General features: G+C 67.3%; 97 protein-coding genes and 1 pseudogene. 35 read left to right on the top strand and 63 right to left on the bottom strand.

The features are described from left to right. Positions 1–430: 430 nt before the first annotated feature. The 7 genes from tyrS to ACFU4Z_RS32745 form a co-directional block, all read right to left on the bottom strand. Positions 431–1720, bottom strand: a complete 1290-nt coding sequence (gene tyrS / locus ACFU4Z_RS32715) for a tyrosine--tRNA ligase (RefSeq protein ID WP_379071036.1) — start codon at positions 1718–1720, stop codon at positions 431–433. Between the two features lie 177 nt (positions 1721–1897). Further along, entirely contained in the window at positions 1898–2329 is a 432-nt protein-coding gene (locus tag ACFU4Z_RS32720) for a DoxX family protein (protein WP_379071039.1), read from the bottom strand. A 153-nt stretch (positions 2330–2482) separates the two neighbouring features. After that, entirely contained in the window at positions 2483–3133 is a 651-nt protein-coding gene (locus tag ACFU4Z_RS32725) for a DNA-3-methyladenine glycosylase (RefSeq protein ID WP_379071042.1), read from the bottom strand. A 99-nt stretch (positions 3134–3232) separates the two neighbouring features. Then, the gene (locus tag ACFU4Z_RS32730) at positions 3233–4324 is read right to left on the bottom strand and encodes a low temperature requirement protein A (RefSeq protein ID WP_379071270.1); all 1092 of its coding nucleotides are present in this window, start codon (positions 4322–4324) and stop codon (positions 3233–3235) included. Between the two features lie 99 nt (positions 4325–4423). Continuing rightward, entirely contained in the window at positions 4424–5314 is an 891-nt protein-coding gene (locus ACFU4Z_RS32735; protein WP_379071045.1) for an RNA polymerase sigma-70 factor, read from the bottom strand. A gap of 91 nt (positions 5315–5405) precedes the next feature. Continuing rightward, complete coding sequence (locus ACFU4Z_RS32740) at positions 5406–6578, bottom strand: NAD(P)/FAD-dependent oxidoreductase (RefSeq protein WP_379071048.1); 1173 nt, start codon at positions 6576–6578, stop codon at positions 5406–5408. Between the two features lie 206 nt (positions 6579–6784). Then, positions 6785–7480 (bottom strand): NAD(P)-dependent oxidoreductase, encoded by a 696-nt coding sequence (locus tag ACFU4Z_RS32745; protein ID WP_379071051.1) that lies wholly within the window; start codon positions 7478–7480, stop codon positions 6785–6787. Positions 7481–7582: 102 nt separating this feature from the next. On the opposite strand from ACFU4Z_RS32745, the gene ACFU4Z_RS32750 reads away from it, so the two are divergent. The 5 genes from ACFU4Z_RS32750 (at position 7583) to ACFU4Z_RS32770 (ending at position 12333) form a co-directional block, all read left to right on the top strand. Next, positions 7583–8071, top strand: coding sequence for a MarR family winged helix-turn-helix transcriptional regulator (locus ACFU4Z_RS32750; protein ID WP_379071054.1), 489 nt, complete (start codon positions 7583–7585; stop codon positions 8069–8071). 361 nt (positions 8072–8432) lie between these two features. Continuing rightward, positions 8433–9956 carry a multicopper oxidase family protein gene (locus ACFU4Z_RS32755; protein WP_379071057.1) on the top strand — a complete coding sequence of 508 codons (1524 nt, stop codon included), beginning with the start codon at positions 8433–8435 and terminating at the stop codon, positions 9954–9956. 162 nt (positions 9957–10118) lie between these two features. Next, the gene (locus ACFU4Z_RS32760; RefSeq protein ID WP_379071060.1) at positions 10119–10850 is read left to right on the top strand and encodes an ABC transporter ATP-binding protein; all 732 of its coding nucleotides are present in this window, start codon (positions 10119–10121) and stop codon (positions 10848–10850) included. Continuing rightward, entirely contained in the window at positions 10847–11641 is a 795-nt protein-coding gene (locus tag ACFU4Z_RS32765; RefSeq protein ID WP_379071063.1) for an ABC transporter permease, read from the top strand. The genes ACFU4Z_RS32760 and ACFU4Z_RS32765 overlap by 4 nt, the downstream gene beginning before the upstream one ends. Positions 11642–11691: 50 nt before the next feature. Then, positions 11692–12333, top strand: coding sequence for a TetR family transcriptional regulator (locus ACFU4Z_RS32770; protein ID WP_379071066.1), 642 nt, complete (start codon positions 11692–11694; stop codon positions 12331–12333). A 109-nt stretch (positions 12334–12442) separates the two neighbouring features. Here the strand turns inward: ACFU4Z_RS32770 and ACFU4Z_RS32775 are convergent, their stop codons facing one another. From ACFU4Z_RS32775 to ACFU4Z_RS32790, 4 genes are all read right to left on the bottom strand, one after another. Further along, on the bottom strand, positions 12443–12676 hold the full coding sequence (locus ACFU4Z_RS32775) for a Trm112 family protein (protein WP_379071069.1): 234 nt from the start codon (positions 12674–12676) through the stop codon (positions 12443–12445). 21 nt (positions 12677–12697) lie between these two features. After that, positions 12698–13195 (bottom strand): GtrA family protein, encoded by a 498-nt coding sequence (locus ACFU4Z_RS32780; protein ID WP_379071071.1) that lies wholly within the window; start codon positions 13193–13195, stop codon positions 12698–12700. Next, complete coding sequence (locus ACFU4Z_RS32785) at positions 13192–15411, bottom strand: hypothetical protein (RefSeq protein WP_379071273.1); 2220 nt, start codon at positions 15409–15411, stop codon at positions 13192–13194. The genes ACFU4Z_RS32780 and ACFU4Z_RS32785 overlap by 4 nt, the downstream gene beginning before the upstream one ends. Positions 15412–15564: 153 nt before the next feature. After that, the gene (locus ACFU4Z_RS32790) at positions 15565–17766 is read right to left on the bottom strand and encodes a hypothetical protein (RefSeq protein ID WP_379071275.1); all 2202 of its coding nucleotides are present in this window, start codon (positions 17764–17766) and stop codon (positions 15565–15567) included. A gap of 182 nt (positions 17767–17948) precedes the next feature. On the opposite strand from ACFU4Z_RS32790, the gene ACFU4Z_RS32795 reads away from it, so the two are divergent. Together ACFU4Z_RS32795 and rffA are read left to right on the top strand one after the other, a co-directional pair. Then, positions 17949–19046, top strand: a complete 1098-nt coding sequence (locus ACFU4Z_RS32795) for a glycosyltransferase (RefSeq protein ID WP_379071074.1) — start codon at positions 17949–17951, stop codon at positions 19044–19046. Beyond that, the gene (rffA, locus tag ACFU4Z_RS32800; protein WP_379071077.1) at positions 19036–20175 is read left to right on the top strand and encodes a dTDP-4-amino-4,6-dideoxygalactose transaminase; all 1140 of its coding nucleotides are present in this window, start codon (positions 19036–19038) and stop codon (positions 20173–20175) included. Before ACFU4Z_RS32795 ends, rffA begins: the two co-directional genes overlap by 11 nt. A gap of 2 nt (positions 20176–20177) precedes the next feature. On the opposite strand, the gene ACFU4Z_RS32805 is transcribed toward rffA, so the two are convergent. The 3 genes from ACFU4Z_RS32805 to ACFU4Z_RS32815 form a co-directional block, all read right to left on the bottom strand. Beyond that, complete coding sequence (locus ACFU4Z_RS32805; protein WP_379071080.1) at positions 20178–20777, bottom strand: class I SAM-dependent methyltransferase; 600 nt, start codon at positions 20775–20777, stop codon at positions 20178–20180. 163 nt (positions 20778–20940) lie between these two features. Continuing rightward, positions 20941–23889 carry an acyl-CoA synthetase gene (locus ACFU4Z_RS32810; RefSeq protein WP_379071083.1) on the bottom strand — a complete coding sequence of 983 codons (2949 nt, stop codon included), beginning with the start codon at positions 23887–23889 and terminating at the stop codon, positions 20941–20943. A 175-nt stretch (positions 23890–24064) separates the two neighbouring features. Next, a complete protein-coding gene (locus ACFU4Z_RS32815) occupies positions 24065–24850 on the bottom strand; it encodes a hypothetical protein (protein WP_379071086.1) in 786 nt (261 codons plus the stop codon). A 304-nt stretch (positions 24851–25154) separates the two neighbouring features. On the opposite strand from ACFU4Z_RS32815, the gene ACFU4Z_RS32820 reads away from it, so the two are divergent. The 5 genes from ACFU4Z_RS32820 to ACFU4Z_RS32840 all read left to right on the top strand — a co-directional run bounded on the left by ACFU4Z_RS32820 (position 25155) and on the right by ACFU4Z_RS32840 (position 30393). After that, entirely contained in the window at positions 25155–26561 is a 1407-nt protein-coding gene (locus ACFU4Z_RS32820; RefSeq protein WP_379071089.1) for a family 2B encapsulin nanocompartment shell protein, read from the top strand. A 15-nt stretch (positions 26562–26576) separates the two neighbouring features. After that, the gene (locus ACFU4Z_RS32825) at positions 26577–28076 is read left to right on the top strand and encodes a family 2 encapsulin nanocompartment cargo protein terpene cyclase (protein WP_379071093.1); all 1500 of its coding nucleotides are present in this window, start codon (positions 26577–26579) and stop codon (positions 28074–28076) included. A gap of 41 nt (positions 28077–28117) precedes the next feature. Continuing rightward, on the top strand, positions 28118–28990 hold the full coding sequence (locus ACFU4Z_RS32830) for a geranyl diphosphate 2-C-methyltransferase (protein ID WP_379071096.1): 873 nt from the start codon (positions 28118–28120) through the stop codon (positions 28988–28990). Beyond that, positions 28987–29556 carry an isopentenyl-diphosphate Delta-isomerase gene (idi, locus tag ACFU4Z_RS32835; RefSeq protein ID WP_379071099.1) on the top strand — a complete coding sequence of 190 codons (570 nt, stop codon included), beginning with the start codon at positions 28987–28989 and terminating at the stop codon, positions 29554–29556. The genes ACFU4Z_RS32830 and idi overlap by 4 nt, the downstream gene beginning before the upstream one ends. A 486-nt stretch (positions 29557–30042) precedes the next feature. Beyond that, the gene (locus ACFU4Z_RS32840; protein ID WP_379071102.1) at positions 30043–30393 is read left to right on the top strand and encodes a hypothetical protein; all 351 of its coding nucleotides are present in this window, start codon (positions 30043–30045) and stop codon (positions 30391–30393) included. On the opposite strand, the gene ACFU4Z_RS32845 is transcribed toward ACFU4Z_RS32840, so the two are convergent. The 3 genes from ACFU4Z_RS32845 to ACFU4Z_RS32855 form a co-directional block, all read right to left on the bottom strand. Then, positions 30394–31122 (bottom strand): aspartate/glutamate racemase family protein, encoded by a 729-nt coding sequence (locus ACFU4Z_RS32845; RefSeq protein ID WP_379071105.1) that lies wholly within the window; start codon positions 31120–31122, stop codon positions 30394–30396. Then, entirely contained in the window at positions 31122–32621 is a 1500-nt protein-coding gene (locus tag ACFU4Z_RS32850; RefSeq protein WP_379071108.1) for an NCS1 family nucleobase:cation symporter-1, read from the bottom strand. Before ACFU4Z_RS32850 ends, ACFU4Z_RS32845 begins: the two co-directional genes overlap by 1 nt. Positions 32622–32707: 86 nt before the next feature. Next, positions 32708–33430, bottom strand: a complete 723-nt coding sequence (locus tag ACFU4Z_RS32855; RefSeq protein WP_379071111.1) for a GntR family transcriptional regulator — start codon at positions 33428–33430, stop codon at positions 32708–32710. A gap of 144 nt (positions 33431–33574) precedes the next feature. On the opposite strand from ACFU4Z_RS32855, the pseudogene ACFU4Z_RS32860 reads away from it, so the two are divergent. Beyond that, positions 33575–34748, top strand: a pseudogene (locus ACFU4Z_RS32860) (serine hydrolase domain-containing protein). A gap of 102 nt (positions 34749–34850) precedes the next feature. After that, on the top strand, positions 34851–36071 hold the full coding sequence (gene ilvA / locus ACFU4Z_RS32865) for a threonine ammonia-lyase (protein WP_379071114.1): 1221 nt from the start codon (positions 34851–34853) through the stop codon (positions 36069–36071). A 51-nt stretch (positions 36072–36122) separates the two neighbouring features. Here the strand turns inward: ilvA and ACFU4Z_RS32870 are convergent, their stop codons facing one another. The 14 genes from ACFU4Z_RS32870 to ACFU4Z_RS32935 all read right to left on the bottom strand — a co-directional run bounded on the left by ACFU4Z_RS32870 (position 36123) and on the right by ACFU4Z_RS32935 (position 50027). Beyond that, positions 36123–37097, bottom strand: coding sequence for an ABC transporter substrate-binding protein (locus ACFU4Z_RS32870; protein WP_379071117.1), 975 nt, complete (start codon positions 37095–37097; stop codon positions 36123–36125). A 56-nt stretch (positions 37098–37153) separates the two neighbouring features. Continuing rightward, a complete protein-coding gene (locus ACFU4Z_RS32875; RefSeq protein WP_379071120.1) occupies positions 37154–38197 on the bottom strand; it encodes an ABC transporter permease in 1044 nt (347 codons plus the stop codon). A gap of 34 nt (positions 38198–38231) precedes the next feature. Further along, the gene (locus ACFU4Z_RS32880) at positions 38232–39011 is read right to left on the bottom strand and encodes an ATP-binding cassette domain-containing protein (protein ID WP_379071278.1); all 780 of its coding nucleotides are present in this window, start codon (positions 39009–39011) and stop codon (positions 38232–38234) included. A 229-nt stretch (positions 39012–39240) separates the two neighbouring features. After that, complete coding sequence (locus tag ACFU4Z_RS32885) at positions 39241–39564, bottom strand: DMT family transporter (protein ID WP_379071123.1); 324 nt, start codon at positions 39562–39564, stop codon at positions 39241–39243. 109 nt (positions 39565–39673) lie between these two features. Further along, the gene (gene argH / locus ACFU4Z_RS32890; protein WP_379071126.1) at positions 39674–41095 is read right to left on the bottom strand and encodes an argininosuccinate lyase; all 1422 of its coding nucleotides are present in this window, start codon (positions 41093–41095) and stop codon (positions 39674–39676) included. Between the two features lie 97 nt (positions 41096–41192). Next, the gene (locus ACFU4Z_RS32895) at positions 41193–42395 is read right to left on the bottom strand and encodes an argininosuccinate synthase (protein ID WP_328411817.1); all 1203 of its coding nucleotides are present in this window, start codon (positions 42393–42395) and stop codon (positions 41193–41195) included. 134 nt (positions 42396–42529) lie between these two features. After that, positions 42530–42772 carry a hypothetical protein gene (locus ACFU4Z_RS32900; protein WP_379071306.1) on the bottom strand — a complete coding sequence of 81 codons (243 nt, stop codon included), beginning with the start codon at positions 42770–42772 and terminating at the stop codon, positions 42530–42532. Between the two features lie 208 nt (positions 42773–42980). Further along, positions 42981–43496 (bottom strand): arginine repressor, encoded by a 516-nt coding sequence (locus tag ACFU4Z_RS32905; protein ID WP_379071130.1) that lies wholly within the window; start codon positions 43494–43496, stop codon positions 42981–42983. An 84-nt stretch (positions 43497–43580) separates the two neighbouring features. Continuing rightward, entirely contained in the window at positions 43581–44522 is a 942-nt protein-coding gene (gene argF, locus ACFU4Z_RS32910) for an ornithine carbamoyltransferase (RefSeq protein ID WP_379071133.1), read from the bottom strand. Next, a complete protein-coding gene (locus ACFU4Z_RS32915; protein WP_379071136.1) occupies positions 44519–45757 on the bottom strand; it encodes an acetylornithine transaminase in 1239 nt (412 codons plus the stop codon). The genes argF and ACFU4Z_RS32915 overlap by 4 nt, the downstream gene beginning before the upstream one ends. Further along, entirely contained in the window at positions 45754–46689 is a 936-nt protein-coding gene (gene argB, locus ACFU4Z_RS32920; protein WP_379071139.1) for an acetylglutamate kinase, read from the bottom strand. Before argB ends, ACFU4Z_RS32915 begins: the two co-directional genes overlap by 4 nt. Beyond that, a complete protein-coding gene (gene argJ / locus ACFU4Z_RS32925) occupies positions 46686–47918 on the bottom strand; it encodes a bifunctional glutamate N-acetyltransferase/amino-acid acetyltransferase ArgJ (RefSeq protein WP_379071142.1) in 1233 nt (410 codons plus the stop codon). The genes argB and argJ overlap by 4 nt, the downstream gene beginning before the upstream one ends. Then, the gene (argC, locus tag ACFU4Z_RS32930; RefSeq protein WP_379071145.1) at positions 47915–48973 is read right to left on the bottom strand and encodes an N-acetyl-gamma-glutamyl-phosphate reductase; all 1059 of its coding nucleotides are present in this window, start codon (positions 48971–48973) and stop codon (positions 47915–47917) included. Before argC ends, argJ begins: the two co-directional genes overlap by 4 nt. A 346-nt stretch (positions 48974–49319) precedes the next feature. After that, entirely contained in the window at positions 49320–50027 is a 708-nt protein-coding gene (locus ACFU4Z_RS32935) for an ArsR/SmtB family transcription factor (protein WP_379071148.1), read from the bottom strand. A 64-nt stretch (positions 50028–50091) separates the two neighbouring features. Here ACFU4Z_RS32935 and ACFU4Z_RS32940 point away from each other — a divergent pair, with 64 nt between their 5' ends. From ACFU4Z_RS32940 to ACFU4Z_RS32955, 4 genes are all read left to right on the top strand, one after another. Continuing rightward, positions 50092–50895, top strand: a complete 804-nt coding sequence (locus ACFU4Z_RS32940; RefSeq protein WP_379071151.1) for an isocitrate lyase/phosphoenolpyruvate mutase family protein — start codon at positions 50092–50094, stop codon at positions 50893–50895. 110 nt (positions 50896–51005) lie between these two features. Further along, positions 51006–51590 (top strand): dihydrofolate reductase family protein, encoded by a 585-nt coding sequence (locus tag ACFU4Z_RS32945; RefSeq protein ID WP_379071154.1) that lies wholly within the window; start codon positions 51006–51008, stop codon positions 51588–51590. Positions 51591–51601: 11 nt separating this feature from the next. Continuing rightward, positions 51602–51943 (top strand): YciI family protein, encoded by a 342-nt coding sequence (locus tag ACFU4Z_RS32950; protein WP_379071157.1) that lies wholly within the window; start codon positions 51602–51604, stop codon positions 51941–51943. Next, positions 51936–53180, top strand: a complete 1245-nt coding sequence (locus tag ACFU4Z_RS32955; protein ID WP_379071159.1) for an RNA polymerase sigma factor — start codon at positions 51936–51938, stop codon at positions 53178–53180. The genes ACFU4Z_RS32950 and ACFU4Z_RS32955 overlap by 8 nt, the downstream gene beginning before the upstream one ends. 297 nt (positions 53181–53477) lie before the next feature. Here ACFU4Z_RS32955 and ACFU4Z_RS32960 read toward each other — a convergent pair whose 3' ends face one another. Next, positions 53478–53969 carry a pyridoxamine 5'-phosphate oxidase family protein gene (locus ACFU4Z_RS32960; RefSeq protein ID WP_379071162.1) on the bottom strand — a complete coding sequence of 164 codons (492 nt, stop codon included), beginning with the start codon at positions 53967–53969 and terminating at the stop codon, positions 53478–53480. Between the two features lie 63 nt (positions 53970–54032). Between ACFU4Z_RS32960 and ACFU4Z_RS32965 the strand changes: the two genes are divergently transcribed. Then, positions 54033–55019 carry a helix-turn-helix transcriptional regulator gene (locus tag ACFU4Z_RS32965; protein ID WP_379071165.1) on the top strand — a complete coding sequence of 329 codons (987 nt, stop codon included), beginning with the start codon at positions 54033–54035 and terminating at the stop codon, positions 55017–55019. A gap of 29 nt (positions 55020–55048) precedes the next feature. On the opposite strand, the gene ACFU4Z_RS32970 is transcribed toward ACFU4Z_RS32965, so the two are convergent. Further along, the gene (locus tag ACFU4Z_RS32970; RefSeq protein WP_379071167.1) at positions 55049–56260 is read right to left on the bottom strand and encodes an epoxide hydrolase family protein; all 1212 of its coding nucleotides are present in this window, start codon (positions 56258–56260) and stop codon (positions 55049–55051) included. A 63-nt stretch (positions 56261–56323) separates the two neighbouring features. On the opposite strand from ACFU4Z_RS32970, the gene ACFU4Z_RS32975 reads away from it, so the two are divergent. After that, positions 56324–57292: a helix-turn-helix transcriptional regulator gene (locus ACFU4Z_RS32975; RefSeq protein WP_379071170.1), complete on the top strand. Its 969-nt coding sequence runs from the start codon at positions 56324–56326 to the stop codon at positions 57290–57292. A gap of 58 nt (positions 57293–57350) precedes the next feature. On the opposite strand, the gene ACFU4Z_RS32980 is transcribed toward ACFU4Z_RS32975, so the two are convergent. From ACFU4Z_RS32980 to ACFU4Z_RS32995, 4 genes are all read right to left on the bottom strand, one after another. Then, positions 57351–58814: a GntP family permease gene (locus ACFU4Z_RS32980; RefSeq protein WP_379071173.1), complete on the bottom strand. Its 1464-nt coding sequence runs from the start codon at positions 58812–58814 to the stop codon at positions 57351–57353. Positions 58815–58904: 90 nt separating this feature from the next. Further along, entirely contained in the window at positions 58905–59528 is a 624-nt protein-coding gene (locus tag ACFU4Z_RS32985; protein ID WP_379071176.1) for a bifunctional 4-hydroxy-2-oxoglutarate aldolase/2-dehydro-3-deoxy-phosphogluconate aldolase, read from the bottom strand. Beyond that, complete coding sequence (locus ACFU4Z_RS32990) at positions 59525–61135, bottom strand: amidohydrolase family protein (RefSeq protein ID WP_379071178.1); 1611 nt, start codon at positions 61133–61135, stop codon at positions 59525–59527. The genes ACFU4Z_RS32985 and ACFU4Z_RS32990 overlap by 4 nt, the downstream gene beginning before the upstream one ends. Positions 61136–61140: 5 nt before the next feature. Next, complete coding sequence (locus ACFU4Z_RS32995) at positions 61141–62478, bottom strand: amino acid deaminase (RefSeq protein WP_379071181.1); 1338 nt, start codon at positions 62476–62478, stop codon at positions 61141–61143. Positions 62479–62608: 130 nt separating this feature from the next. Between ACFU4Z_RS32995 and ACFU4Z_RS33000 the strand changes: the two genes are divergently transcribed. The 3 genes from ACFU4Z_RS33000 to ACFU4Z_RS33010 are packed head-to-tail and all read left to right on the top strand — an operon-like array spanning position 62609 to position 64867. Continuing rightward, complete coding sequence (locus tag ACFU4Z_RS33000) at positions 62609–63655, top strand: sugar kinase (RefSeq protein WP_379071184.1); 1047 nt, start codon at positions 62609–62611, stop codon at positions 63653–63655. Positions 63656–63671: 16 nt separating this feature from the next. Then, a complete protein-coding gene (locus ACFU4Z_RS33005; RefSeq protein ID WP_379071187.1) occupies positions 63672–64436 on the top strand; it encodes an IclR family transcriptional regulator in 765 nt (254 codons plus the stop codon). Positions 64437–64459: 23 nt separating this feature from the next. After that, complete coding sequence (locus ACFU4Z_RS33010) at positions 64460–64867, top strand: RidA family protein (protein WP_379071189.1); 408 nt, start codon at positions 64460–64462, stop codon at positions 64865–64867. A 199-nt stretch (positions 64868–65066) separates the two neighbouring features. Here ACFU4Z_RS33010 and ppc read toward each other — a convergent pair whose 3' ends face one another. The 13 genes from ppc to ACFU4Z_RS33075 form a co-directional block, all read right to left on the bottom strand. After that, positions 65067–67952: a phosphoenolpyruvate carboxylase gene (gene ppc, locus ACFU4Z_RS33015; RefSeq protein ID WP_379071192.1), complete on the bottom strand. Its 2886-nt coding sequence runs from the start codon at positions 67950–67952 to the stop codon at positions 65067–65069. A 201-nt stretch (positions 67953–68153) separates the two neighbouring features. Continuing rightward, complete coding sequence (locus ACFU4Z_RS33020; protein WP_379071195.1) at positions 68154–68573, bottom strand: VOC family protein; 420 nt, start codon at positions 68571–68573, stop codon at positions 68154–68156. A gap of 274 nt (positions 68574–68847) precedes the next feature. Continuing rightward, positions 68848–69402: an ATP/GTP-binding protein gene (locus ACFU4Z_RS33025; RefSeq protein WP_379071281.1), complete on the bottom strand. Its 555-nt coding sequence runs from the start codon at positions 69400–69402 to the stop codon at positions 68848–68850. 49 nt (positions 69403–69451) lie between these two features. Continuing rightward, the gene (locus ACFU4Z_RS33030) at positions 69452–69856 is read right to left on the bottom strand and encodes a DUF742 domain-containing protein (RefSeq protein WP_379071284.1); all 405 of its coding nucleotides are present in this window, start codon (positions 69854–69856) and stop codon (positions 69452–69454) included. Between the two features lie 35 nt (positions 69857–69891). Next, on the bottom strand, positions 69892–70308 hold the full coding sequence (locus ACFU4Z_RS33035; protein ID WP_379071287.1) for a roadblock/LC7 domain-containing protein: 417 nt from the start codon (positions 70306–70308) through the stop codon (positions 69892–69894). An 8-nt stretch (positions 70309–70316) separates the two neighbouring features. Further along, on the bottom strand, positions 70317–73115 hold the full coding sequence (locus tag ACFU4Z_RS33040; RefSeq protein WP_379071290.1) for a nitrate- and nitrite sensing domain-containing protein: 2799 nt from the start codon (positions 73113–73115) through the stop codon (positions 70317–70319). 465 nt (positions 73116–73580) lie between these two features. After that, positions 73581–74609: a hypothetical protein gene (locus ACFU4Z_RS33045; RefSeq protein ID WP_379071198.1), complete on the bottom strand. Its 1029-nt coding sequence runs from the start codon at positions 74607–74609 to the stop codon at positions 73581–73583. Positions 74610–74653: 44 nt separating this feature from the next. Beyond that, positions 74654–75169: a hypothetical protein gene (locus ACFU4Z_RS33050; RefSeq protein ID WP_379071200.1), complete on the bottom strand. Its 516-nt coding sequence runs from the start codon at positions 75167–75169 to the stop codon at positions 74654–74656. Between the two features lie 28 nt (positions 75170–75197). After that, the gene (locus tag ACFU4Z_RS33055; RefSeq protein WP_379071203.1) at positions 75198–76169 is read right to left on the bottom strand and encodes a DUF4436 family protein; all 972 of its coding nucleotides are present in this window, start codon (positions 76167–76169) and stop codon (positions 75198–75200) included. A gap of 58 nt (positions 76170–76227) precedes the next feature. Further along, on the bottom strand, positions 76228–77001 hold the full coding sequence (locus ACFU4Z_RS33060; RefSeq protein WP_379071206.1) for an alpha/beta hydrolase: 774 nt from the start codon (positions 76999–77001) through the stop codon (positions 76228–76230). A 165-nt stretch (positions 77002–77166) separates the two neighbouring features. Next, complete coding sequence (pheT, locus tag ACFU4Z_RS33065) at positions 77167–79668, bottom strand: phenylalanine--tRNA ligase subunit beta (RefSeq protein WP_379071208.1); 2502 nt, start codon at positions 79666–79668, stop codon at positions 77167–77169. A 47-nt stretch (positions 79669–79715) separates the two neighbouring features. Beyond that, positions 79716–80780 carry a phenylalanine--tRNA ligase subunit alpha gene (gene pheS / locus ACFU4Z_RS33070; protein WP_379071211.1) on the bottom strand — a complete coding sequence of 355 codons (1065 nt, stop codon included), beginning with the start codon at positions 80778–80780 and terminating at the stop codon, positions 79716–79718. 324 nt (positions 80781–81104) lie between these two features. Then, complete coding sequence (locus tag ACFU4Z_RS33075) at positions 81105–82538, bottom strand: MFS transporter (RefSeq protein WP_379071213.1); 1434 nt, start codon at positions 82536–82538, stop codon at positions 81105–81107. 127 nt (positions 82539–82665) lie between these two features. Here ACFU4Z_RS33075 and ACFU4Z_RS33080 point away from each other — a divergent pair, with 127 nt between their 5' ends. Next, positions 82666–83241: a TetR/AcrR family transcriptional regulator gene (locus tag ACFU4Z_RS33080; protein WP_379071215.1), complete on the top strand. Its 576-nt coding sequence runs from the start codon at positions 82666–82668 to the stop codon at positions 83239–83241. A gap of 44 nt (positions 83242–83285) precedes the next feature. Here ACFU4Z_RS33080 and ACFU4Z_RS33085 read toward each other — a convergent pair whose 3' ends face one another. The 4 genes from ACFU4Z_RS33085 to infC all read right to left on the bottom strand — a co-directional run bounded on the left by ACFU4Z_RS33085 (position 83286) and on the right by infC (position 85547). After that, positions 83286–84083, bottom strand: a complete 798-nt coding sequence (locus tag ACFU4Z_RS33085; protein WP_379071217.1) for a TrmH family RNA methyltransferase — start codon at positions 84081–84083, stop codon at positions 83286–83288. Between the two features lie 35 nt (positions 84084–84118). After that, positions 84119–84499 (bottom strand): 50S ribosomal protein L20, encoded by a 381-nt coding sequence (gene rplT, locus ACFU4Z_RS33090; RefSeq protein WP_014983432.1) that lies wholly within the window; start codon positions 84497–84499, stop codon positions 84119–84121. Positions 84500–84594: 95 nt separating this feature from the next. After that, positions 84595–84789, bottom strand: coding sequence for a 50S ribosomal protein L35 (gene rpmI, locus ACFU4Z_RS33095; protein WP_328411703.1), 195 nt, complete (start codon positions 84787–84789; stop codon positions 84595–84597). A 59-nt stretch (positions 84790–84848) separates the two neighbouring features. Beyond that, a complete protein-coding gene (gene infC / locus ACFU4Z_RS33100; RefSeq protein ID WP_379071293.1) occupies positions 84849–85547 on the bottom strand; it encodes a translation initiation factor IF-3 in 699 nt (232 codons plus the stop codon). A gap of 352 nt (positions 85548–85899) precedes the next feature. On the opposite strand from infC, the gene ACFU4Z_RS33105 reads away from it, so the two are divergent. The 5 genes from ACFU4Z_RS33105 to ACFU4Z_RS33125 all read left to right on the top strand — a co-directional run bounded on the left by ACFU4Z_RS33105 (position 85900) and on the right by ACFU4Z_RS33125 (position 89543). Then, positions 85900–86076, top strand: coding sequence for a hypothetical protein (locus ACFU4Z_RS33105; RefSeq protein WP_379071222.1), 177 nt, complete (start codon positions 85900–85902; stop codon positions 86074–86076). Between the two features lie 4 nt (positions 86077–86080). Then, the gene (locus ACFU4Z_RS33110; protein ID WP_328411700.1) at positions 86081–86422 is read left to right on the top strand and encodes a recombinase RecA; all 342 of its coding nucleotides are present in this window, start codon (positions 86081–86083) and stop codon (positions 86420–86422) included. 71 nt (positions 86423–86493) lie between these two features. Beyond that, on the top strand, positions 86494–87114 hold the full coding sequence (locus tag ACFU4Z_RS33115) for a TetR/AcrR family transcriptional regulator (RefSeq protein WP_379071225.1): 621 nt from the start codon (positions 86494–86496) through the stop codon (positions 87112–87114). A 60-nt stretch (positions 87115–87174) separates the two neighbouring features. Next, positions 87175–88719 carry an FAD-dependent monooxygenase gene (locus tag ACFU4Z_RS33120; protein ID WP_379071228.1) on the top strand — a complete coding sequence of 515 codons (1545 nt, stop codon included), beginning with the start codon at positions 87175–87177 and terminating at the stop codon, positions 88717–88719. Positions 88720–88835: 116 nt separating this feature from the next. Further along, a complete protein-coding gene (locus ACFU4Z_RS33125) occupies positions 88836–89543 on the top strand; it encodes an alpha/beta fold hydrolase (RefSeq protein ID WP_379071231.1) in 708 nt (235 codons plus the stop codon). A gap of 97 nt (positions 89544–89640) precedes the next feature. On the opposite strand, the gene uvrA is transcribed toward ACFU4Z_RS33125, so the two are convergent. After that, positions 89641–92667: an excinuclease ABC subunit UvrA gene (gene uvrA / locus ACFU4Z_RS33130; RefSeq protein WP_379071233.1), complete on the bottom strand. Its 3027-nt coding sequence runs from the start codon at positions 92665–92667 to the stop codon at positions 89641–89643. 112 nt (positions 92668–92779) lie between these two features. Further along, positions 92780–94903 carry a glycogen debranching N-terminal domain-containing protein gene (locus tag ACFU4Z_RS33135; RefSeq protein ID WP_379071296.1) on the bottom strand — a complete coding sequence of 708 codons (2124 nt, stop codon included), beginning with the start codon at positions 94901–94903 and terminating at the stop codon, positions 92780–92782. 232 nt (positions 94904–95135) lie between these two features. On the opposite strand from ACFU4Z_RS33135, the gene ACFU4Z_RS33140 reads away from it, so the two are divergent. Next, the gene (locus ACFU4Z_RS33140) at positions 95136–95768 is read left to right on the top strand and encodes a response regulator (protein ID WP_379071300.1); all 633 of its coding nucleotides are present in this window, start codon (positions 95136–95138) and stop codon (positions 95766–95768) included. A gap of 16 nt (positions 95769–95784) precedes the next feature. On the opposite strand, the gene ACFU4Z_RS33145 is transcribed toward ACFU4Z_RS33140, so the two are convergent. Then, the gene (locus tag ACFU4Z_RS33145) at positions 95785–96687 is read right to left on the bottom strand and encodes a sigma 54 modulation/S30EA ribosomal C-terminal domain-containing protein (protein WP_379071236.1); all 903 of its coding nucleotides are present in this window, start codon (positions 96685–96687) and stop codon (positions 95785–95787) included. A 136-nt stretch (positions 96688–96823) separates the two neighbouring features. Between ACFU4Z_RS33145 and ACFU4Z_RS33150 the strand changes: the two genes are divergently transcribed. Then, positions 96824–98566 carry a GAF domain-containing protein gene (locus ACFU4Z_RS33150; RefSeq protein ID WP_379071238.1) on the top strand — a complete coding sequence of 581 codons (1743 nt, stop codon included), beginning with the start codon at positions 96824–96826 and terminating at the stop codon, positions 98564–98566. 7 nt (positions 98567–98573) lie between these two features. Here ACFU4Z_RS33150 and ACFU4Z_RS33155 read toward each other — a convergent pair whose 3' ends face one another. Beyond that, positions 98574–99761, bottom strand: coding sequence for a beta-ketoacyl synthase N-terminal-like domain-containing protein (locus tag ACFU4Z_RS33155; protein ID WP_379071240.1), 1188 nt, complete (start codon positions 99759–99761; stop codon positions 98574–98576). A gap of 214 nt (positions 99762–99975) precedes the next feature. Here ACFU4Z_RS33155 and ACFU4Z_RS33160 point away from each other — a divergent pair, with 214 nt between their 5' ends. The 3 genes from ACFU4Z_RS33160 to ACFU4Z_RS33170 all read left to right on the top strand — a co-directional run bounded on the left by ACFU4Z_RS33160 (position 99976) and on the right by ACFU4Z_RS33170 (position 104065). Further along, on the top strand, positions 99976–101319 hold the full coding sequence (locus tag ACFU4Z_RS33160) for a diguanylate cyclase domain-containing protein (RefSeq protein WP_379071243.1): 1344 nt from the start codon (positions 99976–99978) through the stop codon (positions 101317–101319). 9 nt (positions 101320–101328) lie between these two features. Then, positions 101329–101676: an antibiotic biosynthesis monooxygenase family protein gene (locus ACFU4Z_RS33165; protein WP_379071246.1), complete on the top strand. Its 348-nt coding sequence runs from the start codon at positions 101329–101331 to the stop codon at positions 101674–101676. A gap of 85 nt (positions 101677–101761) precedes the next feature. Then, positions 101762–104065 carry a HelD family protein gene (locus ACFU4Z_RS33170; protein ID WP_379071303.1) on the top strand — a complete coding sequence of 768 codons (2304 nt, stop codon included), beginning with the start codon at positions 101762–101764 and terminating at the stop codon, positions 104063–104065. Positions 104066–104175: 110 nt separating this feature from the next. On the opposite strand, the gene ACFU4Z_RS33175 is transcribed toward ACFU4Z_RS33170, so the two are convergent. The 3 genes from ACFU4Z_RS33175 to ACFU4Z_RS33185 all read right to left on the bottom strand — a co-directional run bounded on the left by ACFU4Z_RS33175 (position 104176) and on the right by ACFU4Z_RS33185 (position 106285). Further along, positions 104176–104628 carry a universal stress protein gene (locus ACFU4Z_RS33175; protein WP_379071249.1) on the bottom strand — a complete coding sequence of 151 codons (453 nt, stop codon included), beginning with the start codon at positions 104626–104628 and terminating at the stop codon, positions 104176–104178. A gap of 280 nt (positions 104629–104908) precedes the next feature. Next, positions 104909–105325 (bottom strand): DoxX family protein, encoded by a 417-nt coding sequence (locus ACFU4Z_RS33180; RefSeq protein ID WP_379071252.1) that lies wholly within the window; start codon positions 105323–105325, stop codon positions 104909–104911. Positions 105326–105385: 60 nt separating this feature from the next. Then, positions 105386–106285 (bottom strand): DUF6597 domain-containing transcriptional factor, encoded by a 900-nt coding sequence (locus tag ACFU4Z_RS33185; RefSeq protein WP_379071255.1) that lies wholly within the window; start codon positions 106283–106285, stop codon positions 105386–105388. Positions 106286–106337: 52 nt separating this feature from the next. Between ACFU4Z_RS33185 and ACFU4Z_RS33190 the strand changes: the two genes are divergently transcribed. After that, entirely contained in the window at positions 106338–106808 is a 471-nt protein-coding gene (locus ACFU4Z_RS33190; RefSeq protein WP_379071258.1) for a VOC family protein, read from the top strand. Between the two features lie 41 nt (positions 106809–106849). Here the strand turns inward: ACFU4Z_RS33190 and uvrB are convergent, their stop codons facing one another. Continuing rightward, a complete protein-coding gene (gene uvrB, locus ACFU4Z_RS33195) occupies positions 106850–109039 on the bottom strand; it encodes an excinuclease ABC subunit UvrB (protein ID WP_379071261.1) in 2190 nt (729 codons plus the stop codon). A gap of 47 nt (positions 109040–109086) precedes the next feature. Then, positions 109087–109677, bottom strand: coding sequence for a TetR/AcrR family transcriptional regulator (locus tag ACFU4Z_RS33200; protein WP_379071264.1), 591 nt, complete (start codon positions 109675–109677; stop codon positions 109087–109089). Positions 109678–109808: the final 131 nt, after the last annotated feature.

Consider the following 109808-nt stretch of genomic DNA (forward strand, 5'->3'; position numbering starts at 1 on the left):
TACAACCGGGGGGTATGTAAGGCCGGAACCAATTAAATAATTGGCACTGACATTCATCGACACACTATTGAGTTCTCAAAGAACACACGCACACAGTTCCTCCCCAGATTTTCTCGGGGGGCTCTCTGAGGCAACTTTTCCAGCCTAGCCAATCGTTCGGTCGGAGTCAAGTCCGCTCGCACGATCGATGTTACTGCCGGTCAGGCGCTCCTCGTCCTACCTCGTTTCCCAGGCCCTCCGCTCAGCGTTTCCGCTGTGCTTCTCGGCTCCGGGTCGGTGTCCGTGTCGCTCTGACTTGGATAAAGTTACGCGGCGGAAAACGCTACGTCAAATCGCCAAGAAGCGGAGGTGTTTCCCCAGGTCAGAGCATCTGCACCGACCTGGGAAACCGGCTCGAATTACACGGATGTGACTCAAGCCACCAAGATCTTTAAACGCCCGCCCGCTGTACACCTGCGAAGTTGCGCTTTCCCCTGCGCAGCACCAGCCACCGTCCGTGCAGGTAGTCGGCATCGGAAGGGGTCCATTCCACATCCGAGATGCGCTCGTTGTTCACCGAAGCGCCGCCTTCGTTCACCGCACGACGGGCCGCGCCACGGCTCTCGCTCAGTCCGGATGCCACCAGAAGATCGACGATCGTGCTCGGCTCCTCGGCGACAACCTCGGCGACCGTCCCCTCGACGGCGGCTTCGCGCAGCGCCGCGGCCAACGTCGCCTCGTCCAACTCACGCAGATCAGCTCGACCGAACAGTGCCTGGCTCGCCAACTGCACAGCGCGGGTGTTCGCCTCCCCGTGCACCAGGGTCGTCATCTCCTCGGCGAGTTTGCGCTGCGCCTCCCTGGCATGCGGGCGTTCGGTCGTCGCCGTCTCCAGTTCGGCCAGCTCCTCCTCGGACAGGAAGGTGAACCAGCGCAGGTAGCGAACGACGTCGGCATCGGCGGTGTTCACGAAGTACTGGTACCAGGCGTAGGGGCTGGTCATCTCGGGATCGAGCCACAGGCTGCCGCCACCGGTCGACTTACCGAACTTCTTGCCGTCGGCCGAGGTCACCAGCGGCACGGTCAGCGCGTGCACCGACGCGCTGTCGACCCTGCGGTTCAGTTCCACGCCCGCGATGATGTTGCCCCACTGGTCGGAGCCGCCGACCTGCAGCGTGCAGCCGTAGTCTCGGCGCAGCTGCAGGTAGTCGTTGGCCTGCAACAGCATGTAGCTGAACTCGGTGTAGGAGATGCCTTCGCCGTCGAGGCGCCGCTTGATGGTGTCGCGGGCCAGCATGACGTTCACCGAGAAGTGCTTACCGACGTCGCGCAGGAAATCGACGGTCGAGAGGTTGCCGGTCCATTCCATGTTGTTGACGATGACCGCGCCGGTCGGTGAATCGTCCAGGTCGACGAAACGCTCGAGCTGGGAACGGATCCGCTCGGCCCAATCCGCAACGGTGTCGGACGAGTTCATGGTCCGTTCGCCGACATCACGCGGATCGCCGATGAGGCCGGTGGCGCCGCCCGCCAACACGACCGGCCGATGGCCGGCCCGCTGGAAACGGCGCAGCGCGAGCAGCGGCACCAGGTGTCCGGCGTGCAGGCTGGGGCCGGTGGGATCGAAGCCGGCATAGAGGGTCAGCCGGTCGGCGGCCAGCGCCGAGCGCAAGGCATCCAGGTCGGTGGACTGTGCGATCAGTCCGCGCCAGGTCAGTTCATCGATGATGTCGCCGCTCACGCTGTCCCATCTTTCCGCACGGATCCCGATGCTCCGCGTTCGCCTCGGTCTCGCCGGGGCGTGCCGCGCAGGTCGAGTGGATTTCGCCGGCGTGCGCCGTACTCGGAAGACAGCGATCGGCGGACCTCGGGTCCGCCGATCGCTGTCGGATGTTCAGTTGGTCGAATCGGGTTCTGCTCAGCGGGTCAGCATCGCTCGCAGGGCCGCGATGCTCTCGCGGCGGTTCCATGCGATCCACACGAACACCGCGCACAGGACCAGCGGGAAGATCGCCATGGCCGGGGCGCCGAGTAGAAAAGCCTGGGTCGCGGCGGCACACACCATGGTGATCGACAGGCCCGCCGCGGCGGATCCGGACAGTCGCGGGATCAGCAGGCCGAGGCCGCCTGCGAGCTCGACGACGCCGGTCGCGTAGCGGAACCACTGGCCCCAACCGATCTCCGCGTACACCTCGACGGCGTAGTGCTGACCGACGAGCTTCGGTGCGGCCGAGGCGATGATGAAGAACAGGCCGAGCACGATCTGCAGGGTCCAGAGGGTGATGTTGCGCGCCCGGCTCGGCGCAACGGTGGCGGTGGCGGACTGGACGGAGTGGGCGACGATGGTCATCGGGGTGGTCCTTTGCTGAGGGCTTCGAGTCGGTGTGGCGCGCTCACCAGATAGGACGACGGCCACCGCAGAAACTCATCGCTGCCGCCGCACAATTCGCCAGCACCTGGGCTATGCCTGGCTGAGGGCCGCACGCGGCGCGGACACGATGTGTCAGTACCCGCCCGATCCGGGTCTGGAGCCCGTCTCGATCCGCGGTGCGCGTGGGCTGCGGCGGTACACCGAAACAGCAGTCGAGGCAGGCAGCCAGAATCGCCACGCCTGTTCGGCCGCCATCCTGACGCCGACGCGTGGCCCACTGGCGATCTCGGCTGCGCTCAGTGCGCGGGCTAGCTCCAGCCGAATCGGCGAGGCCGGGTCGAACAGTGGAGTTCCGTAGTCGCCCAGCGTGATTCCGAGCGCGCTACCGAGATTGCCCGGTCCCTTCGCCAGGTCGGCATCGCTACGTGCGGGCGTGCGGCGCGCGCGTGCTGTCGGCAGCCCGGCTACCACTTCCCCCGATCGGATCAGCACCGCGCTCGCGGTCCCGTCCGGCCCGCTCGTCACGTTGACGCAGGTGTGCATGCCGTAGCTGAGGTAGACGTACAGCACTCCGGCGGGCCCGAACATCACCGCATTGCGCTTGGTCCGCCCGCGTCCGGAATGCGATGCGAGGTCCGGCCACGGCCCGGTCGGATCCCCGCCGTATGCCTCCACCTCGACAATCCGCACCCCGACCGACCCCGACCAGAGGGTGGCGCCGAGCAATCGGCGCGCGGCGGCGGGCGGTTCCACAGCGAGTTCATCGGCACACACAGCGGCCATTGTCCCGAACCGGGTCGGTCCGGGCAGCCCGCGCCCCCGCACCCGACCACCGCAACTACGGCGATCATGCTTCGGCCCGGACGGATTCGGGTGCGCAGGCTAGAGGTATGCGCTGTGGTGGCCGGTGCGCAAGGTGATCAGATCGTCGGCGATCACGGCGATGTAGGCGACGCCGACGAGCGCGGCGAGCTGGGCCCATGCCACCCACGCGACGCCGATCGGGATCGTCGCCGCGACTGCCGCAGCGGCGACGAGGCGGTACCACGAACGCGGCAGGCGTAGGGCACGACGGAAGAAGAACTGCCCGAGGAAGTAGAGGGCGACACCCCCGGAGAGCGCGGCCGCGGTGGCGACGGAGGCGACCTCATTGCCGTGCGCGATGCTCATCTTGATACCCGCAGCGGTCACGATGATGCCGATCAGCAGTGGATAGAGTGCGTAGCCGTAGGCGAGGACGGCAACGGTGGAGCGCTGCCGGTCGGGTACCGCCGCGAGCGCGTGTTCGCCGCGCTCGTCATCGATGCCGAAGTACGCCCACCACAGCACATAGGCCAGCGCCAGACCGAGCGCGACATTCGCGACCAGCGCGACAGTCAATTTCTCGCCCGCCAGTCCGGCGCCGATGGCGACGACGGACTCACCGATGGCAACGATGACGACCAGACCATGCCGCTCGCAGAAGTGGCTTGCCCTGACCACGAAGTTGCCGGTGTCGACCACGTACGGGCTGAGTACCTGGACCGCGAATGCCAGTCCCCAGCATAGGTATTGGGCCCAGTCGTGCACGAAACCGCCGGCCAGTACCAGCCCGGCAGCGAGCGCGTTCAGTGGCGCGATCCGCTTGATGGCGATCGTCGCGGAGGCGCCGCCGCTCGAATAGAACATCGCCGTATGCACGGTATTGACCAGGACGTAGCCGAGGCCGAACGCGATGCCGGTGCCGTGGAAGGCGTCCGGGATCGCCAGTGCGAGCACGAAGAACCCGAACATCCCGAGCAACAGCCAGGTCCGCCGGGACGAGCTGCTCGGCGCCACTTCATTGGTGAGCCAGACGTAACCGCTGTACATCCACCAGATGACGCCGAAGAGCAGGGCCACCTGAGCCAGCGCCTGCCAGCCGGGGTGATGGGTGTACACATGGGTCAATTGGGTGATGGTGAAGACGAAGACGAGGTCGAAGAAGAGCTCCAGCGTCGAAGCCCGGACCTGTCCCCTTCCACGTTGTTGTCGGTGGTCTCGCTGGTCACCGCAAGATCGTAAGACGACTGGCGGTTTTCCGCCGCCCGTACCTCAGCCGAGGGTATCGGTCCCCATATACAGCCCCTTGAGCTTGTGCGGATTGACCTGGAAGCGGAGGTTCTGGATCCGGCCGTCGACAATGTCGTAGGTGAAGGCGGCGCCGGGGTTTCCGCCGATGAGCGCGAGTGCGCCGAGTTCGCCGTTGATGTCGGCGGATTCGAGAGTGAAACCGGCCGCGACCGGTTTGGCCAGCACGCCCAGGATCCAGCGGGCCACATGGTCGGGGCCGTGCAGTGGCCGCCGTGCCGCGGTCACCACGCCGCCGCCATCGGACCACGCGGTCACATCGGGGGCCAGCAGATCCATCAGCGCATTGAGGTCGCCGCCCGCGCACGCGGCCATGAATTGGTCGGTGATGTGCGCCCGCTCGGCCTTGTCGGTGTCGAACCGCGGACGACGGGACTGCACGTGAGCCCTGGCTCGGTGGGCGATCTGACGGACCGTTGTCTCGGGCTTGTCGAGGGTGTCGGCGATTTCGGCGTGCGAGTAGCCGAAGACCTCACGCAGCAGGAAGACCGCCCGTTCGACCGGACTCAAGGTTTCCAGCACCACCAGCATCGCAGTAGAGACGGTGTCGGCCAATTCGGTCTCCTCCGCGATATTCGGCGAAGTCAGCAGGGGCTCGGGAAGCCAAGGGCCGACGTAGGTTTCGCGGGTGGCCTTGGCAGAGGTCAGCCGGTTCAACGACAGGTTGGTCACCGTGCGGACCAGATAGGACTTGGGATATTGAACGGTCGACCGATCGGTGTCGTTCCACTTCAACCAGGTGTCCTGGAGGACGTCCTCGGCATCAGTGACGGTGCCCAGCATCCGGTAGGCGGTGGCGAACAGCAACCGCCGATGTTCGATGAAGGGATCCTGCGCCGGCGCTCGGTCAACCATTGACGGTTCCGCCTCCCCGAGTATTCAGGCCGTATAAGTCAGGTGAACCTACCGCCCGCCACGGGGTGTGCGGCGGGCGGGATGCGTGGCTTCATGCTGTCGCACGGGTGGCTTTGCCGCCCTTGGACAGCTGCGCCGACATCGTCATCTTCTTGCTCATCTTGAAGGTCGGTATCGGGCTGCTGCTGACGGTCTCCTTGTAGATCACCGCGGCACGACCGGTCAGGTAGAACCGGCCCGCGGTGTCGTCGGCCTTGGTGAACTGGATGACCGCGTCCTTCCGTCCCAGGCTGACCGGCTGATGGAAGTAGCCGAACCGGAACGGCTCGACCTTCTTGCCGCGCAGCGCCCGCGCGATGGTGTCGGCGGTGTATGCGGCGGTCGGCATGCCGGACTGGCAGGTGCCGTGGATCTGGCCCCAAGCCTGGCGCACCGCGGCAGCATCGCCGATGGCGTGAATATTCGGGTGCGACACCGACCGCAGGGTCGGGTCGACCACGATCAGACCACGCGCGTCGGTTTCGATGCCCGCCTGGGCGGCCAGCGGTGAGACACGGACACCGGTGGTCCACAGGGTCAGATCCGCGGGAACCAGTTCGCCGTTGCCCAGTTCGACCGCATCCGGCAGCACCTTGGTGACGGCATTGCCGATCTCGCGTGCGACACCGAGCCGGTCCAGCGCCTTGTTCAGGTAGGCGCGCGCCTTCTCGCCCATCATCGCGCCGGGCTCGGTGCTACTGATCAGGGTGACCTTCAACCCTGGGTGGTTCTCGGCGATTTCGGCCGCGGCCTCGATGCCGGTCAGGCCGCCGCCGCAGACCGCGACGGCGCCGCCGCCGGCTTCGGTCGCCGCGAGGCGTTCGGAGAAACGGTGCGCGGTGCGGGGATCGTTCAGGGTCCAGGCGTGGTCGGCCGCGCCGGGCACGACGCTGGTATCAGTGCTGCTGCCGAGGGCGTAGACGAGGGTGTCATAGGGCAGGGCCGCGGTGCCGTCGACGATGACTCGCTGTGCGACCGTGTCGATGGAAGTGGCCCAGCCCTGGACGAATTCGACGCCGGTGCCCGCCAGCAGGACCGGGATCCGGTGGTCGGTCAGTTCCTGGCCCGACGCGATCTGGTGCATCCGCAGCCGCTCGGTGAACCGGGCGGCTGGGTTGACCAGAGTGATCTTGGTGTCGAGCTTGCGCGTCCGCCGGGCCAGCCGCACGGCGGCGAGCATGCCGGTGTAGCCGGCGCCGAGGATGACGATCCGCTGTGTGTTCATGGCGTTTCTCCCATGGTCCGTGTCACCGGTTCGGGGTTCTCGGTTGGTGACGACCATGGGACAAACAACGGCCGCGGAACGTGACAGCTTCATGTTGTGATCCACGCCACATCATCGACGGCGGCTCGAAACCGCCTTCTATCAGCTCGAATGCGGAGGCAACCACAGCAGCTCGCGCCGCGGACGATCGATTACCACGCCCTACATCAGCCCTTGCCGAGCGCCTCGTTGCGGATCAATTGCAGCAGGCTCGGGTTATCGGTCATCGTCACGACCCCGACGATCTTGCGCACGAATCGGTCGTCGCTGACCAGCCGGAGCAGACTCGCCGCCAGATCGATGCGCGCGGTATAGCGACTGTCGGCATGCCCCTCGACCATCGTGTACTCCGTGACGGCGGGCAGTTCGTACAGCCCGCCGGGACGCACGATCGTCCACTCGAGATCGCTGGCCCGCAGCAGCGTTTCCATTCGTCGCATGTCGTCGTAGAGCGTCTTGCCCATCACCCGCACGATGTAGGGCTGCAGCACGCGATTGAAGAGGAACCCCGCATCCGAATAGGGCTTCGGGTCGACCGCACTGGACGAGACCACCCCGATGCGGCGCACGTCGTGGCGGTGCATGGCGGCCACGATGTTGCCGACCCCGGCGGAGTAGGTGGTGATCGGCTCTTTGCCGTAGGGCACGCCGAGCGTGGACAGCACGGCGTCGGCGCCCGCGACGGCCGTGTCGACCGAATCCGGTTGGTGGACATCGCCCCCGAAGACAGTGAGGCGCTCGTGGGCGATCGGGAATTCGGCCGGCCGCCGCGTGACTGCGACGACGTCGTGGCCCGCTTCGAGGGCCTGGCCGGTCAGCAGACGGCCGGTGGGACCGTTGGCTCCGAAAACGATGATGCGCATGGTGGATTTCCTTCTGCAGATGTTCGGTACGCCTGCGGCACTCGTTCATCCGAGCGTCGTATTATATGAAAACCATACCATCTATTTTGAGAGTCATACAATATGAGTGACGTAACAAAGGCGGATGCGCGGCGACACCGGCAGTCGGCACGTGTGGTCAAAGAGTCGCTTCGAGACCTGAACATCCAACTGTCACTCCTGAATCGCCAGTTCGGAGCCAAGGTCGAGCTCAAGGACGCCGACTGGAATTGCGTTGACCTGATCAACCGGCACGGCCCACTCAGCCCTGGCGCGCTGGCCAAGCTCGCCGGTCTGCACCCGGCAACCATCACCGGCGTGCTCGATCGACTGCAGCGCGGCGGCTGGATCACCCGCGAACGCGACCCCGACGCGATCGATCGCCGCGCCGTCACCGTGGCCGCGACCCGCGACCGCAATCCGGAGATCTATCGCATGCTCTCCGGCATGAACGCGCGCATGGACGACCTCTGCGAGCGGTATAGCGACGCCCAACTGGAGGTGATCGCAGACTTTCTCCGCCGCACCACCGAGGCGGGACGCGACGCGGCCGCCGAACTCACCGACGACTGAATCGCGATGAAATATCCTGTGGCTCAACAATTTCCGGTTGCCACGCGATGAGACACGGGTTCGCGGCTCGGCGATGCGTAAGCCGACGATCGTCGACGAGATCTCCGCGTTGATGATCATGCCCCGCCCGGACCAGGCGGCGCGGAAGCGGATCGACATGCAGGGCGCGTGCCCGTGCACCGAACCGGCACGGCGATCCGCGCCGAGAATGTTTCGGACACAATGGAATACGAGCACACCAGCCGTGCCGGATGTGGCAGGCACCGACAATCGGCAGGCATCGGGAATCAGGGGCAGGTCAGGGGTGAAATAGGGACGCTCCCCGATGTGTCCGGGCGGTGCGGATTCCTACTGTCGGTGCATGTCTTCGGTTTCTCGACCGCGCTGGTGGCGACGGTTGCTCATCGGCGTCGTCGCCTTCGCGACGGTATTCGTGCTCGTGGTGGGCGGCGGCGTCACCTGGGTGTATGTCAACGCGGCCGTCTCCACCGTCGGCAGCACGGAATTCCGGAACGAGCTCGCGATTCCGCCGCTGGCGCAATCGCAGCTGCGGCCGGACGGCACCCGAGTGTTCGAGCTCGATATGCGTTCAGGGCGAAAGGAATTCCGGGCCGGTCAGGCAACGGATACGTGGGGATTCAACGGCGACTACCTCGGCCCGACATTGCGGGCGAAGCGTGGCGAAAAGGTCGAGGTCCGAGTCCGCAATTCGCTACCAGAAGCCTCCACCGTGCACTGGCACGGCATGCACCTGCCCGCGGCGATGGATGGTGGCCCGCATCAGATGGTGGCGGCGGGAGCGACGTGGACACCGCAGTGGAGGATCGATCAGCCCGCCGCGACGCTCTGGTACCACCCGCACCCGCATGGCGCGACCGAGCAGCATGTGCGGCGCGGACTGGCGGGGATGTTCCTGCTCGACGACGAGATCTCCGAATCGCTTCCGCTGCCGAGCAACTATGGCATCGACGATCTGCCGGTCATTGTGCAGGACGTGAAATTCCGCGGGGCCGAGCTCGATTCGGGACACGCCCTCTTCCGTGACGTCGGGTTCCTCGGCGATCAGACAATGGTGAACGGCACTCTGACGCCGTACCGCGATGTCGGCGACGAACTCGTGCGGCTCCGATTGCTCAACGCCTCCCCCGCACGCGTCTACACCTTCGGCTTCGCCGACAGCCGCTCGTTCTCCCTCGTCGCCACCGACGGCGGACTGCTGGAACGCCCCACCGCGCTCGACCGGCTGCAGCTCTCGCCGGGCGAGCGGGCCGAGATCGTGGTGCGGGTCCGCCCCGGCGAGCGCACGATACTGCGCAGCAACAAGCTCGACGCCGGACTCGACTTCTGGACCGGCAGGTTCGCCGGCGGCGACGACTCGTTCGACGTACTCGAGCTGCGCGCGGCCGCAGCGCTGCGACCCTCGCCCGAACTGCCTGCGACACTGGCATATCCGTCCACGCCGGACGGCACCGATTCGGTACAGGAACGTCGCTTCGAGCTGAACCTGAGCGGGATCAACGGCCAGAAGATGGCGATGGACCGGATCGACCTGACCGTCACACGAGGGACTGCCGAAACCTGGATCGTGCACAACAACGACGGGATGCCGCACAACTTCCACGTCCACGATGTGCAGTATCGAGTGCTGGAGCTGAACGGCACACCGCCGTCCGCGGCGCTGACCGGACCGAAGGACACCGTCTTCCTGCCGCCCAACGCCACCGCGAAACTCGCCATGCGATTCGACGGACCCGCCGATCCGAACTCGCCGTATATGTATCACTGCCATCTGCTGTGGCACGAGGACCAGGGCATGATGGGCCAGTTTGTCGTGGTCGAGCCCGGACAATCCGCAGGCAGGCCGCCGTCGCATCACAGTCACTGACCGAGGCGCGCACCCAACCACTGGATCCGCCGGGGCAGGTCCGACACGCGTGGCGACATGCCGGACTGCGCGCACGACCAGCCGCTGTCTCTTGTCCGGACGCCCTCGTCGCGCTAAATTCATCACACAGTGAATTCAACACTCGATGAATTGAGGCGTCCCATGACGGACCTGCACTCATCCCCCGCCGTCGACGTCAGGAACCTGACGGTGAACCGAGGCGGCCGCGAAGTTCTCCACGATGTCTCACTGACGATTCCGCGCGGTTCGATCACCGGACTGCTCGGACCGTCCGGCTGCGGCAAGACCACGCTCATGCGCAGCATCGTGGGCACGCAGATCGTGGAATCAGGAGAAATCCTGGCGCTGGGGTTGCCTGCGGGCACCAGAGAACTCCGCCACCGCATCGGCTATGTGACACAGGCGCCGAGCATCTACTCCGACATCAGCGTCCGCGAGAACGTGGCGTACTTCGCCGCACTGTATGGCCGCGGCCGCGATGCCACCGACACGGCCATCACCGCGGTCGGGTTACTCGAACACGCACACCAGCGTGGCGACGAACTCTCCGGCGGCCAGCAGACCCGCGCTTCACTGGCCTGCGCGCTGGTCGCGCAGCCGGACATGCTCGTCATGGACGAACCGACCGTCGGCCTCGATCCCGTACTGCGCGTGGATCTGTGGAAGCAGTTCCACGAACTGGCCGCCGCCGGAACGACGCTGCTGGTGTCCAGCCATGTGATGGACGAGGCCGAACACTGCGACCAACTGCTGCTGATGCGTGAAGGCAGATTGCTCGCGCAACTGAGCCCGGACGAACTGCGCGCCAGAACCGACGAACAGAACCTCGAACAAGCCTTCCTCTCCTTGATCACGATGGGACAGAAGTCATGAGCGCCGTCATGGACACCACCGCGCGCCGGATGCCGACCCTGCGTCCCTATGTCGCGACGACCTCCCGCATCCTGCGCCAGCTGCGCAACGACCACCGCACCGTCGCCATGATTCTCGTGGTGCCCGCGCTGCTGATGACATTGCTGTACTTCATCTACAAGGACACCCCGAAGAACCCGCTCAATCCCGTGCCGCTGTTCGACCGCGTCGGCATCAGCATGCTGGGCATCCTGCCGTTCATCGTGATGTTCCTGATCACCGCCATCGCCATGCAGCGCGAACGCACGTCGGGCACACTGGAACGGCTGCTCACCACGCCGCTGTCGAAGATCGATCTGCTGGCCGGATACGGCTCGGCGTTCTCGGTGGCCGCGGCCGCGCAGGCGGCAGTGGCGTGCCTGGTTTCCTTCGGGCTGCTCGGCCTCAACGCCGCAGGCAGTCCGGGCTGGGTTGTGCTGATCGCAATGGTCGACGCGGTGTGCGGAGTCGCGCTCGGCCTGTTGGCAAGCGCCTTCGCCCGCACCGAATTCCAGGCGGTGCAGTTCATGCCGGTGGTGGTCGCGCCGCAGATCTTCCTGTGCGGCTTGCTCGTTCCACGCGACCAACTGCCCGGCTGGCTGGAGGCGATCAGCAATGTCATGCCGCTGAGCTATGCGGTCGATGCGCTGCAACAGGTTTCGAGCCATCCCGAGGCGACCGCCGCGATGTGGCGCGATCTGGCCGTGGTCACCGGGTTCGCTGTGGTGGCACTGTGCCTGGGCGCGGCCACCCTACGGCGGCGAACCCCGTAATGCCACGCGATAGCGTGGCAGCGGGTGATGGGGCGACGGAAGGCGATGGTGTGACGGTCGGCAACGGAACTACAGCAGGCAATGGCGAGCGCGTCACCCGCACCGGGCGCAGACCGGGACAGTCCGGCGCGCGCGAGGCGATCCTGACCTCGGCCCGGGCCCGGTTCGCCGAGGTCGGTTTCGACAAGACCTCGATCCGTGCCGTGGCCACCGACGCCGGGGTCGATCCAGCGCTCGTGCACCACTATTTCGGGACCAAGCAGCAGTTGTTCGCCGCGGTGGTCGAGCTGCCGGTGGACCCGGAGACCGTGCTGCGCATCATCGAGGCAGCGCCCCTGGATCAGCTCGGCGCGACCATCCTGCACGCGGTGGTGAGCGTGTGGGATTCCCCTGCCGGTCCCGGGGTGGTCGCGGCGGTGCGGAGCATGCTCGGCGGCAGCGATATCTCGCTGGCCAGGTCGTTCGTGCTCGACATCGTGCTCGAACGAGTCCGACTGCGGATCGCGATCCCGGACGACGACGGCCGCGCCCGCGTCGCGCTGGTCGCCACGCAGATGATCGGCGTGCTCGTCGCGCGCAAGATCCTGGAAGTGGAGCCGGTCGCCTCCATGCCCATCCCGGAGCTGGTCGCCGCCGTCGGCCCCACCCTTCAGCGCTACCTGACCGGCGAAATCGACCCCGCCACACCATAATTCCGCAAGTCAGCGATCCGTCGACCGGAATCTCTCTGGGACAGCGGCGAACCGGCGCACCGGCGAGTCCGGTGGCACCCCTCGGGGCGTGCCACCGGGTCAGCGCCTGTCAGGCGTCGGTGTGCTGACCGGTGAACACGGCGTGCTCGGCATCGGCGACGTCGCGCGCCTCGTCGATGAGCAGCACCGGAATGCCGTTCTCGATGGGGTACGCCCGGCGCAGGCGCGGGTTGTAGAGCGCGGTGGCGCCCTTGTCATCGCGGACCAACAGCAGCGGACCCTTGTCCTGCGGGCAGGCGAGCAGGCTCAGCAGTGTGGCGTCCAAGGCGGTTTCCTCCGGCATGATCGATAACTTACCCGTCGCCTACAGCTGCTCCGCACCGGAACCGGTCGACGGTGACAACGCCACCGGTTCCCTGCGGAACGAGATGTAGCGATGGCCGAAGAAACTGACGATCGCGACAAGCCCCATCACGACGACCGCCGCGGGCTTGTCGGGGAATCCCAGCACCGAGACGGCCAGCTCCAGCAGCACGATATTCAGCAGCAGCCCACCGGAATTCACCGCGACGAAGCGCAGGAAATCACGGACGACGTGGCCGCGCACCCGGAACACCAGGGTGCGGTGCAGCACGAACGCGATCACGATGCTGATGCCGTAGGCCGCGACCACCGCGACCGACGGCGGCACATCAGGGCCGAGCATCGCGAGCCAGGCCACCGTCAGCGTCATGCCCAATGCGGTGTTGAAGCCGCCGACCACCGCGAAGGCGAGCTCCTGCCTGCGCACCAGGCGCAGCAGTGGTCCGGGATCCTCGGTTCCCGTCGCCCCCGCGTGGGCTCCGGCCTCCCCAGCGCTCATTGGATCGCGCCGACCAGGTCGGGTTCCGGAGCCGGGCGGTCCGCGTTCGGCGGCACCGATGCGCCGCCGCCCGGCTTGTCGTCATCGCGTCGGCCACGCAGATACAGCCACTGCATCGCGCCCGCCCCGAGCAATCCGAGCAGCACCGCGCCGACGCCGGGCTTCCAGCCGGGCGGTCGCCAGGTCAACTCCAGATCCGCGTTCTTGGTTCCCGCCGGAATATCCACGGCGACAAAGGTTTTCGCAACCACCGTGAACGGGATCTCGCGACCGTTGAGCGTCGCGCGGTAGCCGGGCCAGCCGAGCCTGGCGAACACGACTCGTCCGCCCTGCTCCGAACTCACCCGCACCCTGCTGGTCGAATCCGACTCCGAGACCGAGGTCGCGGTGCCGCCCGTGACGGTGGCGACGCGGCCATTACGGGTGGACAACAGCCCGTTGTCGCGCTCCAGCACCGCGATGTACTTCTCGTGCCCCGAGTAGTCGACCCACCGCCAGCCGGGCGGCGCGGCCTGGTTGCGCGCATCCGGGTACAGCGCCTTCTGCAGCACCACCCGGTCGACCTTCATCAGGTCGACGATGGTCTTGCCGGTGGACGGCTCGGTGGTAAAGGCGCGACGGTAGGCGTCGGGACAGACGCTGGTGTCCCATCGCATGCAGAGCATCTCGCCGAACCAGAAGTGGCCGTTGGGGGTGTAGCCGCTGACATAGGTCAGTTCGAGGTCTTTGGCGTAGTTGCCGAAGACCAGCGACCCATAGGCCCCCTGAAGGGTCCGTTCGCCCGGCTGGATCAGTCCGCGGTCCGCGAGTTGCAGCGTGGTACCCGCGAAATCGGGGAAGGCGCCCTTCATCTCGGAACGATTCTCCGGCAGGTTCCAGCTCATCGGTGTCGGCTGCGCCGCGTGCACCTGGAGGAACGCGATCGGGAACACCGAGACGATGACCAGCACACAGGCCGCGGCGGTGCCGCGGCGCAGCCCGAGCCACACCACTGCCGCTCCCAGGGCCGCGATGCCCAGCGCCGCGACCACATGCCACACCACCTCGTCCGGCGCGGACGAGAACGACCGCAACCAGAGCAGCCCGATCAGCACGGCCGCCGCGATGCCGCGCCTGCGCCGGTCGGCGAAGGTCGCATAGCGCCCGAGCAGCACGCACACCAGCACCAGCAGCCCGAGGGCCAGCATCGGCAGCACCCTGGCAGGCCATCGCAGCGGGCCGATGGTGCCTGGGCCCGCGGTCCACATCAGCGCCATGATCGCGACGAGCGCGATGGCGCTGAACTCGCGCCAGCTCTCGCGTGCCTTGCGCCAGTCGATGAAGGCCAGCGCCGGGATCAGGAACCAGGCGATATAGACCACCGGCATCGGCTGCACATAACCCCACCAGGAGCTGTACGCCGGCAGCGTGCTCGGCAGGCTGGCATTGAGCGACTCCGACCACGGCACCGTCAGGAACTGGTCGTTGTTGATCTGCGCGGTCCCGCGCCAGGTCACCTTCGCCGAGAGCATACTCGGCAGGTAGGTCGCCACGCCGGCCAACGCCGCGGCACCCGCCACCGCGAGCAGTCGCACCGACGGCAGCCACTTGCGTTGGTAGACCACCTCGCCGACGGCCACGGCACCGATCATCAGACCGGCCTCTACGGCGGGAAAGATGTACTGCACCGAAATCGCCAGGTACAGGAAGACGAAGGTCGGGATGGGCCCGCTGCGGCCGCGTGCATAGCGCACACCCGAAGCCCAGGCGTGCACCAGCCACGCGGTGCCGGTGAACGCCGTGTACCAGCTGGCCTCGTCGAAGAACAGCAGCCACCCGGTGAAGGGAATCGAGACGCCCGCAACCGCGGCCCACGGCAGCTTCGCGCCGTACTCCACGCAGATCCGGTAGACGCCGAGCCCGAGCACGATCGCGAAGATCAGCTTGATCACCGTGGTGTAGAGCGCGACATTGCTCACCGAGGGCGCGATCAGATCGATCAGCAGCTGCGGCGGATTCAGCAGACCCGCCTCCTCGATGGTGTAGTTGCCCGCCATCCAGTGCTCGGGGACCATCGCTGGGAACTGCCCGTCACGCAGTTGGCGGCCGAGCATCACCCACAACGGCGCGTATTGCGACTCGCTGTCGTCGGTGTAGAAGTGCCGGACATTCGCCAACAGCACCGCACCGTATCCCGCAATCACACCGAGTGCGGTTATGAGACCCCACCTGTACACGTCCCGCCGGGCGGGGGCGCTACTTTCCACCACGAGTTCCAGACCCTACAGCCCACCGCGGGCAGTACCGGAATGCGCACCGTGAGCGGGGCGCTTCCCACACCGAGACCGGCGCGCCTCTCGGCGTCCCGGTTACCGGATGCGGGTCAGCGCTCACGAAACAACGTCCGCCAGTGCGCGTTCGGGCTCACCGGCGGCATCGTCGGCCTGCACCGCGGCGTCACGACGCCGTGACCGCACATACAGCCACTGCAGCGCGCCGATACCGAGTACCCCGGCCGCCATCGCCGCGATACCGACCTTCCACCCCGGCGGACGCCAGGTCAGCACCAGCTCCGCGTTGTGGGTGCCTGCCGGAATATCCACAGCGACGAAGCTTTTCGCGACCACTTTGATCGGGATCGGCTCACCGTTGAGGGTGACCCGGTAGCCCGGCCAGCCGAGCCGCGCGAACACCACTCGACCGCCGTCGGCCGAGGACACCCGCACCCTGCTGGTGGTGCCGGTCTCGGAGATCGATGTCGCCGTCGCGTTGTTCGCGTCCGCGACCCGGCCGTTCACCGTCGAAATCGGGCCGTCCACCCGTTCGAGCACCGAGATGTAGCGCTCGTGGCCGGGGTAGTCCACCCACTTCCAGCCCTCGGGAGCGGGCTGGTCGCGGGCATCGGGGAACAGCGCGCGCTGCAGTACCACCCGGTCCAGCTTCATCAGATCGACGAGCTGCCGCCCGGTGGTCGGCTCCGGGGCGAACATCCTGCGGTAGGCGTCCGGGCAAACGCTGCTGTCCCAGCGCATGCACAGCAGCTCGCCGAAGTAGAAGTGACCCGTCGGCGTGTAGCCGTTGACGTAGGACAGGTCCAGAGATTTGGCGTAGTTGCCGAAAACCAGGGAGCCGTAAGCGCCTTCGAGGCTCTTGTCCGCTGGTTGCAACAGTCCGCGCTCGGCGAGCTGGATGGTATTGCCAGGGAAGTCGGGGAACGCGGCGGCGGCCGCGGAGCGATTGGTCGGCAGATTCCACGTCATCGGGGTCGGCTGAGCGGCCCTGACCTGGAAGTAGGCGATCGGGAACATCGCGGCGATGGTCAGCGCACACGCCGCGGCCACCCCCTTGGTGCGATCGAGCCACACCACCCCCGCGCCGAGCGCCGCGATCGCGACGGCCGCAAGCACATGCCAGATCACGCCGTGCGGATCAGCCGAGAAGGATCGCACCCACAGCAGCCCGATCAGGACTCCGGCGGCCACGCCGCGATTCTTCAGGTCTCGCACCGTGCCGTAGCGCCCGAGCAGCACGCACACCAGCACCAACAGGCCGATGGCGAGCATCGGCAGCACCCGCACCGGCCAGCGCAGCGGACCGATCGAACCCGGTCCGGCGGCCCACATCAGCATCAGGACCGAGAAGATCGCGACCGCGCTGAGCTCCCGCCAGCTTTCCTTGGCGCGCCGCCAGTCGATGAACGCGAGCGCCGGGATCAGGAACCAGGCGATGTAGGTGACCGGCATCGGCTGCACATAACCCCACCAGGAGGTGAAGGCAGGCATCGAACTCGGCAGGCTGGCGTTGAGCGACTCCGACCAGGGCACCGTGAGGAACTGGTCGTTGATGATCTGCGAGCTGCCGCGCCAGGTCACCTTCGCCGACAACATGCTCGGCAGGAAGGTCAGCAGACCCGCGAGACCGGCGCACGCTCCCGCGACGGTCAGCCGCGCGACCGGCTGCCAGCGGCGTTGGTGGATCAGCTCGCCCACCGCCACGGCGAACAGCATGATCGCGGCCTCCACCGCGGGGAAGATGTACTGCGTGGAGATGGTCAGATACAGAAAGACGAAGACCGGAATCGGCCCGCCCGCGCCGCGCGCGTAGCGCACCGACGATGCCCAGGCGTGCACCAGCCACGCGGTGCCGGTGAGCGCGGTCATCCAGCTGGCCTCGTCGAAGAACAGGAAGAAACCCGACAGCGGGAACGCGACGCCCGCCGCCGCCGACCACGCGGGCCGACCGCCGTAGGCCAGGCAGATCCGGTACACCCCGAGTGCGGCGATAACGGCGAAGATCAGTTTGACGACGGTCGCGTACAACGCCATGTTGTCGACCGACGGCGCGATCAGATCGATCAGCAGCTGCGGCGGATTGAACAGCCCCGCATCGTCCATCGTGTTGTTGCCCGACATCCACCGCTCCGGCACCAGCACAGGGAAGGTGCCCTCACGCAACGACCGGCCGAGGCCGATCCACAACCCGGTGTACTGGGATTCGGTGTCGTCGGTATAGAAGTGCCGGACGTTGGCGAGCAGGACCGCGATATACCCCGCGACCGCCCCGATCGCGGTGATGGCTCCCCAGCGGTACACGTCTCGCCGCGAATCGAGCGCTGCACTATCCGTCACGAGTTCCAGACCCTACCGTGCGCGGTGCCGCTTGGCATCGGTCGCAGAAGCCGAAACCCGCACCGTGCTAGAGTTCTGGGCGGCTCGGGCTCTGCTGTCCAGCGGGGAGTACCGGCACGCACCGTTAGCGAAAGTCGATCCAGCTGATGCCGATTCCCACTACTTCCACGCCCCGCACCGATGCTGCAGCGCCGAACGGCAAACCCCGCCCTGACGCGGGTAGCGCGCACACGGTGTCCGTCGTCGTACCGATCTATCGGGGCGAGGACACCATCGGCGGGCTGGTCGCCGAATTGCACGAGCTGACCGTTCCCACCCAAACGCCGGGCGGCGCCGTCTTCGCGATCGACGAGATCATCCTGGTGCACGACCACGGGCCGGATCGGTCCGATGTGGTGCTGCAGGAGCTCGAGCAGACCTACCCCGAGGTGCGCACCGTCTGGCTGAGTCGCAATTTCGGCCAGGACGCCGCGACGATCGCCGGCATGTCCGCCGCCCGCGGCAGCTGGATCGTCACCATGGACGAGGACGGCCAGCACGATCCCCGATTCATCGGCACCTTCCTTGATGCGGCCCTCGCCGAGCGCGCCGACCTGGTCTATTCGCGGCCTACCAACACCCGCCCGCACGGCTTCCTGCGCAACCTCACCTCGCGCGGCGCGAAGATCGTGCTCGCCACGGTGTTCGCGTTCCCGGATTCCACCCGATTCGAGAGCTACCGGCTCATCCGCGGCGCCATCGGCCGCCAACTCGCCGAAGTCGCCTCCAACGGCGTCTATCTGGATGTCGCGCTGACCTGGGTGGTCGGCACCGTCGCCCAGGTGCCGGTCGAGCTGCGTGCCGAGGGCCGCGAGGAGTCCGGCTACAACTACCGGCGGCTGTTCTCACTGTTCTGGAAGATGGTGCTGTGCAGCGGTACTCGCGGTCTGCGGCTGGTCAGCCTGCTCGGTGTCACGCTGGCGCTCGCCGGTGGCGTGATGGCGGCGTTCGTCGTCTATGAGGCACTCACCGCCGAAAACTGGGCGCCGGAGGGCTGGGCCTCGATCATCGTGGTGCTGCTGCTGGTGTCCGGCGCGACCCTGTTCTCCCTCGGCCTGATCGCCGAATACCTCGGCGTCGCTTTGCATATCCTCGTAGGCAAACCGCTCTACCTGACCGTCGACACTCCGACGCCGCGCCCGGCGGATACCCGGGAACTGTCCATGACCGCCGCCAACAGGGGGATCGACCGGCTTGAGCACTGATCGCGTCATTTTCAGCCGCCCGTTCCGGGCACGCCGCGAATTGGCCAATCTGGAGGCCGTGCTCGGCTCCGATCACAGCCACGGCGACGGGCAGTTCACCGCCGCCGCCACCGCCAAGCTGAAGACCATCACCGCCGCGCCGCACGCGCTGCTGACCACCTCGTGCACCTCCGCGCTGGAGATGGCGGGCCTGCTGTTGGAGCTTGGCCCGGACGACGAAGTGATCGTGCCGAGCTTCGCGTTCACCTCGACTGCGACCTCGATGGCACTGCGCGGGGCCACCTGCGTGTTCGCCGACATCGACCCGGAGACCGGCAATCTGGACCCGGACTCCGTCGCCGCGGCGGTCACCGAGCGGACCAAAGCCGTTGTCGTCATCCACTACGGCGGCGTCGCCGCCGAGATGGACCGGCTGCTCGCCCTGGCCGAGGCGCACGGTTTCGCCATCGTGGAGGACAACGCGCACGGCCTCGGCGCCAGCTGGCGCGGACGCCCGCTCGGCACCATCGGCAGCCTCGGCACGCTGAGTTTCCACGACACCAAGAACGTGCACTGTGGTGAGGGCGGCGCGTTGCTGCTCACCGACGAGATACTGATGGCGCGCGCCGAGATCATCCGAGAGAAGGGCACCGACCGCGCCCGCTTCCTGCGCGGCGCGGTGGACAAGTACTCCTGGCAGGACATCGGCTCCAGCTATCTGCCCAGCGAGTTGAACGCGGCGGTGCTGGACGCGCAGTTGGACGAATTCGACACCATCCAGGCCGGACGGCACCGGGTGTGGGACACCTACGCCGCGGCGCTGCCCGAGTGGGCGCGCCGCAACGACGTTCGCCTCATGAGCGTGCCCGACGACCGCGCACACACCGCGCACCTGTACTACCTGCGCACCCCCACCGAGGAACGCCGCGACGACTTGATCGCGCACCTGGGCGCACGCGGCATCTCGGCGCCGTTCCACTACGTGCCGCTGGATTCCAGCCCCGCTGGTCTCAAGCTGGGCCGGACCCCGCAGCCGTGCGTGCGCAGCGCCGAGTTCTCCGGAACTATTGTGCGGCTCCCGCTGTGGCCCGACCTGACCGACGAGCAGATTGCCCGGGTCGTCGACGCCGTCACCGCGTTCACGGTCTGATCTCACGCCGAGAGGACGAACAACTTCTCTCGTCCGCCCGCGATCAGCGACTGCTCGACGACGCGCGACGCGTAATCGCGGAACAACGCGTCCAGGGTCGCTTCGGTGAACCGCTGCGCCTGGGCGCCGTCGCCCGCGTCGGTGAAACGCTGACCGATCGCGGCGAGCACCCGGTTGTCACTGGAGGCCAGATTGCGGATCGGCTCCGCGATGATCACCTGCTTGCCCGCCGCGGCCAGCATCCGGTCGATCAGCGGCCCCGGCTGGGGCAGGAAGTGGTACAGGCTGGCCTGCATGATCACGTACTCGGCTTCCGGCAGCGGGGCGTCGGAGTGCAGATCCCACACCGCACCGCGGCCGCCCGCACGTCGCACGCGGGCGATGAATCGCTCGTTGAGATCGAGGCCCATGTAGTCGACAGATTTGCCGCGCAGATAGCGGGTGTGCAGCGTGGCGGGCCCGCAGCACACGTCAAGGACGCCGGCTCCGTCGGGGACGATAGCGGCGATGGCACGGTATCTGGCTCCGTAGTGGCGGCCGTACAACCCACGCATCGCCAGCTCGTAGACGATCCTGTTGCGATAGATAAGGCTCGTACCCACAGTTTCCTTGTAAGGTTCCGTTTCAACATCGGCCGCCACCACGGATAGTACGGTGAAAACCTGCCGAGTACCCGATCGACCCAACATTTGCCGTGAATCCGACACTACGACAACATGTTTCGGCCCCCGCTCAGTTTTCTCGAGCGGGGGCCGAAATCGTCGGTCAGTCGCCGAGCAGCGTCCGCGCGTACGCCTCGGTGAGCGTCTCGTAGGACTCCGACGCCCGGTTGTACCACCAGGTGCCGGGACCCGCTTCCGGCCGACCGGCGGCCTGCACGGCGCGGGCGGACGGGCGGTAGGACGAGCTGCGCGGGATGTCGTCCACCACATGCACCAGATCGGGGCGCTGGTGATGATCGAGCACCTGCAGCGCCTCGGTCACATCCTTGGGTTCGAGCCGGAAACCGTGGCGAACACTGACGGCCGCCACAGCGAGGCAGTGATCGCCGACCGGCAGTCCGTAAGCGACCTCCATGTCGACCGCGGTGATGTCGTTGAGGGCGTCCACGATCGGCTGGGTGTATACCGGCCCGCGCCGCGTGCGGATCACCGTGTCGGTGCGGTCGACCAGCCAGTAGTCACCGTCGCTGTCGCGGCGGAACAGATTCTCGGTCGGCATCCACGCGTCGCCCGCGGTGAACAGGCCGCGCAGGCCGCCGTCGGACAGGTCGACGCCGTCGGAGGCCTTGCCGATCAGCAGACCCACTTCGTTGTCCGCGCAGCGGCGGCCGAAGCCGGATGCGTCCACCAGGACCTGACCGGCGATCGGATCGTAGGCGACGAGTTCCACCTTGGCCGTGCCTGGCACCGGCCTGCCCTTGCAGCCCGCTTTGACGCCGGTCACGTTGGCCAGCACGACATCGCCCTCGATGGAGGCGTAGAACTCCAGCACGCGGGCGGGGTCGAATTGTTCGGTCGTGCGCCGCCACAGACCCGCGGGCATGCCGGAGCCGATGAACAGGCGGATCGGGTGCGGGTGCCCCGCGGGGAACACCCCGGCGTCGAGGATGTCGCGCAGCATGGTCCAGGTGTAGGTCACCACGGTGACGCCGTAACGGTGCACCTCCTCGGCGAAGCGGGCCGGGTCGAGAGATCTGGCCAGCGCGATCCGGCTGCCGCCCGCGATCGCACCGCCGAGGCTCACCAGCAGGCCGGAGGAATGATGCAGCGGGGCAAGGCAGTACACCGTGTCCTTGCGGTCGAGATCGGCCGAGGTCGCGGTGCCGATCGCGGAAAGCGCCCAGCGATGGTTGGTGATGTACTTCGCCTCCAGCCGATCGCCGGTGCCGGTCACCAGGACGAAGGCGAGTTCGCGGGCCAGGCCGGGATTGGGCCGGTACCAGGCGGGCATCCGCACCTGGCCGGGATCGATCTGCTCGAGATCGATCACGTTCGCACCCTGCTGGATATCGAGTCCACGCGTGTCGCCGCCGCCGAGCACCAGCACCCTGGTACCGGTGGCCGCCGCGGTCCGCAGATTCTCCGGGTCCGCGACCAGTGTCTTGATGCCGGTGAGTTCGATCGCCCTTGCCAGCTCGCCGCCGGGGGCGAGCAGCACCGCGACCGCGCCGAGTCGCGACAGCGCCGCGACGGTCGCCAGCGCGCTCGGCCGGGTCTCCATCACCACGCCGACCCGCATCGCGGGACGGATGCCGACCGAGATGAGACCGCGCACCACATTATCGATGCGGACGTTGACCGAGGCGTTGGTGTGCACGCGATCGTCGAACAGGAAAAGATCGCGCAACGGCGCCCGCTGCGCCTGCTCGGCGAGCAACCGCCCCAGCGAAACCCGGGTGTGCGGCTGGATCATCCCGAGCCGGGTCAACCGCGGCAACGCTCGCGCCGCCTCACCGACCAGCTCGACCGAGCCGCGCACGGTGTTGTTCGCGATCCCCTCCAGCGCCTTGCCCATGCCCGTGCCGGCCTCGGCCAGCGTGCCGACGGTGTGCACGACACGGGTGGCCGCCGAGAGCGGCCGGTTGCTTGCGACGTGCTCGGCCATCGGCGTGATCTCCGGCGGCAGCGGCTGGCCGCCGTCCATCCAATCGACCCACTGCCGGACAAGAGGCCAGGTGTGGTTGGTGGCCATGCTGCCCGCGACGAGGCCGAAATGCCCTGCCACCAAACTGGCTTCGTACACCTCGGCGTTGGGCGCGGCCCGCACGATGCCACGTACCGCTGCGGGCTGGCCGATATCGTCGACCTCACCGACGAACGCCAGAATCGGGCATTTCAGTTCGGCAAGCGAAATCGGCTGATCGCGAATCACGAAGCCGCCGAGCATCAACCGGTTGTGCGCGACGAACTGCTTGAGCAGATCGGCGGCCGCCGGGCCCGCGTAGCCGACCCAGCCGTCGTTGTTGAGGAACCGGCGCTGACGTTCCTTGGGCAGCAACGCTTCCCGGTCGTGCAGCTGGCGCAGGAAATCAATCCTGGACTTCGCGGTCTTCACCGGGTCGAGCAGCTGGAAGCCGATGCGCACCATGGAATCGGTGATCGGCAGCCGGGTGACGACGTGGTCGGCGAGGAACTCCGCGACATCCGACACCATGCCGTACGGGAGCCCGAAGGGCATGCCCGCGACCACGTCGACCGGGCTGCCGAAGGTGACGATGCTCGCCACACCCTTGCCGTAGCGGTAGGCGGAGGTCTGATAGGCGAACATGCCGCCCTGCGAGTACCCCATCAGGTGCACGCTGCTGCCGGTCGCCTCGCTGACCGTGTCGATCGCACTGCTGATCGCGAGGACATGATCGGCCAGATCCCGTTCCCACCCGCCCTCTTCGCTCGCGGGCGATCCGAAATCGACCACCCAGCAATCGATTCCGCCGCGATGCAGAATCCCGACGGCGCCGTCCTCGGCGTTGACGTCCCAGATGTCGGCGTTCACCATCAGCGGCGGCACCAGCACGGCGACCGGCCTGCCCGGTGTCGCATCGTCGGGGAAGTAATGGCGCAGGCGATACATCCGTCTGCGTTCGACGACCTCGAACGGGGACGATTCGACATCGTGGGTCAGCCCACCGAAGCGGATGACTTCCAGGCCGTTCTGGGCGGTCGCCATCAACCTTTGCACCGACCCGACCATATCCTTCGCACTGAACTTCACGATCGCTCCCAGCCCTACCAAGAAACGTGACACGCATCACACACCCCGACGTGTTCAGACGAGCTTCCCACATCGTGTGTCCATTATGTGTCGGCTGTGACCCGTTCCATGACAGGCCGCGCGGATCAGCGGCGATATGTGACCGAACCGGCCGGTTTTCTCGGTCGGGAGGGGGTCAGCGCCGCATGACATTCACATACATGCTCTCGAATGGCTCCGGGCTCACACTCAGATCACCGCGGAACGGCAGATCCATGGCGGCGATCAGGAAAATCATCGCGCCGAGAAAGAAAGCGAAGAGGCCGCCGAGCAGCAAATGCGCCCCGCGATGCAGGCTGAACAAGCACAGCAGCACCAGATTGACGGCCGCGCCGACCAGAATGGTCCACCACAGCACCCCGGGCACACCACCGGTAGTCGCGTTGATGCGATGCCGTCGTTGCTGATCGAACGTGGCGAACTGGTCGATCGTCGCCGCGTGCAGGATCTCCTGGGCATTGGTCTGCGGCTGGAAGGTCAGCAGATGCTCCTGAAACCTGGTCACCAGGGCGGTGCCGCCTATTGGTTCCTCGCCCGCACGCAGCGCGGGCCAGGCCACGGTCAGGGTGTTGTCGGTGTAGTCGATCAGGTCTTGGCGCAACTGGGAGCGCTGCGGCTCCGGATATGCGCCCGCCTCCCGGTAGAGCGTGCCGAGGGCGGCGGCTTCGTCGGCGACCACGCCCTGCGCCGCATCGTAGGACTGGTAGGTCGCGGCGGCGATCAGACCGAGTAGCAGGCCATAGAACACACCGCCGACAGTGAGCACCATGGTGACCGAGTCGTTCTTGCCCGGTTCGGGGCCGAGCGTCCGCAACACGTACGGACGGGTCATCAGGATCGAGCCCGTCGTCAGCACCACACACGTTCCGGTGATGATGAGGAAGTCCAGCCAGATGGGCAGCGTATAGATCCAGGTGAACATGACATCTGAAGATAGCTATGTCGCAGCCATCCGTCCGCGAATCCGTGATTCATCCCAGGACGTTACGTGCCGTTATCGTGATCGAGGGCATGTCGTGACCATCCGAAACCCGTTGTGCCATCATCGACTCCGCGATCTTCGACATTCCTCTGCGCGTGCCGGTGCACCCGTTCTAGGATCGATGCCGTCTGGAACGCACTGTCGCGTAAATCAATTCACTCGAGTGTCTAGTTTCTGCTGTGCAATCGAAGCGCCACCACCACCGTCGACCGTCACGGTGACCGTCTCGAGGTGAGGACAACGCATGACCATCGAAATGCCGGTCCAAACAGATAATCACGTACGCAAGAGTCTCAGCACCGCCGCGGCACGCCCGCTCGCGACCACCACCAAATCCGAGCCGCAAATGCAGGGCATCAGCTCCCGCTGGCTCACCCGCATGCTGCCATGGACGCAGGTCAGCAGCGGTACCTACCGCGTCAACCGGCGACTCACCCACACCGTCGGCAACGGCGAGGTCGAATTCGTCGTCGACGGTTCGCAGGCCAGGGTGATTCCGCTGGAACTCCAGGAACTTCCGCAATTGCGGGACTTCGACGACGAGGAAATACTGCGCACGCTCGCGCAGCGATTCGAACAGCGCGATCTCGAACCGGGCACTGTCGTAGCGGAATTCGGCAATCCGATGAATCAGGTCCTGCTGATCGTGCACGGAAAACTCAGCAAGATCGGCACGGGAGAATATGGCGAGCCGACCATGCTGGGAATGCTGGCGGGCGGCGATTTCTACGGCGATGAAACACTCACCAATCCGTCCGCGATTTGGCCGGTCACCGTCAAAACCGTGACAAGGACGACGATGTTGGTCCTGCCGCGGCAAACGCTGGACGAAATACTGGAATACACACCGGCCTTGCGCGAGCAATTGTCCCGCGTCGCGACAGCACCCGCCCAGCCACAGAACTCCAAGGGCGAGGCCAGCATTCTGATCTCCTCGGGCCATTCCGGAGAACCCTTGCTCGACGGCACCTTCGTCGACTACGACGCCTCCCCGCGCGAATACGAGTTGAGTCTCGCGCAGAGCGTGCTGCGGGTGCACACCCGCGTCGCGGATCTGTTCAACGATCCGATGAACCAGGTCGAACAACAGCTGCGGCTGACCATCGAGGCGCTCTACGAACGCCGGGAAGACGACCTCGTCAACAACCCGGACTTCGGCCTGCTGCACAACTGCGATCTGAAGCAACGGATCTACACCGAATCGGGCCCGCCGACGCCCGACGATATGGACGAGCTGCTCAGCATGCGCCGCAGCACGAAACTCTTTCTGGCACACCCGAAAGCTATCGCCGCCTTCGGCCGCGAATGCAGTAAGCGCGGACTGTATCCCGATCCGGTCGAGGTGGATGGTCATCGCGTTCCGGCCTGGCGCGGGGTGCCGATCTTCCCGTGCGGCAAGATCCCGGTCAGCGGCACCCAGACCACGTCGATTCTCGCCATGCGCACCGGCGAGAAGGACCAGGGCGTCATCGGCCTGCACCAGACCAACATTCCCGACGAGTACGAGCCGAGCCTCAACGTCCGATTCAAGGGCATCGACGATCAGTCGATCATCTCCTACCTGGTCAGCTGTTACTACTCGGCGGCCGTGCTGGTGCCGGACGCACTGGGTGTGCTCGACAATGTCCTGGTTGCCCGGCAGGCCGACTGACCGGGGTGATGAGCGATGTCGGTGCTCTCTCGCGCCTGCGCGCCCGCTGCCACGCACGATCTGGCCGCTGCCGTCGCCGCGCTGCTGTCGAATCTCGATAACACCGCCCCGGCGACGCTGCCACTCGAGGGTATCGGCGCGTCGGCGGAACCCACAGTGCCGGAACATGATTCGCGTTCCGTCTCGCAGCCGCCCGAGCGTGCGAGACCGAGCCCGATGCGACTGCTCGGCCCGAGCGGCCTCGGCGCGGCGGCGCTGCTGCTCGAGCCGAACCGACCCGGTCCGGATGCCCCCGATCCCGACCCGCCGCCCCGGACCCCACCCGAGCCGGCGACACCGGACACCGTGCGCGCACCGGCCGTTCCTTCGGCCGGTGTCGAACCACCGCGCGTGGTGTCCCCTGCCGCCTCGATTCCCGTCGGCGTGGCGCAGGGGGTCGCGCCGACGGGATCGACCAAGTCACGAATACCGGTGGGACCCAGTGGATCAGGAACAATATCGGCACATCTGAGCGGCACCGGATCGGCGATTCCGCCGCTGTACTGCCCACCTCCGGTCCGTGACGATCCGGCCCTCGCCGCACTGGTCAACGACGGACTCATCCAGTGGGCGAAGGAGATCGGCCTCTACGCGGGACGGCTGGACGAGCTGCGCGACGCCGACTTCGGCCGGCTGATCATGCTCGCCCATCCCGACAGCGATGACCCCGACCGACTGCTCGCCGCCGCCAAATGCGCGGTTTCCGAATGGTCGGTCGACGACTACTACTGCGAGGAGGGAGCAGACGACACGGCACCGGACGGCACCCCGTCGAATGCCGCGACCGAACTGGGGCCGAAGCTCGAACTCGCCGCCGCCGCAATGGATCCCGTGCATCTACCGGCACGCTATGCGCCCCGGCTCGAGCAGGCGCTGCAGGCCGATCCGATCCTGCGCGCATTCCGCACGTCGTTCGAGCACCTGTCTCACTACACGACACCGGCGCAGCTCGCCCGCTTGCGCACGGAGATCGCGGGCTGGTTCATCGCACTGGCGGCGGAAGCGGGTTGGCGCGCATCGAACCGGATGCCACCGGTGTGGGAGTACCTCACCAACCGGCAGCCGCACAGTTTCCTGCCGTGTATGGCGCCGATCGATGCGGTCGGCGGCTACGAACTCCAAGCCGCCGAATACACCGATCCGCGGGTGCGCCGAGTCGTCACCACGGCCGCGCTGGCCAGTCAGATGGTGAACGACCTGTATTCGATGGCACGCGAGGATCTTTCGGGCGGAAGGGAATTCAACCTCCCGACCGTGCTCGCCGCCGAGGAGAAATGCTCACGCCGGGAAGCGGTGCTACGCACGGCCGAAGTCCACGACGAGCTCGTGCACCGGTTCGAGCACGAGGCGGGCGCACTCGCCGCCGTCGGCTCGGCCGAATTACGCCGATTCCTCGGCGGCCTGTGGGCATGGATGGGCGGCAACCGCGCCTGGCATGCCGACAGCAAGCGCTACAACGATGCGTCCCACCAGTAATCGCGACAACATCAAGCAGTACAGCGAGAGGATGATCCGAGATGACCATGCTCAACCCCGATACCGGCGCCGTGCTCCGTACCCACTATCAGAAGTCTGTCGCCGAGTACTGGAACAACAATCCCAACGACGACCGGGTCAATACCAAGCTCGGCGAGGTGGACGGGCTCTTCCACCACCACTACGGCATCGGTGACCCCGATTTGTCCGTGCTGACAGGACCGGAGGAAACCCGCGAGGAGCGGATCGTCAAGGAACTGCACCGGCTCGAGACCGCACAGGCCGACTTCCTGCTCGACCATCTCGGCGACATCCGGCCCGGCGATCGGCTGATGGACGGCGGATCCGGGCGCGGCGGCACCAGCTTCATGGCCAATCAGCGGTTCGGCTGCCAGGTCGACGGCGTCACCATCTCCGAATACCAGGTCGGCTTCGCCAACGACCAGGCCGCGCATCGCGGCGTCGCGGACAAGGTGCGCTTCCACTTCCGCAATATGCTCGACACCGGTTTCGACGCCGGCGTGATGCGCGGCATGTGGACCAACGAAACCACCATGTACGTCGACCTTTTCGAGCTGTTCCGCGAGTTCTCGCGACTGCTGGAGCCGGGCGGACGCTATGTCTGCATCACCGGCTGCTCCAACGATGTGACGGGCGGGCGGTCCTCGTCGGTCAGCTGGATCGACGCCCACTACGGATGCATGATCCATCCGCGCAGTGAGTACTTTCGGGCGATGGCCGAGAACAACCTGGTGCCGATCGACGTGGTCGACCTGACCCCGGCGACCATCCCCTACTGGGAGCTGCGCAGCAAGTCCGAGCTGGCGACCGGTGTGGAGAAGCCCTTCCTCACCGCCTACAGGGAGGGCAGTTTCCAGTACCTCATGATCGCCGTCGATAAGGTGGGGAGGTGACCGAGACGCTCTCCCAGCCGTGGACCGACCGCGAGGCGCTGCCCGTCGAACTCGTCGACGAGGCAGGCCACGCGGTCGGCGCGTGCCCGGTCGGGCAGGCCCATCAGGCGCCGGGCCTGCTGCACCGCGCGTTCTCGGTCCTGCTGTTCGACGACGGGGGACGGGTGCTGTTGCAGCAGCGTGCCGCGGTGAAGACCCGGTTCCCGCTGCTGTGGGCCAACACCTGTTGCGGCCACCCGGCACCCGGCGAGCCGGTGGCCGCCGCCGCCGCTGTGCGCCTCGCCGAGGAGCTCGGCCTGGCCGCCGACCTCACCGAGGTCGGCGTCTACCGGTACCAGGCGCAAGATCCGGCTACCGGCCGCGTCGAACACGAATGGGACCACGTGCTCATCGGCCGCCTCGACGCGGGCGCACCGCGCCCCGATCCCGCCGAGGTCGCCGATTACGCATGGCTCCAGCCCGACGCGCTGCGTGACGCGCTGGCCGACGAACCGCAGAACTACACCCCGTGGCTGGCGGGCGTGCTGGACATCGCCGAGAAGGCACACCGCCGCACGGGAACGTAGTCCCGCGCAACCCGTCCGATGCCGGTGCTCAGGCCGGGCCCGAGGCAGTCACCGACCGTCGTCGTCGGTGATCCGGGCCCGGCCGCCTCGACCGAGGTAGCCGACCATCTCCAGGAGGCCGACCACCGGCTGAGCCATCGTCATCGGCCATTGCCCCACAGGTGTCCCTTTCACCGTTCGACCAGGTGATCTCGATGGTGATCGGTCCCTGTGGCGGGGCATCGCGCAGCAACGGAGTCGACCACGAGCGGGGAGAGAATCCCGCACCATCCCTGCGGTCCTGGTCCGGCGCACTCGGCGATGCCTCGCTCGGCCGCAGTCGCGACATTGTTGGATGCGCATATCCGGGTAGGCTCATGGGTGTACTGCGATGTTTGTCACACCGCACAAAACCTTCGAGAACTCACAGGAACGGCACAGGCTTTGGCCAGGCGCGCCTCCGATGCTTGCCTGAGTACGAGCTCTTGGCAATCAGTGAGGTGCACGATGGTCGAAGTCGAAGTCACGGATACCACGGTGACGGTCCACGTTCTCGGCGGGCACCGGCTGCTGGCATTGCGCGAGCAGCTGACCTTCGATCTCTCGGACATCACCGAGGTCACCACTGCCGAGGTCGACCTGCGGCCGCCGTGGGTGCGCGCGCCGGGAACGTTCTTCCCCGGGGTGATCGCGGCAGGCACCTACCGCGGCAGGCATCGAAAAGAATTCTGGGACACCAAGTTCAAAGGGCGGGCCATCCGAATCGAGCTGACCGGCGCCGACTTCACCCGAGTGGTCGTCGATGTCGACGACCCCGATGCCGCACTGCATGCGCTGACCTCCGCTGTCGCGGCCTGATCAGGCCCCGAAGGAGCTCAGCAGCCCGGAGTAGCGCTTGGTCGGCGGCGTGGCGAACTCTCCCCGTCCCGACTTGCGCACACCGAGAGTGAGCAACGACTGCACGGTCAAGGTCGCGGCGGCCACACCGTCGATCACTGGCAGGCCGATTTCGTCGCGAATATGCTCGCACAGGTCTGCCATTCCCGCGCAGCCGAGCACGATCGCATCGGAACCATCGGTTTCCACGGCTTCCTGGCACGTCTCGGTGACGATTTTGCGCGCGTCCGGATCCGTCTCCAACGCAAGCACCGGTAACTCGCAGGCGTGCACGCCTCGGCAGAAACGCCGCATGCCATAACGCTGCGCCAGTTCTTCCGCGCGACCGATGGTTCGGCTCAACGTGGTGACGACACTGAACCCGCGGCCGAGATGGCTGGCCGCGTGCATCGCCGCCTCCGCGATGCCGATCACCGGGCCGCCCGCCAGTTCCCGGGCGGCATCGAGGCCGGGGTCGCCGAAACACGCGATCACGTATCCGTCTATGCCCTCCTGCTCGCCGCGGTGGATCGCGGCGAGCAGACCCGGGATGCTGAGGGCTTCGTCGTAGTGACTTTCGATCGAGGCGGGTCCCATCTCGGAGGTGACCGCGTCGAGCAGGATGCCGGGGCCTGCGACGGCCTTGGCAGACTGCTCGATCGTCTCGGTCATCGCCCGGGTGGTGTTCGGGTTGAGGACCCGGATACGCATCAGGCAGGAACTCCCTGCACTGCCGACCTGGTCCGGGTGGCCAGCAGGCAATAGACCGCGAAACCGATGCCACAGCCGATGAACCAGCTGTACTGCGCTGCGGTGTACATGCCGGTGACATCCTTGGCGAGCACCGGTACCACCGCGACGACGGCGCCGACGGCCGTCGCGATGATCGCGGCGGGGTTGTATCCCTTTCTGTACCAGTAGGTTCCGGTCTTCGACATGGTGAACAGATCGTCGATGATCACCTTCTGTTTGCGCACCAGGTAGTAGTCGGCGATGAGCACACCGAACAGTGGGCCGATGAAGGCGCCGAGCACCTCGAGGGTGTAGTGGATGACTTCGGGGTTGTTGTAGAGGTTCCACGGCGTGATGAGGATCGACCCGACCGCGGCGATCATGCCGCCCGCCCGCCAGCTGATCCGCTGCGGGCTGACATGGGAGAAGTCGAACGCCGGTGAGATGAAGTTGGCGACGATATTGATGCCGATGGTGGCGATGGTGAAGGTCAGCGCACCGAGCACGATCGCGAAGGTGCTGTCGATGCGCGCGACGGTCGCGACCGGATCGGTGATCAGTTCGCCGTAGACCGGAACCGTCAGCGATGCGGTGATGACTACGAGCAGCGAGAACAGCAGGAAGTTGACCGGGAGGCCGAGTAGGTTGCCGCGTCGCACGGCCGCGAAAGACTTTCCGTAACGGGAGAAGTCGCCGAAGTTGAGCATCGGACCGGAGAAGTAGGACACCACCAGCGCGATAGCGCCCAGCATCACCGGCACCGAGGCCGAGCCGGTGTACTTCACTTCGCCGAGCTTCAGGTCGACGGCGCTCCAGCCCGCCTTGGCGATGAGGTAGCCGCACAGCGCGAACATCACGACATACACAGCGGGACCGCAGAAGTCGATGAATCTGCGGATGGACTCCATGCCGCGCCAGAACACGCACGCCTGCACCACCCACAGCAGCAGGTAGCTGCCCCAGCCGAGCAGCGAAAGCCCGAGGAAGCCGTAGTCGCCGGCGACCGCATAGGGCGCGAGCCACGGAAAGAGTTTCACCAGAACAACATCCAGCGCCGCAGAGGCAAGGAAGGTCTGGATGCCGTACCAGGCCACCGCGATCAAGCCGCGGATGATGGCGGGGATATTCGCCCCGCGCACTCCGAAAGCGCTGCGGCACATCACCGGATAGGGCACGCCCGTCACCTGGCTCGGCTTGGCGACCAGATTGCAGAAGAAGTAGACGATGGTGATGCCGATCAGCAACGCCGCGAGCACCTGCCAGCTGGCCAGACCGAGCGCGAACAGGCTACCCGCGGTGACGTAGCCGCCGACGCTGTGCACGTCCGACATCCAGAACGCGAAGATGTTGTAGGAGCCCCAGCTCTGCTTGCGCAGCGGCGCGAGATCCTCGTTGGTCAGTCGCGGATCGTAGGCGGGTGCGGCAGGCGCGGCCGTCTGCGGTGGCACGGGCACCGCGGTGGTGAGCATTTCGGTCATGGTGTTTCCCGTCCGAGGGTGAAACTGCGATCCCGACCGACGGTAGGAACCGTGCATTGCCCACCCATTGCACGGTTGTTGCCCGGCTATTGCGCGGCAGATATATCTTCCGGCGCCAGCAGCCCGGTATCGGTGGGCAGGGTCGCGATAACCGTCTCCAGCCTGCGGTGATGACGTTCGGCGATGAGCAGCAAGCGATCGACGTCACGGGCCAGGAAAGCGTCCATCATCAGCGCGTGGTCGGTGTGCAGGCGGACCCGGTCGGCGCGGCCGATGTGCACCATCGACTGCACCGGTTCGGTGACATTCCACGCCGACTCGAGCATGTGCAGCAAACGGAACATGCGTGACGGCCGGGTCAGTGCGATATGGAAAAGCCGGGACTGCCGATGATAGGCGACCGGGTCGTCGTCCCGGATCGCTTGCTCCAGAAGGACGTTCACCCCTATCAGGTCCGCGCGATCGGCGTCCGATGCGTTCATCGCCGCCGCCGCGAGCGATGCCGTCTCCAGGGTCTCGCGCACGATATACATCTCCCGCAGCTCGTTCGCGGTGAGCTGAGCCACCGTGTAGCCGCCGTGCGGTTGATGGGTGACAAGGCCCTCCCCCAGCAGCGTCTTGAGCGCTTCGCGGACCGGGATGTGGCTGACCCCGAACAATTCGGCGACCTCACGCAGCGGGATCACCGTGCACGGTGGCACGGCCCCGTCGAGGATCACCCGGCGCAGTTCGCCGAGAATGATCTGTGGCCTGCCCGGTTCGTCGACAACCAACCTCGCGAGCAGCGCCGAACGTCTCCGTGGAGGCATGTCGACCACCGTAGGTGAGCCGTATTGCGTTTTCGGTCCCTGATGTGACGGTCAGGAAAATGCACGCTCAGACGGTCACGGCCGCCCGAGCGGGAATTCGACCTGCCATACGCTGTATGGATCCCGAACGGCAAGGATTACTCGATGACGACTCTTCCGACAACGCAAACCGTCGATCGGCGCTTCGTGAGTCTGGTCGCCGAATTCGACCGGTTGTTCCGGCGGCCCTCCGATGGTGGCGGATCCCTTGTGGTGTACCTGCGCGGCGAACCGGTGGTCGATGTCTGGGCCGGCTTCGCGCACCCGGGGGTGCCGTGGGCGCACGACTCGGTGGCCATGGCGTACTCCACCGGCAAAGGTGTCGCCCTCGACCCTGCTGCACCGGCTTGCCGAGCGCGGCCTACTCGACTACGACCAGCCCGTCGCCACCTACTGGCCCGAATTCGCCGCCGCGGGAAAGGAACTCATCACCGTGCGCGCGTTGCTGACCCACCGGGCCGGGCTGCACCGGTTGCGCGGGCTGCTGCCCGGTCCGGTGGACCGCTTCCTGGACGACGCCACGGTGACCGCGGCGCTCGCCGCCGCGACCCCCGATCCACGACACCTGGTGACCAGCGGCTATCACGGAATCACCTTCGGCCACTTGGTCGCCGAGCTGGTACGCCGGATCAGCGGTGCGACGTTCACCGATGCGCTGCGCACCGAAATCGCGGAACCGCTTGCCGCAGCGGATCTCTGGTTCCGCGTGCCGGAATCCGAACGCGGCAGGATCGCCACCAACTTTCCCCGGCTGACCGTCGCCGGCCTGAACTGGGACAACGGCGCCCGGCTCATGTCGAGGACCAGGTTCGCCGCGGCCGCCGACACCACGCCGCAGGGTTTCGCCGACCTGGTGTCCGATCCACGCCTGCACGATTCGGTCATGCCCGGCGTCAACGGTGTCTTCTCCGCGCGCGCACTGGCCCGCGTGTACGGCGCGCTCGCCAACGGCGGCCGCCTCGACGGCTTCCAGCTACTGCGACCCGAAACTATCGAGCTCATCGCCCGACGCCAAGTCTTCACCCCCGACTATGTCCTCGCCTTCCGCATCCCATGGGCCCTCGGTTACCACGGCGTCCCGATGAAGCCCTCCAAAGCCGAACCGGTCTCCGCCTTCGGTCATTTCGGCCTCGGCGGTTCGGGGGCCTTCGCCGATCCCGCCACCGGCATGTCCCTCGGCTTCGTCACCAACCGCCTCGGCGGGAAGCTCACCCCGCTCGGCGACGCCCGCCTCGCCCGCCTCGGCGCCATCGCCCATAACCTCGCCAAGGCTGCGTGAGAAGCGCCCCTACGATGTGGCATTCCGTCCCCGACTCCGCGACGGACGGGAAAGCCGAGACAAGTTGCTGCCGGTCGAGGTGCGACCTGGCAGCATGGCGACATGGAGTTGCTTGGGCTGGATCGAATCAAGGCGGCTGCGGCGCTACTTGCGCCGGTGATCCGGCGGACGCCGGTGGTGGCGTCGCGGGCATTGTCGGAGCGATCCGAGACCGAGGTGTGGCTCAAATGTGAGAACTTGCAGCGGACAGGGTCGTTCAAGCCGCGCGGCGCCTACAACAGGATCGCGAATTTGAGCCTCGATGAGCGGGCCGATGGAGTGGTCGCTGCGAGCGCGGGCAATCACGCGCAAGGAGTGGCCTGGGCGGCGACGACACTCGGAATCCAGTCGACGGTGTTCATGCCGGTGGGTGCCTCGCTGCCGAAACTGGCGGCCACCAAGGCCTATGGCGCACGGGTGCTGCAGGTGGGCGAGACCGTCGATGACGCGCTCGACGCGGCGCTCGACTTCGCGGAGCGCAGCGGGGCGACGTTGATCCATCCGTTCGACCACCCCGACATCGTGGCCGGGCAGGCCACGGTGGGGCTGGAGATCCTGGATCAATTGCCTGAGGTCGGGACGGTGCTCGTGCCCACCGGTGGTGGCGGGCTGCTTGCCGGTGTCGCGGTCGCGCTGCACCATCTCGCCCCGCAGGTGCGGGTGATCGGCGTGCAGGCCGCCGAGGCGGCCGCCTGGCCCGATTCGCTGGCGGCAGGCAAGCCGGTCCGGGCCGGGCGGATGTCGACGATGGCCGACGGCATCGCGGTCGGGCTACCGGGTGCGGTGCCGTTCGCGCATGTTGCCGAATACGTGACGACCATGCTGACCGTCGATGAGGACGCGCTGTCCAAGGCGCTGCTGTTGTGTCTGGAGCGAGGGAAACTGATCGTCGAGCCGGCCGGCGCCGCTGCGGTCGCGGCGTTGATGAGTTACCCGGTGGCGGAACTCGGACTGCGCGGACCGGTCTGCGCGATCCTGTCCGGCGGCAATATCGACCCGCTGCTCTTGACCCGGCTGATCGGCCACGGCTTGAGCGCCGCGGGTCGCTACCTTGCGGTGCGAGTGACGATCGTGGATCGTCCCGGTGGACTCAGCAGCCTGCTCGGCGTGGTCGGCAAGACGGGAGCGAGCGTGGTCGACGTGGCGCACTCGCGCACCGGCACCTGGCTGGCCCTGGGCGAGGTGGAGGTATCGCTGACGCTCGAGACTCGTGGACCGAACCACCGCAATGACGTCCTCGAGGCACTGGCCGAGTCCGGATACGTCGTCCGCGTGGAAGATTAAGGGAAGCGTGCCGACACCCGGCACGGTCGGCACCTCCCGCTCGTCGACCGCTCAGCACTTCCTCTTGTAGAAGTACTTCGCGTTGGCGTCCATATCCGCCTGGGTGATCGCGACCATGTCGGTCTGGATGTTCCTGGTGACCGGCTTGCCCTCCAGCGCAGCGACGGCTTGGTCCACACCCTTGGCTCCGATGCCACCCGGATCTTGGGCGATCAGCGCCTGCACGGTGCCCGCCTTCAGGTCCTCGACCTGTTTGGGGCTCGCGTCGAAGCCGACCAGTTTGACCTGGCCGAGCTTGTTCGCGTTACGCAGACCGGTTGCCGCGCCCTCGGCCGAGCTCAGGTTCGTCGCGAATACTCCGGCAAGGTCCGGGTGGGCGGCAAGCGTGGCGGTCACGATCGAGGCGGCCTGGGCAGCCTCGTTGTTGTTGTACTGCACGCCGAGTGAGGTCATGCCGGGATAGTTCCGCAGCGCCGCCTCGAAGCCCTGGGCGCGTGCGTCGGTGGTAGAGGTGCCCGCCTTGGTGTTGATCACCAGCACCGGCCCCTTCTCCCCGACCAGCTTCGCCAGGGTGGCGGCCGCGAGTTCGCCGCCCTTCTTGTTGTCGGACGAAATCGACGACAGCGCAACGGATGTGTCGTCGAGTGCGGTGTCCACCTCGACGATCTTGATGCCCGCGTTCTTGGCCTGCTCGATCGGATTCGCCATGGCCGTCGCGTGTGTCGGCGCGATCAGGATGCCGCCGGGTTTGTTGGCCATCACCCCCGTCAGCACCGGCGTCTGCGATCCGGCGTCGAACTTGGTCGGCGCCTGGGTATCCAACTGGTAACCGAGCTTCGCCGCCTCGTCCTGCGCTCCGCACTGCATGGAGATATAGAAAGGTTCGTCGGCGACGCCCGGAATGAGAACCAGCTTCTTGGCATCCGTCCCGCCGGAATTGCTCACCTCGCCACTACACGACACGACCATCGTGCCGGCCGCAACTATCGCGCCGATCAGCACCGCTGTCCGCTTCGCCACCCTCATCCGGCCACCTCCGCCTCATTTTTTCTTCTCGCGCAGCGTTGTCGACTGCCTGCCTTCTATCGGTCCCGCGCCCGGCGGCGGAGCTGGTCGAACCACACCGCCCCGACGAGAACCGCGCTCACCGCGATCGGCTGCCAGAACACCGGTACTCCAGCGATGACGAAACCCTTGCGCAACACCGACGGAATGAACACCCCGATCACCGTGCCCAGAACGGTGCCGACGCCGCCGAAAAGGCTTGTCCCGCCGATCACTACACCCGCGATGGCATCCAGATTGTCGGTGCCGTGTCCACCGATGGTGGTGGTGCCGAAGTAGGCGAGGTTCATGAAACCCGCCAGCCCGGCGAGCGATCCCGTCATCAGATAGACCAGCACGAGGTGACGGGTGACCGCGATCCCCGAGCGGCGCGCGGCCTCTTCGTTGGAACCGATCGCGTAGGTGTAGCGGCCGAACCTGGTGGTGTGCAGCACCCAGGCGGCGAGCACGGTGACCACGGTGGCGACCAGCACCAGATTCGGCACGCCGCCCAGTGAGGTGCCGAACCCCAGTGAGTCACGCAGCTTGTCGGGCACGGTCCTGGTGTCGACGCCGCCGGTGATCAGCTGCGCCGCACCGAGTGCGGCGCCGAACGACCCGAGCGTGACGATCAACGGCGGAATCTTGGCTTTGGCCACGAGCAGTCCGTTCAGCAGTCCCCAGATCCCGCCGCCGACAACGGAAATCAGGAACCCGAGGCCGATGATGCCCCAGCCCGCCGCGGTGGCGTTCTCGTCGGGGCTCAGCCATTCCATGGTTTTGGCGCCGAGCACCCCGGCGAAGATCAGCACCATCCCGACCGAAAGATCGATGCCGGAGGTGATGATCACGAAGGTCATCCCGACCGAAAGCACCAGCAGCACCGACGTTTCGATCAGCAGGGTCTGCAAGGTGAAACGGGTGGGAAACGCATCGGGCCGAATCACGCTGAACGCCACACACAAGCCGACGAGCACGACGCCGATCCACACGGTGCTCGCACCGAGCAGTCGTTGCAGCGCAGTGCGTTCGGGCAGTTCCCGGCCATTGCCATCGACGCTGACGGCTTCGTCGTCGCTCATGCGGCCCCTCGCTTTCGGAGTACTGCGCGGCGTCTCACGGTGTCTCCTCGGGCGTCAGTGCACCGGTCATCGCACCGACCAACTGCTCCAAGGTGACCTCCGCCGCGGTGAAGCGAGCCACCCGTCTACCCAGCCGGAGCACCTCGATGCGATCGGCGACGGCCAGTACCTCGGGCATGTTGTGGCTGATGAGCACGACCGCGATGCCCTGGTCACGCACCCGGCGGATGACGTCGAGCACGCGCTCGCGCTGGACAACACCCAGCGCCGCGGTCGGCTCGTCCATGAACACCACCTTGCTCGCCCACATCACCGCCCTGGCCACGGCCACGCTCTGCCGCTGCCCACCCGACAGCGACCCAATAGGCACGTCGGTGTTCTGCAGGGTGACGCCGAGCCTGCGAAAGTGGTCCACCGCCCGGCTCCGCATGGCCGACTTGTCCAGCATGCCCAGCTTGCCCGCTAGCCCGCGCCGCAGCAGTTCGCGGCCGAGGAACAGGTTCGCGGCGGGGTCGAGGTCGGGGGCCACCGCCAAATCCTGATACACGGTTTCCACACCGAGCTTCCGCGCGGCGGTCGGCGTAGGCAACAGCACCGGCCTGCCGTCGAGCAGGATGGTGCCGCCGTCGGGTTGCTCGGCTCCCGAAAGGCATTTCACCAGAGTCGACTTGCCCGCACCGTTGTCACCGATGAGTGCGACGACCTCGCCGGCTGTGGCCTGAAAGTCGGCACCGCGCAATGCCTGCACGCTGCCGTAGTGCTTGGCGAGCCCGGCAGCCTCCAGCACCACGGTGGCAGCGCCCGGTGTTCCCATGACCTCGCCCTCATCACCCGAGGTCATGGGGTACATCCGCGTGGACTCAGCTGAGCAAACGTCCAGTCCATCGCCCGATGTTACGTTCGGTCCCGTGCCGATCGGGACGTATTCGGGAAAATGCAGAGGGCGCAACGCCACTCGCGCTCAGCAACCCGCCGCGGGTCACGGACCGCCGATTTCGGTGGGTCCACGGTGGTGCGCAGTGAATTCCCGGCGGATTTCCGAATCAGTGTGCGCCGCCGAGCTCGAGCGCAAGCACACCGAGGATCACCAGGCCGATGCCACCGATCTGCACCGCGGTCAATCGCTCATCCAAGAACAGCACTCCGATGACGGCGATCGCGGCGACACCGACCGCTGACCAGATCCCGTAGGCGACACCGATCGCCATACCTCGCTTCAGCGCCTGCGACAGGAAATAGAACGCTGCGCCGTAACCGATGACAACGATGATCGAGGGCACGAGCTTGCTGAATCCGTCGGAGATCTTCAGCGAAACGGTCGCGGTCACCTCGGACGCAATGGCCAACGCCAACAGCAGCAGAGTCACCGGCGCAGCGTAACCCGGGCCGCGGCCACCCGGGAGTGGAGCCGCGGGAGCGCGCGCCGCCAAGGCCCGCGACGACCATCGGCAGGCGCGGTAACCGGGGCGCCGACAGTCACGCCAGCCAGCCGCGCAGCTCCCCTGCCGTGCCGCGGATTTCGTCGATCTGCTTCGCGACCTGGACACCTGCCGTGCCGCCGCGAGCATTGCGCGAGGCGATCGACCCCTGCACTGTCAGCACTTCGCGGACCCGCGGCGTCAGTGCCGCGTCGACGGCGGCGAACTCCGCGTCGGTCAGCTCGTCGAGCCCGACGCCGCGCGCCTCGGCAGCGCGGACGCACCCACCCGCCGCCTCGTGCGCGACGCGGAACGGGACGCCTTGGCGGACAAGCCATTCGGCGATATCGGTCGCGAGTGTGAAACCGGCGGGGGCGAGTTCGGCCATCCGTTCGGTGTGGAAGGTCAGCGTCGAAACGAGGCCGGCGATGGCGGGGAGCAGCAGTTCCAGCTGGGCGACCGAGTCGAACAGGGGCTCCTTGTCCTCCTGCAGGTCCCGGTTGTAGGCGAGTGGTTGCGCTTTGAGGGTGGCGAGCAGGCCGGTGAGGTTGCCGATGAGGCGGCCCGCCTTGCCGCGGGTGAGTTCGGAGACGTCCGGGTTCTTCTTCTGCGGCATGATCGACGATCCGGTGGACCAGGCGTCGGCGAGAGTGATGTAGCCGAATTCCGGTGTGCTCCAGATAATGACCTCTTCGGCCATCCTGCTGAGGTCGACACCGATCATGGCCAGCACGAACGCCGCCTCGGCCGCGAAGTCGCGCGCAGCGGTGGCGTCGATCGAATTGGCCGCCGACGCGTCGAAATCCAGTTCGGCGGCAATCGCCTCCGGGTCCAGACCGAGCGAAGAACCTGCCAGCGCCCCGGAACCGTAGGGCGACACCGCCGCCCGCTTGTCGAAGTCACGCAGTCGGTCGATATCGCGCAGCAGCGGATGGGCGTGGGCGAGCAGATGATGTGCGAGCAACACCGGCTGCGCGGCCTGCAGATGCGTCTTGCCCGGCATCACCGCGTCGGGGTGTGCGGCCGCCTGGGCGACAAGCGCGTCGACCACCTCGAGCAGACCGGCCGCGACCCGGCGGACCGCGTCGCGCAGCCACATCCGGAACAGCGTGGCCACCTGGTCGTTTCGCGACCGCCCCGCGCGCAGCCTGCCACCGAGCTCGGTACCGACCCGCTCGATCAGTCCCCGCTCCAGCGCACCGTGCACATCCTCGTCGGACTCCACCGGTCCGTAGGCCCCGGAGTCCACATCGGCGGCAAGACGATCCAGACCGTCGAGCATCGCGGCGAGATCGGCTTCCGACAGCAGCCCGGCCTTGTTCAGCACCCGCGCGTGCGCCTTCGACGCGCGAATGTCGTAGGGGGCGAGCACCCAGTCGAAGTGCGTCGACTTGCTGAGCGCGGCCATCGCCGCGGCCGGACCGGACGCGAAACGCCCGCCCCAGAGCGCCCCTTCGTTGGTGCTGCCGCTCTGCGTCATCGTGTGCTGTCTCCTGACGGTCGGAAGTCGATCATCGGTGGATGCGCTGGCTACGCGATCCTCGGGGTCGGCGCATGCGCACCGACCCCGAGGCCGCTTACTTCTGGTTCAAATCGCGCCGCGCCGCGACCTTCGAGGACAGGCCGTGGATCTGCACGAAGCCCTTGGCCAGCGACTGGTCGAAGGTGTCGCCCTCGTCGTAGGTGGCCAGGTTGAAGTCGTAGAGCGACTGCTCGGAGCGGCGGCCGTTGACCACGACGGAGCCACCGTGCAGCACCATGCGGATGTCGCCGGAGACGTGCTCCTGGGTTTCGGTGACGAAAGCGTCGAGTGCGCGCTTGAGCGGGGAGAACCACAGGCCGTCGTAGACCAGCTCGCTCCAGCGCTGCTCGACCTGCCGCTTGTAGCGGCCGAGCTCACGCTCGACGGTGACCGCCTCGAGCTCCTGGTGCGCGGTGATCAGGGCGATGGCGCCGGGCGCCTCGTAGATCTCGCGGCTCTTGATGCCGACGAGCCGGTCTTCGACCATGTCCAGGCGGCCGACGCCCTGCCGTCCGGCGCGCAGGTTCAGCTCGACGATGGCCTCGAGCACGGTGACCTGACGGCCGTCGATGGCGACCGGGACACCCTTGTCGAAGGTGACGATCAGTTCGTCCGGCGCCTCGAAGTTCACCGTCGGGTCGGCGGTGTAGTCGTAGACGTCCTTGGTCGGCGCGTTCCAGAGGTCTTCGAGGAAGCCGGTTTCCACCGCGCGACCGAACACGTTCTGGTCGATGGAGAACGGCGACTTCTTCGTGACGTTGATCGGCAGCGAGTTCTCCTCGGCGAAGGCGATGGCCTTCTCCCTGGTCCAGGCGTAGTCCCGGACCGGGGCGATGACGTTGAGGTCGGGCGCGAGCGCGCCGATGCCGACCTCGAAGCGCACCTGGTCGTTGCCCTTTCCGGTGCAGCCGTGGGCCACGGTGCTCGCGCCGTGGAACTTGGCGGCCTCGACGAGGTGCTTGACGATCAGCGGGCGGCTGATGGCCGACACCAGCGGGTAGCGGCTCATGTAGAGCGCGTTGGCCTGGATGGTCGGCAGGCAGTAGTCGTCGGCGAACTCGTCGCGCGCGTCGACGACGATCGCCTCCACGGCGCCGCAGTCCAGTGCTCGCTGGCGCACCACGTTCATGTCCTCGCCGCCCTGGCCGAGGTCGATGGCGACTGCCACCACCTCGGCGCCGGTCTCCTTGGCGATCCAGCTGATCGCGACGGAGGTGTCCAGCCCACCGGAGTAGGCGAGTACGACGCGCTCGGACATGTCTATGTGCTCCTCGGATTTCGTGCTTGTCTGTGGTCTTGTGCCTGCTTCGGCAGGCGCGCAGTCGGGGGCCGGGCCTGTCCCGGCAGCCTGCACCGTTCTACAAATGATTATGCACGACTATGCAAGCTCATTCACAACCGGGGTCGAGTCGGGCCCGCTTCCGGCGGAAATGGGTATTCCACGTCGCGCGAGCTGTGTGCGACAAGTCGAGCCTGCCAGATAGCACGCCATTGCCGCAGCACGACGATCGCAGCGGGTGGGAAGCGGCGCGCGGACCGGCAACGGCGTGCTGTCTGGTTGATGTCGATGCGCGCGTTGGGCTGGTGTCCCTCGGTGTGCCGGTAGGCGGTGAGCAATGCCGACTCGATGGACATAGGCCGCGCCAGAGTCGACCTCGTCGATGACCTGATCACCCCGGCTGTCCGGGCAAGGGGCAGCCCGGCCGACGGCCGATACCCCGCCGGCCGAGCCGACCGCGCATACCTCGGCCGATCGGCCGGGCAGCGGGCGAGTGCCGACCCTGGCGTGCGTGCACGGCGTGTCGTCACGACCGTGCGCCACTCACGGACGAACCCGGAGGTGTCAGGCGAGTTCTTCTATCCTGGCGGCCAGTTCGGCGCCGGTGAAGGGTTCGCGGGCGATGACGGCGATGGTGTCGTCGCCTGCGATGGTGCCGACAATGTAGGGCAGGGCGGCGCGGTCGAGGGCACTGGCCAAGTAGTGGGCGGCGCCGGGTGGGGTGCGCAGGACCGCGATATTGCCGCTGGCATCGGTGGAGACGAGCAAGTCGCCGAGGAGCTTCGAGAGGCGGTCGGTGCCGCCGGTGACGCCGCGCACGGGGCTGCCGTCCTCGGGGACCACGTAGACGCCCGCGCCGCCGTCGGCAGCGCGCAGTTTGACCGCGCCGAGCTCGTCGAGATCGCGCGACAGGGTGGCCTGGGTGGTCTCGATGCCCTCGGCCGACAACAGCGCGGCGAGCTCGGTCTGGCTGCGGACCGCGTGCGCGAGCAGCAGTTCGATGATGCGGGACTGACGTCCGGCGCGGGTCCCCGCGATCGCGGGCCCCGGCTTGCCGGGTTCCGGGCGGGTCACGCTCATCGCGCCACCTCGCCCCTGGCTCGCTCACTCACGATGCCACCTCGTCGATACCCGCCGCCGCCCGCGGCAACCCGGCTCTCTCGCTCACGCCACACCCTCGTTGTGCTTGGCCAGCAGCCACACCAGCAGCGCCTTCTGCGCGTGCAGCCGGTTCTCCGCCTCGTCCCAGACGACGCTGTGTGAACCGTCGAGCACCGCGTCGGTGATCTCCTCGCCGCGATGGGCGGGTAGGCAGTGCAGCACGACGGCTTCGGATTCGGCATGGGCGAGCAGTTGCTCGTTGAGCTGGAACGGGCGGAACGGGCCGACCCGGTCGAGGCCGTCGTTCTCCTGGCCCATCGAGGTCCAGGTGTCGGTCACCAGCGCGTCGGCGCCCTCAGCGGCAGCGACCGGGTCGCCGGTGAGCGTGATGGTCGCACCGGTTTCGGCGGCGCGTTTGCGGGCGGCCTCCAGAATCCAAGGCAGCGGCTCGAACCCCGCGGGCGCGGCGATGGTGACGTTCAATCCGGCGGTGACCCCGCCGAGCAGCAGCGAGTGCGCCATATTGTTCGCGCCGTCGCCGAAGTAGGTGAGGTTGCGGCCGGCCAGGCTGCCCTTGCGCTCGGTGAGCGTCTGCAGATCGGCGAGCACCTGACAGGGGTGGAACTCGTTGGACAGCGCGTTCACCACCGGAACCGTTGCGGTGGCGGCCATTTCATCGAGGCGAATCTGCTCGAAGGTACGCCAGACAATGGCATCGACATAGCGCGACAGCACCGTGCCCGTATCGCCAAGGGTCTCCTCGCGCCCGAGCTGGGTATCGCGGCCGTCGACGACGACCGCGTGCCCGCCGAGCTGGGCGATGCCCATTTCGAAGGAGAACCGGGTGCGGGTCGAGTTCTTCTCGAAGATCACCCCGACGCCGCGCGGACCCGACAGCGGCCGATGCGAGAACGGCGCCTTCTTCAGCTCGGCCGCCAGCGCGAGGATTTCGGCCTGCTCGACCGGGGTCACATCGTCGTCGCGAAGGAAGTGGCGCAGGCTCATCCCTTGGCTCCCTTCGCATCGTGGGCGGCGCCGTCCAGAATGTCCGGGAGATCGGCGACGAAGTTGTCGGACTGGGTCTCGGTGAGCACCAGCGGCGGCGCGAGCCGAATGACGTCGGGCTTCGGCGCGTTCACCAGATAACCCGCCGCCCGCGCCCTGGCCTCGACCTCGGCCGAGACGTCCTCGGTGAGCACGATGCCGAGCAGCAGACCCGCACCACGCACGTGGTCGACCAGCGGGTGCTCGAGCAGCTCGATACCGTCGCTGAGCCGCTTGCCGACCGACTCGACGTGCGAGAGCAGGTCCAGCTCGTCGATGGTGCGCAGCACGGCGAGTGCGGCCGCGGCGCAGACCGCGTTGCCGCCGAAAGTGGTGCCGTGCAGTCCGGGAGTCAGCAGATCGGCGGCCGGGCCGGTGGCAAGCACCGCGCCGATCGGCAGGCCACCGCCGAGCCCCTTGGCCAGGGTGATCACATCCGGCACGATGCCGGAAGCCTGATGTGCGTAGAACTTTCCGCAACGTCCGATGCCGGTCTGCACCTCGTCGAGGATCAGCAGCGCACCGTGCCGCGCGGTGATCTCGCGCGCCTTCACCAGGTAGTCGATGGGCGGCACGACAACGCCGCTCTCGCCCATGATGGGTTCGAGGAAGACCGCGGCCGTGTCCTCGTCCACCACGGCCGCCAAGGCCGCGGCATCACCGTAGGGCACGTGCACGACGCCGGGCGGCATCGGCTCGAACGGTGTCCGCTTCGACGGCTGGCCGGTGAGCGCGAGCGCGCCCATGGTCCGGCCGTGAAACGCCTCCTCACACGCGACGATCTTGCGCCGGCCGGTCAGCCTGGCCATTTTGAACGCGGCCTCGACGGCTTCGGTGCCGGAGTTACAGAAGAACGCGCGGCCGTGCCCGTCACCGAATTCGCCGTCACCGAAATGCGCGAGCAGCCGTTCGGCCAGCTCGATCACCGGTTCGTTCGCGTAGATGTTCGAGGTGTGCCCGAGCGTGCCGAGCTGCTGGGTGACCGCCTCCAGAATCGCGGGATGGGCGTGCCCCAGGCTGTTGACCGCGATGCCGCCGAGGAAGTCGACGTAGCGCTTGCCGTCCGCGTCGTAGACCACCGCGCCCGCGCCGCGCACCAGCGCGACCTTGGGCGTCCCATAGTTCTTCATCATCGCGTCGGACCATCGCTGCTGCAGTGCGGCAGTGCCGGTGACTTCGTTCGCTACTTCGCTCATGTTTTCGTTCCGTTCGGCGGGCCGGCGGCGTCCGAACTGGACAACACGGGCGTCACCATCGTTCCGATTCCTTCTCCGGTGAACAGTTCCAGCAGCACCGCGTGCGGCACCCGGCCGTCGATGACGTGCGCGGTCGGCACTCCCCCCTGGACGGCGCGCAGGCAGGCTTCCATTTTGGGCACCATGCCCGCGTCCAGACTCGGGAGCAACTTCGCGAGCTCGTCGGCGTCGATGCGCGAGGTGAGCGACGAGCGGTCCGGCCAGTTGGTGTACAGGCCCTCGACGTCGGTCAACACGACCAACTTCTCGGCGCCGATCCCCTCGGCGAGCGCGGCGGCGGCAGTGTCGGCATTGATGTTGTGCACCACGCCGTCGGCGTCGGGGGCGATGGTCGAGACGACCGGGATGCGGCCTGCGCCGATGAGGTCGAGCACGGCGTCGGGGTTCACCTCGGTGACATCGCCGACCAGACCGATGTCGGTCGGTGCGCCGTCGACGTCGACGGTGCGCCTTGTCGCGGTGAACAGTCGCGCGTCCTCACCCGAGGTGCCGACCGCGTACGGGCCGTGCGCGTTGATGAGCCCGACGAGCTCCCGCCCGACCTGACCGAACAGCACCATCCGCACCACGTCCATCACCTCGGGTGTGGTGACACGGAAACCGCCGCGGAATTCGCCGTGCAGGCCGAGCTTTTTCAGCATCGCACTGATCTGCGGTCCGCCGCCGTGCACCACCACCGGGTGCACACCGACGGCGCGCAGGAACGCCATATCAGCGGCGAAGGCCCGCTTGAGCTCCTCGTCGACCATGGCGTTGCCGCCGTATTTGACGACCACGATCTTGTCGCGGAACTTCTGTAGCCACGGCAGCGCCTCGGCCAGTACGTGCGCCTTGTCCAACGCCGAAAGGTCGTGGAGCACGTGCTCACTCATGAGCTGTAGGCCGAATTCTCTTCGACATAGCCGTGTGAGAGGTCGGTGGTGCGGATCATGGCGGTACCGTCACCGACGTTCAGGTCGATGTGCACGTCGATGTCCATCCCGGACAGGTCGACCTCGCGCGCGCCCGGCGCGCCGACACCGTCGACGCACACCGGGTTCCCGTTGAACGACACCGAGATCCGGTTCGGGTCCAGGGTTATCGGCGCGATGCCGACGGCGGCGAGCACCCGGCCCCAGTTCGGGTCGGAGCCGAACAGCGCCGTCTTCACCAGACTGTCGCGGGCCACGGCGCGCGCGGCGATCAGCGCCTCGTCCTCGCTGACCGCGCCGGAGACGATGACCTGCACCCGCTTGGTGACGCCTTCCGCGTCGGCCATCAACTGTGCGGCGAGATCGTCGCAGACCGCGAGCACCGCGGCGTCGAGATCCTCCTGGGACGGCGTGACCTCGCTCGCGCCGTTGGCAAGCAGCAGCACGGTGTCGTTGGTCGAGCAGGAGCCGTCGACGTCGAGCCGGTCGAAGGTGAGCCGCGTCGCGGTGCGCAGCGCCCGATCCAGCTGGTCCGCGGTCACCGCGGCGTCGGTGGTGAGCACGACCAGCATGGTCGCGAGCGAGGGCGCGAGCATCCCCGCGCCCTTGGCCATACCGCCGACGTTCCACTTGTCCTGGTGGTGGAAGGCCGCTTCCTTGGGCACGGTATCGGTGGTCATGATCGCGTGTGCCGCGTCCAAGCCGCCCGACAGGCCGCCGCCCATCTCGTGCACGATCTCGGTGACCGCCGGGATCACCTTGTCCATCGGGAGCCGGTCACCGATCAAACCGGTCGAGCAGACGGCGATTTCGCCTGCGCCGGTCTCGGTGCCCCAATTGCTCAGCGCCTTGGCCAATTCCTCGGCCGTCTGGTGGGTGTCCTGGAACCCGCCGGGACCGGTGCAGGCGTTGGCGCCGCCGGAGTTGAGAATGACCGCGCGCAGCCGACCGGACCCGAGCACCTGCTGCGACCACAGCACCGGCGCGGCCTTGACCTGGTTACGGGTGAACACACCCGCGGCCGCGTACTCCGGTCCCTCGTTGAACACCAGGGCCAGATCGGGTTTCCCGCTGGCCTTGATGCCCGCGGCGATGCCCGCGGCACGGAAGCCGAGCGGTGCGGTGACCCCCTGGGTCCGGACCAGCTTGCCGCCCGAGCCCTCGGTCGATGTCCCAGCGGTTGTCGTCACGGTGCCACTCCTACAGTGGAAAGTCCTGCGGTCTCGTCGAATCCGACGGCCAGATTCATGGATTGCACCGCGGCGCCCGCAGTGCCCTTGGTCAAGTTGTCGATCGCGCCGATCACCACGAGCAAGCCCGCGTCGGTGTCCACCGCGACCTGCAGCGCGACGGCATTGGATCCGAGCACCGAACCCGTCTGCGGCAGTTGACCTTCCGGCAACAGATGCACGAACGGCTCATCGGCGTAGGCCTTTTCGTACACCGCGCGGGCCTGCGCGGCGTCCACCCGCGTCGGCGCGGTGCAGGTGGCGAGGATGCCGCGCGGCATCGGCGCTAGCACCGGCGTGAACGAGACGGCGACATCGGTTCCGCCCGCCGCCTTCAGGTTCTGCGAAATCTCGGGGGTATGCCGATGCGCGCCCGCGATGCCATAGGCACGTACCGAACCCATTACCTCGGACCCGAGCAGGCCGACGTCGAGCTTGCGGCCGGCACCCGACGTGCCGCTCACCGCGACCACATTCACCGTCGGCTCGACGATGCCTGCCGCGATCGCCGGTGCGAGTGCCAGGCTCGCCACCGTCGGGTAGCACCCGGGGACGGCGATCCGGCTCGCACCGCGCAGCTTCTCGCGGCCGCCGGGCAGCTCCGGCAGACCGTAGGGCCAGCTTCCCGCGTGGGGACTGCCGTAGTACTTCTCCCATGCTTGCGCGTCGGTCAGCCGGAAGTCGGCGCCACAGTCGATGATCACGGTCGACTCCGGCAGCGTCTGCGCGATGGCGGCGGATTGCCCGTGCGGGAGCCCGAGGAACACCACATCGTGACCGGCCAGCTCGTCGGCGGTGGTGGGAGCGAGCACGCGATCGGCCAGCGGCAGCAGATGGGGCTGATGCTCCGCCAGTGTGCTGCCCGCGTTCGCCCCCGCGGTCAGCGCGCCGATGACAAGACGCCCGTCGCGATATGCCGGATGCCCGAGCAAAAGGCGCAGCACCTCGCCGCCCGCGTACCCGCTCGCACCGGCCACCGCGACCCGCAACACGGGTCCGTCCGCTGAATCAACCATGTGATGATTATGCACGATTATGCAAGCCCATTCATGAACGGGGTGGCTTGCCGCCGATCGATCACGCGATCAGCGGGAACATCAGCAACGTGGTCACACCCGCGACCACCAGGTGAAGGCCATATCCTGCGTCATCGGTCCAGTGCTCATCGCCACCTGAGTAACCGCGACGATGATCGGCAAACCTGTCGCCGCATACAACACCGGCTGAGCACGCTCGAGCGACGGCGGGTTCGCGCCGTGCGGGGGTGCAGCGCTCGCGCACCCAGACCGGCAGGCCGCGAGTCACCGCGGCACGAGGACGGCCGCACCGGTGTTGCGGCTGGTGAGCTTGTTCCTGTGTGGTCTATCGCAAGGGCGAAGGATCGATTCCGAGTGTCTCGGCGAGACCGGATTCGCCCTGCTGCGTGAGACGGATGGCGCGGCCGTTACCGACGCGGTGGATCCAATCGAGGTCCTGGAGACGGCGGCACAGCTGCGCTCCTGCCGCGCCGCCGAGGTGAGTGCGCCGCTCGGTCCAGTCGAGGCAGGGTCGGGCGACGGGCCTGCGGGTAGCGCGCAGCCGAGCCGGGTCGATCCCCATCGGGCCGGTGAGCCAGGCCAGACCCTCGGCAGTCAGCGCCAACCCGCCATCACTGCCGAGCAGGCCTCGGGTGGTCATCGCGTCGGTGATCGCCACGCCGAGGCGTCCCGCGAGGTGGTCGTAGCAGGTGCGGCCGCGCGCGAGGGCGGCAGCGACGGTGGCCGCACGCAGCCCTGCCAGTTCGGTGCGCGGCGGGTCGAGGTGGGTGACCATCGCCTCCAGCAGCTCCGCCACCTGGGGGTTTGCCAGCTGCATATAGCGGTGTCGGCCTTGACGGCGTTCGACGAGCAGGCCGCCGTCGAGTAGCCGGTTCAGGTGTTCGGTCGCTGTGGACGGCGCGACACCGGCGTGGCGCGCCAGCTCACCCGCGGTCCAGGCGCGGCCGTCGATCATGGCCAGGCACATGTCGGCGCGAGTGCGGTCGGCGAGCAGTACCGCCAGTCCTGCCAGTTCGGCTCCTCGGGTGTGCACCACTCCATGATGGTGCGCTGTTGTTTCGGCGGCCACCGAAACAACAGCGGGATACGGTCACGGCATGAACGCCGATCAGCTCACGATGAACAAGCCGAAGATCTTTCACGAGCTGCACCACCGGGACGAGCCACTCGTCCTGCCGAACGCCTGGGACTTCGGCTCCGCGGCGGCGCTGGCGGCCGAAGGGTTTCCGGCGATCGGCACCACCAGCCTCGGGGTCGCCGTCGCGGCGGGACTGCCCGACGGAACCGGCGTCACCCGCGACGAAACACTCGCGGTGGCAACGCGACTCGCGCGCCTCGCGGTGCCGGTGACCGTCGACATCGAAGGCGGCTTCAGCGAGAATCCCGGCGAGGTGGCCGACTATGTCGCCCGATTGGCCGAGCTGGGGATCGCCGGAGTGAACCTCGAAGACGGCCGATCGGAAAGCACACTCGCCGAGCCCGGCCACCAGGCGGAGCTGATCGGCGCGATCAAGGCCCGCACGCCCGAGCTGTTCGTCAATGCCCGCGTCGACACGCATTGGTTGAAGCTGCACCAGGATTCGACGCTTGCCCGGGTCGGCCGATATACCGACGCCGGTGCCGACGGCATCTTTGTGCCGGGCATGACCGACCCGGCCGAGATCACCGGTCTGGTCGCCGCGACCGCGCTGCCCGTCAATATCCTCTACGCCGTCGACGGCCCGTCGATCGCGGCCCTCGCCGAGTTGGGCGTGCGCCGGATCAGCACCGGCTCACTGCTGTACCGCGCAGCACTCGCGGCCGTCGTCGACGCCGCCCGCGCGGTGCGCGACGACGGCCCGTTCACCATCAAGGTTCCGACCTACCGCGAGGTGCAGGCCATCACCGCGCCGGACGCGTGACACCGAGAGAACTCGGCGGAAGAAAAATCCGCGACGATGTCGATCCGGCGACGACCCGTTCGTGTAGGAGGTGAGGCCGGCAATGCGCCGGCACCTGGGAAGGAGCGGATATGAGCAGGATCATTGCCGTCGAAAGCCTCACCCTCGACGGAGTCATGCAGGCGCCTGGGCGCGTCGAGGAGGATCTGCGGGACGGATTCCGGCACGGCGGCTGGGCCCATCGATACAACGACCCAGTGCAGGCCAGGGTGCTGGGCGAGCACATGGCCACCCATCAAGGCGCATTGTTGTTCGGGCGGCGGACCTATCAAGACTTCTACGGATTCTGGCCCAACCAGACCGGCGATCCGGTCTCCGCGGTACTGGACAAGACCGAGAAATTCGTCGCGTCCCGAACGCTGACCGAGCCGCTGCCCTGGCAGAACTCGACGCTGCTGCCCGGCGACGCCGTCCGCACGGTGGTGGAGCTCCAGCGGGAGCAGCCCGACCGTGACCTGGTCGTGCTCGGCAGCGGCAACCTGCTGCAATCGCTGATGCGGCACGATCTCGTCGACGAATATCTACTGATGATCCATCCGATCCTGGTCGGCAGCGGACGGCGGTTGTTCGAGGGCACCGATCTCGGCGAGCTTCGACTCACCACGAGCGTCGCGACCACCACCGGCGTCGTAATCGCTACGTATCAGCGCAAGTGAGGAGCGTCGAGATGAAGCAGTACCTGCTGAGCATCTACCAGTCCGAAGAGGGTGTGCCGCCGGACAATCTGGACGAGATCATGCGCGAGCTGCACGTCGTGAACGACGAGATGCGCGCGGCGGGCGCATGGGTGTTCGCCGCGGGCCTCAACGCGCCGAGCACCGCCACCGTGCTACGCGCCACCGGCAACGACGTGCTCATCACCGACGGTCCGTACGTCGAAAGCAAGGAATACATCGCCGGATTCAGCATCATCCGGGCCGCCGATCTGGACGAAGCGCTGGCATGGGGCAGCAAGGTCGCCACGGTGCTCGGCCTGCCGATCGAGATCCGGCCACTAGAGGATGACTGACGACGCCACGGTGACGCCCGCGGTGATCGAGGACGTGTTCGCCGAACACTACGGTCGCGCGGTGGCCGGCTTGATCCGTGTCTTCGGCGACATCGACGTCGCCGAAGACGCGGTGCAGGACGCCTTCACCACCGCCGTGCAGCGGTGGCCTGCCGAGGGGCTCCCACCGAGCCCGCCAGGATGGATCATCACCACCGCACGCAACCGGGCGATCGATCGGCTGCGGCGCGAATCATCCCGCCACGACCGGCATGCCGAGGCCGCGTTGCTGCACGCCGAAGCCGAACCGGTCGGCGACGGCGCGATCGGGGACGACCGACTCCGCCTGATCTTCACCTGCTGCCACCCCGCATTGGCCGTCCATGCCCGAGTGGCCCTCACCTTGCGGCTGCTCGGCGGCCTGACCACTGCCGCAATCGCCCATGCCTTCCTGACTTCCGAGTCGACCATGGCCCAGCGGCTCGTCCGCGCCAAGGGCAAGATTCGCGACGCCCGCATCCCCTACCGCGTCCCCGGTGACGCGGACCTGCCTGATCGCCTCCGCTCGGTGTCGGCGGTGGTCTACCTGGTCTTCACCGAGGGGCACACGGCCAGCTCGGGTCCCCGCCTGGTTCGAGAAGACCTGTGCGCCGAGGCGATTCGTCTCGGGCGTCTGCTCACCGAGCTCATGCCCGACGAACCGGAAGCCCACGGACTGCTCGCACTCATGCTGCTCACCGAATCTCGCCGCGGCGCGCGAACCACACCCGACGGTGCACTGATACCGCTGCCCGAGCAGGATCGCACCCGCTGGAACCGCACCCTCATCGCCGAGGGCCACGCCATCGTGCGAGAGTGCCTGCGCCGCAACCAACCCGGCCCGTATCAAATCCAGGCGGCGATCAACGCGGTCCACACCGACGCCGCCGACGCGGCGGCGACCGACTGGCAGCAGATCCTGCGCCTGTACGACCAGCTGGTCGCGATGGCGCCCAACCCCGTGGTGCTGCTCAATCGCGCGGTGGCGGTGGCCGAGGTCGAAGGCCCGCGCACCGCACTCGCCCTCCTCGACGATATCGACTTGGCGAATCATTACCTCTTCCATGCCATTCGAGCCGATCTCTTGCGTCGCCTCGGCCGCATCGCAGAGGCCCTAGCGGCCTACGACCGAGCCATAGCCCGCACCGACAACCTCGCCGAACAAGCCTTTCTCCGGTCCCGCCGCGCGGCGATCGGGGCAACGACTCGCGAAGAGTGATGCCGCCTATTCCGCTGTGCGACACCGGGAAGCACCGTCTTCGCGGATTCGGGGCGCGAAGTGTTCGGCCAGCAGGATCGGGCCGATGACCTTGGCGTCGAATGCGTTAGCCACCGCCGCCGGGCCCAACTCCGTCACCGATCCGTTGGCGTGAGCGGCGGCAACCGACGTGCGGCGCGCATCGACAGCGGACTCGGTGGCAGGCTCCGATTCCCTCGATCATCAGCGGCAACGGGTCGCGGCGGTATCGGCCGACGCACGAAACCAGCCAGCCGATCCCCCGCCTGCGCACTCCACTCAGTGCTTGCGCACCACTCGTTCCCCCTGTCCCGGCTTCCAGATCGTGATGTCCAAGTGGTCGTCGACGACTGCGACGGTCGAGGCGCTGGTCAGCTCCGCGACGAAGAAGTGGTCGAATTCTTGACCGCGGAGGTCGAAACCGCTGTCGTCGAAGAGCTTCTGCGCGAAACGCGCATGGACTTCCTTGTCGCGGAGATCGGTGACGGTGCCGAAGAGTTTGGCGTCGCCGTCGCCGACCTTGGTGTCCACCGTCGCGGTGTGCAGGCAGAAGCGCGGGTCGCGCTCCAAGTCCTTGAACTTCGTCGTGTCGGGCATACCCACGATCGTCAGCATGTCCTCGAAGATGATCGGCTCGACAGGGCTGATCCTGGGGAAACCGTCGGACCGGAGCGTGCCGAGCATGCAGAGGTTGCCGGTGGCTTTGTGACGACGGGTGAACACCGCGGCGATCTGGGGCGCTTCTTCGGTGAATTGGCTCCAAGTGGTCATGCCGACGACTCTATGACCTAATCCTGACATCTTCTGTCAAGGTTTCCGACTAATCTCGAATTCATGAGGGCAAGCAGATTGGTCCAGCTGCTGTTGCTGCTGCAGACGCGTGGCCGGTCGACGGCGCCAGAACTGGCGCGTGAACTGGAGGTGTCGGTGCGCACCGTCTATCGCGATATCGGTGCGCTGTCGGCGGCCGGTGTTCCGGTCTTCACCGAACCGGGGCGGGCGGGCGGCGTCCAACTCGTCGACGGATACCGGACCCGGTTGACCGGACTGACCACCGAGGAGGCCGACGCCGTATTGCTGGCCGGATCCCCCTCCGCCGCAGCCGATCTCGGTCTCGGCACCGTGCTCGCGACGGCGCAGCTCAAGGTGCTCGCCGCGCTGCCGCCCGAATTGCGCGGCCGGGCAACGCGAATCGCCGAGCGGGTGCATATCGACGCGCCCGGCTGGTTTCATCGCCCCGAGGAGACACCCACGCTGGCGGCGGTCGCCGACGCGCTCTGGCACGATCGCCGGCTCGCGGTGTGCTACGGGCGCAAGGACAAGGTGGTGCAGCGGCGGCTCGATCCGCTCGGCCTGGTATTGAAAGCGGGCACCTGGTATCTGGTCGGGAGGGACGGGACCGCGATCCGTTCCTACCGCGTCGGCCGCATTGCCTCCGCCGATCCGACCGGCGAAACATTCGACAGGCCGAATGATTTCGATCTGGCCGCGCATTGGTCCGAAGCGGCCGACGATTTCGCCCGGTCGATGCTGCGGGTGCAGGCCCGCTGCCGGATCGCGGAGGGGCACGTGCGCCTGCTGCGGCTCGGCTTCGATCCGGCCGCGGTGACCGAGGCATTGGCATCGGCCACACCGCCGGATGCGCAGGGCTGGGTGGAGGTCACTCTCAGCGCGGAGTCCTATCCGGTACTCGCACACGGCATCCTGCCGCTCGGCGAGTACGCGGAGATCCTGGATCCCCCCGAGTTGCGCGCCCAACTCGCGGCCACCGCCGCGGCGATGGCCGACCGCTATGGGCGGCCGGCCGATGGCCGGAATTAACGCGGCGGCCGCCGTTCCCTAGCCGCGTTTCACCGCAGCGAGCGGAAGAACTCGCGGACGTCGGTGGTCAGCACATCGGGCGCCTCCATCGCCGCGAAGTGCCCGCCGCGATCGTATTCCGTCCAGCGCACGATGGTGTGGGCCTGCTCGGCCAGCTTCCGGATCGAATTGTCGCCCGGGAAGATCGCCGCACCCGTCGGCACTCCGGAGTTCTTCAAGTCCACGCCCCAGGAATTCGATTCCCGGTAGAGCCGAATCGAGGACGCGAAGGTCTTGGTGAACCAGTAGATGCTGACATTGGTGAGCAGCGCGTCGAGGTTCACCGCATCCTCCGGCAGCACCTTCGCCGGATTCGTCCACCGCTGGAACAGGTCGACGATCCAGGACAGCAGACCGACCGGGGAGTCGTGCATGCCGATAGCCAGGGTCTGCGGACGGCCCGACTGCACCATGGCGTATCCGTAACGGGTGTAGCTGTCCGGCCCGGTCATCGCCTCGAGCCGCGCCTGATCCTGCGCGCTGTACTCGGATTCCGCAGCGCCCCAGGACCGTTCGGTCGCCCCCTCTTTCTGATCACCGTCCCACGACTGCTCGTCGCCGCCGAAGGAGGGGATCGTGATCGGACCGTTCACGTGGATGCCGACGAGGTGTTCGGTCGCGATCCGACCCAGTTCGGTGGACACGAAGTACCCGGCATCACCGCCCTGCGCGCCGTATCGGTCATACCCGAGTCGAGCCATGAGTGCGGCGACGACCTCGGCGTATCGTTCGGTCGCCCCGTCCCCCACCTTCGTGGTTGGACCGGAGAACGCGAAGCCGGGCAGCGAGGGGACCACCACATGGAACGCGTCGGCGGGATCACCGCCGTGGCCGCGCGGATCGGCGAGCGGGCCGATCACCTCCAGGAACTCGACGAACGAGGCGGGCCAGCCGTGGCTGAGCACCAGCGGCAACGCATCCGGTTCCGGTGAGCGCACATGCAGGAAATGCACTGTCTGTCCGTCGATTTCGGTAACGAACTGGGGGATTTCGTTCAGCCGCGCTTCCTGGGCGCGCCAGTCGTAGCCGGTGCGCCAGTAGTCGGCGAGCGCCCGCAGATAGGCGACCGGCATGCCGTAATCCCAACCGACACCGGGCAGTTCGTCGGGCCACAGGACGTTCGCCAGCCGGGCGTTCAAGTCGTCGATCTGCTGCTGCGGGATCTCGATGCGGAAGGGGCAAATGTCGTGTTCGTTGCTCATGACGACAACGCTATTTCTCGGTTAGGACTGGATCGTTCCTAAGCGTCTGGCATTCTCGGCGGCATGTTGGAAACCTCGGCGCGGCTGCTCAGACTGCTCGCGCTGCTGCAGGCACATCGAGAGTGGACCGGCGCCGATCTCGCCGCACGGCTCGACGTCACCACCCGGACCGTCCGTCGCGATGTGGAGCGCCTGCGGGAGCTCGGCTACCCGGTGCACGCCACCCAGGGGACAGGGGGCTATCGCCTCGGCGCAGGCGCCGCGCTGCCACCGTTGCTGCTCGACGACGACGAGGCCGTCGCTGTCGCCGTCGGCCTGCGCAGCGCCTCCGATGGCACGGTCGCGGGCATCGAGGAGGCCTCACTGCGCGCGCTGACCAAGCTGGAACAAGTGCTGCCGCCGCGATTGCGGCACCGGGTTCGCACCCTGCGCGGCGCCACCGTCCGGGTCGGCGTGCCGGGTGCGGCGGTCGAGCCGGACACGCTGATGGCCATCGCCGAAGCCTGCCAGCGCCGGGAGCGGCTGCGCTTCGACTACCGCGCGCACAGCGGGTCGGTCAGCGTCCGCTCGGTCGAGCCGCACAGCCTGGTGCACTTCAGCAGGCGCTGGTACCTCGTCGCCTGGGATATCGACCGTGCCGACTGGCGCAGCTTCCGTGCCGACCGGATTGCTCCCCGAGTGCCGACCGGGCCACGGTTCGAGCCGCGCGAAATCCCGGAAGGCGATGTCGCGGCCTATCTTTCACTGCGACTGTCGGCACGCAGCTGGCCGTGTCAGGCGACCGTGCTGCTGCACGTCTCCGCGGCGGTGGCCGCTGGCCGAGTGTGGCCGGGCATGGGCGTCGTCGCGGCCGTCGATGAGCACAGCTGCCATCTGCACGTCGGCGCGGACACTCCCGAGGCGCTGGTCTGGATGATCACTTCGTCCGACCTCGACTTCACGCTGCTCAGTGGATCTCGGGAACTGGCCACCGCCCTACGCGCCCAAGCCTTCCGCTGCGATCGAGCCCTGCGGAATTTTCCCTCGACCTGAAACCCCGCTGGGCCGCGGCGATTATCCGCGGCCCGTCGGCGCTTGCCCGAACAGTCACTCAGCCGACAAGGGCGAACAGCACCGCGGCCACCGCGAAACTCACCACCGACAACACCGTTTCGAGCACCGTCCAGGTTTGCAGCGTCTGTTTCACGGTCAGGTTGAAGTACTTCGCGATGATCCAGAAGCCGCCGTCGTTGACGTGGCTGAGAATGATCGAGCCCGCGGCGATGGCCATGGCGATCAACGCGATCGCCATCTGCGAATAGCCGTGGCCCGCGACCAGCGGTGCGACGATGCCACCGGTAGTCACGATGGCGACGGTGGCCGAACCCTGAGCGATGCGCAGGCCGCAGCTGATGATGTAGGCCAGCACGATCACCGGCAGGCCCGCGGCCGACATGGTGTCGGCGAGCGCGGTGCCGATCCCGGTGGCGGAGATGACCTTTCCGAAGAACGCGCCCGCGCCCACGACCAGCAGCAGCATGCCGACGGGCCTCAGCGATTCCGCGGTCAGGGTGCTGAGTTCCTGCACACTGGAACCGCGGCGCACGCCGAGCACATAGAAGGCAACGAGCACCGCAATGAGCAGCGCGACCGCCGGCGTACCGAGGAAGGTCAGCACCTGCAGCAGCCGCGACTGCTTGTCCAGCCATTGCGTACCGAAGGTGGCGCCGAGGATCAGCAGCAGCGGAATGGCGATGATGCCGCCGATGACGGCGACCGGCGGCGCGGTGGTCTCGGTTGCGGTGGCCGTCGAGCCGGGACCGCTCGCGGTTCCTGGGCCGTCATCGGCGACCGGAGCCGGTTGCGCGGTCTCCGGCCGGATGAGGAACTCCTCCGGAACCTCCACCTGCACCCGCTTGCCGATGTAGCTGCCCCACACGATGCCCGCGGCCACGAATCCCGGTATGCCGCAGACGAATCCCATCAGGATCAGCCAGCCGAGGCTGACGCCGAGCAAGCCGCCGAGCGCGACCGGTCCCGGATGCGGCGGCAGGAAGGCGTGTGTCATCGACAGACCCGCGAGCATCGGCATCGCGTACAGCACCAGCGACCGGCCACCACGCTTGGCGGCGACGTAAACCAATGGCGCGAGCACGAAGATGCCGATGTCGAAGAAGACAGGGATGCCGAAGATGAGCCCGAGCAGGCCCATCGCCACCGGGGCGCCCTTCTCGCCGAATACGCTCAGCAGCTTGCCGGTCAACACATCGGCGCCACCGGAACGTTCGAGAATCGCGCCGAGCACCGTGCCGAGGCCGATGATGACCGCGATGTGCCCGAGGATGCCGCCGAAGCCCGTCTCCAGCAGGGAATCTCCCGGCTTGATCGCGGTGCCGACGATCTTCGACACCGGCAGTCCGGCCGCGAGCGCCAGCGCGAGCCCGGTGAGCAGCAGCGCGATGAACGGCTCCAGCTTGACCTTGATGATGGCAAGCAGCAGTACGGCTATCGCGAGACCGCAGAGCACCAGCAGTCCGGGGGTGGTGGTGCGCAGCCAGTCGACGGCGGCGTTCATGCGCGTGCCTCGCAGGCGCTCGGCCCGGGCGTACGCCACTGGGCACTGTGTCGACTGGTTCGCTCGCTGAGCTCGCTCACGGGGTACCTCTCAATTCATGGATCGAACGAACGACGCCGCGCGCGTGGCGATGTCGGACCAGCGGCCCGCGGCGACGTCGGATGGAGAAACGACATCGGTGCCCGCGGTGACGGCCACGGCTCCGTTGGCGAGGAATTCGGCGGCATTGCCCGCGTTGACGCCGCCCGAGGGGATTAGCGCCACGTCGGGGAAGGGGCCGTGCAGGTCTTTCAGATAGCCCGGTCCGAGTGCCCGCGCGGGGAAGATCTTGACCGCGGCGGCGCCAAGGTCGAGTGCGGTGAGCACCTCACTCGGCGTGAAAGCGCCCATCACCACCGGGATGCCGCGCCGGGTGGCGACGGCGGCGACCACGGGACGCAGCCCAGGGGTGACCAGGAACCGAGCGCCATTGTCGATCGCCGCCTCGGCCTGATCGGCGGTCAGCACCGTCCCGACGCCGAGCACGGCGGCCTCGGTCGCGGCGGCCGCGCGCAGGTAGCCGAGCACGCCCGGTGTGGTGAAGGTGAGTTCCAGCGCGCGAATGCCGGACCGCGCCAAGGCATCCGCCAGCGCCGCCGGGTCCGGGATCTCCGGCGCGCGCACCACGCTGAGCACCCGGTCGGCGCGGATCACGTCGAGAGCGTCGGTGTTCAATATGTCTGCCTCCTGGCGGAATCCATGCGCAGCGCGCGGCCGGCGAGTACGCCTGTCGGCGCGCCGTTTTCGATGGCGAACTCACCGTTGACCAGCACGTGCTGGATGCCGCGCGCCTGCTGTTTGGGGTTGTCGAAGGTCGCCGTGTCGGTGATCGCGGCCGGATCGAACAGCACGAGATCCGCGGCGTACCCGGTGAAGACGAGCCCGCGGTCGCTGAGCCGAAGCCGGTCGGCCGGCCTGCCGGTGAGGTGGTGCACGCAGTCCTCGAGCTCGAGGACTCCGAGCTCGCGCACGTAATGGCCGAGGTAGCGGGGAAAGGTCCCCCATGCCCTCGGATGCGGCCGGTCACCGACCAGCAGCGCGTCGCTGCCGCCCATGTGTCCGGGATGCACCATGATGGCGCGCACGTTCTCCTCGTGGCCGACGTGCTGCAGGATCGTGGTGGCGAACAGATCGCGGCGCAGCAGGTCGAAGAACACCGTCACCGGCGCCACGCCGCTCTCGTCGGCGATCTGATCGATGGTCTTGCCGACGCACCGGTCCAGTTCCGCGTTGGCGACGCCGCTGATCTGAATGGTCTCCCACTCGACGGTGACGCCGTGGCAGCCGTCGGAGCCGTTCACGTTGACGTCGAGGGCGATTCGGGCGCGCAGCGCGGGGTCGTCGATCCTGGCCAGTGCCGCATCCGGTCCACCGGACATGGCCCAGCTCGGCAACAGCGCGGACAGCGTCGTCGCGCCGGGCAGATACGGGTAGGTGTCCAGCGTGATGTCGCAGCCTTCGGCACGAGCGGTGTCGACCAGTGCGAGAAACTCCGGTGCCCGGCCACGATTGACGCCGAAGTTCATGGTGGCGTGGGTGAGATGCAGCGCGCAGCCGGTGCTTCGCGCCAGCTCGATCATTTCCGCGTACGCCTCGAGTGCGCCCGCACCGTAGGAGCGGGTATGCGGAGCATAGAACCCGCCGAAATCCGCGACGACCTCGCACAGCGCGGCCAGTTCACCGGTGTCGGCATACATTCCCGGTGTGTAGGTGAGCCCACTCGACATGCCGACCGCACCCTCGCGCAGACCCTGCGCGAGCAGCTCCTGCATCCGGCGTATTTCGGCCACGGTCGCCGCACGCTGTTCGCTGCCGACAACGAGCAGCCGCAGCGTGCCCTGCGGCATCAGGTAGGCGGCATTGGGTGTGATGCCTCGGTCCAGGCGCTCCAGATATTCGGCCACGCTGCGCCAGGAGAAGTCCAGATTCGCGGGATTACCGTTCCACCCGGCGATCTGACGCCGCAGCACCGCCAGGGTGGGATCGTCGATCGGGGCGTAGGACAACCCGTCCTGTCCGAGGACCTCGGTGGTGATGCCCTGGCTGATCTTCGGGAAGTGACCGGGCTCGGTCAGCAGATGCAGATCCGAGTGCGCGTGCATGTCGATGAAGCCGGGGGCAAGCACCGATCCCGGTGCGGCGTCGACGATCCGGGCGGCGGTGAGCGTCACCGGCCCGGCGATCTTGGCGATCCGGCCTCGATCGATGAGCACATCACCGCGGAAACGCGGTGCGCCGGTGCCGTCGACGATGTCGATATCGCGAAACAGTAAGTCGGTCATGGGCGTCAGAAGAATGTGTGCAGGAGGTCGACGACGCGCGGACGTTCGGCGTCGGCATCGTCGATCACCGGAATGAGCCGCCATTTGTCGAAGGCGGTGCACGGATGCGAGAGGCCGAGGCGCACCACGCTGCCGACGGGCACCTCCGCTGCGGTGCTGCCGGGCAGCCGCAGGAAGGCATGCTGATCGTTGAGCGCCGACACCGTCGCGGCCGCGTTGAGTGAGTCCTCCTGTCCCGCAATGTGTTGCGGGACAGGAAGCCCCTCATCGAAGGGAAGATCACGCTTCCCCGCGTCCAGTAGGGCGAGCTCCGGCTCCGGTCGCGACACGGTGCGCGCCCAGCCGTGCATCGCCGAACGCAGCGGACGCTCGCTTCGCGGTGCGGCCAGCGGTGAAATGCCTGCGTAGAAGCCGTCGTCATGGATGATGTAGGCCCCGGAACGCAGCACAACGGTGGTCGGAATGCCTTGTACGCCTTGCTCATCGGCGAATCCGGCCAGGCACTCGACGACCAGGTCCGGGTAGGCGCTGCCGCCCGCGCTGATGATCGCTCCGTCGTGGTATAGGCCGTCGGCGGCGAGTTCGCGGTGCAGTCCGCCGAGTTCGTCGAGGTAGTGGCGGACGGCCGCGACAGCGTCCGGGGTGCGGTCGTGACCAAGCGCGCCCTCGTAGCCGCCGACGCCCGCCAGGGTGAGCCGCGCCGAGCGGTCCACCGCAACGGCGACGGCCTTGGCTTCCGCCACTGTCCGCGCACCGGTGCGGCCGTGCGGACCACCGAGTTCGATGATCACCCGGATCCCGGCCTGTCCCGGCGCTGAGCGCAGGTGCTCGTCCATCAGCGTGACCGTCTCGACGCTGTCGGCCCAGCAGACGAACTCGAAGGCCGGGTCCTGCGCCAACTCTCCCGCGAGCCAATGTAAGCCGACCGGATCGACGAGAGCGTTGGCGAGCACGATGCGACCGACGCCGAAGGAACGCGCGAGCTGGACCTGCCACACGGTGGCCAGCGTGATGCCCCAGCTGCCCGCCACCAGCTGCTGCGCCCACAGTTGCGGAGCCATGGTGGTCTTGCCGTGCGGAGCCAGGCGCACGCCCGCGGCCTGCGCCCAGTCGGCCATGACCGCGACATTGGCGGCGACCGCCGCCCGATCCACCGTCAGCACCGGCGTCTCGAACTCGTCGAGATGCGGACCCGAGTCGAGGAACTCCCGGACCGTCCGGCCCCACGCCGCGGGCGGCAGACCCTTGTGCTCCGGACCGAGCACCCGATCTTCCAGTGCGGCAACGGCTTTCTCGTCGATCGTCACGGCGTTCCTTCCCTCGGACGGGGTCCGCAGTTTCATGCCCCCGAGTTCGCGCACATCTGATGCGTTCTATGCATTGCATATTTTGCAATGCTTGTTGCATATAGTGTTTGGTGTGGTTATTCTGCACGGGATGACCGTTGGCCGCAAGGGCAGAAAGGAGATCGGTGTGAGGTGGCGTACATCGACCCGCTCGCGGGCGGTGACCATCGGAGAAGGGCTTGCCGTCCTGGTGGCGCGACCCGGCCCGCTGGAGGACTCGGACATCTTCGAGCGCACCGCGGGTGGCGCCGAGTCGAATGTGGCCACCGTGCTGACTCAGCTGGGCATCGACGCCGCGTGGATTTCCCGAGTGGGCGATGACGGGTTCGGCCGGTATCTGGTGAGGCACCTCGCGGATCGCGGCGTGGACGTCTCCGCGGTCGTCACCGATCCGGCCCGCCCGACCGCGGTCTACGTCAAGGAACGCGGCAGTGGTTCGGGCATGGCGACAGATCTGGCCGAGCGAGCCAGCCGGATGCTGTACTACCGCACCGGGTCCGCGGCCAGCGCGCTGTCCACGGCCGATCTCGCGGCCACCGCCGCGACCCGCGTGCTCGACAGCTGTGAGGTCGTCCACTTCACCGGCATCACCACCGCGCTGTCGGAGACGGCTACCTGGCTCACCGAGGCGCTGGTCGCGATGCCGCGCCGCGGCAGACTGGTCAGCTTCGATCTGAATTTCCGACCGGCGCTGTGGGCCGGACGGCTCGAGCGGGCGGCGGATGTACTCGCCCGGCATGTGCGCGGCAGCGACGTGGTCTTCCTCGGCGCCGACGAGGCGGGTGCGGTGTTCGACGTCGACGACGCGGACCGATTGCGCGCCATGTTCCCGGAGCCCGAGCATCTGGTGGTCAAGAACAACGAGCACTCGGTGACCGGATTCTCCGGGCATGAGCGGATGGAGGTGCCCGCGCTCGGACTCGATATCACCGAGCGGATCGGCGCGGGTGACGCGTTCGCGGGTGGATACCTGGCGGCGCTGCTGCACGGGCGCCCGCTCGCCCAGCGGCTGCGGTTCGGGCATCTGTGCGCCGCCGCGGCATTGACGGGCACCGGCGATATCGCGGAACTACCGTCGCCCGAGGTATTGCAGTCGCTGGCGACTCTCGACGAGACCGCCTGGGCCGGAGTGCATTACGCCGAGGCCGTCGTGGCCCACAATGTGGCGTTATGAGCGTTAGGGCAAAGTCATGAGTCAGAGTCTGTTGCGTGCGTTGACTATTCTGCTGTCACTCGGGGAGGATTCGCGGTCGCTCGAGCAGTTGGCGACCGAGCTCGGCGTGCACAAGTCGACGGTGTTGCGCCTGCTGCAGACCATGGAGTCGCAGCGCTTCGTCACTCATGACAGTCAGCATCAGTACGTCTTGGGCTCGAGGCTGTTCGAGTTGGCCAATCGGGCGTTGGAACAACGCGATGTCCGCACCATCGCGCGTCCACACCTGAGCACACTGAATTCGGCTACGGGACAGACGATTCACCTCGCCACCTATGAATCGGGCGAGGCGATATACATCGACAAGTTCGATGCGATCCAGAGCGTGCGCATGTACTCCCGGATCGGGCGGCCCGCCCCACTGCACTGCACGGCCGTCGGCAAGGTGCTCGTCGCCGCGCAGCCTCGGACCGAATGGCGGACCATCGCGGAGCGCCTCGACTACCGCACGTTCACTGAGCGCACCATCCGGACCTCCGAGCAGTACCTCGCGGAGCTGGAACTCGTTGCTGCGCAAGGGTATGCGGAAGATCACGAGGAGCACGAGAGCTTCGTCAACTGCATCGGAGTTCCGGTGCGCAACGGCACCGGCGCGGTGGTCGCCGCGGCATCGATGTCGGTGCCCGACATGCTGCTCGACCACGATCAGGTGCTCGCCGAACTGCCGCGGCTACGAGCGGCGGCGGAGGCCATTTCCACCGAACTCGGCTGGTCCGCCGGCCGAGTCGCCACCCCCATCTGAGACCCCCACAGGAGAGGCAGACCATGAGCGACAAGATCGCCATTCGTACCACCGAAGCGCCCGCCCCCGCGCACACCTTCTCCCAGGGTGTTCGCAAGGGACCGTTCGTCCAGGTCTCGGGTCAGGGACCGGTTGACCCGGTGACCGGCGAATATCTGTTCCCCGGTGATGTGGCGGCACAGACCGTTCGGACGCTGCAGAACGTGAAGGCGATCATCGATGCCGGCGGCGCCACCTTCGACGATGTGGTGATGCTGCGCGTCTACCTCACCACCCGCGACGACTTCGCCGCCATGAACGACGCCTATGGCGAATTCGTCACCGCCAACACCACCGGTGATGTGCTGCCCAGCCGTACCACGGTATTCACCGGGCTGCCGCGCGCGGAGATGCTCGTCGAGATCGACGCCTTTGCCGTCGTCACCGAATAGGCACGACCAGAGCCCTTTTCGAAGTCGAACGCGACAACACCTCGTGTGATCTCGAAACTCCCGCACCACCCAAGGCAAAGGACGAGGATGCACCAACACTCCGATCAAAGAGTGTTGCAACCACCCCTTGAGCCCAAGGGGGGTCGGAACCACCATTTCACTACGCTCGCCATTTGGTATCGGATGTTGGGGCGACCGGTTAGCCGGAGTTGCGTAGGGCGGTGGCCAGGCCGTTCATGGTCAGTAGGATGCCGCGTTTGACCAACTCCGAGTCGTCGCCTGCGCGTAGGCGGCGCAGCAGCTCGACCTGCATTTGGTTCAGTGGTTCCAGATATGGGAAGCGGTTGTGGATGGACTCCGCCAGGCTCGGGTTGTCGGCGAGCAGGTGGTTGTTGCCGGTGATGGCGGCGTGCATGCGGATGGTCCGGGCGTGCTCGTCGCGGATCATGCCGAAGATCTGCTCGCGCAAGGCGGCGTCATCGACCAGTTCGGCGTAGCGGGCGGCGATATCGAGGTCGCTCTTGGCCAGCACCTGGGCCAGGTTCGACAGTACGGTGCGGAAGAACGGCCAGCGGCGGTAGAGGTCGGCGAGAGTGGCCAGGCGGTCGGGGTCGCCGCCGATCCACTCCTCCAACGCCGATCCGGTGCCGTACCAGCCGGGCAGCATCACGCGCGCTTGGCTCCATGACATCACCCAGGGGATGGCGCGCAGATCGGAGACCGAATTCGTCGGTTTGCGCGAGGCGGGCCTGCTGCCGATATTCAGGTCGGCGACCTCGGCAACCGGCGTCGACTGGCGGAAATACGCCACGAATCCCGGCGTTTCGTGCACCAGACGCGAGTACGCGGCGCGAGCGCGAGCGGCCAGGTCGTCCATGAGTTCATAGGAGGGCTCGGCGTCGGCGCCGAGGCCCTCGACGTCGAGCAGCGTCGATTCCAGCGTGCCCGCGATGAGCGATTCCAGATTGCGGTGCGCGGCACCGGGTTCCGCGTACTTGGCGGCGATGACTTCGCCCTGCTCGGTCAGTCGCAGCGAACCCTGCACCGCGCCCGCCGGCTGGGCCAGGATGGCGTCGTAACTGCGCCCGCCGCCACGACCGACGGTGCCGCCACGACCGTGGAAAAGCCGCAGGCGAATACCGGTCTTGCGCGCCACTTCGATCAGGTCGAGCTCCGCGCGGTACAGCGCCCAGTTGGCGGCCAGGTACCCGCCGTCCTTGTTGGAATCGGAATAGCCGAGCATCACCTCCTGCCGCATTCCCTTGGCGGACACCAGCTCCCGATAGACCGGAACGTCCAGCGCGGCGGCCAGGGTCGCGGCGCCGGCCCCGAGGTCCTCGATGGTTTCGAACAGCGGCACGATGCCCACCGAGCAGCTCGGCGGCCCGTCCGGCTCGCCGGGATCGAGCAACCCACCCTCCTTCAGCAGCAGCGCGGCCTCGAGCATGTCGCTGACCGAGGTGCACATGCTGATGATGTAGTTCGGCACCGCCTCCGTGCCGAAGGTCTGCACCACATTCCGCGCGGCGCGAACGATGCCGATCTCCTTGGTCGCGAGCTCACTGAGCCGGGCGTGCGGGCCGAGCAGCGGGCGGCGGGTGCGCAGCTCGGCGGCCAGCAGATCGACCCGCGCGGCTTCGGACAGGCTCGGATAGTCCGGATGCACACCCGCCCAGGCCAGCAGCTCCGCGACGACCTGTTCGTGCACCTCCGAGTTCTGGCGCATGTCAAGGCCCTGCAGATGGAAGCCGAAGGTTTCGATCGCGTGCCGCAACGCCGCGAGCCGATCGTCGGCGAGCAGGCCGTCACCGCTGGCACGCAGCGAGGCATCGATCGCGTCCAAGTCGTCCAGTGCCGCTTGCGGCGTCGGATACGGCTGCGCGGCAACGTCCGCCGCGCCACTCGCCACACTCGACGACCTGCTCGACGCCGGTCCCGCAGCGCCGATGATCCGCGACGCGCCCGACCAGGCTCCGCCCTGCGACAGGTCCGCACTCGGCGCCTCGCCCGTTTCGCCCGGCACCACACCGAGCGCGTGCCTCGCCGTCGCGGCCACACGCAACCGAATCCCGTGCAGGGCACGGCGATACGGTTCATCCTCGTGCGTTGCCGGGTCGGGATAGCCGGTCGCGGCAAGCGCGGCCACCTCCGGTGTCACCGGAACCAGGCGCGCGGACTGCGACAGCGACTTCTCCAACTCCACCAGTTCGCGCAGATACCGGCCGAATGCGACGGACGCGGCCTGATGAGCCGCCGTGCCGACCACTTCCGCTGTCACATAAGGGTTTCCGTCGCGGTCGCCGCCGATCCACGAACCGGGACGCAAGATCGGCCGCGGCAAGAGCTCGACACCGGGCCAGCGCGACCGCAGCGCTGCCCGCACCTCGGCATTGATCGCCGGGATCACATCGAACAGCGTGAGTTCGTAGTAGCGCAGCCCGACCGCGATCTCGTCCTGAATCCGTAAGCGCTGCAATCGGATCAGCGCGGTCCGCCACAGCGTGAGCACCTGGCGGCGGATCTTCAGCTCGAATGCGGTGCGCTCACGCTCGGTCTCGGTGTAGCGCTGCCGCAACCGCATCAGTTCGGTGATGCGGGTCTGCACGTCGAAAACGGTGCGGCGGCGGGTTTCGGTCGGATGCGCGGTGATCACCGGCGACACCAGCGCATCGGCGAGCAGTCCGGCGACTTCGGCGCCGTCCAGCGCGGCCGCGTCGAGCCTGCGATAGGTGGCGGCCAGCGACGAACCCTGCGGCGGCTCCCCCGCCGCCTCGTGCACGGCGCGGCGACGGTCGCGCTGGATGTCCTCGGCCAGATTGGCCAGCAGCACGAAATAGCTGAACGCGCGGATCAGCGGGAGCGCGACAGCGATGTCGACGCCGTCGAGCATCTCCGCGACCGCGCTGCGTTCGACCTCTTCGCGGCGCACCCGGAAGGCCTCGATGCGCACCCGCTCGATGAGGTCGAATACCTCGGGACCCTCATGATCACGAATGGTGTCGCCGAGGACGCCACCGAGAAACCGGATGTCGTCCCGTAGCGGCCGGGTCGCGTCCTGCTCCGTCTCGATCCGCGCTTCGCTCATGAACCGACCCTACTGCGCCGAGATCAGCGCTTCGCGGTGATATCGGCCGCACCCGGCTCGGGCTCCGACCCGAGGCGAGGGACGCCCTTCGAACGGGACACCCTGGCGGGCGTTTCCGGCGTGTCGCCGCAGTCATGCACCGGTCGGCGGCGAGTGCGGATGGCAGCGACGGGAACCGAACCCGCGCGGCGTACCGGTGGCTCAGCCCGGCAGCTGGGAGAACCGGAGATGGTTGCCCCACGGGTCACGGAAACCGCAGTCCCGCACACCATACGGCTGGGTGATCGGCTCCTGGGTCACCTCGACGCCGGCGTCACGCAGGCGGGCGAAGGTGTCGTCGACAGCCTCGGTGGTGAAGATCAGCGTGCCTTGCGCGCCGCTGGCCAGCCGGGCACGGGCCGCCGCGGCGGCCGCCTCGTCCGGCACCATGTCGGGGACCTCCAGCAGGAACTCGATGCCCGGCTGCGACGCGGGCCCGACGGTCAGCCAGCGGACGCCGCCGAACGGCAGGTCCTGGCGCACCTCGAGGCCGAGGACATCACGGTAGAACTCCAGCGCCTTCTCCTGGTCCGCGACCAGCACCGCGACGCGGGAGAGTGCGAGATCTTTGCCGTTGCTCATGGGTTTCGCTTTCTTTCGACTCGTGGGGACAGAACTGATGACGGACTCTCGATCGAAAACTAATCGGTGTCGTTGCTGATGTCGGGCCAGCGCTCCGGCCGGTCCCAGACGCCGCCACCATGCCCTGTCCAGCGACCGTGGTCGCTGCGGCCACCGCCGGGGCTCCGCCAAGAGCAGTGCCCCGGAACAGCGAGCATCGGTCCGCGAGTGGCACACCATGGTGGGCGGATCGGTGTGTCGCGGCCATCACGTGCCGGCCACGGTCGGCGCGCGGCTAGCCGACGTCGCGGGCCTGGAGTCGCGGGGCCGACACGCGGTGGAGGAGGACCTGTTCGAGGAGTGCCACGAGAACTGTCTTGACCGATTCACGGTGGCGGGCATCGCATTCCAGGACGGGAATCCAGTCGTCGAGGTCGAGTGCCTCGCGGACCTCGTCGAGGTCGAACTGCTCGCCGTGCTCGAAACGGTTGACCACGACGACGAACGGGGTGTGGTGTTCCTCGAAGTAGTCGAGGACCGGGTAACAGTCTTCGACTCGGCCGGTGTCCACCACGATCACCGCGCCGAGTGCGCCGTCGACCAGGTCGTCCCACAGGAACACGAAGCGATCCTGGCCCGGGGTGCCGAACAGGTAGAGGATCAGCGAGCTGTCCAGGGTGATCCGGCCGAAGTCGAGAGCGACAGTGGTCTGCGTTTTGTCCGCACTCGTGCCGGGATCGTCGACGCCGACCGCGACCTCGGTCATCGCGGCCTCGGTCACCAGCGGCTCGATCTCGGAGATGGCGCCGATGAAGGTTGTTTTGCCGACACCGAATCCGCCGCTGATCACGATCTTCACCGACGCGGGCAGTCGCTCGGCGGTGGCTGGTGTCCGAACTTCAGAGTGCCCGTACAAGGTCCCTGATCCTCTCGATGGCTGCGGTGGACAGTTCTGGGGCGTCGCGCACCGCGACATGGCCTGCCGCCGCGAGATCGCCGACAATGACTTTCGCGACGCCGACCGGCACGTGCAGTGCGGTGCCGATCTCGGCGATGGAGTGGGGTCGCTGGCACAGCCGCACCACGGTGTGCTGTTCGAATCGCAGTGGCGCGGAAAGGGCGGACGGCGGAGCGTGCACGAGGGTCTCGATACGCAACCCGTCCAGCAACGGTGTGGTGCGCCCGGCGGTGACGACGAAAGGACGGACGAAGCGGTCGGCGTGCTCGTGGGCGACTGCTCTGTCGGTACCACCCCGCGGCTGGTCCGGTGCGAACCAGCCGACGAACCGATTCACCGGGATCATCCTCGGGTCCGGCAATCGCGGCCGGTCTGGGTCTCTCATCTGCGCAACGTCTCACGCAATTCCGAGATCAGGACCGGCTCGAGCAGCGCGCCCGCGCGCTCGGCGAGCACCGCAATCTCGTAGCCGACGAGACCGATATCGCAGCCGCCGTCGGCGATCACGCCGAGGCAGCTGCCGTCGCCGAGGGCGGAGACCAGCAGGAATCCGCGCTTCATCTCGATCATGATCAGCTCGAGGCCGTCGAAGGAGTAGCTGCGCGACGCACTGCGCGCCAGGCTGGACAGGCCCGAAACGATCGCGGCAAGCCGGTCGGCGCCGGTCCGGTCCAAGCCGTCGGACATCGCGATGAGCAGTCCGTCCGAGGACACCGCGACGGTGTCGCGGACCCCGTCGGTGTCGCGCACGAAGTTGGCCAGCATCCAGTTGAAGGTGTGCGGGTCGGCGCTCTGCATATGGGTGGTCACCGAATCTCCTCTGCGGTGGTCGTGGCGGAACGTGAGGTCTGCACCAGATCCGTGGCGCGCGTGTCGGTATCGGGAGATCCGGCAACGTGGGGGTGCGGCGACGCGGTCTGCGCGGACTCCGGCCCGCCACGCCGATGGCCGGCCCGCAACGACGACAGCATGCCGCGCACCTCGTCGGGCGAACGCTCCGTCACCGGCGTGCTCGATTGCCTCGATCCGCCGCGCGGCGCGCTGCCTGTCGTTTCTGGCGCGCGAGTTCGCTTGTTGCGCTTGACAAGTCCGTTGCGGGTGCGTCGTACGGCCGCTACCTCGACAGGTGATTCGACGGATTCGGCTGACGTGTCGCGTGTTTCGGGGATCAGCCACATCGACAGTTCCGACGCGCGCGGTGAGTCCTCGGGCGCACCCGGCGCGACACCGCCCTGCGCATGCCCATTCGCAGCGCCATCTCCTGACGATCCGGATATCCCGGGCGCGGAGCCCTTCGCGGCAGGCAGAGCTGGCATCGACTCGTGCACGACCGAGACATCGGATGCGGACAGCAAGTGCGTGAACGGCGCAGGCGCGGGTGTCGGCGATCCTGATCTCGCTCTGGGACGCGTTGGGCTTGGCATTCCCGGGGTACGGCTGCCTGCCGCGCCGGTGACCGTACTCCGGTCGGCGTCGCGCGCGTATCCCGATCGGCTGGTCATGTTTACCTGCGCACCAGCTACTTCGGCCGTTGCATTCGTCGGTACCCGCCCCGTCGTCCCGGTCATCCCGACACCAGCGGCGCCGTTCCGTCCTGCCCCGGACGCCGCGGCCCCCGACACCGACCACGAACCGGCGACTGCGGCGGCAATCCCCTGTGAACCCCTCGCGGCCGCCGCAATCCCCAACGGACCCGTCGCAGCGGCGGCAATCGTCTGCGGACCGACCGATCCGGCGACCGGCTCGGATGCCTCCCGCTCCACGACCGTCCGTCCCGCCGGCGGTGCAGGATGCCGATCCTTCTCGCCGGCAAGAACATTCGCGGGCAGCAGCAACCGGGCGACGATCCCGCTGACCGGCGACACAGTGAGTTCGACATCGATGCCGAGCCGCTGCGCCAACCGCCCGACCACGTAATGCCCGAGATAGCGCGTCGGCGCGACAACGAAGTCCCGCTCACCGCGCAGCCTGGCGTTGGCCTCGGCCAACTGCGGCGTCGGCATGCCGACGCCGTGGTCCACCACGGCGAGCAGATAGCCGCCGGGCAGCTTGCGCCCGTAGATCTCCACCTCGAGATCCGGTGGGGAGAAGGCGAGCCCGTTCTCGATCAGTTCGGCGAGCATGTGCGCGAGCTCGCTGACCACCGCGCCGGTGATGGCGATGTCGTCCACCCGGCGCAGCACGACGCGGCGGTAGTCGTCCACCTCCGACAGTCCGGCCCGGATCACGTCGGTGAGCGCGATCGGCTCGGCCCAGCGGCGCGGGCTCACCTCACCGACGAGGACGAGCAGGCTTTCGGCGTTGCGGCGCATGCGGGTTGCGAGGTGGTCGAGCTCGAAGAGGTTCGACAGCGCCTTGGGATCGAGTTCTTCTCTTTCGAATTCGCTGATCAGACCGAGCTGGCGACGCACCAGATTCTGGTTGCGGCGAGCCAGGTTGGCCATCGACTCGGTGGTGTTGCGGCGGACGAGCGCCTGCTCGGAGGCGAGGTCGAAGGCAGTGCTCTGCACCCGGTCCAGTGCGCCTGCCACGGCGGCGATCTCGGTGGTCGCGCCACCCGGGGTGCGCACCGTCGGCGGCGGATCGGGCGGTGGATCACCGGAAACCCGCCAGGCCGCAATGACTTCGGGCAGCCGTCGGGTGGCGACCTCGTCGGCCTCGGCCGCCAGCACGCCCAGTGGGCGCACGATGGCTCTGATGCTGGTGATCACCAGCATGACCTCCGCGAAAATGGCGAGCAGCGCGGCGAGCAGATATCCGCCGAGGGTCAGTGCGGCGTTCTTGCGCAGCACTGCGGCGCGCTGCCGAACATCGTCACCGACCGCCTGCTGCACCGCGCGCTGCTCATCGATGACGCCGGTCATCTGCGACCACCAGGTGATCGGATCGACCGATCGCACCAGCGGACCCTTGCTGGACGCGATCGCGATATTCTCCGATTCCATTGCCCTGGTGGCATTTTCGCTGCGCATCGCGGCATCGAGGAGGGCCTGCTCGGCTGCGGTGGCATCGCGCGCGAAGGCAGCAAGACCGGCAACCTTGGCCGCGCGGATGTCGAGGAACTGCACATACTCGCCGAGACCGAATTCATCGGCGACGAAAACGCCGTTGAGGAATCCGCGTTCCTTGGCTGTGTGTTCCTTGGCGTCACCGAGCGCGTACAGCGCTTGCAAGCCATGGCGGACCTGCGGGTCGCCGGCCTGATCGAGGCCGAGTGCAAGGCGATTCAGCGCGGCGATGCCATCGGTGTAGAACTGGAAGGCGGCTTGCCGGGTGGTCCGCCGGGTGTCGACCTGCGTGCGGGTCGCCGCGAGCGCGCCGAACTGTCCGACCGCCGAATGCACCTGGGCCACACCGGGCGGCCCTCCGGCCAGCGCGTCATCGAGCAGCCCCAAAGACCGATCGGTGCGGGCGCGCTGATCGGCGACAGGCTGCTGCAGCCGGGTGTCGCCGCCGAGCAGGCCGTTGCTCAGCCCGCGTTCACGCTGCGCTTCCTGCACCACGTCCTGCACCGCGAGCGCCAGCGACACCGCACGCACAGTGTCGCCACTGCGCCGGAAGGCATCGATCTCGCGGGCGATGGTGATGCCGAGCAGTGCGAGCACCAAAGTCAATGAGAGAGTGAGGATTCGGGCCAATTGCCCCCGAATGGTGCGCGGTCGTACTATTCGACTGCTCGATACCCGCCGTTCACCTCTCGCCTCGGTTCGGGTGAGTTCCGGTGTGCCGCCGGATAATTCCGGTCGTCGACGTACACGCACCACCCTGCTCCTCCGCTCCGGCCGTGAGAGCTCCACGGCGAGCACACAGAAAGTCAGGAGCAAGCTTCCCCAGGGCGCATCGCGGTGTCAACGCGAAAACCCGACAAATCGGACATCGAGCGCATTTGTATACATGCTGGTAATCAACCGTTTCCGAGGTGTCGGTCCGCTCACACACCGACCGAGCGCGCTGTGACTTCGCACGCGCAGAAACCGGCGTCCACCACCTTCGAATCCGAGACCGCGGCGGTCGGTCGGCGACAGCAAAAACCGCGCCGGACATACCGGCGCGGTTCGAGGAATGCCGAGTCAGTTGGTGACGTCGGCAAGAATGCCGAGCACCACATCAGAGGTGTAGAAGGGCTCGAGGCGCTCGCGGATCAGTTTGCCGAGCACGCCGTTGCGCTTGGCGCCCTCGATCACCGCGGGGCCGTAGCGCAAGATCTCGGTGGCGATGTCATCGCCGGACAGGCCGAGCTCGGGCAGCATCGCCGCGAGGGTGTAGTCGCCGTACTTGGTGAAGAACACCTCGACGCACTCGTCGACGAGCAAGCCGAAGTACTCCTTCTCCCGCGTGGTGATCGCGATCTCGTAGCAGATCAGCACCAGTTCGTTGAGGTCCTTCTGAGTGAGGTAGTCGCGCAGGCCGCTGACCGGCTCGTCGGCGTGCAGATCCCAGAATTCCATCGCGGCCGAGTGCACCGGCGCGTCACGCAGCATTTCGCGGATGGCGTTATTGGTCCGCTTGAGGGCGAACATGGCGCCCTTGCCCGCCAGATCACCCACGAAGGTGCCGTCGGCGGCCTTCTTGGCGCGGTTGGCCGCGGACTGCCCCAGCGACATCAGCGAGGAGACACCGGGGATCTTCTCGGCGCGCTCCCGATTGGCCTGCATGAAGTCGTTGATCAGCTTGTCGACGAACTTCGAGGCGACGGTGGCGACCAGCGGACTCTCGGTGAGCCGGTCCAGGATGCGCTCCTGCGCCTGATGCATCCCGAAGATCTTCTCCAGCAGCGCCTCGACCGGCTCCCGATCGACCACCTGGCCGAGGGTGTAGTCGTGATTGGTCGCGATGTGATCGTAGATCGAATCGGAGAACACCCCGACCATATCGGCGATGACGGGGCTGCCGCCGATCAGGTCGATGATCGTGGCCACCGTCTGTTTGGCCTGGTCGAGCTCGACCACGTCCCGGAAGACGAGGGTGTCGGCGACACCGATGACCGCCTCCACGTCGCGGGCGATCACTTCCGCGAAGCGATCGCCGGTCACCTCGGCCAGTAGAAACTCCACCTGGGCATCCAGTAGTCGGTCGGCGATCTCTCGCGGCTGGCTCATCGAGTTGCACCCTCACACATTCGTTGTTTCCTACGTCCGGCCGACTACGGCTCGGTTTCGACGTCGTTGCCGTGCAACGACTTCCGTATCCGATCCAGACGCTCGCGGGCGGCTTTCTCGCGCGCTTCCCACTGTTCGCCTGCGCTGCGCCCCGCCGGGGTCTGCCGATCGAGCTCGCTCATCCCCTGCGCGGTACCGAAGCGCTGCTCGACCTTATCGCGAACTGACTCGAAAGTAGGGACTCCACCGGGCGAATATCCGCTCACCGCCGCCTGCGTCGGAATACCGGTCGGCGGTACCGGTACCGCGGGTACCGCAGAAAGTCCTCCGACCTGCCCGGATGCACCGAGGACCGCCGGAGACTCATGCGAGGGAGATAGTTCAGTGTCAGGAGTCACATCGGCATCGATAATCGCATCATCTCCTGCCGCCGCCGCACCGAGAGCCGCGTGCACCCCGGCCAGCGTCGGACGCCCGGCTGTCGCGGCGCGCAGCACGGCCAGCAGTTCGTCATCCGGCAACGCCGCCAACCGGTCGGCAATCTCGCTGGTATCGCTCATATGGCCAGGTTACGCAGCGTGGCGTCGGCTAAGGCCGCACCGAACCGATCCCGACCGGAACGGGCTGCCGGTCCAGCAGGTCATCGACGGGGCCAGGCTCCGACGGCGGCGGCGCGCTCGCCTCCTGCGCAGTCTCCTCACGCTCCTTGACGACCTCGATCCGATAGCCGATCAGGACCGAACCGACCAGCGCCGCCGAAATGATGCCCTCGGCGATGAAGAAGGAAGCGAAGTCGATGATCGAGCCGATCGGCGGGGCGCTGGGCACGGCGTTGCGCAGTGGGATGAGCGCGAACAGCAGCGCGCCCATCATCGAGCAGGCCGGGAATATCAGGCCGCGGCGGCCATCGACAAGGTAGTAGGTCGCGACGGCGGCCGCGATCGCGAGACCGAGCATCAACACCATGATGAACAGCGCGAAGACCAGCGAGGGCGTGGATCGCGTGGCATGCAGAGCGAGGTCGACGCCGTCGATCTGACTGTCGACCGCCTCGGGGGTCTCGGAGACCGCGAAGAACGTGTCACCGCTGGACACGGCGGCCGCGACGGGAACGTGCTCGTCCCCGCTGATCATGTCGAAAGCGAGAATGGCCTCGTACTTGTCGAACGGGTAATCGGTGAAGGTCCCCGACATGGCGATCTTCACCTCTGCGGCCGAGATCGGTTCGCCCGCCTCGATTTTGATCGGTTCGGACTTCAGCCCAGAGGTATAGAGGATGGCGTCGCTCGCGAAGAAACCGAGCCGATCGGCATAAATGCCGTGCGGCCGCGCCGTCACCTCCACCGACACCGCCTGTGCGGCTGGATCGATCTTGCCGATCCACACTTCTAGATCGACTCGATCGGACTTACCGACGTCACCGAAGGGGTGCACCGCCGCCGTCCGAGCCTTGCCGGCCTCATACATCGACAGGCTCACAGCCAGCACCACTATCAGCGCGATCACCGCCACCATCGCGGGCAGCACCGCACTGCGCTTCTTCTTCACATTTTGTCCCACACACCGAAAATACTGGGCCCCATCACCTTCGAGTTCGCCACCGCGGGAAGCCCGAACGTTACGGCGAGACTATGCCCGCGGCATCGGCCCAGTCGCGGATGGTGCCCGCCCAGTCCCAGCCGCACTGCGTGATGAGGTCGTTGTGCCCGGCACCCGGCACGACCAGCAGTCGCTTCGGTTCCGGGGCGGCGGCATACAGCCGCTCGGCATGGCGCAGCGGAAGCAGTTCATCATGGTCACCGTGCATGAGCAGCACCGGCGCGCGCAGTGTCGGTATCCGCCGCAGACTCGGGTAGGCGTCGGGGACCAACGGCCGAGGCAGAAACGGGTACACCGACCTCGCAGCATCACGGATGCCGGTGAAGGTAGACATCAGGATCAGCCCGGCGGGTGGATGCACGGTCGAGAGTTCGAGCATGACCGCGCCACCGAGCGACTTCCCCAGATACAGCACCCGATCGGTATCGACACCCGGCTGCGCGAGCAGAACGCGCCGCGCCGCACGGGAATCGAGATAGGTCCCGTGCTCCGTTGGCCGCCCGGTGCTGCGCCCGAAGCCCCGGTAGTCGAACGCGAGCACATCGAAACCGGCCTCGGTGAGCAGCGCGAATATCGGCACCCGATCGCCGATATTGCCGGCGTTCCCATGCGCGAACAGCACATGCCCGATGGACCGGCGAGCAGGCACCCACCAACCGTGCAGCGTCTCCCCGTCGGCGGTCGCGATGGACAGCTCGGTGTACTCCAACCCCAGCATGGCCGGGGTCTGCGCGATCTGCCGTTGGGGCAGGTAGGTCAGCGCGTGCAGGATAGGGCTCGCAGGATGCCGCATACCGCCCTTCTTACTCGCTGCTCGCGTGGCGCCGCGCTCGGGCCTCGCCGAATCGCGATGCTGCCGCACGACGATGACGAATTCGCCACGCGCGCCGATCCCGAACACCGAACACGTCGGGGCCGCGCGACCGCAATCGCCGCGCGGTCCCGACGTCGGGATATGTCAGGCGCGCAGGACCGCGCCGACGGCATCCGCCGCGGCCGCGACCGCGGCGTCGCGGGCGGCGCTGGCCTCGTCCTCGGTAAGGGTGCGGTCGGTGGCGCGGAAGCGCAGGGCGTAGGTGAGGGACTTGCGGCCCGCACCGGCCTGAGCGCCTTCGTAGACGTCGAACAATGCGATGTCTTCGAGCAATTCGCCACCGCCGGAGCGCAGTGCCGATTCCACCGACGCGGCGGCCACCGCCTTCTCGACACTCACCGATACGTCCTGCAGGACGGCCGGGAACGGGGAAACCACCGGCACCGGGCGGGATTCGCGCAGCGGCAGCGCGTCGAGGTCGAGTTCGACGGCGCAGGTGCGCGGCGGCAGGCCTGCGCGTTCCAGCACGGCGGGATGCAGTTCGCCCGCGTGGCCGACGATCTCGCCGTCGACGAGCAGTTCGGCGCAGCGCCCTGGATGCCATGGCAGGTGCGCGGCGGCCTTACGTTCGATAGTCACACCCGCCGCGTCGGCGACGGCGTCGGTGAGGGCGAAAGCGTCAGCGGCCTCCACCGCACGACCGGGGCCCCACGGACCGCGTGGGTCGCGGCGACCGGTGAGCACGGCGGCCACATGCACCGGCTGCGCGGGCAGCGAGCCGATCAGTTCCGCGATCTGCTCGTCGGCCGGGCGGCGGTCCACCGGCAGCGGTGCGATCGGCGCGACGTTCGGGCCGGTCAGCACCACCTGGGCGATGCCGTAGACCGCGAGGTCACGCGCGCCGCGCGAGATGTTGCGGGCGGCCACTTCCAGCAGGCCGGGCAGCAGCGTGGTCGCCAGTTCGGGGCGCTCCGCATCGAGCGGGTTCAACACGCGGGTGGTGGCGCGGCGCGGGTCGTCGGCGTCCAGACCCCACGTGTCGAACACACCCGGCGGCAGGAACACCGGCGGTGGCACCTCTACACAACCGGTGAAGGCAAGCGCCCTGCTCACCGCGCGACGGCGGCGCTGGGTCGGGGTGAGTCCGCGTCCGGCGGGCGCGGTCGGGATCACCGAGGGGATCTGCTCGAGCCCCTCCAGCCGCAGCACCTCCTCCACCAGGTCGGCGGGCTGAGCCAGGTCGGGCCGCCAGCTCGGCGGGGTAACGACCAACTGGCCGTGCCCGGCCTCGCTGACGCCGACATCCACGTTCGCGCCGATCTGGGCCAGGCGCCGCGCCGAGGTACCGGTCGAGTAGGTGACGCCCGCGACGCGGTCTGCCAGGTCGATATCCATCCGGATCGGGTCGGCGACCTGCGTCGGCACCCGAACATCGGTCAGTACGGATTCGACAGTGCCACCGGCGATTTCGGCGAGCAGTATGGCTGCTCGATCCAGCGCGATGACATTGATCTCGGGATCGACGACCCGCTCGTAGCGCTTGCCTGCCTCCGAGGAGAGCTTGTGGCGCCGCGAGGTGCGGTAGACGAGCAGCGGATTCCAGGTGGCGGCCTCGAGCACGATATCGGTCGACTCGGCGCCGACTTCCGTTGTCGCACCGCCCATGACGCCCGCCAAGGAGATGACGCCCGAATCGTCGGCGATCACCACATCCTCGGCATCGAGCACGCGTTCGGTCTCGTCGAGGGTACGCAGCGTCTCGCCGGTGTTGGCGGTGCGCACCACCAGGCCGCCGGTGAGCTTGGCCGCGTCGAAGGCGTGCAGCGGCTGGCCGAGTTCGAGCATGACGTAGTTGGTGACGTCGACAGCGGGCGAGATCGGGCGAACGCCGGCCAGCAGCAGCCTGCGCTGCAACCACCAAGGGCTCACCGCGTTCGGGTCGATGCCGGTGACCCGGCGGACCGCGAAACGCGTGCACTTCGAGGCCGGTTCGAGCCGAACGGGCCAGGCGTCCTGCTCGTCGTCGGGCAGGGTCCGCACGGCGGGGTCGGCGTATTCCAGGTCGGAACCACACGCCAGTTCGCGAGCGAGACCGCGCACCGAGAAGCAGTAGCCGCGATCCGGGGTGATGTTCAACTCGATGATGGTGTCGTCGAGGCCGAGCAGCTCGTTGGCGTCGGTCCCAGGCTCGGCGGTGCCCGGCTCGAGCACCAGGATGCCCGAATGATCCTTGCCGATACCGAGTTCGGCGACCGAGCAGATCATGCCATTGGAGACATGCCCGTAGGTCTTGCGCGAGGCAATGGCGAAACCGCCGGGCAGCACCGCACCCGGCAGCACCACGACGACCAGATCACCGACCGCGAAATTTGTTGCGCCGCAGACGATCTCCTGCAGATCGGGGTTGCCGACATCTACTTTGCAGAACCGGATCGGTTTCTTGAACTCGGTCAGCTCGGTGATCTCGGCGACACGGCCGACGACGAGCGGCTTCTCGATATCACCCGTCACCCGCTCGAGTTTGTCGACCTCTTCGACCTCCAGCCCGACACGGACGAACCCTGCGTCGAGCTCCTCCGGCGTCACCGACCACTCGGGGGTGGTCCGCCGGATGATTTCCGTCAGCCAGGACTGCGCTACTCGCACTTGACGTTTCGCTCTCTCGATCGAAGGAAGTTCTTGAATCGCTCAGCTCAGGACCGGATACCGAAGGGCAGCGTGAAACGCACGTCACCCTCGACGATGTCCCGCATGTCCGGAATGCCGTTGCGGAACTGCAGCGTCCGCTCCAGGCCCATACCGAACGCGAACCCGCTGTACACCTCGGGGTCGATCCCGCTGGCGATCAGCACCTTCGGGTTCACCATGCCGCAGCCGCCCCATTCGACCCAGCCCGCGCCGCCCTTCTTGTCCGGGAACCACACGTCGACCTCGGCCGACGGCTCGGTGAACGGGAAGTAGTTGGGGCGCATGCGGGTTCGGGTCTCGGGCCCGAACAGGGCCCGCGCGAACGCGTCCAGGGTGCCGCGCAGGTGCGCCATGGTCAGGCCCTTGTCCACGGCCAACCCCTCCACCTGGGAGAACACCGGAGTGTGGGTGGCGTCGAGTTCGTCGGTGCGGAACGTGCGGCCCGGGCACACGACGTAGATCGGCACCTCGCGCTCCAGCATCGAACGCACCTGTACCGGCGAGGTGTGCGTGCGCAGCACCTGCCGCGAACCCTCCGGCGCGATGTGGAAGGTGTCCTGCATCGTGCGCGCGGGGTGGTCCGGGAGGAAGTTCAGCGCGTCGAAGTTGAAGTGCTCGGTCTCGACCTCGGGGCCTTCGGCAACCTCCCAGCCCATCGCGACGAACACATCGGCGATCTGCTCGGAGATGACGGTGATCGGGTGGCGCGCGCCGACCTGCTGCCTGCGCGCGGGCAGCGTGACGTCGATCGCCTCCGCGACGAGCACCGCGGCATCACGCTCGGCCAGCAGCACGGCACGTCGCGCTTCGAACGCGTCCGAGACCCGCGCCCGCGCGATATTGACCCGTTTGCCCGCGTCGGCCTTCTCGGCCTTCGGCAGGCCGCCCAGCGCGCGCTGCGCGAGGGCGAGCGGCGCTTTGCCGCCGAGATGCTCGGTTTTCGCGACGGCGAGCGCATCGAGGTCGGCGGCAGCGGCAAACGCCTTCTCGGCCGCCGCCGCGGCGGCGGCCAGTGCCTCCTCGGTGAGCGCCGCGCTGTGCTCGACTGCTGCGTCGTTGTCGTCGGCCACGATCGTTCGACTCTCCCCTGGGGATCGGTTCGAGGGTCCGCATGATTGCCTACCCACATTGCTGCTGGTGGAATCGTATTCGATCCGTCATGGCCGATTCACCCGGATTACCGCTCCCCCGCTTGCCCGGCGTGTGCTAGCGGCCGACTTCGCATGCCGGAGAGGCGAGCGCGGCGCTGTCGCGTCGACCGGATCCGCACCGAGGCGGTGCCGGCCGACACCGGAATACGGCGATGACGTGCTGCGTCCGTGCGATGGCAGGGCAAACGAACAGCTGTGCCCCCTGCTCCGGTCAGGACCTGAGCAGGGGGCACCCACAACAGCTCAGCGAACCTGGGTGATCTTCCCGGGCAGCAGCCACGCAACCACCGCGCCGACCGCGACAACGCCTGCCCCGACCCACACCGCGGGCACCATGCCGTCGACGAAGCTCTGCGGGCTCAGGTAGGAGCCGTGTGAGGCGAATACCGACGCCAGCACAGCGACACCCATCGCGACACCCACCTCACGAATGGTGTTGTTGGTGCCGGAGGCCATCGCCCGATCCTCGGGTGCGGCGCTGGCCATCACAACCGTCGCGCCGGGCGCGAAGGTCAGGCCCATACCGATGCCGCCGAGCAGGAACGGGCCGATAAACGATCCGTAGCTCGCGTCGACCGTGGAGATCGCCGCCATCCAGGCCAGCGCGACAGCCAGCGCGGCCTGCCCCGTGGCGAGCAGTGTGCGGGCGCCGACCCGATCGACGATCAGGCCCGCGAGTGGGGCGACCACCATCGGCGCCAGCGTCCACGGCATGGTGCGGATGCCCGATTGCAACGGGCCATAGCCCTGCACGACCTGGAAATACTGCGCCAGCAGGAAGATCGATCCGAAGACGCCGACCGAGAAGGTGAACACCGTCGTATTGCTCACCCGGAAGGCGCGGGACCGGAACAAACGCAATGGCAACATCGGGTCCGGAGTCTTCAGCTCCCAGGCGATCAGGCAGCCGAGCAGCACCGCGCCACCGAGCAGCGCGGACAGCACACCGGCCGAGGTCCAGCCGTCGTCAGCGCCGTGCACCACACCCCACACCACCGCGAGCACCCCACTCGCCGACAGCACGAGCCCGAGCGGATCCAACCGCCGCTTGCCGCCGTAGGACTCGTCCAGCACCCGGGCCGCGAAAGGCAGGACCAACACGCCGAGGGGCACGTTGAGCCAGAAGATCCAGTGCCAGCTCAACCCTTCGACCACAGCACCGCCGATGAGCGGACCGAGGGCGACGCCGAGACCGGAGATTCCGCCCCAGATGCCGATCGCGGCACTGCGCATTTTCTCGGGTACCGCCGAGGAAAGCAGTGTCAGCGACAGCGGCATCACCGCGGCCGCGCCGAAACCTTGAATTGCCCTGGCGGCGATCAACATCCACGGATCGACAGCCAGTGCGCAGGCCGCGGACGCGACAGTGAAGAGCGCGATCCCGGACAGGAATACGCGGCGGCGGCCGAGTCGGTCACCGATCGCTGTCGCCGTGAGCAGCAGCGAGGCGAAGGCGAGCGTGTAGGCGTTGACGAACCATTGCAAGTCGCCGAGCGAGGCGCCGAGCTCGGTGCGGATCACCGGCAGCGCATTGGTCACCACGAGGTTGTCCAGCGTGACCATGAACATCGGGATACCGACAGCGGCCAATACCGCGGCGAGGGGTCGGCCGCGGCCTGGACTCCCCTGCGCCACGACGGGAGCCGACGAATCGGCGACTTCAAGAATCTCGTTCATGTCCAGCCTTTGTTGTAATCGACTGATAACTAACACGGTCAAAAGTATGCATCGACTGATAACATGTCAATAGGGTGGTCGGATCTGATAGACAAACATCGACGGGGAAGCCAAGGAGGACGACGGCATGACGACCGGCACCAGGCTGACCGCCGCGCAACGCAGCGAAGAAGTACTGAATGCCGCCATCACCGCCTTCGCCGCGGGCGGTTACGCGGGCACCAAGACCGATGAAATCGCCAGGCTCGCCGGCGTCTCTCAGCCCTACGTGATCCGGCTGTTCGGCACCAAGCAGCACCTGTTCCTGGCCGCACTGCACCGGGTCTGCGATCGCATCGAAAAAGCCTTCCGCGCGGCCGACGCCGAACGCACCGATCGCGAGGCACCCCCTGCGGAAGCATTACGCCAGCTCGGCCACGGCTACAAGGTCTTCCTGGCCGAGCGCGAACTCCTGCAGGTGTTCATGCACGGCATCGCATCGAGCTCCGACCCGGTGATCGGCGACGAGGTCCGCGCGCGGTTCGGACAGATCTTCGCGCTGGTGCGCGAGCTCACCGACGCGCCACTCATCGAAGCCCGCCGCTTCATCGCCACCGGGATGCTGCTCACCGTGATGAGCGCCATGCAGGTCGCGGGACCCGACGCCATCCCGGCCGCCTGGGCCGAGGAAATCCTCGAAAACCTGTCCGACGAAGGGGATTAGGCCACTTCGCAGCGCGACACCATAGCTCTCGAGCGGCGGGAACTCTACTTCGCGTGCTGCACGCGCGCACTCGCGTACAGGCAGATGGCCGCGGCGGCAGCGAGGTTCAGGCTCTCCGCGCGACCGTGGATGGGGATGCGCACCCGGTGATCGGCTCGGGCCGCGACCGCGGGGGCGAGTCCGTGCGCCTCATTGCCGAACAGCCAGGCGACCGGACCGGCGAGCAGAGCGTCGGCGTCGTCCAGGTCGACCTCACCATCGGCCGCGGTGGCCAGAATCGTGATGCCCGCCGCCGCAATCGCATCCAGGGTCTCGGCGATATCCCGACACCGCGCGATGGGCACGTGGAACAAGCTGCCCGCGCTGGCGCGCACGCATTTACCGTTGTGCGGGTCGACGGTCTCCCCCGCGAGCACCACGCCCTCGGCGCCGACCGCGTCGGCGACCCGGATCAGCGTGCCCGCGTTGCCCGGTTCGGCGATCTCGACCGGCACCGCCAGCATCCGGGGATTCGCGGCGAGCACCCCGGCGAGCGGCGCATCGATCAGCTCGCACACTGCGATGAGCCCTGGCGCGGTGACGGTTTCACCGAGCATTTGCGCGGCCCGGTCGCTCACCAGCGTGGTCCGCACGCCACTGCCCGCGGCGCCGGCCACCAGTTCGTGCTCGCGCGCCGCGGCGCCCGCCGAATAGAAAAGCTCCTGCACCCGCCCCGTATCAAGGGCCGCCGCAACCGAATTGGCGCCCTCGGCGAGGAACTGCCCGGCCTTGCGGCGGTTGGCGGCGCGATGGAGCTTGACAGCGGAAACGACCCGCGGATTGCGCTCGGAGAGCGCATCCACGGGTCGTTCCGAAAGGTCTGTCACGTAACCCGAGCTCAGGCAGCCGGGGCGTTGACGTCCTGCGGGAGGGCGGCCTTGGCCACCGCGACCAGGCCGGCGAACGCCTCGGCGTCGGAGACGGCAAGCTCGGCGAGGATCTTGCGGTCGACCTCGACACCGGCAGCCTTCAGGCCCTGGATGAAGCGGTTGTAGGTGATGTCGTTGAGGCGCGCCGCGGCGTTGATGCGGGCGATCCACAGCTTGCGGAAGTCACCCTTGCGCGCCCGGCGGTCCCGGTAGGCGTAGGTGAGCGAGTGCAGCTGCTGTTCCTTGGCCTTGCGGTACAGGCGCGAGCGCTGTCCGCGGTAGCCCTTGGAGGCCTCGAGGATGGAACGACGCTTCTTCTGAGCGTTGACGGCCCTTTTGACGCGTGCCATGGGTCAGTCCTTTGTCGATCTAGGGGGCGTCTGCGTGCGCCCCGGAGTTGGTCGGTGGTCGGCGTCCGGAATCCGGATCGCGGATGCTGCTGGTCTCAGAGACCGAGCAGCCGCTTGACGCGGGGGACGTCAACGGACGCGACGGACTCCGTGCCATCCAGACGACGAGTCCGACGAGTGGACTTGTGCTCGAGCAGGTGGCGACGGTTGGCCTGCTGGCGCAGCAGCTTGCCGCGACCGCTCACCTTGAACCGCTTCGACGCGCCGCTGTGGCTCTTCATCTTCGGCATGGATTCCTCTATCTGTGTCGTACCGGCGGTCCTGCGCGGACCGCCGGTGCTGATCGTTGTTACTGCGACTCGGCCGACTCGGCCGGTGCCGCGGGGGCCGCCGCCGCGGGGGCGGCTTGCGTGTCTGCGGCAGGCGCGACGGGGCGCGGGGCAGGCTGCGACCGGGCCGCCGACTCTTCCTGCGCCTTCACACGCGTCTTCGCACCCTTGTGGGGCGCGAGGACCATGGTCATATTGCGACCGTCCTGCTTGGCGGAAGTCTCGACGAAACCGAGCTCGGCGACGTCGGAGGCCAACCGCTGCAGCAGTCGGAAGCCCAGCTCGGGGCGCGACTGCTCACGGCCACGGAACATGATCGTCACCTTGACCTTGGACCCGGCCTCGAGGAAGCGAACAACGTTGCGCTTCTTGGTCTCGTAGTCGTGGTCGTCGATCTTGGGGCGGAGCTTCTGCTCCTTGATGACGGTCTGCACCTGGTTCTTCCGAGACTCGCGCGCCTTCTGCGCCGTCTCGTACTTGAACTTGCCGTAGTCCATGATCTTGCAGACCGGTGGACGAGCGTCTGGAGCCACCTCGACCAGATCAAGATCGGCCTCGAGGGCGACGCGTAGTGCATCTTCAACACGCACGATCCCAACCTGTTCACCGCCGGGTCCGATGAGTCGAACCTCGGGAACACGGATGCGATCGTTGATGCGGGTCTCAGTGCTGATGGGGCCTCCTAGGTCAAGCGATGTCGTCTGACAACCGCGTGCAATAAATGCAACCCCTTCTTCAACGCAAAAGCCCCGGTGCGGTATTTCTCCGCAACGGGGCCCGAGTCGACCGGCCACCGACATCGCGCGCCAATGGCGCTCGCGTCGACCCCTGTGCTCATCAGGTCCTCCGCGGCGAATCGCTCTCCGCGCAAGCATCCCTGCACAAGAAACCCGCCCCGGAGGGCGGGTGACCGGACCGTTTGACCTGTACGATTGCTCGTCGGCAACGGTGGGAGTCGGGCTCCACTTATCAGCCCGAGGCAAGCCAAGGGCGGTCGTCGGCGAGAAGTCTAACATTCCCGCTCGCTATCGCCGAATCGCCCCGTTGATCACTTGTCCGTGTCCAGTCCCCGTGACACGCTCCCGCGATGGCAACCTCACGCCTGGACCTGCCGCGCTGGCAGCTCCGTGGCCTGCCGACGCGGCGCTGACAGTGGCACACCTGGCCGGCTGGGTGAACACCGAACCCATGAAGAACGCCGCCGAGATCGGCCAGCTCCGACTGCTGCGCGCGGCCTCGCTAGCCTGATCCCATGACTGAACAGCCCGACACCACCGTCCGCGAACTGGCCGACATCCCGGCGGTCGAGGTGATCAGCCGCGCCGCGATGATGCTGATGAGTGCGGCGGCGGAGAAGCTCGGGCTCGGCGACGCGGACCCGGACACCAGCCCGCACCGCGATCTGGACGAGGCCCGCCGGCTGATCACCGCCCTCGCCGGCCTGGTCACCTCCTCCGTCGAGTACTTCGGCCCGCACGCGGGCCCCTACCGCGACGGCCTGCAGTCTTTGCAGCGCGCCTTCCGGGAATCCTCTGCGCATCCCGACGAGCCGGGCAAGGGGCCCGGCGAGAAGTACACCGGCCCGGTTTACTGATCCAGCACCTCAATAATTTTGCCCGACGGGAAATCTTGCCCGTCGGGCATTTTTATCGGTACGCTGATGTCATGCCGGAGGAACAGGTACTCGGTCTGCGAGAGCGCAAGAAGCTCGATACCCGCAAAGCATTGAGCGACGCCGCGCTCGAGCTGGCGATGGAGCGTGGCCTCGGGAACGTGACGCGCGACGACATCGCGGCGCGAGCGGGGGTGTCGGTGCGCACCTTCAACAACTACTTCACCGGCAAGTACGAGGCGCTGGCCTATCGGCAGGTCGAGCGGATCCAGCGCAGCCTGATCGCGCTGCGGAATCGTCCTGCGGGCGAACCGCTCTGGAGCGCGATCGGCGCGGCGGTGTTGGAGCCGTTGGAGGCCGACGGTGTCGGGGCCGCGCCGCCGACCACCGAACAACTATCGATGGTTCGTGAACTGCTCGATGCGCCGGAGACCCGAATCGCGGTGTCCAAAGGCGTATTCGACGACTGGGTCGAGGTGATCGCGGAGCGCACCGGCACCGATCCCGAGCGTGACCTCTATCCGCGGTTGGTTGCGGGCGTGCTCGGCGGCGTCTATCAGGCCGCGACGGAGACATACATACACGCCGATCCACCGCTGCTGCTCACCACCCTCCTACGCCGCGCCATCGAACAGGTCGCCGCCGGACTACCCGAACCTGCTGTCAACGGCTGACCGCGCCGCACAGCAAGAACCGCAACACACAAAAATCAGTGACAAAGAGGTGTATTCGTCATGCCCAAAATATCTGTCGACGTTGTTGTTTCCGGAGCCGGACCGAACGGGCTCATGCTCGCCTGCGAGCTCGCCTTGGCCGGTGTGCGCCCGATCGTGCTCGACAGACTCACCGAGCCGAGCGCCGAGCCGAAGGCCAACGGCCTTGTCGGCCAGGTGATTCGGCTACTCGATATGCGCGGCCTGTACCACGAGTTCGGAGGCGCGCCCGGTGCGCCGCGGCCGATTCCCGGATACGGATTCAGCGGTATACCGATGTCTTTGGCTGCGCTGCAAGACAATCCGATGTACGCGATGCTGCTCCCCCAGCCCAGACTGGTGCGGCTACTGGAAAAGCGGGCGCGCGGGCTCGGCGTGGACATCAGGTGGGGGCATGAACTGACCGAGCTGGCTCAACAGGACGGCCACGTCACGGTCGGCGTGGCGGGCCCCGAGGGGCACTACGAGCTGACAACCTCATTCTTGATCGGGGCCGACGGCGGCAAGAGCTTTGTCCGCAAGCGCACCGGAATCGAGTTCCCCGGAACCACATTCGCCACCACAGTGACTCGGATGGCGCATGTGAGCCTGCCTGCGGAGCTGCGCTCGGCCGACGGCGGCCTCGAGGTTCCGGGATTCGGCCGACTGCCTGCCGGGCACAATCGCCTCGCGCGCGGCGGGTTCGTCTTCGCCGAGCTCGACCCCGGCAGGCCGCTCATCGCAACCATGGAGTTCGACACCGAGCCGGTCCAGGAGAACACCCCGATGACGCTGGATGAGCTGCGTGCGAGCGCGCGCCGAGTCCTCGATGTCGACCTGCCGATCCAACCGCCCACCGGCGCAGGCCCGCACGCGCTTCGCAGAATGGACGCTCAGAACACCCGCCAGGCGGACCGCTACCGCGACGGAAATGTATTCCTGGTCGGCGATTCCGCCCATGTACACTCCGCCATGGGCGGCCCCGGGCTCAATCTCGGACTGCAGGACGCGGCCAATCTCGGCTGGAAACTCGCCGGGCACATCAACGGCTGGGCTCCATCGGGTCTGCTCGACAGCTACCAGACCGAGCGCTACCCGGTCGGCGAACGCGTCATGACGCAGTCGCTCGCCCAGACCACCTTGATGGCGCCCGGTGCCGGGGTCACCGCGCTGCGCACGCTGCTCGGCGAACTGCTCGAATCGCCCGACAACGTCGCACACCTCGCGCACCTACTCGCCGGATCCGATGTTCGCTACGACGTGGGCGACAGCCACCACCTCGCCGGACGAATAGTCCCGGAGCTGGTGATCGAAACATCGCACGGCAGCGGGCGAGTCGCCGACCTACTGCACAAAGCGCGCCCCGTGCTGCTCGACCTGACCGGTGGCACCGAGTTCGCCGACGTCGCGCACGGCTGGAGCGACCGGGTCGACATCGTCGCGGCAACCGGTCCCGACGCCCCTGCGGCACTGTTGATCCGACCGGATGGATACATCGCCTGGGTCGCGAGCGAGACCGGACGCGGCAACGCGGATCGCCTGCGTGACGCGCTGATTCGGTGGTTCGGTTCGCCACGACACCCCTGATACAGCAACGGCATTCGATGACGAACGGCGAAATATATTGTCCAGGTTGATATCTCGCAAGGTGTGCTACATCGGTGATTTGTCATTGACGGGGTAGGACATGCGATGCTCGGTGGATGGCACGCATACTTCTGATTCCCGGATTCTGGCTCGGCGCGTGGGCGTGGGACGAAGTCGCCGACGACCTTCGCGGTCGGGGAAACGAGGTGCTCGCGCTGACCCTGCCCGGGCTCGATCCGGCCGACGACGATCGGCTCCAGGCCACGCTGGAGATGCAGGCGAAGGCGATTCTCGATGCGGTCTCGCCGGAGGAAACAGCGGTGCTGGTCAGCCATTCGGGCGGCGCCGCGCCCGCATATCTCGCCACCGATATCGCCACCGAGCGGTTCAGCCGGACGATCTATGTGGATACCGCGCCGCTACCCAACGGATTCATTCTCAACTCCGCCCTCGATGACGCGGTCCGCGAACTCGCGTTGCCGGACTGGGATCAGATGCAGGCCGACGGCACCAGCATCACCGGCTTGGACGACGCGATGCTGGCCCGCTTCCGCGAACGCGCGGTGTCCGAGCCCGCGGGCGTCGCAGCGCGCCCACTGCAATTGAGCGATTCCGCGGCCCGCCTTGCCGTTCCGACGACGGTGATCTGCAACAGCATCACTGCCGACCTGGTCAAACAACTCCGCGACGCCGCCGAGGAGCCCCTGTTCGCGGAGCTGGCCCGCATCGACGCCGAATACATCGACCTCCCCACCGGCCACTGGCCGATGTGGTCCAAGCACAAGGAACTCGCCGACCTGATCCATACCGTCGCGAACCGCTGATTACGCCTGTCCGCTGGCGCCGGTTCGAGGGTCGCGAAATGGTGGCGCGGAGCAAGGCTCGTTGCCAGCATTTCATCGTCCTCGGACTGCCTGATCGTCAGCGCAGTGCGGCGGCCTTGCGCGAGGCGCGTTTGGCGGCGGCGCTCGGGGCGGCGATCTTGGTTGTCGTGGTTTTGGCCGGCGCGGCTTTGCTCGGCGCTTCCTTGGCCGCGGCGGCCTTGGCCGGTGCTTTCCTCGCGGCTTTCTTGGCCGGAGTCTTCGGCGCCGCGGCATCGGTCAGCACGTGCCGCAGGAACTGCCCGGTGTAGCTGTCGGCAACGGCCGCAACATCTTCCGGAGTGCCTTCGGCCACCACGGTGCCGCCACCGGAGCCGCCCTCCGGTCCCATGTCGATCACCCAGTCCGAGGTCTTGATGACGTCCAGGTTGTGTTCGATCACGACGACGGTGTTGCCCTTGTCGACCAGACCGTTGATGACGAGCAGCAGCTTGCGGATGTCTTCGAAGTGCAGGCCGGTGGTCGGCTCGTCGAGGATGTAGACGGTGCGACCGGTGGACCGCTTCTGCAGCTCGGCGGCCAGCTTCACGCGCTGCGCCTCACCGCCGGACAGGGTGGGCGCGGACTGGCCGAGACGCACGTAGCCGAGGCCGACGTCCACCAGTGTCTTGAGGTAGCGGTGGATCGAGGTGATCGGCTCGAAGAATTCGGCGCCCTCCTCGATGGACATGTCCAGCACTTCGGCGATGGTCTTGCCCTTGTAATGGACCTCGAGGGTTTCGCGGTTGTAGCGCGCACCGTGGCACACCTCGCACGGCACATACACATCCGGCAGGAAGTTCATCTCGATCTTCAGCGTGCCGTCACCCGAGCACGCCTCGCAGCGACCGCCCTTGACGTTGAACGAGAATCGGCCCGGCTGGTAGCCGCGCACCTTCGCCTCGGTGGTCGCCGCGAACAACGTCCTGATCTTGTCGAACACGCCCGTGTAGGTGGCCGGGTTCGAGCGTGGCGTGCGGCCGATCGGCGACTGGTCCACCTGCACCAGTTTGTCCAGGTCGTCGAGACCATTGATCCTGGTGTGCCTGCCGGGCACCTGTCGCGCACCGTTGAGCTTGTTCGCGAGCACGGTCGCCATGATGTCGTTGACCAGGGTGGACTTGCCGGAGCCCGACACGCCGGTCACCGAGGTGAGCACGCCGAGCGGGAAGCTGACGTCGATGCCCCGCAAGTTGTGCTCGTTCGCGCCGACCACGGTGAGCTGACGCTTCTTGCTGACCGGACGCCGCACCAGCGGCACCTCGATACGCTCCCGGCCCGAAAGATAGGCGCCGGTCAGCGAATTCGGCTCGGTGAGCAGTTCCTGGTACGGGCCGCTGTGCACGACCGTGCCACCGTGTTCGCCCGCCAGCGGGCCGATGTCGACGACCCAGTCCGAAGCCCGGATGGTGTCCTCATCGTGTTCGACCACGATGAGGGTGTTGCCGAGATTACGCAGCCGCGTAAGGGTTTCGATGAGCCGGCGATTATCGCGCTGGTGCAGTCCGATCGAGGGCTCGTCGAGCACATAGAGCACACCGACGAGGCCGGAACCGATCTGGGTCGCCAGCCGAATGCGCTGCGCCTCACCGCCGGAGAGCGTGGCCGCAGCCCGCGACAACGACAGGTACTGCAACCCGACATCGAGCAGGAACCCGAGCCGGGCCTGCACCTCCTTGAGCACCTGCCCGGCGATCGCGGTCTCCCGCTCACCGAGGGTCAGCGAATTCAGGAAGTCGGCGCAGTCGGCGATGGACAACTCGCTGACGTCCGCGATGGACTTCCGCTCGCCGCCCGCGGCGATGGTGACCGCGAGGATCTCCGGGCGCAGCCGGGCTCCATTGCAGACCGGGCACGGCACATCACGCATGTACCCGTCGTAATGCTCCTTCATCTGCTCGGACTCGGTGCTCTCCATGCGCCGCTGCAGGAACGGCATCACGCCCTCGAAATCGGCGTAGTACGAACGTTTCCTGCCGTAGCGGTTGGTGTAGGAGACGTGCACCTGATCCGAGCTGCCCTCCAGCACCGCCTTGCGCGCCTTGAGCGGCAGGTCCTGCCACGGCGTGTCCATGGAGAAGCCGACGGATTCGGCCAGGCCCGACAGCAGCCTGTTGAAGTATTCGGCGGTCTGGCCGCGCGACCACGGCGCGATCGCACCGTCGGCCAGGCTCAGCTCCGGGTCCGGCACCACCAGATCCGGGTCGACCTCCTTGCGGATGCCCAGGCCGGTGCAGTCCGGGCAGGCGCCGTAGGGCGAGTTGAACGAGAACGACCTCGGCTCCAGGTCCTCGATATCGAGCGGATGACCGTTGGGGCAGGCCAGGCGCTCCGAGAAGCGCCGCTCGCGGTCGTGCGCGTGCTCGTCGCGATCGACGAAATCGAGCACCACGATGCCGTCGGCGAGCCGCAGCGCCGTCTCGATCGAATCGGTGAGCCGCTGCTTGGAATTCGGCTTGACCGAGAGCCGGTCGACCACGACCTCGACGTCGTGCTTCTCCTGCTTCTTCAGCTTCGGCGGATCCGACAGCGGATAGACCACACCGTCGACCCGGACCCGGGAATAGCCCTGGGTGTTCAACTGATCGAACAGGTCGACGAATTCGCCCTTGCGGGTGCGCACCACCGGCGCGAGGACCTGGAACTTGATGCCCTCTTCCATGGCGAGCACCTGGTCGACGATCTGCTGTGGCGACTGCTTGGCGATGAGCTCGCCGCACACCGGGCAGTGCGGCGTGCCCGCACGCGCGTAGAGCAGACGCAGGTAGTCGTAGACCTCGGTGATGGTGCCGACGGTCGAGCGCGGGTTGCGGTTGGTCGACTTCTGGTCGATGGACACCGCGGGTGAGAGACCCTCGATGAAGTCGACGTCCGGCTTGTCCATCTGCCCGAGGAACTGGCGAGCGTAGGCGGACAGCGACTCCACGTAACGGCGCTGGCCCTCGGCGAAGATCGTGTCGAAGGCCAGGCTCGATTTGCCCGAGCCCGACAGTCCGGTGAACACAATGAGACTGTCGCGGGGCAGATCGAGATCAACCCCCTTCAGGTTGTGCTCCCGAGCTCCGCGCACAGTGAGGCGTTCCGCCACCAGGTGTCCCTTCTCCGTGTTCAGACGTGTTCAGACGTGCCCCCGCCGCCATGCTAGGCCCGCCCACCGACAAGTTTCGCCGAGCACCGGACCGGGCCGGTTCCCACCCAGGTCAGCGCCCTGATCGAGGCCGCTCGCCGGACAGTCCGCGCAGCTGCCAGCCATCCTTGTCGACGGTGACCGTCAGCACATCCGAGCCCACGCGCAGCCCGTTGACCCGCAGCGGCAGATACCGGTCCGGCACCGCGGGCGCGATCGAGGCCGGGTCCGTTCCGGCCGGACCACTGCTACCCGGCTCCAGTCGCAACATACTGCGCAGGAACAGCAGCGGCGCGGCCGCGGCCCACGCCTGCGGCGAGCACGATGTCGGATAGGGCACCGGTGCCGCGAACTCGGTGCGATCGAAGCCGCAGAACAGTTCGGGCAGCCGATGCCCGAACCGGCTCGACGCATCCAGCATCCCATCGATCACCCGGTTCGCCTGCTCGGTGTACCCGTACCGCATCAGCCCGGCGGCGCAGATGGCGTTGTCGTGCGGCCATACCGAGCCGTTGTGGTAGCTGACCGGGTTGTACGCGCCCATGGTCGTCGCCAGCGTCCGGATGCCCCAACCGGTGAACATCTCGGGCGCGAGCAGGCGGTCGGCGACCAGCCCCGCCTTGTCGTCATCGACGATCCCGGTCCACAGGCAGTGCCCGATATTGGAGGTCAGCGCATCGATCGGCCGCTTGTCCCGATCGAGCCCGATCGCGTACCAGCCGTGTTCGGGCAGCCAGAATGCCTTGTTGAAGGCGGCTTTCAACCGGCAGGCCTTCGCGTGGAATAGATCCGCGGTGGCGTTGTCGCCCGCGTTGAGCGCGAGTGCCGCCCGTGCCAGGTAGGCCGCGTAGACATACCCCTGCACCTCGGCGAGCGCGATGGGCGCGGCGGGCAGGCTGCCGTCGATGAAATTCACGCCGTCCCACGAGTCTTTCCAGCCCTGGTTGGCCAGCCCGTGTTCGGCGGACCGCTGATATTCGACGAAACCGTCACCGTCGGCGTCGCCGTAGTCGTCGATCCAGTCCAGCGCCCGATCGGCGTGTGGCAGCAGCTCGTCGCGGGTACCGGTATCGAGGCCCCAGCGATGCAGCTCGCCGAGCAGCATGACGAACAGCGGCGTGGCGTCGGCGGTGCCGTAGTAGACGGTGTCACCGCCGAGCAGCAGGGTCGAGGCCCGCCCGAACCGGACCTCGTGCGGGATCCGGCCGGGCTGTTCCTCGGTGGCCGAACGAATCTCGTTGCCCTGCAAGCCCGCCAGGCTCTGTAGCGTGCCGACGGCGAGCCTGCGATCCAGCGGCAGCACCATCCACGAGGTGAGCAACGAGTCGCGGCCGAACAGCGCCATGAACCAGGGCGCGCCCGCGGCGACCACCGCCCGCTCGGGATGGCCGGGATCGAAGATGCGCAAGGCCCCGAGATCGGTGACGGCGCGCTGCAACACCGCGGCGAGGGTTTCGTCGTCGGTGTGCACGGTGGGTGAATTCTCATACCAGTCGCGCAAGCGCTGCGCGGGCTCGCTGAGCGAGACGGCACTGCCGCACACATACCGCGGCGGCACCGGGTCCGCGCCGAGCGCGGGCCGGTACTGGATGCACGCGGTCCACTCGCCGCGCCCGGGAAGGGCCACCTCCCAGCGCAATTCGCGATCACGCGCGATCGCTCCCGCCGCGGCGACGGTGACACCCACCCGCAGATCGGCCCTGGTGATCTCGATCGATCCGTCGACGGCGCTGCTGCTGGTGACCACGCCGTCACCGGTCCTGCCATCCTTCACCTCGAACAGGTCCGCGAAATCGGCGTCGACTTCCAGCGCCACCACGCAGCGGACGGGTTCGCCGGACAGGTTGCGCACAGTCAGGTCATCGCGCATGCCGTCGCCGACATGGCGCCCGACGATCACCAACGCCGTGCTGTCGGCGCGGCCCGGGCGCGGCGCCGTCCTGGCCAGGATGGTCGCGCTGTAGGGGTCGGCGTACTGCACGGTCAGCGGCTGTGGCAGCACACCATCGATCGTGAGGCGCCACCGCGACAGCACCCTGGTGTCGCGGACGAACAAACCCTCCTGGCGATGCGGGCTTATGCCGCCACCGGTTTCACTGATACAGAATGTCGAGCCCTCGACGAGGGTGACGCCGGCCTCGACCGCCCCGGGCTCGCCCGGACCCGCACCTTCCCCCCAGGGGCTGCTCACACCTATAGCCTAGCGATGCTCGGCTCCGTGCGGCGGGCAGACAGCGGGATCCGCTGTCCGCGCGCCGCTCCTGGGTAGCTGCGCCGCCCGCCTGAATATTGCTGAAATCCAGTGTCGCCGAATTACGCTCCGCATTCCCAACGCGAGCCCGGCGAGTTACCTTGAGCGGGTGGCACAACGGAGCGCACAAGCCCCGCCGAGCAGGGGCGCGGAAATCCCGCGGGCAACAGGAGGCGGCGTGATCAAGGTGTTCCTCGTCGACGACCACGAGATCGTCCGCCGCGGCCTCATCGACCTGTTGGACAGCGACCCCGAGCTCACCGTCATCGGTGAGGCGGGCGATGTCGCGCAGGCCATGAGCGGCATCCGCGCGCTGCGGCCCGACGTCGCGGTGCTCGATGTGCGACTGCCCGACGGCAACGGCATCGAGCTGTGCCGCGATCTGCTCGCCGATATCGAGGGCCTGCGCTGCCTGATCCTCACCTCGTACACCGACGAGCACGCCATGCTCGACGCGATTCTCGCCGGCGCGAGCGGATACGTCGTCAAGAACATCAAGGGCATGGAATTGGCCGAGGCCATCAAGGAAGTCGGCGCGGGCCGCTCGCTGCTGGATAACCGCGCGGCCGCCGCCCTCAAGGCGCGCTTGCGCAGCAGCACCGAGAACGACGGGCCGCTGGCCGGACTCACCGAACAAGAACGCAGACTGCTCGCGCTTCTCGGCGAAGGGTTGACCAATCGCCAGATCGCGGCGCGAATGTTTCTGGCGGAGAAGACCGTCAAGAACTACGTTTCCCGACTATTGGCCAAACTCGGCATGGAACGCCGCACCCAGGCCGCCGTGCTTGCCACCAAACTGCGCGACAGCTAGGCGATCGACCTACCCGCTACTCGGAGCCCGCCGGGACCACGATCGTGAGATCGCCATCGTATCGGCGATAGAGCAGTCGGCCGCGGCCGCTACCCGGGTCGGTGAAGAATAGGAACGGCAGTCCCCCGTCACACAACCGAGCCGCCGCCTTGTCCTCGCTCAGCGCGGGCGTCGGTTCCGGATGCACTGTGAGCGGAAGGGAATTCACCGTCAAAGCCACCTCTGAGGCCGCCTGCGGCGCAGCCGTCCCGTGCTGGCGCGCCAGCCGCACGCCCAGCGACTCCTCCCAGTGCACGATCGCGTCCTCACCGGTTTCCGAATCAATAAACAGGTAGGCGTCGTAGTCCATGGCGTCCAGCACTGCCGTCGCCTCGGCCGGGGTTCCGGTCAGCAGCGCGCAGACCTTCCTGCGAACGATCGGGCGCGGCTCGGTGACGCACGCCAGCGGTGGACGAGCCGGATCGGGAAACGGGCGCGCCTGACTGGTTGCCAGCCGGGCGATCTGCCGGTCCAGCCGTTCGACGGCGAAGGTCACGGCGAACCCGCGCGGGCCGGTGACCTGCACACGCGTCGGAGTGTCGTGGAAACGGATGTTCGCCTGCACCAGTGTCGGTTCGGCGGCATCGGGCGGCACCGTGACCCGCACCCGCGCCGCCGAATCGACGTGATGGCGGCGCAACACCCGGCCGATCGCCCGCACCGCCCGTGTCACGTCCGCGGCGGGCACCGCACCACACGTCGTCACCGCGAGTTCCGGGTCGGCCGCGGTGGCCCACAGCTCGGTCGAACGCAGCAGCTCGGTCCTGCCGAACAACGTCGACCCACCGACCGCTTTCGGCCCGCCCATGAGCTCCAGCCCACCGACCAACTCGGTCTCGCCCACCAATTTCGACGCTCTCACCAGCTCCGACGAATTCATAGGACACCCCTACTTTCTATTCCCGGTGCGCCCACCTCATCACCGTAAGGTCACGGTGAACAGAGCCGAAAGTCCTCGATCGGCCAACTAGACTGGCGAAAGCGCTGTGACGCGCCCGCACGGACAGGAAGCCGAGATGACCGAAGAAAACGGCAGCGGCCCGTATTCGGTGCGCGACACGTTGTCGCAACTTCGGCTACGGGAGCTGCTCTCCGAAGTCAGGGAACGCGTCGAGTCGATCATCGACTCGCGCGACCGGATGGACGGTCTCGTCGAGGCGATGCTCGCCGTCACCTCCGGACTCGACCTCGACGAAACCCTGCGCACCATCGTGCACACCGCGACCAGCCTCGTCGACGCCCGCTACGGTGCGCTCGCGGTGCGCGGCCACGACCAGCAGGTGACCCAGTTCATCGATGAGGGCATGGACGACAAAACTCGCGACCGGATCGGCAAGCTGCCCGCCGGGCACGGCGTGCTCGGCGTCGTGTTCAACCAACCGAGACCGCTTCGCCTCGACGAATTGTCGAATCATCGTGCGTCGGTGGGGTTTCCGCCACACCACCCGCCGATGCACACCTTCCTCGGCGTCCCGGTACGCATCCGCGACGAGATCTTCGGCAGCCTGTACCTCACCGAGAAAGCGGGCGGCCACCCGTTCACCGAGGACGACGATGTGCTCGTCCAGGCCCTGGCCGCCGCGGCGGGCATCGCGGTGGACAACGCCAGGCTCTACGAATCCGCCCGCACCCGGCAGGCGTGGATCGAGGCGACCAGAGACATCGCCACCGAATTCCTGGCCGGCACCGAACCCGATCTGGTGCTCGCCCACGTGGTCGACCACGCCCGCACCCTCACCGGCTCACACCAGTCCTTCCTGGCCAGCGCCGCGAGACCCGACAGCAGGCTCGGCGAGGTGACCGAGCTGTCGATCACGCAGTGGTCCGGGCCGAGTACGGGCCACGACGGATGGACCGTGCACACCGAGGGCACCGCGCTCGGCGAGGCGTTCACCCGGCGCACGCCGCTGCGCTTCGACGATGCCGCGCAGGTCGATCTCGGCATGCCGCTGCCCGATGTCGGCCCTGCGCTGATCCTGCCGCTGTGCACACCCGATGCCACTCTCGGCGCGTTGGTCACGGTGCGCCCGGCCGGCTCCGCGCCCTACCCGGACGAATTGGTCGAGCTGACCGCCGCATTCACCGATCAGGCGGCCCTGGCCATGCAACTGGCCGACACCCAACGCCGCATGCGTGATCTCGACATCCTCGCCGACCGCGACCGCATCGCGCGCGACCTGCACGACCACGTGATCCAGCGGCTCTTCGCGATCGGACTCACCCTGCAGGGCGCGGTGCCACGGTCCGAGGCTCCCGGCGTGCGCGAGCGTCTCGCGAACGTGATCAACGATCTGCAGGAGGTCGTCCAGGAGATCCGCACCTCGATCTTCGACCTGCACGGCGGCAGCGGCCAGAGCACCGGGCTGCAGCAGCGGATCGAAGCGGCGATCCGGCAGCAGACCGCCGACACCGAACTGCGGGCGACCATTCAGGTGACCGGCCCGCTGTCGGTGCTGGAAGCCGAGCTCGCCGATCATGCCGAGGCGGTGGTGCGGGAGGCGGTGAGCAACGCGGTGCGGCATTCCGGCGGCGATCTGGTCGCGGTGGAAATCGGCGTGGCCGACGATCTGACCATCGTGGTGACCGACAACGGTTGGGGCATACCGAATCACGTGATCCGCAGCGGGTTGCGCAATCTGGAGCAGCGAGCCGAGAAGTCGGACGGACAGTTCATCATCGGGCCCGATATCCATCGCGCCGACGAACCGGACGACCGGCTACCGGGTACCCGCCTCAGCTGGTCGGTGCCGCTGCCATGAGCCGGGCTCACACCGGCCCGAGGACCACCATCGAATTATTGCCGCCCATGCCGAGCGACAACTTCACCGTGACACCACCCTCGAACTCCGTCGGGCCGTCGAGCAACCGCTCGTACGCGGGCGCGACGATCGGTGCGGCGGGCACGACGCCCCGCTCGTATCCCAGCGCCGCCGCGGCCACCTCTACCGCCGCCGCCGCGCCCTGGCAGTGGCCCGCGAGTGGTTTCACCGCATAGACGTGCGGGCGGTCGCCGAACAGGTGCCTGAGCAGATGTCGCTCGGCGACATCACATTGTCTGGTCCCGGCGCCGTGCGCGTTGAAATACCGGACATCCGCGGGGGTGACATCGGCGTCGGCCAACGCCATCCGCGCGCAGTCGAAGATCTGATCGTGGCCGGGATCCACCGAAACCACGTGGTACGCGTCGTTGGTCATTCCACCGCCGAGCATTGCCGCGTACGGCCGCCGCACCGAACGGCTCAGCACGAACGCCACCGACGCCTCACCGATGCTGAAACCGCGGCTACCCGCCTGGAAGGGACGGCAGGCATCCAGCGGTTCGGCATCCCCGACCGCGGCGCCGAGGCGGACGAAGTGCTCGAGCATGTCCGGCGTCGCGGAGATATCGGTGGCGACGCAGATCACGTCGTCCGCGACGCCCGCGTCCAGCCACAGCTTCGCGGTGATCAGCGCGACATTCGCCGAGCTGCACGCCGCCGAGATATTCATCGCAGGACCGTGGAAGCCGAATTCCTGCTGCAATACCGAGATCGGAGTCGAGGGAAGTAGTCGCATGTAGTCGCGGGAGCGGCGATGGCCGTGGTCGACGAGGTAGAAGTCACGCCAGTTGGTGACGTCGCCGAGCACGATCGCGTGCAGCACGCCGACACTGCGACCCGGCCGCCAGCCGCGCGCTGTCGCATCGACGATCGCCTCGCGCGCCGACTCGTGTATGGCGCGCCCGTAGCGGCTGTTGCTGACCGTGTAATCGCCGCCGTCGGGCACCAGCGACGCCCAGGCGTGCTCGTCACGGTCGCGGCCATAGCCGGGGTGCAGGTTCGCTGCCGACTTGCCGCTGAGCAACCCTTTCCACAGGATCTCGCGGCCCCAGCCGTACCCGCTGACCGCCCCGATTCCGGCGATCGTCATATGATCTTGATATTGCGCTTCGGTCTGCGCGGCTGAGCCAGGCATAGCTTCGCTCCTTCGCCGGTCCTCCGGGCCGACCAGCACGTCGGCTCGAGATGTGCGCGGAGAATCGGGTTTGTAATGATCATCAGATAAGGCCCGATGAAGTGCCCGAACTGTGATCGAAGCAATAGCGTCGACGGTGTGATCTTGTACACCTCGAAGTCAGAATAATCCCATGCTCCAATGGCCATGATTGGGTCGACGATCGGGGGTTCGAGTGGGTGAGCACAAGGCAGACGGCGCAGTAGAGGCCGAGCAATTGGCGCAGCGCTACCAGTCCCTGGTCGAGCACACTCCGGACGGCATCTGTGTGCACGAACGCGGCACCGTCGTCTACGTCAACCGGGCCATGGTGCGGATGCTGGCCGCCGGCAGCATCCACGATGTGATCGGCAAGCCGCTCACCCAGTTCGTCCACCCGCATTCGGTGCTCGGCATGATCGAGCGCATCAGCACGCTGACCAACTCCGGCGACGCCTCCGCGCGCGCCGAGATGACGCTGATACGCCTCGACGGCGGCACCGTCCCCGTCGAGACGGTCTCCGTGCTCACCGCCTGGCACAACCATCTCGCCTACCAGGTGGTCGTGCACGACCTGACCGCGCAGCGCGCCGCGGAGGACGCACAGCGGCGTGCCGAGCAGTACTTCGCCATGGTCGTCTCCCAGCTGGAGGAGGGCGTGGTGGTGATCGACCGCCACGGCCGCATCGAATCGGCCAATCCGGCGGCCAGGCGGATCTTCGGCACCGACGAACGCGCAGGCGATCTCATCGGCGCGACGATCGACGAACTGCCGCTGCTGCTGCTGGACGCCAACGCACAGCCACTGCCCACGACCCGCCACCCGATCGCGCGGACCCTCGCCACCGGCGAGACGATCGCCGGCTACATCTTCGGCGTCGACCGGCACGACGGACAGCGGCGCTGGTTATCCGGAAGCAGCAGGCTGCTCAACCCCGGCGATCCGGCCTCTCCCGCGGTGTCCTCCTTCGCCGACATCACCGATTTCCGCGCAAGCAGAAGGCAATTGGAGTACCAGGCCACGCACGACTCGCTGACCGGACTCGCCAACCGCTCGCTGATCCTTTCCCAGCTCGCCGGCGCGCTCGCCACCAGCGAGACACTTCCGGTGTCGACCGTGCTGTTCATCGACCTGGACGGGTTCAAGGCGATCAACGACACCCTCGGCCACGCGATCGGCGACACCGTGCTGCAGATCGTCGCGCAGCGGCTGCAGCGCGCGCTGCGCGGCGATGACCTGGTCGGCAGGCTCGGCGGCGACGAGTTCCTCGTGCTGCTTTCCGGACCGGCGCGGCGGGTCGACATCGACACGCTGGTGGCTCGGCTGCGCTCGTCCATGGCCGAACCGATCATCGCGCGCGGACACCGCATCGAGGTGAACGCCTCGATCGGCGCCACCGAGCTCAGCCCTGGCGACCACCGCACACCGGAGGCGGTCCTGCACGACGCGGACCTGGCGATGTACCGCGCCAAGCCGGCCGGGCACCGGGACAGCGGCACCCCCCTCGGCCGCAGGCCGAACAACACCCACGCCTCTTGAAGGTCATCGATGATTCTCGAACACGCGCTGCTTTCCGTCCGTCCCGAACAGGCCGAAGACTTCGAGGCCGCCTTCGCCGAGGCGAAGCCGATCATCTCGGCGATGCCCGGCTTTCGGTCGCTGTCGCTCTCGCGCGGCATCGAGACGCCCGACACGTATCTGCTCCTGGTGGCATGGGAGCAACTGGCGGACCATGTCGAGGGATTTCGCGGCTCCGCGGGGTATCGGCGCTGGCAGCAGCTGTTACACCACTTCTATGACCCGTTCCCCGTTGTGCAGCACTTCGCCCCAGTAGTGGGCGACGCGACAACAGATACCCCACCTGCGGTTACGGCGAGCACACCGAACCGGCAGTAGACTCGACAACTCTGTTTCTACAGAGTTCGCGTGCACTCGTCCCTTGCGGGTGCGCAGGTTCATCGCGGTGACTAAGGAGTTCAGTTTGCCCGACCGTCTCACTCAGGATCGTGCCGCGCACGACGGCGCATCCGAGCGGAACCGCGAAATCGAGCAGGAGCAGTCCTACCTGTCTGTGCTCTACGACCGGCTCGACGGCATGCGCGACTATGCCAACAACCGGTTGCGCACGGTGCTGCTGGAAACCGGCGGCACCCCGCAGGCACGCAGCGAGCGGGAATCGTTCAGCGCGCTCTACCACGAGGACCTCGCCAAGTACGACGCCGCCGAACACGGCCTGTGTTTCGGCCGGATCGACCTCGATGGCGATCAGGATGGCGAATACCGCTACATCGGCAGGCTCGGAATCCTCGATGAAAAAGACGATTACGAGACGCTGCTGCTGGATTGGCGCGCACCGCTTGCCCGGCCGTTCTATTTGGCCACCACCGCGACCCCCGACGGGGTGACCCGACGCCGTCACATCCGCTCGCGCAATCGCACCGTCACCGCGGTCAACGACGAATACCTGGATCTGGAAGCGGCGCACCAGGCCGGCGTCACCGGCGCGGACGGCGGCGTCGGCAGCGAGAGCGCGCTGCTCGCCGCGCTCAATGCCGCGCGCACCGGCCACATGAACGACATCGTCGAGACCATCCAGCACGAGCAGGACGCGATCATCCGCTCCGAGCACAAGAGCGTGCTGGTGGTGCAGGGCGGTCCCGGCACCGGCAAGACCGCGGTGGCATTGCACCGCGCGGCCTTCCTCCTCTACACCTACCGGCAGCAGCTGGCCAAGTCCGGCGTGCTGATCATCGGCCCGAACGCCACCTTCCTGGACTACATCGGCCAGGTGCTGCCCTCGCTCGGTGAGACCGGCGTGCTGCTGTCCACCATCGGCGACCTGTATCCCGGGGTGAAGGCCACCCGGGAGGACTCGCTGCGGGCCGGCGAGATCAAGGGCTCGCTCGCCATCCTCGAGGTGCTCAAGCAGGCGGTGCGCGATCGGCAGGAGATACCCGCCGAGCCCATCCGCCTGACCTTCGACGGCTACCCGGTGATCCTGGATCGCAAGATCACCACTCGCGCCCGCGGCCGGGCCCGCTCCTCGCGCCGCCCGCACAATCTGGCCAAGCCGATCTTCGCGAGCTCGGTGCTGGACGCACTGACCGATCAGCTGGCCCAGACCATGGGCGCCGACCTCTCCGGCGGCCAAAGTCTGCTCAGCCGAACCGATCTCGCCGAAATCCGCGACGAGATGCGCACCGATCCCGCGATTCAGGCGGCGATCGGCCGGCTCTGGCCGATCCTGTCGCCGCAGGACGTGCTCGCCGACCTGCTCGCCGACCCGAAGCGGCTCGATCGCGTGGCAGGCAGCCTCGATCCTGCCGACCGTGCCGAGCTGGTGCGGTCGGACAATGGCGAATACAGCGCGGCCGACGCGCCGCTGCTCGACGAGCTCGCCGAGCTGCTCGGTGTCGACGACGCCGAGGAACGCGAACGCGCACGGCGCCGCTGGCGGGCCCAGCTGGCCGAGGCGCAGGATGCGCTCGACATCCTGACCGGTTCGGCGCCACAGGATCTCGAAGACGAGCTCGATCCCGAGATCCTGATGGCCTATGACCTGATCGATGCAGGCCAGCTCGCCGAACGCCAGAATGTGCGCGCCAGTCAGACCACCGCCGAACGCGCCGCGGGCGACCGCACCTGGACCTACGGTCACGTGATCGTGGACGAGGCGCAGGAGCTTTCGGAAATGGCGTGGCGAATGGTGATGCGCCGCATCCCGAATCGCTGGATCACCGTCGTCGGCGACGTCGCGCAGACCGGTGACCCTGCGGGCGCTTCGTCGTGGCAAGCGATGCTGGAACCGTATGTGGCCAAACGCTGGAAGCTGACCGAGCTCACGGTGAACTACCGGACCCCTGCCGAGATCATGGACGTCGCCGCCGGCGTGCTGAGCGCGATCGACCCCACCGCGGCGGCGCCCCGATCGGTGCGGGAGTCCGGGCAGCCACCGCGCGCCCACGCGGTCACCGCGAGCCAATTGCGTAGCGAGGTCGAACGATTGGTGGCCACCGAGACCGGACCGGGCACCACCGCGGTGATCGCTCCGCACGACCTGGTCCCGGATTTCGCCGATCTGGCAGGCGAATCGGTGCGGGTGCTGACCGTACACGACGTGAAGGGCCTCGAGTTCGATGCCGTGTATCTGGTCGAACCCGCGCAAATCCTCGCGGAATCCCCGCGCGGGCTCAACGATCTGTATGTCGCGCTGACCCGCGCGACCCAGCGCCTCGGCGTGATCCACACCCGGGAGCTACCGTCGGTGCTGCACGCGCTGGCATAGGCCACACAGGAGAAACCCCGTCGCTGCGGCTTCGGCCGGAACGACGGGGTCAGGTCTCTCGACACGAACTACCCGCCAACGGGCGACGTTCGCGTAGTACGGGACTACCTTCAGCGCACGGTGTGCACGATCAGCACGTCGGAGCGCGACTTGCGGGCGACATCGGAGGGCACCGAGCCGAGCAGGCGGCCCGCCAGGGTGTTCAGACCCCGGTTGCCGACGACGAGCAGGTCGGCCTCGACCTCCTTGACGAGGGCGAGCAGCGATTCGACCGGCTCGCCGACGATGGAGCGCTCGACGATGGTCTTGGCGCCGACGGCGGTGGCCTTGTCCCTGGCGATGCGCAGAATCTCGTTGGTCGGCGCGGAGCCGCGCACCTGGTAGGCCTCGTCCTTGAGCACGTCGGCCGCCGCCGCGACATCGCGATCGTCGGTCGGGTAGTACGCGCAGGCCACGACCAGCGTCGTTTCCCCGTCGCCCGCCAGCGCGGCGGCCTTTTCGACGGCGACATACGACGAGTCCGAGCCATCGGTACCGACGACAATGGTCCGGTAGGCGGTCATCTCTCCTCCAACTATGCGGTGGTCGGGTGCCTACGTCCGGCACCACCATGAGTCGTGGCACCGGCGCGGCGACTGGGCTCGACCCTAGCGGCAAAACGGCCGGAAATATCAGAAATCGCAACACATCACACTGAGGGTGTTCGGGCATTCCGAACACGGGTTCGCTCGGCGAATACCTGATGACCTTACCGACCAGGGCAGATTCAATTTCTCGACCCTAGTTCTGTGATCGATCACAACCTGTGCGAACGTTCTTGTGCGCGTGGGAGATTCATCACAGTCATCCGAGATGGAATAGCGGCCCGGTGATCGTCAATCCGAGTTCGTCGACATGCGCGAAGAAAGCGAACAGCATGAGCGATGCGCCGGCGAGGGCGAGATCCTTGTTGAAGTGGATCATCTCGCCCTGTTTTGTCTCCGGATCGGTCTCCGACCAGAACCGATGCATCAGGAACACGGTCGGCAGCAGCACGATCACCAGCAGCAGCGCACCAAGATCCGCCCAAATCCCCAGCAGCACGCTCACCGCACCGAGCGCCATCAGCACACCCGAGGCGAGCACACCCGCCTTCGGCGACGGCACGCCGCGGCTCTGCGCGTAACCCGTCATCGCCTCGGTCTGCGTGAAATGCCCGACTGCCGAGCCGAAGAACAACACCACGAAAAGCACCCGGCCGATCAAAACCACGACGTCCATGTCCTGCTCCCTCGTTGGCGATGGGTACACGAGGTCTTATTCGATTGTCGGCAATGTTGGCTATTTCTCGGTAGGAAGAACTTTCGAAGTGACCTCGTTGCGCGAGCGTATCGAATTCTTGGCATATTCCAGTGGAGCCATTCCGACCTCAGCGGCGAACTCACGAGAGAAATGCGCCTGATCGAAGTAGCCGAGCTCCGCGGCGAGCGCGGCCAGGTCTTCGATGTGGCCGCGCGCGAGTAGATCGGCGCCGTCCTGCAGGCGATAGCGGCGCAGCACCCATTTCGGTCCGGCCCCGATGTATCTGCGAAACATCCGCTGCAGGGTGCGGATCGGCACGTCGAACCGCGCGGTGACCTGATCGACTCTGGTCAATTCCGGGTCGTGCTCCATCGCCTCGACGATGCGCAGCACGAGTCGATAGGTCGGGTCGTCGTCGGTCTCACGGCCGGCGAAGAAATCCTCGATGATGGTGCGGCGCTGCTGATCCGACGACACCGCGAGCACGCGGTCGGTCAGCCCATCGGCCTCCAGCAGCACCTCGGCCAGCGGGACGGCGGCGTCGCGGAACGAGCCGACGTCCAAGCCCGTGAAAGCACCGAAGCCGCCCGCACGGAAGCGAACTCCGAACGTCTCCCCCACCTCGCTGAGCTCACGGATGTATCGGGTGGTGGAGACGCCGTTGACGAAACCACCGGTGCGGGCTGCGGTCCGCTCGAAAGTGACATTCACGCACGGGTACGACAGCACCTCGGCGTAGTACGGCGCACGGCCACGCAGATCCCAGCGGACCGACCAATACCACTCGACGAACCGGCCGATCTCGGGTCCCGCGGCTAGCCGGGCCAGCGATCGATGTCTGGCCTGCTCGTCCGGGTGCAGGATCCCCTTCACGTCGTCGAGGGCGGGAACTCCGCCGGGTTCCGGTCCTGCGGCCACCTGGTCAGCAATCACGGGCATGCTGTCGCTTTCTTACAAGACCCTGGTCGCGCGATCGACGAGGGTTGTCGGCATGAGCGAAACAGTGAACCCCATCGCCGACGGCTACCACTCGATCACCTGCTTTCTGGCGGTGTCCGACGGCAACAAAGCGATCGATTTCTACACGGCGGTCTTCGGCGCAGAAGTGGTCGGCCGCAGTGATCTGCCCGACGGCCAACCCGCGCACGCCGAACTGAAGATCGGCGACTCGACCCTGCAAGTGGGCATGCCCATCCCCGACAACAACGTGCTCGCCCCGAACGGCGACTGGGTGCACACCTCGATCGTGCACTACTGCCCGGACGTCGACGGAGTCATCGAACGCGCCATCGCGCACGGCGCCCGCAGTGCCGAACAACCACAGACCTTCGTCACCGGTGACCGGTTCGGTGTCGTGATCGATCCGTTCGGTCACCGTTGGGCAGTGATCACCAAGGTCGAAAACGTCTCCCGCGAGGAAGTCGTGCGCCGCGTCAGCGAATGGATGGCGACGCAGTCCTGAGCCCATCGCGGCCGAGCTGCCGGACACCGCCGGGCCCAGCCTCAACTCAACCCGGCGGCGTCCATGCCGCGCAGTTCCTTCTTGAGATCCGCGATTTCGTCGCGTAGCCGTCCGGCCAGCTCGAACTGCAGATCGCGTGCCGCGCTCATCATCTGCGCGGTGAGTTCTTTCACCAGGTCCGCGAGCTCGGCGCGCGGCATCGACTTGATGTCGCGGCCCTCATAGACGCCCGCGCTCACTGCGCGCCCCGGCTCCCCCTGGGCCCTGCGGCCACGACTGGCGTTACGACCGGAACCGCCGACGGCGACCTCGCTGTCGTCAGCCTCCTGGTACACCTGATCCAGGATGTCGGCGATCTTCTTGCGCAGCGGCTGCGGGTCGATGCCCATTTCTTCGTTGTAGGCAACCTGTTTGGCCCGGCGCCGCTCGGTCTCGCTGATAGCGAACTGCATCGAGGCGGTGATCTTGTCGGCGTACATGTGCACCTCGCCGGACACATTGCGCGCCGCGCGGCCGATGGTCTGGATCAGCGCGGTCGTGCTGCGCAGGAAGCCTTCCTTGTCGGCGTCGAGGATCGCGACCAGCGACACCTCCGGCAGGTCGAGGCCCTCACGCAGCAGGTTGATGCCGACGAGCACGTCGTACTCGCCGAGCCGTAGCTGCCGCAACAGTTCCACGCGCCGCAGCGTGTCGATCTCGGAGTGCAGGTAGCGCACCCGGATGCCGAGGCCGAGCAAGTAGTCGGTCAGGTCCTCGGACATCTTCTTGGTGAGGGTGGTGACCAGCACGCGTTCGTCGCGCTCGGTGCGCTGGCGGATTTCGTGGATCAGGTCGTCGATCTGGCCCTTGGTCGGCTTGACCACGACCTTCGGATCGACGAGCCCGGTCGGGCGGATCACCTGCTCGACGACCTCACCGCCGGCCTGCCCGAGCTCGTAGGGACCCGGCGTGGCCGACAGGTACACCGTCTGCCCGATTCGATCGGCGAATTCCTCCCAGGTGAGCGGTCGGTTGTCGACCGCGGACGGCAGCCGGAAGCCGTATTCGACGAGGTTGCGCTTGCGCGACATATCGCCCTCGTACATGCCGCCGATCTGCGGCACGGTGTTGTGCGACTCGTCGATGACGAGCAGGAAGTCCTCGGGGAAATAGTCGATCAGTGTGGCAGGCGCGCTGCCCGCCGCGCGGCCATCGATGTGGCGCGAGTAGTTCTCGATGCCGGAGCAGAACCCGACCTGCCGAATCATCTCCAGGTCGTACTGGGTGCGCATTCGCAGCCGCTGTGCCTCGAGCAGCTTGCCCTGCCGTTCCAGTTCGGCAAGCCGCTGCTCGAGCTCTTGCTCGATATCGCCGACCGCGCGCTCCATGCGCTCCGGACCCGCCACATAGTGGGTGGCCGGGAAGATTCGCACCGTATCGACCTGACGGACCACATCGCCGGTCAGCGGGTGCAGGTAGTACAGCGCCTCGATCTCGTCACCGAAGAACTCGATGCGGACCGCGAGCTCCTCGTAAGAGGGAATGATCTCGACGGTGTCGCCGCGCACCCGGAACGAGCCACGGGTGAACGACATGTCGTTGCGGGTGTACTGCACGTCGACCAGCAGTCGCAGGAACGCGTCGCGGTCGAGCTCGGTGCCCACCTCCAACTGCACCGACCGATCCAGGTACGACTGGGGTGTGCCGAGACCGTAGATGCACGACACCGACGCCACCACCACCACGTCCCGGCGCGAGAGCAGGCTCGAGGTGGCCGAGTGGCGCAGCCGCTCGACATCGTCGTTGATCGAGCTGTCCTTCTCGATGTAGGTGTCGGTCTGCGCGATGTACGCCTCGGGCTGGTAGTAGTCGTAGTACGAGACGAAGTACTCGACGGCGTTGTTGGGCAACATCTCTCGCAACTCGTTGGCCAGCTGCGCGGCGAGGGTCTTGTTCGGCGCCATCACCAGCGTCGGGCGCTGCAGCCGTTCGATCAGCCAGGCGGTGGTCGCCGACTTGCCGGTGCCGGTGGCGCCGAGCAGCACCACGTCGCGCTCGCCCGCCCTGATCCGGCGCTCCAGCTCTTCGATGGCTGCGGGCTGGTCACCGGCGGGCTTGTGATCACTGACGACCTCGAACCGGCTGTCGGACCGCTCGATCTCGCCGACCGGCCTGAACTCGGAATGCGCGAGCGGCGTCCCACCGGCCCTGTGCTCGAAGCCCTCCGCTGGGATTTCGGTTGCGAATGCCATGCTCATCAGCCTAGGCCCAGCCACCGACAGATTCCCGGCGGCGGTATTCAGCGGGAAAGCGCCGGGTCGAGGACCGCGGTCACGACCTTACCGACAGCGGCGGTCTCCGGCGGCGTGCCCTCCCGGCCCGCGAACAGCAGGTGCCCGGTGCCGATCACCATGAGCGCGAGGGTGTCGACGTCGGCATCGGCCGCGAGGCGGCCGAGGTGGCGCTCCGCGGTCAGATAGGAGGCGATCATGGCCGCGGCTTCCGTCAGTACCGGGACGCCGGGCGGCCTGACCTGGCGCAGCCGAGCGCGCAACTCGTCGCGGAAGGTGACGAGGCTGATGATTGCCACCGCGACCGACTCGAACAGGGTCGTCAGCGCGCCGGTGACGTTGTCGGCGACGGTGCCGGTTCCCGCGGATTCGCGCAGCGCGGCGGCCTGGTTGTCGATACGGGCGATGCGGTCGAGCACGAGCTCGGCGAGGAAGCCGTCGAAGTCGGCGAAATGCCGGTGCAGGACCCCCTTGGCGCAACCTGCCTCCGTGGTGACCGCCCGGCTGGTCAGTGCGTGCGGTCCGGCGCGCAGCAGGAGGCGCTCTGCCGCGTCGAACAGCTGCGCGCGCACGTCACGCAGGGCAACGCCGGTCGGCATATCGCGAATCCTTCCCTCGCCCAGCCCTTCTCGATTTACGAGTGGGGGGGGGGGCCCGCTCTGTCGGGGAGAGGCCCCGAGACGCCCCCGCGCGCCCCCCCGACACGCGCCGCGACCCGCGCGGGGGCGCG

The organism is Nocardia sp. NPDC057440 (assembly GCF_042802915.1).
Classification (GTDB): Bacteria; Actinomycetota; Actinomycetes; order Mycobacteriales; family Mycobacteriaceae; genus Nocardia.

Coding starts and splice junctions, on each gene's coding strand:
- ACFU4Z_RS33080 (WP_379071215.1), top strand. CDS start 82,666: ATGACGACCGGCACCAGGCTGACCGCCGCGCAACGCAGCGAAGAAGTA.
- ACFU4Z_RS32895 (WP_328411817.1), bottom strand. CDS start 42,395: ATGTCCGAGCGCGTCGTACTCGCCTACTCCGGTGGGCTGGACACCTCC.
- ACFU4Z_RS32735 (WP_379071045.1), bottom strand. CDS start 5,314: ATGGTTGACCGAGCGCCGGCGCAGGATCCCTTCATCGAACATCGGCGG.
- ACFU4Z_RS32750 (WP_379071054.1), top strand. CDS start 7,583: ATGAGTGACGTAACAAAGGCGGATGCGCGGCGACACCGGCAGTCGGCA.
- ACFU4Z_RS32900 (WP_379071306.1), bottom strand. CDS start 42,772: ATGTCCATCGAGTCGGCATTGCTCACCGCCTACCGGCACACCGAGGGA.
- rpmI (WP_328411703.1), bottom strand. CDS start 84,789: ATGCCGAAGATGAAGAGCCACAGCGGCGCGTCGAAGCGGTTCAAGGTG.
- ACFU4Z_RS32940 (WP_379071151.1), top strand. CDS start 50,092: ATGAACGCCGATCAGCTCACGATGAACAAGCCGAAGATCTTTCACGAG.
- ACFU4Z_RS32825 (WP_379071093.1), top strand. CDS start 26,577: ATGTCGGTGCTCTCTCGCGCCTGCGCGCCCGCTGCCACGCACGATCTG.
- ACFU4Z_RS32880 (WP_379071278.1), bottom strand. CDS start 39,011: ATGGGAACACCGGGCGCTGCCACCGTGGTGCTGGAGGCTGCCGGGCTC.
- ACFU4Z_RS32795 (WP_379071074.1), top strand. CDS start 17,949: ATGCCGATTCCCACTACTTCCACGCCCCGCACCGATGCTGCAGCGCCG.
- ACFU4Z_RS33115 (WP_379071225.1), top strand. CDS start 86,494: ATGCCGGAGGAACAGGTACTCGGTCTGCGAGAGCGCAAGAAGCTCGAT.
- argH (WP_379071126.1), bottom strand. CDS start 41,095: ATGACGCAGAGCGGCAGCACCAACGAAGGGGCGCTCTGGGGCGGGCGT.
- ACFU4Z_RS33120 (WP_379071228.1), top strand. CDS start 87,175: ATGCCCAAAATATCTGTCGACGTTGTTGTTTCCGGAGCCGGACCGAAC.
- ACFU4Z_RS32780 (WP_379071071.1), bottom strand. CDS start 13,195: ATGAGCGCTGGGGAGGCCGGAGCCCACGCGGGGGCGACGGGAACCGAG.
- ACFU4Z_RS32875 (WP_379071120.1), bottom strand. CDS start 38,197: ATGAGCGACGACGAAGCCGTCAGCGTCGATGGCAATGGCCGGGAACTG.
- ACFU4Z_RS33125 (WP_379071231.1), top strand. CDS start 88,836: ATGGCACGCATACTTCTGATTCCCGGATTCTGGCTCGGCGCGTGGGCG.
- ACFU4Z_RS32905 (WP_379071130.1), bottom strand. CDS start 43,496: ATGAGCGTGACCCGCCCGGAACCCGGCAAGCCGGGGCCCGCGATCGCG.
- ACFU4Z_RS32775 (WP_379071069.1), bottom strand. CDS start 12,676: ATGCCGGAGGAAACCGCCTTGGACGCCACACTGCTGAGCCTGCTCGCC.
- ACFU4Z_RS33060 (WP_379071206.1), bottom strand. CDS start 77,001: ATGCGGCATCCTGCGAGCCCTATCCTGCACGCGCTGACCTACCTGCCC.
- ACFU4Z_RS33155 (WP_379071240.1), bottom strand. CDS start 99,761: ATGCCTGGCTCAGCCGCGCAGACCGAAGCGCAATATCAAGATCATATG.
- ACFU4Z_RS32755 (WP_379071057.1), top strand. CDS start 8,433: ATGTCTTCGGTTTCTCGACCGCGCTGGTGGCGACGGTTGCTCATCGGC.
- ppc (WP_379071192.1), bottom strand. CDS start 67,952: ATGAGCGAAGCGCGGATCGAGACGGAGCAGGACGCGACCCGGCCGCTA.
- ACFU4Z_RS33005 (WP_379071187.1), top strand. CDS start 63,672: ATGAGTCAGAGTCTGTTGCGTGCGTTGACTATTCTGCTGTCACTCGGG.
- ACFU4Z_RS33110 (WP_328411700.1), top strand. CDS start 86,081: ATGACTGAACAGCCCGACACCACCGTCCGCGAACTGGCCGACATCCCG.
- ACFU4Z_RS33165 (WP_379071246.1), top strand. CDS start 101,329: ATGATTCTCGAACACGCGCTGCTTTCCGTCCGTCCCGAACAGGCCGAA.
- ACFU4Z_RS32760 (WP_379071060.1), top strand. CDS start 10,119: ATGACGGACCTGCACTCATCCCCCGCCGTCGACGTCAGGAACCTGACG.
- ACFU4Z_RS32830 (WP_379071096.1), top strand. CDS start 28,118: ATGACCATGCTCAACCCCGATACCGGCGCCGTGCTCCGTACCCACTAT.
- ACFU4Z_RS32815 (WP_379071086.1), bottom strand. CDS start 24,850: ATGTTCACCTGGATCTATACGCTGCCCATCTGGCTGGACTTCCTCATC.
- ACFU4Z_RS32855 (WP_379071111.1), bottom strand. CDS start 33,430: ATGCCTCCACGGAGACGTTCGGCGCTGCTCGCGAGGTTGGTTGTCGAC.
- ACFU4Z_RS33185 (WP_379071255.1), bottom strand. CDS start 106,285: ATGCCCGTGATTGCTGACCAGGTGGCCGCAGGACCGGAACCCGGCGGA.
- ACFU4Z_RS32960 (WP_379071162.1), bottom strand. CDS start 53,969: ATGACCACTTGGAGCCAATTCACCGAAGAAGCGCCCCAGATCGCCGCG.
- ACFU4Z_RS33180 (WP_379071252.1), bottom strand. CDS start 105,325: ATGGACGTCGTGGTTTTGATCGGCCGGGTGCTTTTCGTGGTGTTGTTC.
- uvrB (WP_379071261.1), bottom strand. CDS start 109,039: ATGGCATTCGCAACCGAAATCCCAGCGGAGGGCTTCGAGCACAGGGCC.
- ACFU4Z_RS32740 (WP_379071048.1), bottom strand. CDS start 6,578: ATGAACACACAGCGGATCGTCATCCTCGGCGCCGGCTACACCGGCATG.
- argB (WP_379071139.1), bottom strand. CDS start 46,689: ATGAGTGAGCACGTGCTCCACGACCTTTCGGCGTTGGACAAGGCGCAC.
- ACFU4Z_RS33050 (WP_379071200.1), bottom strand. CDS start 75,169: ATGAGCGATACCAGCGAGATTGCCGACCGGTTGGCGGCGTTGCCGGAT.
- ACFU4Z_RS33200 (WP_379071264.1), bottom strand. CDS start 109,677: ATGCCGACCGGCGTTGCCCTGCGTGACGTGCGCGCGCAGCTGTTCGAC.
- ACFU4Z_RS33175 (WP_379071249.1), bottom strand. CDS start 104,628: ATGACCGCCTACCGGACCATTGTCGTCGGTACCGATGGCTCGGACTCG.
- ACFU4Z_RS33045 (WP_379071198.1), bottom strand. CDS start 74,609: ATGAGCCAGCCGCGAGAGATCGCCGACCGACTACTGGATGCCCAGGTG.
- argC (WP_379071145.1), bottom strand. CDS start 48,973: ATGGTTGATTCAGCGGACGGACCCGTGTTGCGGGTCGCGGTGGCCGGT.
- ACFU4Z_RS33150 (WP_379071238.1), top strand. CDS start 96,824: ATGACCGAAGAAAACGGCAGCGGCCCGTATTCGGTGCGCGACACGTTG.
- ACFU4Z_RS32840 (WP_379071102.1), top strand. CDS start 30,043: ATGGTCGAAGTCGAAGTCACGGATACCACGGTGACGGTCCACGTTCTC.
- ACFU4Z_RS32870 (WP_379071117.1), bottom strand. CDS start 37,097: ATGAGGGTGGCGAAGCGGACAGCGGTGCTGATCGGCGCGATAGTTGCG.
- ACFU4Z_RS32845 (WP_379071105.1), bottom strand. CDS start 31,122: ATGCGTATCCGGGTCCTCAACCCGAACACCACCCGGGCGATGACCGAG.
- ACFU4Z_RS32765 (WP_379071063.1), top strand. CDS start 10,847: ATGAGCGCCGTCATGGACACCACCGCGCGCCGGATGCCGACCCTGCGT.
- ACFU4Z_RS32975 (WP_379071170.1), top strand. CDS start 56,324: ATGTTGGAAACCTCGGCGCGGCTGCTCAGACTGCTCGCGCTGCTGCAG.
- ilvA (WP_379071114.1), top strand. CDS start 34,851: ATGGAGTTGCTTGGGCTGGATCGAATCAAGGCGGCTGCGGCGCTACTT.
- ACFU4Z_RS32720 (WP_379071039.1), bottom strand. CDS start 2,329: ATGACCATCGTCGCCCACTCCGTCCAGTCCGCCACCGCCACCGTTGCG.
- ACFU4Z_RS32820 (WP_379071089.1), top strand. CDS start 25,155: ATGACCATCGAAATGCCGGTCCAAACAGATAATCACGTACGCAAGAGT.
- ACFU4Z_RS32995 (WP_379071181.1), bottom strand. CDS start 62,478: ATGAAACTGCGGACCCCGTCCGAGGGAAGGAACGCCGTGACGATCGAC.
- ACFU4Z_RS32980 (WP_379071173.1), bottom strand. CDS start 58,814: ATGAACGCCGCCGTCGACTGGCTGCGCACCACCACCCCCGGACTGCTG.
- ACFU4Z_RS33035 (WP_379071287.1), bottom strand. CDS start 70,308: ATGCAGAGCGCCGACCCGCACACCTTCAACTGGATGCTGGCCAACTTC.
- ACFU4Z_RS32915 (WP_379071136.1), bottom strand. CDS start 45,757: ATGAGCGAAGTAGCGAACGAAGTCACCGGCACTGCCGCACTGCAGCAG.
- ACFU4Z_RS32850 (WP_379071108.1), bottom strand. CDS start 32,621: ATGACCGAAATGCTCACCACCGCGGTGCCCGTGCCACCGCAGACGGCC.
- ACFU4Z_RS32745 (WP_379071051.1), bottom strand. CDS start 7,480: ATGCGCATCATCGTTTTCGGAGCCAACGGTCCCACCGGCCGTCTGCTG.
- ACFU4Z_RS32725 (WP_379071042.1), bottom strand. CDS start 3,133: ATGGCCGCTGTGTGTGCCGATGAACTCGCTGTGGAACCGCCCGCCGCC.
- ACFU4Z_RS32950 (WP_379071157.1), top strand. CDS start 51,602: ATGAAGCAGTACCTGCTGAGCATCTACCAGTCCGAAGAGGGTGTGCCG.
- ACFU4Z_RS33020 (WP_379071195.1), bottom strand. CDS start 68,573: ATGAGCAACGGCAAAGATCTCGCACTCTCCCGCGTCGCGGTGCTGGTC.
- argF (WP_379071133.1), bottom strand. CDS start 44,522: ATGAGCCTGCGCCACTTCCTTCGCGACGACGATGTGACCCCGGTCGAG.
- ACFU4Z_RS33030 (WP_379071284.1), bottom strand. CDS start 69,856: ATGATCCCGGTGAATCGGTTCGTCGGCTGGTTCGCACCGGACCAGCCG.
- ACFU4Z_RS33075 (WP_379071213.1), bottom strand. CDS start 82,538: ATGAACGAGATTCTTGAAGTCGCCGATTCGTCGGCTCCCGTCGTGGCG.
- ACFU4Z_RS32990 (WP_379071178.1), bottom strand. CDS start 61,135: ATGACCGACTTACTGTTTCGCGATATCGACATCGTCGACGGCACCGGC.
- ACFU4Z_RS32970 (WP_379071167.1), bottom strand. CDS start 56,260: ATGAGCAACGAACACGACATTTGCCCCTTCCGCATCGAGATCCCGCAG.
- ACFU4Z_RS33145 (WP_379071236.1), bottom strand. CDS start 96,687: ATGAATTCGTCGGAGCTGGTGAGAGCGTCGAAATTGGTGGGCGAGACC.
- ACFU4Z_RS32945 (WP_379071154.1), top strand. CDS start 51,006: ATGAGCAGGATCATTGCCGTCGAAAGCCTCACCCTCGACGGAGTCATG.
- ACFU4Z_RS33010 (WP_379071189.1), top strand. CDS start 64,460: ATGAGCGACAAGATCGCCATTCGTACCACCGAAGCGCCCGCCCCCGCG.
- rplT (WP_014983432.1), bottom strand. CDS start 84,499: ATGGCACGCGTCAAAAGGGCCGTCAACGCTCAGAAGAAGCGTCGTTCC.
- ACFU4Z_RS33190 (WP_379071258.1), top strand. CDS start 106,338: ATGAGCGAAACAGTGAACCCCATCGCCGACGGCTACCACTCGATCACC.
- ACFU4Z_RS32955 (WP_379071159.1), top strand. CDS start 51,936: ATGACTGACGACGCCACGGTGACGCCCGCGGTGATCGAGGACGTGTTC.
- ACFU4Z_RS32965 (WP_379071165.1), top strand. CDS start 54,033: ATGAGGGCAAGCAGATTGGTCCAGCTGCTGTTGCTGCTGCAGACGCGT.